The organism is Polluticoccus soli (assembly GCF_029269745.1).
Lineage (GTDB): Bacteria > Bacteroidota > Bacteroidia > Chitinophagales > Chitinophagaceae > Polluticoccus > Polluticoccus soli.
Map to the genome: position 1 here is coordinate 1,725,484 of NZ_JARJHT010000001.1, position 115,343 is coordinate 1,840,826.

Consider the following 115,343-nt stretch of genomic DNA (forward strand, 5'->3'; position numbering starts at 1 on the left):
GGCCGTTAATACAGGCTTAGCTACCTTCTATTACCAGGGTATGCAGCAAATCGCTAAACAGCTCAACATCTCTGAGGAGAACGTTCTTTCTACTCTCATGCGTATGCCAGAGGTAGTGGCACCTGAACAGGATGTTGTTCCTGAGGCTGAATGGCTGCAGATAAAAAAAGTAATTGAAGAGGCTGCACAGCACTTGATGGAGCATCGCAAGAACGAAGGCGAGGTACTGCATAAAGACCTGCACGGGCGCATCCGCACAATCGAAAGCCTGCTGGGCGATGTGTTGAAACTGGAACCTGAACGCACGGAAAAGGTAAGGGCACGCATCAACCAATCGATGACGGAAATGGTGGGTAAAGACAACATAGATGCCAACCGTTTTGAGCAGGAAATGATCTACTACCTGGAGCGTATGGACTTTTCGGAAGAAAAAACGCGTTTGGCACAGCACTGCCAGTACTTCCATACTACTGTAGAGAAAGAAGGTATTTCAAAAGGAAAAATCCTGGGCTTTATCCTGCAGGAGATAGGGCGAGAGATAAATACACTGGGCGCCAAGGCCAACCACGCCGGTATCCAGCAGATAGTTATTAATATGAAAGACGAGCTGGAAAAGGCCAAAGAGCAGGTGCTCAACATTCTTTAAGCTATAGTGATATATTTGTTGCGGTTTTTAAGTATTCCATCAATGGTCCACCGTTTTTTAGTTTCGATCGCTTTTTGTGCTGCATTGATGTTTGCAGGTTGTATTCCTTCTCCGTACTACCAGAAGGATCAAACCATACCCCGCAACGAGTGGACTTACCAGTTCAAGCCTAAATTCAAGTTTGAGATCACTGATACCACATCTACTTACAACCTCTATTTCATCATCAGGCATACCGAAGCGTATCCGTTCTCAAACATCTGGATGTGGGTATACACCAAACAACCGGGCGATTCAGTCGCGACACGGTCGCGGATAGAGATACCACTGGCTGAGCCCAGCGGTAAGTGGCTTGGTAAAGGGATGGGCGAGATATGGGAACAACGCCTGCCAATGACGAGGGATGGTGCCCCGATGGTATTCAACAAACCGGGTACTTACGAAATGCAGTTTGAGCAAAATATGCGCGTTAACCCGTTGCCGGAAGTATTACAAATAGGCTTGCGGATAGAAAAGAAAGGCACCCGCGGCCAAAATGCACAGCAATAAACTATGCGTTTCTTTACTACTGTCTATACCCTGCTGCTTGTCTACATCGTTGCTGCTCTCGTATTCTGGGGGCTGAGCCTTCAGAGACAAAGCAAGCTCATCTTTGAGATGGAGAAACAAAACCTTGCAGAGCACATAGACAGTACGCGAAATCCACTTGCTTACCAATCCAGGCTTGACGATCTCGAATCGAAAAAGGCAAGAAGAAAAAGCCAATACATAGGCGAAGGCTCCACGTTCTTTGCTGTGATCATCATCGGCGCTCTGGTGGTGTATTCTTCCTTCAGAAGGAGCGTACGACTCTCCCGTCAGCAAAACAACTTCATGCTTTCGGTGACGCACGAGCTGAAGTCGCCCATTGCTGCAATGAAACTCAATCTGCAGACCCTGGAGCGCCATAAGCTGGATGAAGAAAAAAAGAACCAGCTGGTAGCGCGCTGCATACATGAGGCCAACAGGCTGAACGATCTTTGCGACAACATGCTCATCGCCTCGCAAATGGAAGGCAAGCAATACCGTCAGGCAAAAGAGAAAATGGATCTGTCGTTGCTGGTAGAGCATGCGCTGGAAGAATACATGGTGCGCTACCCCGGCAGGTTTGAAGAAGGACCCATCTTCAAAGCAGAGATGAACGGAGATAAAGTGCTCCTGAACATGGCAGTAAATAATCTGCTGGAGAACGCTGTAAAATATACGCCTGACGATAAGGTGATCTCGGTTCAGCTGACAACAACCAGCAACATGGCGACGCTGCAGGTGATAGATCAGGGTGTGGGCATTGCCGATAAAGAGAAGAATAAGATTTTTAACAAGTTTTACCGCGTAGGCAACGAAGAAACCCGCAAAACAAAAGGCACGGGTCTGGGGCTTTACCTTACGGCGAGAATAGTGCAGCAGCACCGGGGAAAGATAGCTGTGAAAGATAATGAGCCACAAGGAAGCATTTTCGAGATCAATCTGCCTCTAATCTGATTCTTCCTCTAAGAGCTCTTCAGCCAGCGCTTCCTTATTCCATTTAAAAGACTTGCGATGAAATGGTGATTCGCCATGTATCCTTAGCTGTTCGCGATGGAACGGAGTACCATATCCTTTATTCTCGTTCCAGCCGTATTGCGGGTGTTCCAAGTGCAGCTTCTGCATATACTCGTCGCGGTGAGTCTTGGCAAGGATACTGGCAGCTGCTATGGATGAATAGATAGCATCGCCTTGCACTATACAGTGGTGCAGGATGCCAAAATATGGTGTGAACCTATTTCCATCGATCAGCAGTAATCCAGGTCGGGTTGTAAGCTGGTCCACAGCTATATGCATGGCTTTGAACGAGGCTTTCAGAATATTAATGCGATCTATCTCTTCATGATCGACCATAGCAACAGCCCAGGCAACAGCTTTGCGCTCGATAATGGGACGCAACTTGTTACGCTCTTCAGCGGTGAGCTGTTTACTGTCATTTAACAACGGGTGAGAAAATCGCTGGGGGAGGATAACTGCAGCAGCAAACACAGGGCCCGCAAGGCAACCACGTCCGGCTTCGTCACAACCGGCTTCTATCAGTTCTTTTTGAAATCGAAGCTTCACAACCCTGCAATTCTTTTACAAAGAACCCATTTTTGCCGCAGGCCGCACAATTTTCAGCCGCCGATTTATACACATTGCCAATAAAAAAATAAGGACCCTGGAAAGGGTCCTTCACATATAAGGGATAAGAGAGAGCTAGTTTGTACCTCAAACTTTGTTTGAGTTGTCGCCACAACCATAATTGCTTTGACACCTCAAGATTAGTGCGTAAAAAACTGGCAGCAAAATTTTTAGAAGACCTTAACGGTGCGTTTGCAACTCGTTAACCAACGGTTAACAAATGGTTTTATCGGTCAGCCAACAGGATCTGCCAGGCTTTTTCCACCTGTCCCGCGTCCAGCAGCTCTTTGGCGTAAACGTGCAGTATTTTTTGCGCTTCAATCGTTTTCGCATCGTTATTTTTCAATATATTTTGCAAACGATCATCATTTATGGCAGTTTTCTCTGGTATTGCGGTGTAATTGCCCAGCAGTCCAAGATCGTTACCTGTTAACACATTGCTATTACGGATATTAATTGGCAATGCATCTATCCCTATACCTAACTGGATGTTCGGTTTGGGCACTTCAAACACAGAATTTCCCGAAGCCCTGCAGTAATAATCGGCACCCATCCGTGCTACGAGGTCTATTTTGTGTGGATCGATCTTACCGGTCTCATCCAGCACGCTGTCGTCCACGTGCATACACACCAGTTCGCAGATGATAAGGTTGCCGGCTCCGCCCTCATGACCCGTCTCTATCACTTGTTTCACTTTACACTCCATCTGAACCGGCGATTCCTTTACGCGGAAAGGGCGCACCATTTCGGAGGCCAGAGGCGTAAACCCTGCCTTCTCAAATTCGTTAACACCTTTTGGGTATTCGCAACTGGTTAAGCTGGCTTGTTGTACCATAGAATAACTCACCACATTGATCACCACCTCTTTAGTCGCATAAATGTTCTCCAGCGTATGTTTAATGGTATTGTCGCGGACGCGACGAGCTGGGGAGAATATCAGGATCGGCGGCTTGCTGCCGAAAACGTTAAAAAAACTGAAAGGCGAAAGATTGGGAAAGCCGTTCTCGTCAACGGTACTGGCAAAGCAAATAGGACGGGGCGCTACTGAGCCAAGCAGATAGCTGTGCAGTTGCGCCGTTTTTATCTCACCGGGAATGATTCTCATGGTGCAAAATAACGCACTATCTGTGGTACCCCCTAAAATTAACAATCAATTCAGGCTCTGCCGTTGCTGTTGGGCTTGAATGGCATCATTTTTTTCCTTGATAGGTGTTGTTGTAAGGACAATGTGTATTGAATCATTAACAAGTAAAATTTTTATTATGAAAAGCCTTGAGAAGATAAAGAATGTGGTTGTGATGTTTGTCCTGGCTATGTTATCAACCGTTTATGCAATGGCACAGGAAACACCATCAGGATCAGGTGTTGACGTGAATGTGACCCGTACAGAGACTACTACATGGTATACTAATCCATGGGTTTGGATAGTTGGTGTTGCCGTATTCATTCTGCTGTTTGCAGCCATAGTACGTGGTGGTAGCCGTACCGACGCTTAGTTGTAAGAGTTTAAGGCAAAAAAAAATCGCAGCATGCTAAAAACATGCTGCGATTGCCGTTTACCTATGTTTACTCCTATGCTCTTCTTTTCAGAAGCTTAGCCAAAGATAATTTGTCATTTTTTCCGGCTGAACTCAATTGCGACGAATCGGTAAGAACTAGCGATGAGGGGACCTATTTAAAATTTAAGTGGTATATCCACTCCAGTCTTATCCCATTCTATGCTCAACTGGCCGCTGTCGACTGTATAGGTGAGCTTTTCCTTCACGTTGTCCAGTTTATGAACCGGCACTTTAACTTCTGCTACGTTCTTCGCCTTGGCTTGCTCATATTCTGTGCCCCATATACCCAGCTCACTGTTCAGAATAATGGTCCATTCTTTTTCGCCAGGTATGGCAAACAAAGAGTAAGTGCCTGCTTTTATTCGCTTACCGGCAAAGTCAACGTCTTTTTTAAAGGTCACCTCTGTTGCTTCATTAGCGCCCGCCCGCCATACTTCGTTATAGGGCACCACGTCTCCGAAAATAACGCGGTCGCGTTTTGAGGGCTGGCCGTATGAGACCTCAACATTATTCCCTTTGGCGGTAGCCTTAGGGCTCAGCTGCTGCTCCTGTGCAAACATTAGTGCACTGCATAACAGCGCGACAAGGCTTAGAACAAACTTTTTCATTTCAGGGGATTTGATTTCTATAAATATAGCAAACTGCATACCATTTTCCATGTTTTTCAAGCAGTTAAAACAGCTAAGACCGGTAAACGATTAAATACATCGGCTTTTGTATAAGAATTTAACATTCATAGCAATTATATCGATCAGCAATGGCATAGATGTTTAGCCCTGTTTTGCGGATAAAAGAGTTAGATGAACATAAGATATTTACTATGAAACATATTCTACGCCTGCTTCTACTGCTGGTATCAACATGGGCCATATCGTCATCAAAGGCGCAAACGATCTTTGGCCTGACAACTGATAACCGTATGTTTGCTACGGATGTTAACCATCCGGGGACACTGATAAATCTTACTGAGGTGACCGATCTCCCTGCCGGTGAGCGGCTATTGGCAATTGATATGCAACCAGGTACAGGAGAGCTGTTTGGGCTCACATATAATGCCACTACAGGCATGGCAGCGTTATACAATATAGATGTGGATGGCCCCGGTTACATAGCTGTTCCAGTCAACGGCGCCATTCAGTTGGAGCTGGGTACTGCGCCGAGCGCCGGCTTTGATTTCAATCCGGTTAACAATTCAGAGATATTTGTTACCGGCAGCAGCGGCAATGTGTACATACTAAATGCACTAACGGGAGGTATCCTGTTTACTGGGGGTAGTATTTTCTATGCGGAGGGGGATATCAACGACGGTAACACTCCGATCATCAATACGATCGCACATACCAGTAATTTCAGGGGTGCGGATTACAGCGTACAACTGGGTTACGATGTGAATAACAATGTGTTGGTACAGTTTGATCCGGATGTCAATGCGACTATACACACCGTTGGTCTGCCTGACCTGTCGATAGACAACGGGGCTCCAGTAGCAATGGATAGCTATTTCGATACGAGCAACTATACCGACGTCGTATATATGGCGATAAAATCTCCTGCTGATTCCCGCAATATGCTGGTACAATTTGACCCGGGAACAGGGCAAGCCGTACGCATCGGCAGCCTATCTGCTCAGGTCAAGGTCCGCGATATTGCCTTTGATGTCAGGGTGCCGGTGCCACCAACGGTGGCCGGGCAGATAATCACAGCGCTTACGCGCAATAGACGCAATCTTATATTTTTCGACTCTCAGAATCCATCAATAATTCGGGATGTAAAACAGATCACCGGTGTTACGCCCGGACAGGATATAGTGGCGATCGATTATCGTCCTTTTGACCTGGAACTGTATGCACTTGGATACAATAGCCGCGGCTCGGAATACCAGGTCTATCGTATCGATCCGACAACAGGAGCAGCCTCCCCTGTTAACCTTGCGCCTGAAGTGCTTAACCTTGGTGTTGGGCCAGACGTGCTGGCTAGTTTTGACTTCAACCCATTCAGCGATCGCATCCATGTCATCGGGTCGAATGGTATCAGTTATCATTTAAGTCCTTCGACGGGTTTGCTGCTTAATACCGACAATGATTTTGCTTATGCGCCTACGGATGCAAATACAGGTGCAGCGATACATATAGGGGCTATTGCCTACACTAATAGTTACTTCAATGCTAACCTGTCCCGCCGCGTGGGCATCGATTATACCAACAGGTCGTTCGTCAATTTTACCGGCATCGATTTCACAACGTTAAATACGCAGGCAAACCTCGCCAATGTGTTGGATACAGGGCTATATACCAATGCAGCCCTGGATATTTACTATGCAGAAGCTACGCGGCACAACGTTGGTTTCCTTGCTACGAACGTCAACGACTATAGGCAGTCGTACCTATACACGATTGACCCGTCAACGGGTTATACATCTTTCAGTGGTATTATTGGGCGGGGTATTCCTGTGATCGATATTGCGGCGCAGCTTACCTATACCGGTAAAACTGTAGAATATAGCGGCGACCTGGCGTTGAGTCCACAGGGATTATACGTATATCCTAACCCGGTAACAAACTATACGAGTGTATTGCTGCCTACTGTCGCTTTGCGCAGGGTATCAGTTACCATACTTGATTTCAATGGCGACATCCTGATGTCGCGGGTCTTCAAACCGGGTGGCAACCAGGTAAATCTCGATTTGTCGGATATACCCCAGGGTATGTACAGTTTGCGTGTGCAGGAGCAAGGAACTCCTCCTGAGATGGTGAAGCTCGTAAAGCAATAGTTCGTATATTGGATGTTCACCATAATTCGTTTCAATATGAGGAACACCAGTCTTTGCGTGATTGCAGTATTGGCTGCGGGCATCAGCTTAACATCGTGCAAAAAGGATTATACCTGCTCTTGCAACATTCACATTCCGGCTGATTCCAGCGGTGGTTTTGTAATACCGGCGCAGGACAGCAGTTTTTCAATAGCGTATAACGATAGCAAAAAGAAAGACGCTAAATCCAACTGCAGCAACGTAGAATCCCAGGCACAGGCCGTGGCTGTGGTGTTTAACGGGACTGCCAGTTGTGATCTAAAATAGGCGAAAAGGCATTGTGTAAAGGCATCCCACAGGATGCCTTTTTTTGTCGGTAAGCTGTGCTTTTTTAATACTATCATAACACCTCATGCGTACGTTCAAGCCAAAATATCGGTAACTTTAATATAACTAAAACCGAAACCTATGTTATGGCGTACGTTTAATGGGGAGCCACTGAGGCTCCCCGTAAAAAGAGCAGTAGAGGAAGCGATCATCCGCGAAACCCAAAAAGGCTACCATCTTAAAGTATGTATCGGTACCGACTCGCAGGTGAGAAGCGCAGAAACAGAATTCGCAACCGTCATCGTTTTCGTAAGAGAAAAGCATGGCGGTTTTATGTTTATCGCCAATGATAAAACCCGCCATCCGTACACTATAAAGGAGCGGATGTTGGTTGAAGTGGCCAGGAGCATAGAGATAGCTTACGAGCTTTGCGACCTGTTCAACAAGTATGATGTAGACATGGAGGTGCATGCTGACATCAATACCAATCCTCAGTTCAAAAGCAATGAGGCCCTGCGCGAGGCTATGGGTTACATTTTGGGTATGGGCTTTGCCTTTAAAGCCAAACCAGAGGCCTTTGCCAGCAGCAGCTGCGCCAACAAGATCGTAAACTAAACGGTCACCCGATCCCCGTCTTTTTTTAGATGATCGCATCATCTTTGAGCTTTTTACGCCGCGCTCCCGCCGTATTTATGGTTTTTTAACCTTCGCCATCGGCTTTCCCACTAAATAAGCTGTCTATATATAGACAATTAATTGTTAAATTTACTAGGCGTAGTACTCGCTTAAATATTAAAATTTCTCATGAGGCAAAAACAACTGCTTGTTTGTCTTCTATTGTTGTCTCCGTACCTGTCTGGTGCGCATGAGGGACATAGCTCTATCGAGTTCGTCGAAAATAAGGGTCAATGGAAAGAACCATTCTTATATAAAGCCACAACAGCTTATGGCAACATCTTTCTTGAAAAAGACGGCTTCATGTTTTCCCTCAGCGCTAACGAGAATGCGTCTAAGATCAATGAGTTCAAGCACGGCCATACTACAACACCACCGGTACTTAAATACCACGCTTATAAGGTTTCATTTGTAGGTGCGCAAATTGCTGAATCGGTAACGGGTAGCAAGGCTCAGAAGCACTACTATAACTATTTTTTAGGCAATAGTCCTTCGCACTGGAGATCGGAAATACACCCTGTATACAATGTAGATTATCACACCCTTTATAACGGTATCGATCTGCATGTCAGCTCAGAAAATTCTCAATTGAAGTATGATTTCATCGTACAGCCGGGTGCAGATGCAAGTCAAATAAAACTCAACTATGATGGGGCCACTAGTGTAACGCTAAAAGAAAATAACCTGAACATCGAAACATCTGTGGGCACGGTGAATGAGATGGCACCATATGCTTATCAATATATTAATGATAGAAGAGTGGAGGTACAGTGCCGGTACAAACTAGAGGGAAATACAGTCAGCTACAGTTTCCCGAAAGGCTATAATAAAAGCGCCACACTCGTGATCGATCCGAATGTAGTATTTGCAACTTTCACCGGATCTAGTGCCGACAACTGGGGCTTTACTGCTACCTATGATGCACTCGGCAACTTTTATGCAGGTGGTATTGCATTTGCACAAGGTTATCCACTCAAAGGTGCGTACGATGCGACGTTCAATACCGGAGGTGGTACTGGCGGTGGCAATGGTTTATCGTACGACATGAGTGTCACAAAGTTTGATCCAAGCGGTGCAGGCCTTGTGTATTCAACCTACATAGGCGGCGCTGATAACGAACAGCCGCACAGTATGGTGGTAGACGGCGCAGGTAACCTGATCATTGCCGGTCGTGCATATTCATCAGATTATCCTACAGCCAACGCGTACGATGCGTCTTATGCTGGTGGTGCAGATATCATTGTTACAAAACTGAACGCAGCCGGAACAGCATTAATTGGCTCAACATTTTTTGGTGGTGCAGACGATGATGGTGTGAACATCAGCTCGTTGTATGCAACCACTTCGCAAATAGACCTCAAACATAGCTATGCCGACGACGCTCGTAGCGAAGTGATCGTAGACAATGCAGGAAATATTTATGTTGCTTCATGTACACGCACAGCTACAGGTCTTGGTATTGGGGGTACTTATGGTGGTGGCCAGGATGGTGTTGTGCTGAAATTCAACAGCAATCTTAGTTCGCTCATTGGCGGTAGTTATATCGGAGGTGTGGGTGAAGATGCGGCTTACGTGTTAGCATTAGACAAAGCGCAAACTACCCTGTATGTTGGCGGCGGTGTTACAAATACGGCATTCTCGACCGGCGTTACCTCCGGCAGCTATGCACCTAACTATAAAGGCGGTATTGCAGACGGCTACATTGCAAAATTTCAGAACGCGGGTGCTCCTATCCTGACAAAAGCAACTTATATAGGAAGCGCCTCGTACGACCAGGTGTTTGGCGTTCAGCTTGACGATAATGATGATGTGTACGCCATGGGTAACACCCTGGGAAAAAATACCGATCTTAACCCAACTACTACCTGGTCTAACCCCGGCGCTCCGCAGTTTGTTATCAAACTTGCGAATACACTTGCAGGCCCGCCGATCTTCATCACCCGTTTTGGAGATCCCAGCGCTAATGCCATCAATATTTCGCCTGTAGCCTTTCTGATCGATACCTGCCAGCACATTTACATTTCAGGGTGGGGCGGTAGTACTGCAGGCAATGGCAGCAGTACAGCCAACATGCCTGTCGACATTTCAAAAGGTGTAACCCCGAGCGGCATTATCTCCAGTACAACCGATGGTAGCGATTTCTATTTTATAGCCATTAGCAAGAACAGTACATCGCTGCTGTTTGCTGGTTACTACGGCGGGAATGCCCTGGCAGAACACGTTGATGGCGGCACCAGCCGTTTCGACAGGAATGGTGTGATCTACCAGGCTATTTGTGGTAACTGCGGCACAGCCACTACCGGCCTGCCGATGACCTCGGGTGCCTGGAGCACGTCAGATAAAAGCACCAATTGTAACCTGGCCGCGATCAAGATAGAATTTAACCTGGGCGCTGTGAATGCGAAAGCAAAAGCAGACCCTGATGGTGTGGTTTGCCTGGGTGAAAGCATCCAGTTCAAAAACAGCTCTACCAATGCGCAATCTTATGAGTGGGATTTTGGGGATGGCTCTCCGATCAGCACAGCGCATACACCACCACCGCACACCTATGGCGCGATAGGCAAATACAAAGTGCGTTTGATCACGGTAAATCCCGACGCTTGTAAAACCAGGGATACAGATTATGTTGACGTAACCGTTGATACCATACGTATCAAAGTAAATTTCAGCGTTGAGGTTACAGCCAATTGTAATCCTTACAAGATCCAGATCACCAATCATTCACAGTACAGTAAAACGCCCAATGCTCCGTCTATCACTCAATTCATTTGGGATTTTGGCGACGGCAAAACCGGGACAGGTGCTAATCCCAACCATGATTACCCGGATACTGGTACTTATGTGATCCGCGTTACCATGATCGACACTACAGCTTGTAACTCGCCAGACACGATGTCGCAGGTTGTTAAGTTCCAGAATTTCCTGGTAAAAGCAGGCTTTGAATTGCCACCAGTGTGCGAACGCAATAATATTCCGTTCCCCAATAAATCTTCAAACGCGGCAGCATACATATGGAACTTTGGAGATGGCGATACCAGCCATGCCGAAAGCCCCATGCATAAGTATGATACAGCCGGCAACTATACAGTAACGCTGTATGCCATTAACGATGCCAGCTGTAACAGGATAGATTCATTCTCGCAGCTCGTGGTAGTAAAAGGATCTCCACATGCCGACTTTGATTATACCCCGAAAATATTCGACGAGTTTAATGTGAATGATCCGGTGGTGCTCACCAACAAAACGCTTGGTGGCGATGTGTTTGAATGGAACTTCGGCGACAATACCGGCAGTAATAAACAACATCCCGAACCACATTTCTACAAAAAGACCGGCAGCTATACCGTTTGTCTCATGACAAAGAACAGTGTTGACTGTTGGGATACAGTATGCAAAAGGATAGATGCCCTGGTTGAGCCAATCGTTGATATCCCAACAGGCTTCAGTCCCAATGGCGATGGTAATAACGATGTGTTGTATGTGCGCGGCGGCGCTATCGAAAAAGTGACCCTGCGGGTATACAACCGCTGGGGCCAACTGGTTTTTGAGGCAATCGATGTACAAGCCAACGATCCGGCTTACGGATGGGATGGCAGCTTCAAAGGAAAACAGCAGGAAATGGAAGTGTACGGCTATGTGATGAGTGGTATTTTTATAACCGGAGACCCATTCTATAAAAAAGGAAATGTTACCCTAATACGATAACTCTATGAAATTCAACGCTAGTAAACGACTATTTTTCACAGCTGCAACCGCTGCCCTGTTTTGTAGCAACCAGGTCCATGCACAGGGTATGCATTTCTCGCAATACTATAATGCCCCTATGTTAGTTAACCCTGCCAATACGGGGCTAATGAGCGATAATGATTACCGTCTGGGCGCCAACTACCGCAATCAATGGGCTAATCTTCCGGTTCCTTACAATACAATATCCGCCTATGCTGATTTTCAGCTAATGCGTAATGCCAACTATAACAACTGGATGGGGCTGGGCGTTTCGTTCTTTAACGATAAAGCCGGTGATGGGGTTCTGTCAAATACGCGGATAGAAGGAAATATTGCGTACCACGTTATGACCAGCGACTATTCCATGATTTCTGCAGGTGTCTCGGTGGCTAACGCAGCGCGCAGTCTTAATTTCAACAAGCTGACATACAACTCGCAATGGGTAGGCCGCAATGGTGTTACCTTCGATCCTCAGCTAAACAGCAACGAACCCGTCGGCATCTTGAAAACTAACTTTTTCGATGTTTCAGCGGGGATCAACTACGCAACTTTTCCAACAGAAGCGACCTATCTCCGCATTGGTGTAAGTGTCGCGCACATTAACCAGGCCGAAGAGAGTTTTTATGATGCGGACACTTTGCAGGTAGCTGGCAATAAGATCGGTATCCGTCCCTCGGCAAATGCAGATGCCATTATTAATTGGAGTGAGTCATTGACATTCAACCCTTCAGTTTATTATACGCTCCAAAAAAATGCGTCGCAGATCGTTTTCGGTTCTCTGGGCATGATATATGTAGGAGGACAAAGAGACCATAAAACGGAATTGATCGTGGGTGCCTTTTATCGTTGGGATGATGCTGTGATCGGAGCGTTAGGTATGCAGTTCAATTCTGTGCGAATCATGACCAGTTATGATTACACCATATCTTCGCTTGGCAAGGACAACAACAATTTTGGCGCAATCGAGTTTTCAGTTTCTTACATGGGCATGTACGGAAACATGGGGCGTAGTGGTCGCACCATCAACTGTCCCCGCTTTTAACAAAAGATTTCATAGAATATCAAATAATGGGTCATTACTTTTGGCGATAATATATCCTACGTATGGAAAAAGAAAAATACAAAGTATTACTTGTTGAAGATGATGCCAACTTCGGACAAGTATTGAAAAATTACCTGGAGCTGAACGATTTTGTTGTAGAACTGGCGAGAGACGGTATATTAGGATTGGCTGCCTTCCGCAGAGAAAAATTCGACATCTGCCTGTTGGACGTGATGATGCCGAATATGGACGGATTTACCCTGGCTGAAGAGATCCGCAATGTGGATCCTGAGGTTCCCCTGTTTTTCCTTTCAGCCAAGAGCATGAAAGAAGACATACTCAGCGGTTACAAACTGGGTGCCGACGACTACATCACTAAACCTTTTGATAGCGAAGTATTGCTGCATAAGATAAAGGCCATCCTGAAACGCAACCAGGAACTGCAGGAAAAGCAGCACTCACAGGTCGAGTTCAATATTGGCGGCTATCACTTCAATAGCAAGCTACGTACCCTCGAGGTCAACGGCAGCGCGCAAACCCTGTCGCCTAAAGAGAACGAACTGCTCACTATGCTGTGCGAATACAAGAATGACCTGCTTCCCCGCGAGGCAGCACTCAAGCGCATCTGGGGCAGCGACACCTACTTCAACGGTCGCAGCATGGACGTATACATCGCCAAACTGCGCAAATACCTGAAAGAAGACAGCGCTGTAGAGATCGTTAACATCCACGGCAATGGCTTCAGGCTGGTAGCGCCGGAATAAAACTTAATTGAATAAAAAAACGTTTAAACGCCCGCTATAAGCGGGCGTTTTTATTGATTTTAACTGATGGACTTGTAAAAAAGTGGCCTTCTTAACGATTTTAACACATTCATATTAACACAGTTACATACTTTTGCGTTTCCGGATGAAATTCGTCGCCAGATACGTACTATTGCTTTGCCTGCTATTTGTGGGCAAGTATGGCTACATGCAAGCGCATGCAGCCCCTTATGCTGCAGGTGCTTACGTCGCTCCGGTTATTAAAGAAAAAAGTACTTTGAAGGCAGTACAGCTCACCGCCGAAAACGACGATGAACTGCCAACAGACAAAAAAAAGCAATCTGATCCCGGCAATATCACTTCCGCTTTTTACGCACCGCCGGTAAAACTCTTTAATTACTACCGTCCATCTCGCTTAGCTCAGAGTAAGCATCTTGTTTATTCTTCCCCCGATAGGTCCATTCTGTACGGGGTCTTCAGGATCTGATACCATTAGCCTTTTCAGGGTGGCAATAGTCTTTGCCTGCCTGTTTATCCATTTTTCATCGGGATACGTCCTTTATCGTGACCTGTATGCACGTGCGTAGCATAAGAGTCCGGCGTTCCCCGTACAATCAGCAATTGCTTTAGAACACATATTTATGAAAAACCTCCTCTTGCTCACCGGCGTGTGTGCATCATTGTGCTATGCTAGCTGCACAACCAAAAAAGAAGAAAAAGAAACCAACACAAAATTCCAGGTAACCAGTCCATTGAAAATGGACACCGCCATCACTAAAGACTATGTCTGCCAGATCCGTTCTATCAGCCACATCGAGCTGAGGGCTTTGGAAAGAGGTTATCTCGAAAACATTTATGTAGACGAGGGCCAGTTTGTAAAAAAGGGTCAGCTCCTGTTCCGCATCATGCCCAAACTTTATGAGGCAGAAGTGCAGAAAGCACAGGCGGAAGTAAGGGCTGCCGAGATCGAATACCAGAACACCAAATCGCTCACGGACAGGAACGTAGTATCGCCCAACGAGTTGGCCATGGCCAAAGCCAAGCTGGATAAGGCAAAAAGCGAACTTACGCTGGCCTCGGTACACCTTGGTTTTACAGAGATCCGCGCGCCATTTAGCGGTTATATAGACAAGTTTCATGTTAGGTTAGGTAGCCTGGTGGACGAAGGCGAATTGCTTACATCGCTGTCTGACAACAGCAAGATGTGGGTATACTTCAACGTGCCCGAAGCTGAATACCTAGACTACAAAACCAGCGCGAAAGCGGACAAGGCTACCGTGAAACTGATGATGGCCAACAACCGCGAGTTTGCCTACAACGGCGTTGTTGAAACCATCGAAGCCGATTTCGACAACGAAACAGGTAACATCCCTTTCAGGGCGACCTTCCCAAATCCTGATGGCCTGCTGCGCCATGGTGAAACGGGTAATATCAAAATGACAGAGCCGGTTAAGAACGGCGTGATCATCCCGCAAAAAGCCACGTTCGAGATACTCGACAAAAAATATGTGTACGTGATCGACAAAGACAACAAGATCAAGTCAAGGGAAATTACAGTTGGCGCATCTATGGAAGATCTGTTTATCGTTACCTCAGGCCTTGCTGACAATGAAAAGATATTGTTGGAAGGACTGCGCAAGGTAAAAGAGGATGATAAGATCGATTATGAATTCCATGCGCCTAAGTCAGTAATAGCAAGTTTAAAGTTGCCGGCAGAATAATAAAACCTAAATAAGAAAAGACATGTTCAATAAATTCATTCAAAGGCCGGTACTCGCTATAGTATTATCCCTCGTGATAATGTTCATGGGTGTTCTGGCCATCAAAACACTCCCGGTATCGCAGTTCCCGTCAATTGCGCCGCCGATGGTAGTGGTAAATATCGACTACCCCGGCGCCAGTGCCGATGTGTTGGTCAACTCAGTACTTATCCCCCTGGAAAAAGCCATCAATGGTACGCCGGGCATGAAATACATGACATCGGACGCTACCAGTGCCGGTGAGGCTACTATCCAGGTAGTGTTCGATCTTGGTGTAGATCCCAACCAGGCGGTGGTTAACGTAAAGAACAGGGTGGAACAGGTAACCAACAGGCTTCCACCACTTGTGCAGCGCGAAGGTCTTGTGATCAGCTATACTTCACCAAACATGCTGATGTATGTGAACCTGTATAGTAAGGATCCGAAAGCAGACGAAAAATTCCTGTACAACTTCGCAAGTGTAAACATCATTCCGGAAGTAGCGAGGTTGAAAGGTGTGGGTGCTGCGAAAATATTGGGTAGCCGCCAGTACGCTATGCGCGTATGGCTGAAGCCTGACAGGATGCGCGCCTATAATATAGCTACCGATGAAGTGATGGAAGCGCTGGCAGAGCAAAGCGTGATCGGTTCGCCGGGTCGTATTGGCCAGAGTTCTGGTAAACGCTCGCAATCGCTGGAATATGTACTAACCTACCAAGGTAGGTTTAACACACCTGAACAATACGGGAATGTTATCGTAAAAGCTAATCCCGATGGCGAGGTACTTCACCTGAAAGACATTGCCGATGTTGAGCTGGGTAGTGAGTTTTACGACATCTACTCTAACATGGATGGCCATCCTTCAGCGGCCATTACCTTGAAGCAGACATACGGTAGTAACGCCAGCGACGTAATTAAAGAGGTGAAGGCAAAGCTGGAAGAGATCAAAGCCACTTCTTTCCCTCCCGGCATGGATTACCAGATCAGCTACGACGTATCGAGCTTCCTGGATGCTTCTATTGAAAAAGTGTTACACACACTTGCTGAAGCCTTTATCCTAGTGGCCTTAGTGGTTTTCCTGTTCCTTGGTGACTGGCGTTCTACACTTATCCCGACGCTGGCTGTACCAGTATCGCTGATCGGTGCATTCGCTTGTATGCAGATGTTCGGACTTACCATCAACCTCATTACGTTGTTCGCCCTTGTATTGGCTATCGGTATCGTGGTAGATAACGCCATTGTGGTGGTGGAAGCCGTGCATACCAAGATGGCTGAAGAGCACCTGTCTCCTTATAAGGCGGTGAAAAAGGTGCTAACTGAGATCAGTGGCGCCATCATTGCGATCACCCTATTGATGACAGCGGTGTTCATCCCTGTAGCTTTCATGACTGGTCCTGTGGGTATCTTCTACAGGCAGTTCTCTATCACGATGGCTACATCTATCGTTATCTCTGGTGTTGTGGCACTGACACTGACACCAGTGTTGTGTGCTATGATCTTAAAGAACACGCACGGACAGCCACGCAAAAAGTCACCTATCAATAGGTTGCTTGATGCGTTCAATGCATGGTTCGAGAAAGTTACAGGCCGTTACGTTGCTATACTCAACGTCATCGCCGCCCGTAGGGTGATTACATTTGGATTACTGGCCGCTTTCTGCGCCGGTATCTGGATCACTTCGGAAACACTTCCTTCAGGCTTTATTCCTGCTGAAGACCAGGGGATGTTGTATGCTATCATTCAAACCCCTCCGGGATCTACGCTGGAACGAACAAACGAAATCGCGCGCGAAGTGCAAAAGCTCGCCAAGACGGTGGAAGGTGTTAAATCTGTATCGTCGCTGGCGGGTTACGAGGTGTTGACGGAAGGTCGTGGTTCTAACGCCGGTACCTGTCTGATCAACCTTAAAGATTGGTCTGAACGTAAACACTCGGCACAAGAGATTATCGAGGAGCTGGAAGAAAAAAGTCACGAGATCCCCGGTGCGGTTATCGAATTCTTCCAACCACCGGCTGTACCTGGTTACGGTGCAGCGGGCGGTTTCTCGCTGCGTCTGCTCGATAAAACCAACTCAGGCGATTACAAAGCCTTCGGAAAAGTGAACGATGAATTTATGGCTGCTCTCGGCAAGCGTAAAGAGCTGACTGGTCTGTTCACCTTCTTCGCTGCCAACTATCCGCAGTACGAACTGGAGATAGACAACAAAGCAGCGATGCAAAAAGGTGTATCTATTGGTAAAGCCATGGACAACTTGTCCATCCTTATTGGTAGTACTTATGAACAGGGCTTCATCAGGTTTGGTAACTTCTTTAAGGTATATGTGCAGGCATCGCCTGAATACCGCCAGCTGCCTGAAGACATATTGAAGCTGTATGTGAAGAACAATCGCGACGAGATGGTGCCGTATTCTTCTTTTATGAAAATAGTGAAGAAGCAAGGTCTTAACGAGATCACGCGCTACAACATGTACACCTCGTCGGCTATCAATGGTGCGCCGGCCTCAGGATATAGTAGTGGTGAGGCTATCAAAGCCATTCAGGAAGTAGCTAAGAATACCCTTCCGCGCGGTTATGACATCGACTGGTTAGGTCTTTCGAAAGACGAGGTATCGAGAGGTAATGAATCGCTGTACATATTTATTATCGTACTGGCCTTCGTATATCTCGTACTTGCTGCACAATATGAGAGCTTCATTCTGCCTTTGGTAGTAATTCTTTCACTGCCTGTGGGTGTGTTTGGTGCCCTGTTGCTTATTAAGCTAATGGGCTTATCGAACGACATTTATGCACAGGTAGGTCTGGTTATGCTTGTAGGTCTGTTAGGTAAGAACGCAGTACTGATCGTGGAATTCGCGGTTCAGAAACGTCAGGCTGGTGCCTCGCTTATCGATGCTGCTATCGAAGGTGCTAAGGTGCGTTTTCGCCCGATCCTGATGACATCGTTCGCCTTCATTGCCGGTCTGATTCCACTGCTGTTTGCTACAGGTCCAGGCGCCATCGGCAACCGTACAATCGGTGCGTCATCGGCAGGTGGTATGTTGCTCGGTACTGTATTCGGTGTGCTGGTAGTACCGGGTTTGTACTATGTGTTTGGTAAATGGGCAGATGGCCGTCACCTGATCAGGGATGAAGACGAAGTGCCGCTGACAGAAGATATGACCCACAGAAGGCGTAAGAAAAAGAAAAAGAACAAACTGAAGCAGCTCTTCAAAAAAGAAACTGAACCTTTCGTATTGCCAGAAGAATCATTAACCGAGAAAAACGACCTTAATGCTTAGTAATGTAAAATATAGCTGCCTTGCGCTGGCGTTGTTATCGCTGAGTTACACAGCGTGCAATATTCCCGAGGCAGTAAAGAAAAAAGAAAACCGTTCGGTGCCTGCGAGTTACAACCACTCGCAGGACACCACCAATTCAGCAAAGCTGAAGTGGAATGAGTTCTTTACCGATCCTTACCTGGACGCCCTTATCGACACAGCCCTTCACAACAACCAGGAGCTAAATATCGTTCTGCAGGAGATAGCGATCAGCCGGAACGAGATACGCGTAAGAAAAGGTGAATACCTTCCGTTTGTTGGCTTTAAAGGAGCAGCCGGTGTTGAAAAAACAGCGAGGTACACAAGCCGGGGCGCTATGGAAGCCAACACCGAAATAAAACCGGGCAAAGAAATGCCTGATCCGCTGCCCGACTACCTGGGTGGTCTTTACGCTTCGTGGGAAGTGGACGTTTGGCGCAAGCTGCGTAATGCTAAAAAATCTGCGGTCAACAGGTACCTGGCGAGCATAGATGGTAAGAATTTTGTAGTTACCAGTCTTATAGCAGAAGTAGCCAATTCTTACTACGAGCTACTGGCATTAGACAACGAGCTGAAGATCGTACAGCAGAACATCGAGATCCAGAGCAATGCGCTGGAGATAGTACGTCTGCAGAAATCTGCTGCACGTGTTACGGAGCTGGCTGTGCGCAAGTTTGAAGCAGAGGTGCTGAAAACAAAAAGCATGGAGTTCGATATCAGACAGCAGATCACCGAAACCGAAAACAGGATCAACTTCCTGCTCGGTAGGTTCCCGCAGCCGATACCACGCAATTCCGACAACTTTAACGAGCTGGTGCCGCAAACTATCTACGCCGGTATCCCTTCGCAATTGCTGCAAAACCGCCCTGATATCAGGAGGGCTGAAATGGAATTGGCTGCTGCAAAGCTGGACGTGAAAGTGGCGAAGGCGGAATTTTATCCGTCTGTACGTATCACGGGTTCGCTTGGCTACCAGGCGTTCAACCCGGCGTACTTGCTGACTAGTCCTGAATCGATCCTGTATTCCATTGCGGGCGATCTCGTTGCTCCTTTGGTCAACAGGAATGCGATCAAGGCCAACTACTCTAGCGCGAATGCAAGGCAGGTACAAGCTATCTACAATTACGAGCGTTCTATTTTGAATGCCTATGTTGAGGTAGTCAACCAGTTGGCTATGATCAACAATCTTGGTAAAAGCTATGATCTGAAGGCAGGACAGGTGCAGGCACTCACGCAGTCTATCTCCATTTCCAACGACCTGTTCAAATCGGCACGCGCCGATTATATGGAAGTGTTGCTGACACAGCGCGATGCCCTGGAATCAAGATTTGAATTGGTAGAAACCAAAAAGCGCCAGCTGAATGCTATGGTGAATATATACCAGGCTTTAGGCGGTGGTTGGAAATAAACCAAATGATGAAAAGTAAAAACGTCCGCACAATGTGCGGACGTTTTTTTATTGTCCAGAATTATTAGAGTAGTTTTTCTGTTATCCTCCTATCATCACAGTTGGCGCGCCAACTGCTATTGTTCCGCCATGGGCAGTAGAGTCACCCATTCGGGCCGCCGGCATACCACCTATCATTACCGTCGCAGAACCTTTTATGATCGAATCAGGAGGGCCCGCGCACACCAGCATGTCACCTACACGCGCCGCCGGTAATCCACCTATCATAACATTGGCAGCTCCGGGACCAGAAACAGGTCCGCCTACATGGGGTACTACGGGTGTGCCTGGCGTTTGCATGGGGCAAGTATGCATATCTGAGATTCGAGCTGCTGCTGGCATTGGGTGTGATTTTACGGTAATCGTTAGGCTTAACGTGTAATAATATTACAGAAAAATAAGCGAAATAAAAAGCCGCTCTCAGAGCGGCTTGTATTATTCAAAAGCAGTTTAGTTAGTCCCTCGCCTGTCTTCTTACATATTTGGTCAGCACGACTATCATCTGGCCTTCTATGCGTCCTTCAATCTGTTCTACATTGTCCTTTACCAGGTGTATATTCCTGATCACAGTGCCTACTGCAGCTTTTATGCTCGTGCCCTTTACATCCAGCGATTTCGTGAGTACTACGGTATCGCCATCAAATAGTTGTGCGCCGTTGGCATCGCGGTGCAATTCTACAGTTGCGTCGTTCTCATGATCGCCGGTAGCTTTTGCCCAGGCCAGGCGCTCGTCGTCCAGGTACATCATGTCCAGCGCTTCGCTGGCCCAGGTTTCGTTTTTCAGCCTGTTCAACATACGCCAGCTTGCTACCTGTACGCCTGGAACTTCGCTCCACATGCTGGTAGTCAGTACACTCCAGTGGCTGTTATCCAGTTCTTCTTTTTTCTCGATCTGGGCAAGGCACTTGTCGCATATAAGAATGGTATTCTCTTCGTAGCCGCCTGTTTGGGGCGGTACCTCGTAGATATTCAGTTTACCTGTTGCCTGGCACAGTTCACACTTGTTTTCGCTTCGTGCTGTTAATCGTTCCTGTAAAGTCATATTAGATACTGATGCGCCGCAAAGGTAACGAATAGCTTCGGCATCACTTGGTTAACGTTAATGATATCAATCAATGTAAGTACAAACATTTTTCATAATTTGTACTACCGAAACGAGCTTAATAACAACCGCCTATAAAACCGATGCAACGACTGCACTACTTCGTTTTGTTGCTTGTTCTTGCTTTTGACGCACAGGCGCAAAACCTCATACCTAATCCCAGTTTCGAAAAAAATAAAGGTTGTCCCAATTCCAATGGCCAGGTAGCTACACATTGCAGCGACTGGTTCCAATATTTAAACAATACTCCTGATTATTACCACAGCTGTGGTACGACCGGTTTTAGTGTGCCAGATGCGGTAGTCGGTTATCAACAAGCGGCACACGGCAATGCTTTTGTGGGAGTGTACGTGTATGGAACCACTAGTAACATGAAAGAATGGGTAGCAGCTCAGATTCCGCCTTTACAAAAAGGTGCCAACTACGAATTATCGATGTCCGTTGTGTTGGCTAATTCATCTGGATTGGGCACTGACAATCTGGGTGCCTTTTTTTACAACCAGCTTCCTGCTTTCGGAATGGACTATTCCCTTATTCCCCAGGTTTCCTTTCTTGGCCAGGGAGTGATCACAGATACGTTGAACTGGACAAGGCTGGTGGGTATATTTACTGCAGATTCAGCCTATACCAATATTGTTTTGGGTGGCTTTTACGATAACAGCGTTGTAAACAAAGTTCCAGCAGGTCCCTCAAATACCATCGCATATTATTATATCGATTCGGTTGTGCTCAAACAGGTATCTAAAATAATTGTGGTTGATCCGGGTATCACCAGCGTTTGTGCCGGCGATACGATTGATGTGCCGTACACAGCCTCTTCCAACATTACGTTCAATCCGGGCAATCAATTTTCCCTCCAGTTGTCTGATGCCTCGGGAAACTTTGCCCCTGCTATTACTATTGGTTCATTGGTCTCTACTACCTCTGGGATAATACGTGCAGTGATACCAGCTACAGCTGCGGGCACTGGCTATAAAGTGAGAATTGTTGCTAGCGATCCCAACTATACCTCGGACGATGACGGAAGCCAGCTGACGATAAAACCCGCACCCATTGTTACAGCCAGTTCTAATAGTCCTGTATGCAAAAGCGATACGTTGAAGTTTACGTTACAGCATGCCTATTCGACAGCTACTTATAGCTGGATCGGACCCGGCTTCAGTTCAACAGAAAAAGACCCCTCGGTCTCTAATGTAACGGAGTTGCATGCAGGGGTCTATAAAGTAAAAACAACTGTGAATGGCTGCGCTGCCTGGAAAGAGCTGTTAGTAAAGGTTGACGATATACCTTCTTTTTACCTTGGCGCAGACACAACTATTTGCAATTACGAAGAGCTCACGGTCGGCTTTTCGCAGGAAGGCCACAGCTATTTGTGGAACACGGGCGCAACAAGTGGGCAGATAAAAATTCCCGGTTCAGGAACTTATAGCATTATCGCTACCAACCACTGCGGCTCAGCAAGCGACAGTATTGCCGTAGAAATAGAACAATGCGATAATTGTGCCTTTATGCCGAACGCATTTACACCCAACAATGATGGACTGAACGATGGCGTTGCTCCCATCATCCATTGCGAGATATCCGACTATAAATTCATCATTGTCAATCGTTACGGCGAAGAGGTGTTTCGCAGTAGCCAGCCCGGTGAGAAATGGAATGGACTTTATAAAGGGCAGCTGGCTGAACTGGGAACATACTATTACATTGTTAACCTAACAGGACCGAGAAATAAAAAATTCTTGGTCAAGGGTGATATTACCTTAGTTAGGTAGGCACTGAATATCATAGTAAACATAAAAGCCACTCACAATGAGCGGCTTTCACTTTTTGGTTCTTATTTCGTTTAAAGTGTTGTTACCTGCGTTTGTTCCTCAGGTATTCTTCAAGTTTAGTACGATCGTTACCAACCTGTTGAATAGCGCGTTGTACTTCGTCTTCGCTGCAGTTGAATTTTTTCGCGAGCAGGCTCACGTCGAGTTTTTGGCTTTCGCCACCTCGGCTACGATCATTACCTAAGTTACCGCGGTTGTCGTTTGGATTGTTGCTTGCCATAAAATTGGATTTTGACAGAAAAGTCAAAAAGACCGTGCCCATCGCTGGCATTGTTTTTCGAAACTACTAATCCCTGTACACTACTCGTTGATGTTCAATAAGTCGTCTTTAAATGATGTTTAAATTCAGTAAAAAGTAGTATATTTGCTATTGATTATTTTTGATGCCCGATGTTTACATTTCGCACTTTTTCAAAAAAGGCGCTAACAACATCAACAAATGTTAACCGTGTTCGATCAGTGTAATTTTTAATTCACGCCTGGAAATACACAATAGTACACAACTGCGGATGCTTTGAAACCTAAATCATGTAACGGGTTATGGTATGTAAACAACCGAGCGATATCAAGCTCGTGAATGCCATTGAAAAAGATATAAATCAATGAACAAATTGAAACAAATTGGCAACCAAAACTAATACAGTCAATATTTCCAGCGATTCTCAGAAGCTGCATAGTGACAAAATAGGCGCCTCTAAAACCTATCAACAATTCGTCATTTGTAACAATTGTCTACGCTACTAACTTTTAAGCTCTGGTATACCCGAAAGCCGCTCCAGTAGCGGGTTCATAGCTTCAATTACTTAGTGCTCATCTATTCATAATATGAAAAATGGTCATACATTCATGTTGTGGTTGTTGCATAGGGATGAGGGATTTCACTTAAATACCTGAACATGAAAACACCGAAAATCAAGCTATACGCAGTAGGCTTTATACTGTCGACAATCGTTTGCGGCTGTACTGAAAATAAGAATGCTACGCCTGGTGATACTGCAAAAGCTAAGGACATGGTGGAGCAAAATCTCGCAGAATTTGATACCCTAGACTTTCATGTGTTCAACAACAAAAACTGGGACCGCCTGCATGAAAGCCACGCAGATGATATAAAAGTGTATTGGCCTGACGGTCATGTTACCAATGGCATCGCCAAACACATTGAAGACCTGAAGGCACTATTCACTTATGCTCCCGACGCGAAAATAACAGAGCACCCGATGCGGGTAGGTTCAGGTGATATCACGGCAGTTACCGGAGTCTTTACCGGCACGTTTAGCGGGCCAATGACATTGCCTGATGGTAAGGTCGTCCAGCCAACAGGCAAGTCGTTTAAACTGCCAATGGCCACCTTCGGTGTTTGGAAGGATGGTGTCATGACCGAAGAACATTTGTTTTGGGATAACCACGCCTTTATGCAGCAGGTAGGCTTGGCGCCTTAACTCCTCTCCACTACCGCAACTGAAGTACAGGAAATTTTATTGTTGGATCCATCTTAACCTTTCACCATGAGAAAACTAATAATGTTGCTGTCTACGGCATTTCTCTCCTTCACCTGTGTCGGTCAAAAGGTCTCGAACTATATCAAAGAGCACGTCACCAATCGTTACGACGGGAAGCAAACAAACATCAGGAGTTTAATAGATATAGACGGGTATTATACCGTGAAAGAAGTTTACCGCGTTTGCTTCGGCCCGCCGCAAAACCGTATCTGTCGCGACACTACCGAGGTCAACTTCCTGTTTTACGAAGACGGCACCTTCTTGTACAATTTCTATGACGTAGACGCCGATTATCCCGGCAATACCGAAGCGTACCTGGAGCGTATCTCGAAAGGTAAAGGCACAGACTATTTTTATAACAGGTTTTATTGGGGTATCTATCGTGTGCAGGGTGATACTATCATTGCGCAGTATGTGTTCAATGAACCCAACACCATGCACCGCGATGCCTGGGAAGATAAGTTTTTGATCAAAGACAGAACGACCATCGTTAAGCTGACGACTGAGCCGCGGAATCTATTCCGGTTGTCCAATCCGAAGAAAAGAGCTGTTTCTGACCGTGTGGCGAAGAGGGTGGTTTTGCCCGCAACGTACAGGCCAAGCGCTCACATCCCGGCGCCAAATTCGTGGTTGAAAAAAGAAGAGTGGGTATATAGCAAGTAAATACTGCTTTTTTGGTGTCAGGTATTTTTACCTGGCACCTCCTTACGTGTTCGCAAGGCCTTATATATTTTGATCGCTGCCATCAGCAGCACCACAAAGCAAATGAGGCCGATCAGACCCCAGAGCCAGCTAAGCGCTTGCTTTACTACTACCAGCATCACGATGGCAACCAAAAAGATGGTAGCTACTTCGTTCCAGATGCGGAGTTTTTGGGAAGAGTATTTAAATATGTGGTTCGCTTGCTGTTTGTAAATAGCATGCAGTGAAAGGTGGTAAAGGAACAGCCCGGCAACGAAACAAAGCTTTACTACCAGCCAGCTTGGCGTAGCCCCGAGCAGGTGCCACATCAACAAGCCGAAAATGAGTGTTAGCACGGCAGATGGCCATGTGATACCAAACCATAGTCTTTTTATCATGATGGCAAACTGAGACTGGAGTATACCCTTTTCCGGTTCCGGTTTTTCGTTTGCCTCGGCATTATAGATGAAGAGTCGCACGATATAGAACATGCCTGCAAACCAGGTAACAATAAAAATGATATGCAACGCTTTTACATAGTTATACATAAGGCTGTAGCAACATTTTTTTATGACCTTCGTTTATTTCGTCCATCCATTTAGAAATGGTCTTCACCCACAGCGGGTGTACATTCAGACAGGGTACCATGGTAAACGATTCTCCGCCTGCTTTTAGAAATATGTCACGTCCTTCTACCGCGATCTCTTCTAAAGTCTCCAGACAGTCGCTGATAAAGGCTGGGCAAACAACAACCAGTTTCTTTACTCCGCGTGACGGCAGGTCTTGAAGCATTTGCGCCGTATATGGCTTCAACCATTCAGACCTCCCCAACCGCGACTGGAACGAAACACTATGGCGGGCTTCAGGGATGTCAAGCTCCTTAGTAACCAGTTTGGTGGTCATGAAGCATTGGTGACGATAACATTGCCTATGTGCCGGCGATGGTGTTGTACAACAATCTGCAGATTGAAGGCAGTGATTATGTGTGACATCGCCCTTAATAATATGACGTTCGGGTATGCCGTGGTAGCTGAATAATATGTGGTCGTAGCCGTCCGCCAGGTAAGGTTTTATACTTTCTTTTAGGGCGTGTATGTACAGCTCATTATTATAGAAGGGCTTGATTACCTCCAGTTTGAAGCCATAGTTTTCTTTTGCATGTATGGTCTTGGCATACTCAACGGCTGTTTCGTAGCTCGACATGGCATAGTGCGGGTACAGCGGCAACAATATCACCTCCTTCACCGAGGGGTAGTTCTGCGTGATCTCGTCAAAGGCTTCTTTGGGCGATGGGGTACCATACCTCATAGCAATGGTAACAGGTATGTCGAGTTCTCTGTCCAAGGCCAGCATAAGCTCCTTAGTAAGTACGATCAGCGGCGAGCCTTCCTCCGTCCAGATGGACTCGTAGGCATGTGCCGACTTACTGGCCCGGAAAGGGGTAATTATACCCTTTACAAGCAGCAAACGTGGCAGGAACGGGTAGTCGATCACCCGCTCATCCATTAAAAATTCATTAAGGTACTTCCTGACGTCGCCCACACTGGTAGAATCCGGCGAACCGAGATTCATGAGAACAACCGCTCTGGTAGCGCTTTTCAACCCAATACTCATTTTTATAAACTTGGTTGCAAAGGAACGAACAAATGCCGACTGACAGAAGTCAGCAAGCTAAATGACAAATGTATGACAAACGAAAACCGATAAACGGGAACGCGGAAGTAATTTTGCGCAGGAATTGAAAATCTGGAATGACCGCCGTGGACAAGAGCCTTTCTGAATTTTACTTAATAGGGATAAATTATAAAAAAACGGATGCGGAAGTACGTGGTCAGTATGCTATAAACAACGATCAATACCTGAACGTACTACAACTGGCCAGGCAACACAATGTTGCTGAAGTGTTCATCGTGTCCACCTGCAACCGTACAGAGATCTACGGTTTACACCAGGATCCGGATGTTTTGACCAAGATCCTGTGCTCCGAAACCGCCGGCGATATCAATACATTCCAGGCGTTGGCTTATGTAAAGAACGGGCTGGACGCGGTAGAGCATCTTTTCAATGTAACCTCAGGCCTGGATTCACAAGTACTAGGCGATTACGAGATCATCGGACAGGTGAAAACAGCGGCCAAACTCTCCAAAAAGCACGGACTCGTCGGTCCTTTCCTGGAAAGGCTGGTAAATACGGCACTGGCCGCTTCAAAAGCTATCAAGACAAACACCCAACTGAGCGATGGTACTGTTTCAGTATCCTTTGCTGCAGTTCAATATATCAAAGACTTCGTCGCCGATTATAGCTCGAAAAAGATATTGCTGATAGGCACCGGTAAAATAGGTCGCAATACCTGTAAGAATCTTGTAGACTACCTGCAGAATAAGAATGTTACCCTCGTCAACCGCACCGTTGAAAAGGCACATCAATTGGCAACGGAATTAGGTCTTAAATACGCATCGATGGATGATATGGACAGACTTATCGAAGAGTCAGACATCGTTATTACGTCTACTAGCTCAAAGTCGGCGATAATAGGTAAACAACACCTGGAAGGCCATGGTGCAAAACTGATCATCGATCTTTCGGTGCCTAATAACGTCGATACTGACGTAAGAAACCTGCCGTATGTGACGTTGATGAATGTGGACGAACTGTCGGCGCATAAAGATACTACCCTCGAAAAACGTAAGGCTGAGGTGCCTAAGGCGAAGGCAATTATTGCAGAGCAGATTGCAGACTTTACCGAGTGGCTGGAAACGCGCAAATACGTGCCGGTCCTGGTTTCACTCAAGGCGACACTCCAGCAAATGGACACCAGCACGCTGGCGACAACGACTGATAACAACCCTCAACGCATACAAAAGATCATTAACGCTACCGCTCTGAAACTAAAATCGCAAAACACAAAAGGTTGCCACTATATAGCGGCTATAAATGAATTTTTCGGTTAGAGTACGATGAACACAACGATCAGGATAGGTACAAGAGATAGTGCACTGGCACTGTGGCAGGCCAATGAAGTAAAACGCCTGCTGGCAGAGAAAGGGTTTGAGGCAGAACTAGTACTGATCAAGTCAGAAGGCGATATTAATCTCGTAACACCACTATATGAAATGGGCGTTCAGGGCGTATTTACCCGCACGCTCGACATCGCCATGCTGAATGGCCAGATTGATGTGGCAGTGCACTCTATGAAAGACGTGCCTACTCAATTGCCTACCGGCATTGTGCAGGCTGCAGTACTGCCACGCGCATCACACAAAGACCTGTTCGTACCCAGGAACGGACTCAGCTATCTTGAATCTTCCGAATCTGTGGCCACAATCGCTACCAGCAGCATTAGACGCAAAGCGCAATGGATGCACCGTTTCCCCAATCATACGATTGAAAGCATTCGGGGTAATGTAAATACCCGGCTGAGAAAAGTGGAGGAAAGCAACTGGCAAGGAGCCATATTTGCTGCTGCCGGTTTAGAAAGAATAGATCTCAGGCCTGGTAATGCAGTTGAGCTGGACTGGATGCTGCCGGCACCTGCGCAAGGAGCCATAATGGTGGTGTGCAGGGAAGATGCACAACATGCTTTTGAGGCTTGCTCATCCCTCAACGATGCCGCCACAGCGAATTGTGTGAAGGTAGAGCGTGATTTTTTACGCGGGCTGATGGGCGGCTGCTCGATGCCCATCAGCGCATTGGCAGAAGTTCACGGTGACACTATGCATTTTGAAGGAAATGTGCTTGACCCGCAGGGAACCGTCAAGCTCGAAATAAAAAAACAAATAGCGATTGCCGCTGCGGATACGATAGGAATACTTGCCGCACAGGAACTCTTGACCAAAGGCGCCGGCGAGATCTTAAGCAAAATCAAAAGCAATGGCAAGTAGCGTTTCCATACTTAGTACGAAGACGCTCGAACCAAGATTGATCGAAAAAGCTGCGGTGGAAGGTATCCAGATAGATTGTCAGCCTTTTATTAAGATCGTTCCAGCTCTAACAGAAAGTGTGCAACAACAAATTGACAAACTGGTTCAATCGCATGCTTACGTTGCGCTTACCAGTGTAAATGCAGTTGTGATACTTTCAGATTACCTGGGCGACAAGCGACTTGATTGGACAGTGTTTTGCATTTCCGGCCAGACGCTTGAGGCTGCGAAAAGTCGTTTGAATGGAGTAGAGATATTAGACTGTGCAGAAACAGGCGAGAAATTGGCGGCTAAGATCAAAACACACAGTAGGGTAAAGGAGCTGGTATTCTTTGGCAGCAACATCCGTACACCGGCATTGGCAATTGGTTTAGCTGGTAGCGGTATTTCTTTAAGGGAGATTTTTCTGTATAAAACAGAGCAGGGGCCGGTTAAGATCAGTAAAGATTATAATGGCGTATTATTCTTTAGCCCAAGCGCAGTGAACAGTTTCTTTTCTGAGAACGGTGCAGGTGACAAAACCACCTTCTTCGCTATTGGAACTACTACTGCAACAGCGTTGTCAGGTTATGGCGATCAGGTAATAACCAGCAACGAGCCAAGCCAGGAAAGCGTAATAAATAAATTGATAGAATACTATAATAGACCGTAATGAGCGATACACAACATTTGTTTTTAAAGGCATTAAAAGGTGAAGCAGTTGAACGTCCACCGGTATGGATGATGCGTCAGGCTGGCCGATACCTGCCTGACTATATCAAGCTGCGTAATAAGTACGATTTCTTTACCCGCGTTCAGACACCTGAACTGGCCTGCGAGATAACCCTGCAGCCTATCGACCAGGTAGGTACAGACGCGGCTATCATATTTTCAGACATCCTGGTGATACCACAGGCAATGGGCCTCGAAGTATTGCTGGAAGAAGGTAAAGGACCGTTGCTTCCTAAAACGGTGCAAACGGAACAAGACGTTGATGCACTGCTGACAGAAGACCCTGCTTCATCACTGCATTATGTATTGGATGCATTGAAGCTTACTAAGAAAGAACTGAATAATCGTGTGCCACTTATCGGATTTGCCGGGGCTCCATGGACCATTCTGTGTTACATGGTAGAAGGTAAGGGCAGCAAATCGTTCGATAAAGCAAAGCAGTTCTGTTTCACCAATCCCACGCTGGCACGCAAACTGTTGCAAAAGATCACGGATGTAACGATAGGCTACCTGAAAGCGCAAGTGCAAGCGGGTGCTGACGCAGTACAGGTGTTCGATAGCTGGAGCGGTATGTTGAGTCCAGCCGACTTCAACACATTCGCAAAACCATACCTCACGCAGATAGCTGATGCATTGAAAGACCATGCGCCAGTGATATTGTTTCCTAAAGGCAGCTGGTACGCACTGAAGGATCTGAGCAATTCATCAGCCTCAGCATTAGGCCTCGACTGGTGCGTAGAACCAAAACTTGCCCGCGAGCTGACTGGTAATAAAATAACGTTGCAGGGCAACTTCGATCCATCGAAATTGCTGGCTCCAATCCCCGAAATAAAGAAAGAGGTGACGAAGATGATAGATGCATTTGGCGTACAGCGTTATGTGGCCAATCTTGGTCATGGCATCCTGCCCAATGTACCGGTAGACCACGCCAAGGCATTTGTAGAAGCAGTGAAGGAGTATAAAGCAGTGAAATAATGAGAGAGGCGTTCAACAGCTACATATTAGAATTACAGAACCGCATTTGCCTAGCGCTGGAAGCAGAAGACGGCAGTGCGAAGTTTATTGAGGATAAATGGGATCGTCCCGAAGGCGGTGGCGGCATTACCCGTGTTATTAGTAATGGTACTGTGTTTGAAAAAGGTGGCGTAAATACTTCTGCAGTTCATGGTCGTTTGCCTGATGCTATGCAGGAAGCATTTAAAGTGCCTGATAGCAACTTTTTCGCCTGTGGCTTGTCGCTGGTTATTCATCCTGTCAATCCATACGTACCTACGATACATGCCAACTGGAGGTATTTTGAACTGTACGACAAGTTAGGCAAGAAAATAGATAGCTGGTTTGGTGGTGGCTCTGACCTCACGCCATATTATATCTTCAAAGAAGATGGTCGCCATTTTCATACCACGTTGAAGAACGCAATGGATGGATTTGGTGAAGACCTCTACCCGAAATATAAAAAGCATTGCGACGAATACTTTATCAATAAGCACAGGAACAATGAAGCGCGCGGCATTGGCGGTGTATTTTATGATTACCTGCGCCCTGATAAGGAATTTACTGCCGATAAATTATTCGAGTTCCAACAGGCAAATGGTAATGCTTTTCTAGAGGCTTACCTGCCTATAGTGAGCAAGAGAAAAGCAATCGCATTTACTGAGAAGGAAACTGAATGGCAGGAAATACGTCGTGGACGCTATGTTGAGTTCAACCTGGTACACGACAGGGGAACACTATTCGGCCTGAAAACAAACGGCCGTATCGAGAGTATTCTTATGAGTCTGCCGCCACGTGCAAGATGGTATTACGACTATCATCCTGAGCAGGGCACAATGGAGGCTGAATTATTACAATATTTGCAACCAACCGACTGGATAAACATATAATTATGCATCTCATCAGGAGGAATAGAATATTAAGACAATCTTACGCGGTAAGATCATTGGTGTCTGAAACTATATTAACACCAAACGATTTCATCGTTCCGTTATTCATTATCGAAGGTGCTGGAGTAAGGGAAGAAATTCCTTCTATGTCCGGCTATTTCCGTATGAGTCTTGACCTGACGGTAAAAGAAGTAAAGGAACTTTGGGCTATGGGTCTGAAGAGTGTGCTGTTATTCATCAAATGCAAAGACGAACTAAAAGACAATAAAGGTACCGAAGCGCTGAACCCTGACGGGTTGATGCAGCGTAGCATTAAAGCTATTAAAGATGCCTGCCCGGATATGTTGGTAATGACAGACATAGCGCTGGATCCTTTTTCATCTTACGGCCATGACGGTATTGTAGAGAATGGGCAGATCGTGAATGATGCTACGGTAGAAGTGCTTGCTCAAATGAGCGTTAGTCATGCACGCGCAGGAGCAGACTTCGTTGCACCTAGCGATATGATGGATGGTCGTATCATCGCTATTCGCGAAGCATTGGAAGCTGATGGCTTCACTAACACTGGCATCATGGCCTATAGTGCTAAATACGCTTCCTGCTTCTATGGTCCCTTCCGCGATGCACTGGATAGTGCTCCCGGTTTTGGCGATAAGAAAACCTACCAGATGGACTATGCCAACAGGAAAGAAGCAGTGAAAGAAGTGTTGATGGATGTAGAAGAAGGTGCTGATATCGTAATGGTAAAACCTGCTATGGCGTATCTCGATATTATTCGCGAAGTGAAAAATGCAGTTGAGATACCGGTGAGTGCTTACCATGTAAGCGGTGAATATGCCATGATCAAAGCCGCTGCCAAAATGGGCTGGCTGGATGAAAATAAAGCGGTAATAGAATCGCTGACGGGTATCAAACGCGCAGGTGCTGATCTGATAGCGACTTACTATGCAAAACATGCAGTACAATTATTAAACAGTTAGAACGATGTCTCAAAGCGATATACTTTTTAAACGCGCGCAGGAAAGCATTCCTGGTGGTGTCAATTCCCCTGTTCGCGCTTTCAAAAGCGTGGGCGGTAATCCGATATTTATGAAAAAAGCCAAAGGCGCGTACCTCTACGATGCCGATGGCAAACAATATATCGACTATATTAACTCCTGGGGACCGATGATCCTTGGCCATGCTTATGGTCCGGTGGTAGAAGCAATCAGGGAGAAAGTATACGACTCTACGTCATTTGGTGCGCCTACTGAGCTGGAGATCGAGATGGCTGAGCTCATTAAGAGCATGGTACCGAATGTTGACCTGGTACGTATGGTGAACAGCGGTACTGAAGCTTGCATGAGCGCAGTACGACTAGCACGTGGTTATACGGGTAGGAACAAGATCATCAAATTTGAAGGTTGCTACCATGGCCATGCTGATGCTTTCCTGGTAAAAGCGGGAAGTGGCGTGGCGACGTTTAATATTCAGAACGTACCTGGTGTCCCGGCGACTGTATCTGGCGACACACTCACCGCGCCTTTCAATGATCTTAAAGCCGTAGAAGCACTGGTTGCAGAGAATCCCAATGAGATCGCTGCTATCATCATTGAGCCGGTGGCGGGTAACATGGGTTGCATTCCTCCAGCCGAAGGGTTCCTCAAAGGTTTGAGAGAACTGTGTACTAAAGAAGGTATCATTTTCATCTTCGACGAGGTAATGACAGGTTTCCGCCTTGCAGCTGGCGGTGCTCAGGAGCGTTTGGGCATCGATGCCGACCTCGTTACTTATGGTAAAGTAATAGGTGCCGGTATGCCGGTTGGTGCATTTGGTGGTAAGAAGGAGATCATGGAGCACATCGCTCCACTGGGTAGCGTATACCAGGCGGGTACGCTGAGTGGCAACCCGATAGCAATGATAGCGGGCTTCACTCTGCTTACTGAGCTTAAAAACAATCCTTCTATCTATACTGAGCTGGAAGAAAAAACAGCAGATCTCCATACAGGATTACAAAAAGTATTGTCTCAAGGCAATGTTCCATTTAAGATAAACCGTGTTGGTTCGATGATCAGCGTTCATTTCAGCAGCGAAGAGATATCAGACTTTGCAGCAGCTGGTCGCGCCAACAATGAGCTATTCAACAAATACTTCCACTATATGCTCGACAATGGTATTTATCTGCCGCCTTCAGCATTCGAAACGTGGTTTGTAAGTAATGCGATAACTAACGAAGACATAGACAAAACTGTAAAGGCTACAGAAGCGTTTATTCAACAACAATAAAAAAGGCGGGATCAATTCCCGCCTTTTCTTTTTTAGTTCATTGCTTTTGTCAGATCGTGGACGAAGTCCTCCAGTTGATCCAATTCTACGTGGTCCATAACCACCACCTTGCACCACTGTGGATTATCATGATTATCTGGTACTACCCCATATTTTCTGGCCAATATTGGTGAAACATGCTTTGCATGTATCGTTACAATATTCAGGTTGGGGTGGCGATAGAAACCGATACCTGCTGCTGTTAGCTGCTTGCAGAATACCTCTGTACGATACAGCAGCCTGTTTATTTTCTCCTGCCAGCCATAAGGTCCGTACGTAAACAGGATCATCCAGATGGCTATTGCGTTTGCACCCCCGCGGCTGCCGCTTAGCGTAATATCCATACCATGCACATAGCTGGCCTCATTGGTGTACACAAAAGGCATTAGTCCTTTTCTGGCAAGGAAGATACCGGTACCATAAGGTGCCTGCAGCATTTTATGCGCATCCAGCGTAATGGAGGAAACATGCGGATTGGCGAAGTTTACATTGCTGTCTGGTCGGCTGAATGGATAAATAAAACCACCGAAGGCACCATCTACGTGTAGCTTGAACTCCAGCTCACGTTTGGCCAGACAATCAGCATACAGGTCCGGATCGTCTACACTACCAAACATGGTGGTAGCCATATTGGAGATCACAATGAAATACTTAACTCCATTTGCAATTGCCGTGTCCAATGTTTCGTTGATAGCTTCTGCTGATATGTTGCGTGTAGTCTCATCAACAACCACCGGATACCAGTTGATGTGTAACAGGTTTGCCGCTTTGGCTATTGAGTAGTGTGTATCAGACGAGCTAATGATGGCAATCTCGGTATGTTTCGCGCCATGTTTTGAGATAAAATAGTTGCGGTATATCCATATAGCCTGGATATTAGCTTCAGTGCCACCTGCTGCTATGTAGCCGTCGCAGCTTTGCTCAGGTGCTTTGAACAGGTCTACGCACAGCAGCTCGATCACTTCGCGCTCTATGTTTTGCGTACCCCTGAAAAATTCCTCTGACTCGCCCATGGTATGACAGCCAATGTGGTTGGGATTCTGCACATAGGTGCGCAGCCATGGTGCTTCTTTCAAAAAGCTGGCTTGCTCATAAAAAACCAAAGGATCAAGTTTCGACGCAGGCACACCTAGCGATATCTTTTGTTTGTAGTCTATCGTATCGGTCAATGCCGCGCTAATACGCTCATCCTGTTCGGCATGACTGAGTTTCTTCCAATATTTCATTACTAATTCTTATTAAATCTTTCGTGGTAAGCTTTTTCAAGATCCTCTCGTTGAGCCGGATCAGCAATAGAGATCAACAGTTTGGCTCTCTGTTCCAGGTTTTTACCATAGAGGTTCACGATGCCATGCTCGGTTACTACATAATGTACGTGGCCGCGTGTTGTCACCACACCTGCACCCGTTTTTAAGGTAGGCACAATGCGCGACAATCCTTTGTTGGTAATAGATGGCAGAGCAATAATAGGCTTCCCGCCTTGAGATAAGGATGCCCCCCGCATAAAATCCATTTGGCCGCCAATGCCAGAAAACTGGTACGTACCAATAGAGTCGGCACAAACCTGGCCTGTAAGATCTATTTCAATAGCGCTGTTGATCGCTACGACTTTCGGATTTTTCCGGATAACGGCTGTGTCATTAACATAGGCCACGTCCATAAAAGATATATCAGGGTTGTCATCCACAAAATCGTACAACTTCCGGCTGCCGATCGTAAAAGTCGAGACTATCTTTCCGGGGTGTACCTTTTTATGTTCATTGGTGATGATACCTTTTTCCACAAGGGGTATGATGCCATCAGAGAACATTTCAGTGTGAATGCCTAGTTGCTTGTGTGAACCCAGTGCTTGCAATACGGCGTCTGGTATCGAACCGATGCCCATTTGAAGTGTTGAGCCGTCTTCTATTATCGATGCTACGTGCTTACCTATTCGTTCAGCGCGTTCGTCTATTTTCTCCCCATAGTTTACTTCCGGCAGCTCGGCCTCTACGTATACCATTGCGGCCATCCGGGAGATATGGATATGGCCATCGCCATGGGTGCGCGGCATACGCGGATTTACCTGCGCAATGACCGTTCTGGCAGTTCTAACGGCGGCAAGAGCGGCATCTATCGACGTGCCGAGGGTGCAATAGCCATGCTTGTCAGGTGGCGACACGTGAATGATCGCCACATCGATCGGAAGTACGCTGCCTTCGAACATCCTGGGGATCTCGCTAAGGAACACCGGGATATATTCGCCGTTCCCTTTATTCACCCACTCCCGCACATTAGCCGAGACAAAAAGGGAGTTCAAACGAAAGCTATCGCGGATATCGGGGGTATTCCAATTGATCGTTCCCTGGGTGCTAATGGCTACCAGTTCTACATCCGAAACTTCCCCCGCCCTGTCCAGCAAGGCATGTAAAAGATGCAAAGGGGTAGCGGCGCTGCCGTGAATAAATACACGGTTCCCGCTTTTCACCAGTTTTACGGCTTCTTCAGCGGTAACATAGGCAGGATACATGCCGCAAAATTACAACGTCTCCTCCACCCGAGACTGACCAAAATCAGCCTCTGCTATTACCATGGTCATATTTGCTTTTTCTTATTGCGGATAGCTTCGCTGAAAAAATATGGAGATACGCTCTACCTACGAAAACTTAGTGCTGGCGCAACTGGCAGACAGGCTGAATACTGATTTTTACCAGCCGGTCATTGAAAAATGCGAACAAACTGTCGTTCAGCTCGTTATCACTGATAGCCAAGAGGCGATAATGAGTATACGCAACATCATAGACGCCAGGCAACAATCGCTGTTGAGTTATCTCCAAACACTGGCCGAAAAAAGTAGTACCGGCCATGATTGCAGCAACTGCCCCGGCCGTTGCGATATGGGACACGCGCAGCACCTGATGGATATTAAGGAGTCGCATATTGCTATAAACAGCCACATCAGCGGTATCGATATGAATGAATTGCCCGACGAGTTGCAACAATTGACAAACCTGGTGACAAACCTGGTGCGGATAGAAGAACAGGTGCTGGTGCCGAAAATATGGGATGCACAAAGAAAGATCAATGTCGTTAGTTAAAGAAAGAAATACGATAATCATTGAAAAGGGGTGTGAGCAGGACTTGCTTTGTTATCATTGTGGTACACCATGTATCAGTGCAAGCATAGCCATTGAAGACAAAGCCTTTTGCTGCGAGGGCTGCAAACTGGTCTATGAAATACTAAACCAGAATGGCCTTTGCGACTACTATAAGATCCAATCACACCCCGGGTTGTCGCAGATCAAGGCTGTCAGGAATGATAAATACTCTTATCTCGGCGATTCTACCATTGCTGAGCGGCTCTATAAGTTCCAGGATGGCAAGCATGTTATCGTTACCCTTTATATTCCCGGCATTCACTGCAGCTCTTGTATGTGGCTACTGGAGCATTTATATAAGATACACGATGGGGTTACAAGCAGCAGGCTGAATTTTTCGGCTAAAGAAGTGACCATTCACTTTCTGAAAGAAAAGATCAGTCTCCGCCAGGTCGTGGAGTTGCTAACAACCATAGGTTACGAGCCGTATATTAGTCTTGATGATGCCAAAGGCAAAAAGGCGTCGAAGATCAGCAGGGCAAGGGTGTTCAAGCTAGGTATTGCCGGATTCTGCTTCGGCAATATTATGATGATGAGTTTCCCTGAGTATTTGTCGAGCGCTGACATTGAATACCAGTATGCTTTCCTGTTCAGGATACTCAATCTTATTTTGTCTATCCCTGTTTTCTTCTATTGCGCATCTGAATTCTTTACTACGGCATGGTCGGGGCTAAAGCAACGTACGTTGAATATAGATGCGCCTATTGCGCTGGCACTGCTGATCACCTACTCACGAAGCCTATATGAGATATTTTCGGGGATAGGTGCTGGTTATCTGGACAGCATGAGCGGAATAGTGTTCTTTATGCTGGTTGGCCGATTGGCACAGGAACGAACTTATCGATCGCTGTCCTTTCACCGGGATTATAAATCATACTTTCCAATAGCGGTAAACCGGGTGACAACAGAAGGCGTACAGAGCTGCCAGCTTGGCGACCTTCAAGAGAAAGATGTGGTGCAGTTGTATAATGACGAAGTAATACCCGCGGATGCGATTGTGCTAAAAGGTAATGCGCGGGTAGACTACAGCTTCGTGACTGGTGAAAGTGAACCTGTAACAGTTGCCGAAGGTAAAATGGTATATGCCGGCGGCCGCCAGACTGGCGACCAGCTGACCATCCAGATAGTAAAACCTGTTGCAGGCAGCTACCTGACCTCGCTCTGGAATCACTACGCCTTTAATAAAAACAAGGCACAACAAAACGATGGCGACAGCGTGATACATAAGTTGAGCCGCTATTTTACTATCGTTCTGTTTTCGCTGGCAGCGCTGACTGCAATATTCTGGGCTATTAATGATCCGTCTAAAATATTTCCGAGTGTATCGGCTATGCTGATCGTAGCCTGTCCGTGTGCACTGCTGTTGTCTGCCACGTACACCAATGGCAACCTGCTCCGCATTTTCAGCAATAATGGTCTTTACCTGCGCGACGCATCGGTAATAGAGCAGCTGGGTAATATCAACCATATTGTTTTTGATAAAACAGGTACGCTGACGTCTGGCAGCAATACGATGTCGGCAACCGGTCATAGAATGACGGATGAAGAGAAACGGCTTGTTTATTGTGTTGTCTGTCTGAGTAAGCACCCGTATAGCATTGCCCTGGCAAAATACCTCGGTGTACATGAGCTGATTACACCAACTCAGTGGAACGAAATGAAAGGCGCCGGTATTGAAGCGACCATAGGCAACAACAAAATAATGGTTGGCTCTGCTGCCTTGACGGAAAGCTATGCGCATGCGGGCGAGGCAAATGTCTTCGTGAGGATAAATGATAAACTCACCGCCTTCCACATACTTCCCGATTTCAGGCAGTCGATACCGAATATGATACAAGACCTTCACCATAGCTACCCGCTGTCTTTACTCTCAGGTGATCACAATAAACAGAAAAATGCTTTAGCCGGCATATTCGGAAAAGACAGCGATCTACTATTCGAACAAAAGCCTGTAGACAAGCTGCAATATATAGAAGGGCTGCAGCGGGTTGATAAGAAGGTTTTGATGATAGGAGATGGGCTGAACGATGCCGGTGCGCTGCAGCAAAGCAATGTGGGTATTACCCTTGCCGATGACATCAACAACTTCACCCCTTCCTGCGATGCGATCCTGAATGCTGTGGAATTCGGCAAGTTGCCACAATTGCTTAAGCTGGCCAAAGCATCGAGGCAGATCGTCAATATCAGCTTTGTCATTTCTATCCTATATAACATTATCGGCCTGTATATATCTGTTCGCGGCGATATGGAGCCGATGATTGCAGCTATTCTCATGCCTGTAAGTACACTGAGCATCGTATTGATCACCACTGGTATCAGCAGCCTCTGGGCTAAAAGGCTCCGCCTTTCTCTTTCCTCAAAAATTATAAACTGACCAATATCAGTTTTGCTTCTGAGCGCCGTCATGAGCCACCACTGTTGCTAAAAGTAGTTTTGCATGGTAATTCAATTCTATAATGAGTGCTCTTTATATGTTGGTAATAGCAAGTATAGTAGTGGCTGCTGCCTTCCTGGTGGCATTTATCTGGAGTGTACGTTCTAATCAGTTTGAAGACCAGCAAGGCGCGGCAATGCGCATGCTGTACGAAAATGAAATTCCAACCGAGAATAAATAAAACAAGTTTAAAGATGAGTTCTTCTCTCACGTCAAACCAATTAGCCGAAAGCGTACAGGCCCACGGGATGAAAATTCCCACCGGAAACGACCAACTCGACAAATTCTATTACGACAATAAAATAGTGAAGTGGTTTGCTTACGCAACCGTCTTTTGGGGACTAGTTGGTATGCTGGCAGGTTTGATGGCCGCCATGCAACTGGTATTCCCTGAGCTGAACTTTGGAGTCGCACAAACCTCTTTTGGACGCGTGCGTCCGGTGCATACCAACGCGGTGATATTCGCCTTCGTTGGTAACGGTATTTTCATGGGCGTGTATTATTCGTTGCAGCGCCTGTGTAAAGCCAGGATGTTTAGCGATAAGCTGAGTAAGATACATTTCTGGGGCTGGCAATCGGTTATCGTTCTGGCGGCGATTACACTACTGGCAGGTTATACTACCGGTAAAGAATACGCCGAATTAGAATGGCCGATAGACATCCTGATCACGCTGATCTGGGTAGCTTTTGGCTGGAATATGTTTGGTACGATCATGAAACGCCGCGAGCGTCACCTGTATGTAGCCATCTGGTTCTACATCGCTACGTTTGTTACTGTGGCCATGCTGCACATCGTTAACTCATGGGAGATACCATTCAGCTGGATGAAGTCTTACTCATGGTATGCAGGTGTACAGGATGCCTTGGTTCAGTGGTGGTACGGTCACAACGCGGTAGCGTTCTTCCTGACTACCCCGTATCTCGGCCTTATGTACTACTTCCTGCCTAAGGCAGCGAATCGCCCAGTATATTCTTACAGGCTTTCTATTATCCACTTCTGGGCGCTCACTTTTATCTATATCTGGGCTGGTCCTCACCACTTGTTATATACTGCACTTCCAGACTGGGCACAGTCACTGGGTACGGTATTCTCTGTAATGCTGCTGGCGCCATCGTGGGGCGGTATGCTGAACGGTCTTTTGACGCTACGTGGTGCCTGGGATAAAGTACGTGAAGACGTTGTACTGAAGTTTATGGTAGTTGCGATAACTGCATACGGCATGGCGACATTTGAAGGCCCTATGCTAAGTCTGAAGAACGTAAATGCTATCAGCCACTTTACAGATTGGACCATCGCTCACGTACACGTTGGGGCACTGGGTTGGAACGGCTTCCTCACCTTCGGCGTATTGTACTGGCTGATCCCGAGAATATTCAGGACAGAACTGCATTCTACCAAAATGGCTAACTGGCATTTCTGGATCGGTACGCTAGGTATCATTTTCTATGCAGTGCCTATGTACTGGGCCGGTTTCATGCAAAGCCTTGCATGGGCTGAGTTCACTCCAGAAGGTCAACTGAAGTACCAATTCATGGAAACGGTGACTTCTATGAAACCGTTCTATGCAATGCGCGGCCTGGGGGGTACACTTTACCTCATTGGTGCAGTGATGATGGGCATCAACTTGTACAAAACCGTTAAGAAAGGTAAAGCAGTAGATGACGAAGCTGCAGAAGCGGCACCACTGTCGAAGGTATATATTGAACACGGTAAACACCACTGGCACCGCTGGATAGAAAGGAAGCCGGTGCAAATGATGGTAGGCAGCCTGATCGTAGTAATGATCGGTGGCGCTATCGAGATCATCCCGACGTTCATGGTTAAATCGAATGTTCCGACGATCGCGAGTGTGAAGCCATATACCCCGCTTGAACTGGCAGGCCGCGATATCTATGTTCGCGAGGGTTGCTACACTTGTCACAGTCAAATGGTGCGTCCGTTCCGTAGCGAGGTAGCGCGTTATGGTGAATACTCAAAAGCCGGGGAGTTTGTATACGATCACCCGTTCCAATGGGGTAGTAAACGTACCGGCCCCGACTTGGCACGTGTAGGCGGTAAATATCCGGACAGCTGGCATTACAACCACATGTTCGAGCCTTCAAGCATGTCGCCCGGTTCTATCATGCCTAACTATCCATGGTTATTCGAGAATGATATGGATATGGACATAATGGGTGCCAAGATCAGGGCTATGCAAACGCTGGGCGTTCCTTATCCTAAAGGCTTCGACGAAATAGCGAAAGGCGAAATGATGAAGCAGGCGAAAACTGTCACAGCGAGCCTGGAGAAAGACAATATTAAGTCGAAGCCTGAAAAAGAGATCATCGCGCTTATTGCCTACCTGCAACGCATAGGTAAGGATATCAAACTGGAACAGAAAACGGCTTCTAACTAATCATTCAACTGAATAGATATGAAATTCAAACACTATCTCGAGGGCATTGCAGGTATCGGTGTATACCCGATGATCTCACTAGTAATATTCTTTGGGTTCTTTTCGCTACTTACCATTTGGGCTATAAAAGTGCGCAAGGACTATGTCAACACCATGAAGCAAATACCGCTGTCGGAAACTGAAATTGCCGGAAACCAACAAAATGCTATTTAATAACATGGACCGTATATTTAATAAAAGCACGCTGCTAATTGCTTTGCTGTCATTACCATTCCTTTCTCAGGCTGCTGAGACAGCACCTAAAGGAGGAAACTCAATCAACGTGGTGTTGGTCTCGTTGGTTACGCTCATTTTCGTGCTGTTGATCGTGATAGGTATCCTGGGTAATGTGTTGCGTCAGCTGGGTTTTGTGTATCTCGATAGGATCAAAGCCCAACGCAAATCAGGTGTATCTGCAAAAGCAATACTGTTGTTGATCAGCTTTGGAGGCCTAAGCCTATCCGCAAACGCCCAGGCAGCTGTGGATACAGCACAAGCGGCAGCGCCATTGTTCCCTTCAAGCTACAGTGGTATACAAGCAACAGAATTTTATTTCCTTGTTGGTACGATCGCGTTTGAGCTGTTGATCATAACAGCGCTGATACTTTCTATTCGAACAATAGTAAAACTGCTTAGTGCCAAACCGGAAACTAAAAAAGTGGTTGAAGCCATCGTGCGCCGTTCTTTCTGGGAGAAATTCCACAACATGGCTGCAGCAGATAAAGAAGAAGAGATAATATTGGATCATGATTATGATGGTATCAAAGAGCTGGACAACAATTTGCCGGCTTGGTGGAAATATGGGTTCTATGTAACCATCCTGGTAGCATTTGTCTATATGTATTATTACCACTTCGGTGGCGGCGGCCAAAGTTCTCTTCAGGAGTATGCAGCTGAAGTAGCGAAGGGCGAAGCGGATAAAGAGGCATACCTGGCTAAGTCTTCCAGCAACGTCGATGAGAATACTGTGAAGCTGTTGGATGCAGCCGGAATTGCCGCAGGCCAGGTTACCTTCCAAAATATGTGTGCAGCTTGTCATGCTAAAGACGGCGGCGGCGGTGTGGGTCCTAACCTGACCGACGAGTATTGGTTGCATGGTGGTAGCCTGAGTGATGTATTTAAGTCGATCAAGTACGGATGGGCAGATAAAGGCATGAAGAGCTGGAAGGATGATTTTTCACCTAAGCAAATTGCTGAGCTCGCTAGCTATGTCAAATCGCTGAAGGGTAGTAAGCCGGCCGTACCAAAAGAAAAGCAAGGAGAGTTGTACACGGAAGAAGGAGTAAAAACGGATAGTGCGCAGGTTGCGATGGTTAAGTAAGAGCTAACAAATAGGGAGAGCGGAGGCGTATATGCAAGTACAGCAGGCACAAACATCATTCAGAGACAAAGTCGCGACGGCGGACAAAGAAGGGAAGCGCATTTGGCTATTCCCAACTAAACCGAAAGGGAAATTATACAATGCCCGGACGCTTTTAAGTATTCTGTACCTGCTGGTTTTCTTCACCATGCCATTTATTAAGGTTGAAGGTCATCCGGTATTCCTGATGAATGTGCTGGAGCGGAAGTTTATCCTGTTCGGGCAAATATTCTGGCCGCAAGACTTCTTCATCTTTGGCCTGGGCATGGTGGTATTTATCGTCTTCATTGCCTTGTTTACTGTCGTGTTTGGTCGCGTATTTTGTGGCTGGGCCTGTCCGCAGACGATCTTTATGGAAATGGTATTCCGGAAGATCGAATACCTGATAGAGGGCGACGGCGCGAGGCAAAAACTGCTGGCAAAGCAACCATGGAACACTGATAAGATCATTAAAAAATTCTCTAAGTGGACTATCTTCTGGATAGTAAGCTTTCTGATCGCTAATACCTTCCTGGCCTATGTGATCGGCATCGATGAGCTAAAAACGATCATTACGGAACCTATTTCTAAACATGTTGGTGGATTTGTCGGCATTGCAATATTTACTTCGATCTTCTTCTTTGTTTATTCCTGGTTTCGCGAGCAGGTGTGCACTGTGGTATGTCCTTATGGTCGTATGCAGGGTGTACTCCTCGACAAGAATTCAATGGTCATCTCGTATGACTATGTACGCGGTGAGCGGCGCGGGAAGTTTAAAAAGAATGCGGAACGTGACCTTGGAGATTGTATTGACTGTAATCAATGTGTGAAGGTATGTCCTACCGGTATTGATATCAGGAATGGTACGCAAATGGATTGCACCAACTGCACTGCGTGTATCGATGCATGCGATGCGATGATGAAAGCAGTGGGCTTTGAAACCGGATTGATCCGTTTTGCATCTGAGAATAATATCAGCAAAAAAGAGCCGACCCGTTTTACCGGCAGAATGCGTGCCTACTCTGGTGTTATGGTGTTGCTGCTGGGGGTCTTAGTATATCTGCTGGCCAGCAGGACAGATGTAGGTATTTCAGTATTACGCACACCCGGACAACTCTACCAGGAGTTACCCGGTGGTGTATTGAGCAACTTGTACAACTATAAGCTGCTGAACAAAACCTACGCTGATAAACAATTAGAGTTCCGTCCTGAGAATTTCAAGGGTGAGATAACATTAGTAGGTGAAGAGAAACTTTTGGTCCCGAAAGAAGAATATCTGTCAGGCAGCATGTTCATAAAAATACCCCAGGCACAGGTGAAGGAAAGAAAAACACAATTGAAAATTGGCGTGTACGAAGACGGTCAGAAGATCGCCACTATTAAAACATCATTTCTCGGACCATTTTCCGGGATATAAAACATAAGCTATGAGCACTGTAAAAATTGGATGGGGCACGCGGATAGCGTTTTTATACGGAGGATTTGTCGTTATGATGGTCAGTCTTGTAATCCTGAGTATGAAACAGGATTATTCACTCGTTTCGGATGATTACTACAAAGAGGAGCTGGCCTATCAGAATACCATCGATGCCAGCAAAAATAGTTCTGCCTTATCAGAACCCGCTGCTATAAATGCATACAACAAAGAAGTTATTGTACGCTTTCCAGCCGAGTTCGCAGCTGCCAGCCTTAGCGGTACTGTTCATTTTTATAGTCCTGTGGCTACTAGCCTTGATCGTAAGTTCGACATCTCTGCAAGTGATAACATAATGCATATCGATCGTCAGCAACTGGCAGGCAATCGCTACGTGGTGAAACTGAGTTGGAGTGCTAATGGTAAAACCTATTACCAGGAAACGGATCTAAACTTGCAATAATGGAAAGCTTGGGAATAATAACGGCATTATTGATGGGCATCACGGGCAGCCTGCACTGTGCAGGTATGTGTGGACCTATCATGATGGTCATGCAGTTTCAATTCCTGGAAGGTTGGAAGCGTGCTGCGGGCATTGCGCTCTACCACTTCGGTAGAATATCGGTATATGCAATGCTTGGGGCAATATTGTTCTCTGTAAAGTCGGCTTTTACACCACATATGCAACAATATGTGTCGATCATTCTCGGCACTGCCCTGTTAATAGTAGGATTGCTCACGTTTTTGCCGAATGTTGTACGGATTAAACTACCATGGGCTGGATTTGTGACCGGATCGATCGGCAAATTTCTTGCAAAGCCAGGACTGAAGGCATTATTGATGTCGGGTATTTTGAACGGGCTTCTGCCATGTGGCTTGGTCTATATGGCATTATCTGCAAGCCTGGCAGCAGGTAGCCTCGCTGATGCGGTAGCTTACATGTATGCATTTGGCGCCGGCACTGTACCTGTGCTGGTTTTTATTACTGTATTTAAGACAAGGTTAAAGCTCTTCAGCGCGCCTTCAGTCAAACGGTTGATCCCTGTGATGATGTTTGTCTTTGGTACCTTGTTCGTTATGCGTGGGCTTAACCTAGGCATACCCATGCTCAGTCCTAAGATCACGGTGGAGCAGGCTCAGATCAAAGCAACCTGCTGTCACAAACGTTAAAATTCCGCACTGATAACAGTCAACTTTTTCATTGACCATTATTCTATTTATTTGTATTAACCAAACGTAGCTTTGAAACAATAACTGCTAAAAATGGGCTTGAACGAATTGGAAACGGAGATCGGCAACTGGTTGCAAAAGCTGGAAGGCATGCAGCTGGAGAATACCGATATGAAGACGCGCCTTGCCGATGCGGTGAAGCATGCGGTAAGCCCTTCTGCCCTGGAAGAAGCAGAGCAGTTCCAGAGCCGGTTTATTAATAAGGACACTGTTATATCCTTCATGCGTGCTGATATTAAGAAGCAGGCAAAGAAGCTCGAAAATGGTACACCGGATATCCAATCATGGCAGAACAAACTGCGTTCTGACATGGCAAAAATGGAAACCGAGTTCAATAACATGAAATCGGTTTTTACCAGCTATCTCTTGCAGCTATAAGTTAATTGATCAGGTTGCGAAGCTTTTGCGCCTGCAGGATAGTGATCACACCGCTTTTTACATCTATTAGCTTTTCATCTTTAAAATCGCCCAGCGTGCGTATGAGTGATTCTTTGGCAGTGCCTGCTATTGTTGACAGGTTGTCGCGGCTGATGTCGATGCTGAATTCTTTGCCGTCAGCTGGCTTGTACTTATCGTGTAACACAATAAGAGCATTGGCAACCTTTTTACGAAGAGAATTATACGCCAGGCCCAACAACTGGTCTTCTTTTTCCGTCACATTTTTGGCGAGCAGTCCCACAAATTTCTTTAGAATAGCAGGATTGCCATTGACAACGATTTCAAATTGTTCGCGGGGTACCATAGCTACCTCAGCATCTTCTATGGCTTCTGCGTTTTCTTTGTACGGCATTCCTTCCAATATGGCAATATGGCCAAAGAAGTCGCCTTCGCCATACAGGCCTGTTATCAGCTCTTTACCGTCATCATTTGTTTTATAGGTTTTTACCTTGCCGCTTTGCACGTAGTAAAGCCGGTAAGGTTGTCCACCATCATGGTAGATCACTTGCCTCTTTTTATAAGATGCGACTTCTGCCGTTTCAGCAAGATTTTTCACGATATCGTTGCCGCTGGCATTTATCAGCACATTTAGTCCTTCCAGTCCCGGTGATAAATGTTGTTTCAGCGCCTCGGTTTTTTTGAGGCGGCTTTCTATGGCATTCAGTAGCTCGGTACCATTGAAAGGCTTGGTCAGGTAATCATCGGCGCCCAGTTCCATTCCTTTCCGGATCTCGGCGCGTTCAGTCTTGGCTGTAAGAAATATGAAAGGTATGTGCTGTGTATCCGGGTGTTTCTGCAGCATGTGAATGACGCCATAGCCGTCCAGTTCGGGCATCATGATATCGCAAACGATGATATCAGGTTTGATTTCCATTGCCAGCGATACTCCTTTCCTGCCATCGGGTGCGGTAACGGTCTCATAGCCGGAAAGCTCGAGTATCTCGGCCATATTTTCCCTGATCTCTGTATTGTCTTCTATCAGTAAAACCTTTTTCATTTCTGAGTTTTGTCGACTTTAATAATGAATTCTGTTCCTTCGCCCAAGGTACTGTTAAATGTGATGGTTCCGTTCATAAGCTCCACATATTTAGCCACTATATGAAGTCCCAGACCGGTACCTTGAATATTCGTAACGTTCGCTCCGCGGAAGAAGCGCTCAAATAGATGCTGTTGGTCCTCCGGCGATATACCCAACCCTTTGTCTTTTATCGACAGAAGTAACGTGTTGTCTTCGTTTACCGTGCTTATATAAACCGGGCTGTTTTCCGGCGAGAACTTGATCGCGTTGGATACCAGGTTGAGCACAATGTGTTTTACAAGTGCAAGGTCGAGGAGAACCTTATTGGCACCGCTGTGTTCATAAATAATGTCCTGCCCTGGTTTGACTATAGTTTTTAGCTCGGTTACCAGTGCGGATATGGTTTCTTTTATATCGATCTCGGTAAAACGTACCTGTATCTTTCCTTCTTCTATCTTGCCAACCGATAGAAAGTCATTGAGAATGTCGGTTAACAGGTTGACGGATGATACAATGCGTTGTATGTGCTTTTCCCGTTTGGGCTGGTCCTCAGTCTTAGCATACTGGGCCAGCAAGTAGGTAGACGACAGCACGGTACTCAAAGGCGTTCTAAACTCGTGCGACGCCATTGAGACAAAACGGCTCTTCAACTCATTCAACTCTTTTTCTTTTTCCAGGGCTTCTTCCAGCGATTGGGTCCGCTCCTTTACCTTTTCCTCTAGGTCGGCATTAAGCTGTATCAGGGCGCTTTCTGACTTTTTACGTATCGTAATATCGCTGACAAAGGCAATGCTGAACATGCCGTCAAGCGTATTGTACACGCTCAGGCTCACCTCCACGGGAAATTCTGTACCGTCTTTTTTTATGGCAAACAGGTCCATCCCAGTGCCCATAGGCCTGCTATGCGGGTTGTGACCATAATACCTGTCACGGTGCTCCACATGTTTCTCCTTGTAGCGCTGCGGTATCAGTATCTCTATTTTCTTCCCTATTAGTTCGTCGACGTTATTGTAGCCAAACTGCTTCAGCGCAAACTGGTTCACCAATACAATATCGCCTTTTACATCGACAGTAATAATGCCGATAGCGGCATTATTAAAAAGCGCTTCAAATCCCTGTCTGCCGGTTAAATTCACAGTTTAATATTTCTTTAGAATGGAGTAAAGATAAATAATTCCTACTTTATATACAGTTAACAAATATCACTGATCCAGAAGGCATTAGGTTGCATGCGAGTTAAGAAAATTACGTATATTTGCTATAATAAATTTGAACTTGTGAATCCTATATCTCATCCACTATTTTTCTTACCATATTTTTATCGACCCCAGGAAGCATCCGAAATCAGACCTTTTATTTTCGACAACATTTTGTAGCAAATTGGCTGTGTAGTGCTATTCTGGCGTGAGTTAGCAGGCGCAAGGGCGAACTTGAATGTTTTAGCCAGGCAACAAACCCGCATTGTATTTCAACTAGTTAGCATTTTCTCATGTTGTGTCGGGTCCCGAGTTGTAACATTTGGCAAACCGCTGCTGAACTGTATTACTGCTTAAAAATCATGGCATACTTCTTATTACGGTTCTGTTGGATGGGTACAAGCTATCCATTAAAAAACAATTCAAGGCTGCAACTTATATATGGATACCAAAGTGTATACCGGTAATCCTTTCCCATTAGGCGCCACCTGGGATGGGAAGGGATCCAACTTCGCTATTTACTCTCAATATGCCACAGGTGTAGAACTATGCCTGTTCAATGATGTAAAGGATGAGACTGAGTCGATCAAGATAAAAATGACGGAACGGAGCGGCCACATCTGGCACGTCTATCTGCCTAAGGTGGGTCCCGGCCAACTCTACGGTTACAGGGTATCAGGGCCTTACGAACCCCATAACGGCCACCGGTTCAATGTTAATAAACTCCTGATAGACCCCAATGCTAAAGCCATTGCAGGCACTATCAACTGGCACGACTCGCTTTTTGGCTACCAGCTCGGCCATCCGGAAGAGGACCTGAGCTTTAATGCAGAGGACAGTGCGCCGTTCATGCCCAAGTGCGTGGTCATTGATCCTTCGTTTGATTGGGAGGATGACAAGCCACCCCAAACACCGTTTCACCAAACGGTTATCTATGAAGCACATGTGAAAGGTTTTACCCAACTGCACCCAGACATACCTGAAGAGATACGTGGAACCTATGCCGCCCTGGCACACCCGGTTGTTATCCAATACCTTAAAGATCTGGGCATAACGGCAATAGAGCTGATGCCGGTCCATCATTTCGTTTCCGACAGGCACCTGAAGGAGAGAGGGCTAACGAACTATTGGGGTTATAACACTATGGCTTATTATGCGCCAGATGTGCGTTACTCCAGCGGCGGCATACTTGGTGATCAGGTGGTGGAATTCAAGAATATGGTAAAGCAGTTGCACAAAGCAGGTATCGAGGTAATTCTTGATGTCGTATACAACCATACAGGGGAAGGCAACCAGATGGGGCCAACTTTATCATTCCGCGGTATTGATAACGCATCGTATTACCGCCTGACGGAGGACAGACGATACTACATGGATTTTACCGGTACGGGTAATACGCTCAATGCTATGCTGCCCAACGTATTGCGCCTTATTATGGATAGCCTGCGTTACTGGATAACGGAAATGCACGTAGACGGGTTCAGGTTTGACCTGGCAGCGGCACTTGCCCGCGAGTTGCATGATGTAGACAGGCTGAGTTCATTCTTCGATATCATTTACCAGGATCCTGTTATCTCACAGGTAAAACTGATAGCCGAGCCCTGGGACGTGGGCGAGGGCGGTTACCAGGTAGGCAACTTTCCCCATGGCTGGTCGGAGTGGAATGGCAAATACCGCGATTGCATTCGCGACTACTGGCGTGGTGCCGATAGTATGCTGGGTGAATTTGCTGAGCGGTTTACAGGTAGTTCAGACCTGTATAAAGGCGATTACCGCACGCCCACATCGAGTATCAACTTCATAACTGCTCACGATGGATTCACTTTGCACGATCTGGTGTCCTACAACGAAAAACATAACGAGGCAAATGGGGAAAATAACAACGATGGTGAGTATCACAATCGTTCGTGGAACTGTAGTGTAGAGGGGCCAACTGATGACGAAAAGGTTGTCAAGCTCCGTAAAAAGCAACAACGCAATTTTTTGACTACCCTGTTCTTGTCGCAAGGTGTCGCTATGCTAACGGCCGGCGATGAGATAGGCCGCACACAGAAAGGAAATAATAATCCCTATTGCCAGGACAATGAGATATCATGGATCAACTGGGCAGAAGCTGACCTGGAATTGCTCGACTTTACCAAAAAACTCATTCACCTTGCGAAAGAGCATCCGGTATTTTGTCGTCGTGGTTGGTTCCAGGGATATCCTATCCGAGGTATAGGTGTCGAAGACATTGCGTGGTTTCTGCCAGACGGTACGGAAATGAGCGAGGAACACTGGAACTACTGGTATGCAAAATCGCTTGCAGTATACCTGAACGGCCAGGGCATACACGCTCTTGACCCTAATGGTGAACGTATAGTTGATGATAACTTCTACATCATCTTTAATGCGCACCATGGATCCATTGAATATAAGCTTCCCGAAGCCCGGTATGGCGATACATGGAACATGGTATTGAATACCGGTACAAACACCTTCGACGATGGAAGTACCTACACGGCCGAGCAGGTGGTCTTAGTAAAGAGCCGTTCTGTCGTAGTGCTCATAAATCCTAAAGACTAACATGGAGCAGATAAATGTTTTACAGCGCGGCATAGGCGTCAACTTCACTGATACAGGTGAAGCAAGTATTAATATTTGGGCTCCGGAAAAACAGAACGTCGAAGTGTTAGTGAATGATACCAACCGTATCGCACTGCATAAAACTGAGATTGGATATTGGCAGCTGGTAACTGATAAGATAAGGCCTGGCGACGAGTATAAACTTGTGTTGGATGATCAACAAGTATTTCCTGATCCAGCTTCGGCCTCACAACCACGCGGTCCGCATAAGGGATCAGAAGCGATAGATATAGCAGGTTACGAGTGGACCGATAACACTTGGGAAAACATTCCAGTCAAAGAGTATATCATTTATGAACTGCACACAGGCACGTTCTCTTCAGAAGGCACCTTTGAAGGCATTGAAAAAAAGCTCGATTATCTAAAAGAACTGGGAATAACCGCCATAGAGATAATGCCCATGGCACAATTTTCCGGGGCACGCAATTGGGGCTACGATGGGGTTTATCCTTTTGCTGTGCAGAACTCTTATGGAGGTGCCAATGCACTAAAGAAGTTGATTAACGAATGCCATAGAAAAGGGTTGGCTGTTATACTGGATGTTGTTTACAACCACCTTGGACCGGAAGGAAATTATCTCAGTGTTTTCGGGCCGTACTTTACAAATAAATACAGCACACCATGGGGCAGTGCTATCAATTTCGATGACGCCTGGTGCGATGGTGTGCGTCGCTATTTTATCGAGAATGTCTTGATGTGGTTTCGCGATTTCCATATCGATGCCCTACGCATGGATGCCGTGCACGCCATCAAAGACTTTAGTCCTTCACATATTTTGGAAGATATGAGGAAGTATGTAGATGAGCTGATGGTAAAAAGCGGACAGAGGCATTACCTGATCATCGAAAGCGACCTTAATGACACCCGGTTTATTGATACTGTAAAAAATCGTGGTTATGGAATGGATGCCCAGTGGACGGATGAGTTTCATCATAGCTTACGTGTAGCTACTGGTCAGGTGCAACACGGCTACTATGCTGATTTCGAAGGCTTGCCTCATCTTGCTAAAGCGTACCAGGATGCCTATGTGTACAACGGCATTTATTCTACTCATCGTAAAAAGACTTTTGGCAACAAAACCAGTCGTTACCCCGGTTGGCAGTTTATCGTATTCTCACAAAACCACGACCAGGTAGGGAACCGCATGCTCGGCGAACGGACAAGCCAACTGGTGAGTTTTGAAATGTGCAAACTGATGGTGGCAGCCGTCATGGTTAGCCCGTATATTCCATTGCTGTTTATGGGCGAAGAGTACAGTGAGTCTAATCCCTTCCTGTATTTCGTCAGCCATACAGATGCGGACTTGGTAGAGGCTGTGCGTGAAGGACGTAAAGCTGAGTTCAGCGAATTTCATGAAAAAGGAGAAGCGCCCGATCCGCAATCGGAGGACACATTCAACCGGTCTAAACTGCAATGGGACTTGATAGAACTGGAACCGCATGCAACCATGCTGAAGTATTATAGGACGCTTATTCAATTGCGAAAATCAGATTCTGTGTTTTCAAGTCTTGAACGTGGAGGCTTAGAAACACATGTCGATGAACAAAGAGAAATTTTAATCCTAAAACGGACTGTCAATAATGCCAGGCGCGTCTGTTTGATGAATTTTTCTAAGCAGATCCAGAATGTTCGCATTGATGAGGATAGCTCATTCTGGAAGATCTTTGACTCTGCAGCACCGGAATGGAACGGCAATTCGACTGCGAGCGAAACATTGGATCGTAATCTGACAATTCAACCTGAATCTATATTGATCTACGCCGGATGATATGTACAATCCAGTATCTACATACCGCATACAGTTTCATAAAGAGTTCACCTTTGATGATCTCGAACAGATAATTCCTTATTTGGCTAAGCTTGGTGTAGGCGCCATTTATGCCTCACCCATTTTTAAGGCTGTACCCGGAAGCAATCACGGTTATGATAGTGTTGACCCTTTGACCATCAACCCCGATATCGGTACCGAAGACCAACTACGAAGTATTAGCAGGAAACTAAAAGAACATGGCATAGGCTGGATACAGGACATAGTGCCGAATCACATGGCTTACCATAGCAGTAACGAGTGGCTAATGCACGTTTTAGAACACGGACCGAAGTCGGAGTATGCTCCAGTATTTGATATAGACTGGCAACAAAAACTAATGGTGCCTTTTCTTGGCGGTTCGTTGGAAGAGGCGCTTGGAAAAAATGAATTGTGTGTTGAGCGGGTAAATGACAAGCTCGTGTTGAAATATTACAAGAGTAGATTCCCCTTGCTGCCTAGTACTTATAGTACCGGCGAAGACCCTGATGAGATCAGCAACGATCAGATACGATTCAGGAAATTACTGGATGCGCAGCACTATCGCCTCTGCCATTGGCAGGAAACCGACAAACAAATAAACTACCGGCGGTTCTTCACAATTAATGGGCTCATTTGTTTGAACATACATGATGAAGCAGTTTTTAGGATATTTCATCAGAAGGTGAAAGCTTTGGTAGATGAAGGTCTATTCACCGGGTTGCGCATAGACCATATTGATGGACTGTCAGATCCAACCAAATACTTGGAAGACCTGCGATTGCTTGTAGGCGAGAATGTACCGATCGTGGTAGAAAAGATACTTGCGGCGAAAGAGCCATTGCCTTCATATTGGCCAGTAGAGGGCAGCACTGGTTATGATTTTCTTGCCTTGGTCAACAACCTTTTTACAAACACTAAAGCAAAACCGGAGTTTGCAAGATTATACAGGAAACTGACAGGGGATAACACTCCTATTGCACAGCAGATACAAGAAAAGAAAGCGCACATTCTTTTCGAGCATATGGGAGGCGAACTCCAGAATTTGTACCAGCTGTTTGTCTCTCTTGAATTAGGCGACAAAAAACTGTTTGCTGTAGCCGATAAAGATGCACTTAAACTGGCGATAGCCGAACTACTGATACAAAGTCCGGTATATAGATACTATGGTAACCGATTTCCGTTACCGTCAAAAGAAGAAGAAGCAATATGTGGTATTCTCAACAACATTCGGATAAATAAACCGGAACTACAAAAGGGTGCTGATATTTTAGAGCAGGTGTTTGTTCGCAATGTGCGTACCGGCGACGCTGAATATAATAGTAAGGTAGCTAGCTTTTACAAACGCTGCATGCAGTTTGCAGGACCACTAATGGCGAAAGGCGTAGAGGATACGTTAATGTATACCTATAATCGGTTCATCGGTCACAATGACGTCGGAGATTCACCTGACGAATTTGGCATATCCATAGAAGAGTTTCATAAAGCAATGGCTGAGCGACAGCGCAATTGGCCGCTGACGATGAACGCCACTGCAACGCACGACACTAAACGTGGCGAAGACGCGAGAGCACGGCTAAATGTACTGACCGACTTACCAGCACTTTGGAAAGAGAAAGTGGCGGAGTGGCAGAAACTAAATGCCAGTCTTAAAACCACGGACTGGCCTGATACCAATGACGAGTACTTTATTTACCAGGTACTTGTAGGTATGTATCCTTTTGATGATGGTGATACCTCGCAGATCAAACAACGACTGGATCAGTACATTGAAAAAGCATTGCGTGAAGCAAAACGCCATTCCAACTGGACGACACCTAATACAGCCTATGAAGAAGAAGCAAAAAAGTTTGCAGCCGCACAGCTTGACCCGCAAACGCCATTTTTGAATAGCTTCAACGATTTCCTTGAAAGCATTTGTGATTCCGCAATTGTGAATTCGCTTGCTCAGGTGTTGTTGAAATTTACATCTCCGGGTGTGCCAGACACTTACCAGGGAACTGAGCTTTGGGATCTCAGCCTGGTCGACCCTGATAACCGACGACCCGTCGACTTCTCGATACGCAATACATGGCTTAACGATATTGCTAACGCAGAAAATCTTGACGAATTATGGGCTAACCGTCATTCCGGCAAAATAAAACTATGGTTGATCTACCGTTTAATGAACCTGCGCAAACAATACTCTGAGCTTTTCCTCAAAGGGAAATATATTCCTATAGAAGTGAAGGGCAAGTATAGAAACCATTTGATGGCATTTATGCGCAGGTATAAAACCGAATGGTGTCTGACTGTAATTCCATTGCACACCGCCAGCATGTTGAAAGATGGCGAAGGCCTAAATGGATTTGACTGGAAGGATACACGATTGGTATTGCCGGAAAATGTACCGGCTGAGTGGTCGTCCATGGCTGGTGAAAAGCTGAAGATCGAAAAATTGGCAATTGCAGATCTGTTTGCGCAAATGCCGGTTGCACTATTGATTGCAAAGTCTGCTGAAAAGAAACGTAGTGCTGGCGTTTTGCTGGCCATTAGCTCACTGCCCTCCGACTATGGTGTGGGCGATCTTGGGCCTTATGCACACAAATTTGCACGGTTTCTTAGCCGTGGTCATCAGAAGTATTGGCAGATATTACCGCTTAATCCGACTGACGCAGGCGCTGGACACTCACCTTACAGCTCTGTTTCCAGCATGGCAGGTAATACTTTGTTGCTAAGTCCAGATATGTTGGTGGCGATGGGATTGCTCGACGAAGCCAGTGTGAAAAGAAACCATCTTCCACATAGAAACAAAGCAGACTACGCCGCAGCCGAAAGAATAAAAGCGGAGCTATTTGATGAAGCCTACAGAAATTATGTAAAAGGACAGTTCGTCCAATTGCATCACCATTGCGATAGCTTTTGCAAAAGAGAAGCTTATTGGCTGAATGATTTTGCATTGTATGTGGTGATAAAGCAAATGCAAAACAACAAGCCATGGTATGAATGGCCCGAAGAATTAAAACGACGCGATGCTGAGGCCTTGAATGCAATCAACAAGTCCCACGAAGAAGACATCAACAAAGTAAAATGGCTGCAGCTACTGTTTACGCTGCAATGGAGTGAATTGAAGGACTACTGTCATAGCCTTGGGATTGAGGTTTTTGGTGACATGCCTTTTTACGTGAGCCACGATTCGGCTGATGTATGGGCCAATCTCGAGATATTCTGCCTTGATGAAAACCTGGATATGGCCGGTGTTGCCGGGGTGCCGCCAGACTATTTTAGCGAGGACGGCCAGCTTTGGGGCATGCCCACATTTAACTGGGATGTCCTCGGTCAGCAGAACTACAGCTGGTGGATAGCCCGACTGAAGAAGAACCTGGAACTATTTGATCTGCTACGCCTCGATCATTTCCGCGCTTTTGCTGAGTATTGGGAAGTACCGGCAGGTGAAACAACCGCTAAAAACGGCGAGTGGAAAAAGGGTCCGGGTAGAGAGTTCTTTGACATCGTGAGAAAAGAGCTAGGCAGTTTGCCATTTGTAGCCGAAGATCTCGGAGATAATATGGAACCCGTGTATGCTTTGCGTGATGAACTCGGATTGCCCGGCATGCGTGTATTGCAGTTTGCTTTTGGCTCGCACATGCCAAACTCGGTTGATATACCGCACAATCATGTGCGCAACGCCATTGTATATACGGGCACGCATGATAATAACACAGCACTTGGCTGGTATCAGCAGGATGCCAACAAAGTAGATCACCATCGCTTTGAAGAGTACAATGGTACTTCTATCCGGAAGAAGGACATACACCTTGTATTGGGACGAATGGCCTATTCATCGGTTGCAGACGTAGCCATTTTACCAATGCAGGATATTCTTGGCCTCGGCGAGGAGTCGAGGATGAATACACCCGGTCTGTCATCAGACAACTGGCTGTGGAGGCTAAGCGAAAACCAACTCACTAAAGGAATAGAGAAACTTCTGCGCCGCTGGACCGAGATATATAACCGGTAGCGGCTAAAGCCAGTCGTAATCACGAACGTGTTGGAGTACGATGATGGCCAATGGAGGCAAGGTGAGTGACAATGAATGTGATCTGCCGTGTTTAGGTACAGGCATAGCTTCCCGCTCAGCTTTATTTATCAAATTACTGCCACCATATTTGCTGCTGTCAGAGTTTAGCAGTTCGCTGTAATAACCCATGCGAGGCATGCCAACGCGGTAGTTATGGCGTACTATTGGTGTGAAGTTGGCAATAAACATCAGATCGTTTTGTCTATTATGGCCTTTGCGTATCCAACTCAGCACACTGTTCTGCGAGTCGTTGAGATCTATCCATTCAAATCCTTCATGTGAGTAGTTCAGTTCATATAATGATGGCTCTTTTTTATAAAGCGCGTTCAAGTCCTGCAGAAGGGTTTGTATGCCATGGTGTGATGGATAATAGTTCTCGTGCCAGTCGAGGCTGAAGTCATGTTTCCATTCATTCCGTTGTGCGAACTCAGCTCCCATGAACAGGAGTTTAGCACCCGGATGCCCGTACATATAACAGTATAGAAGCCTCAGGTTGGCAAATTGCTGCCAGTCATCGCCCGGCATCTTGTTGATCATCGATTGTTTGCCATATACCACCTCGTCGTGCGATAAGGGTAAAGCATAGCGTTCTGTGAACGCGTAAATGATACTAAAGGTTATTTGGCCTTGGTGGTGGCAGCGGTACACTGGGTCTTTCTGAAAGTATTGCAGCGTATCGTGCATCCATCCCATCATCCATTTCATGTCAAAGCCCAATCCGCCATCAAAGGTTGGTTTGGTAACACCCGGCCATGCTGTTGATTCCTCGGCGATGGTCAATGTATCGGGGTAGTTCAGGTGTACAGCTTCGTTGAACTCTTTAAGGAAGGTGATAGCATCCAGGTTCTCACGTCCACCAAATTCGTTGGGAATCCATTCGCCTTCCTTTCTCGAGTAATCGAGATAGAGCATGGATGCAACTGCATCAACCCGAAGTCCGTCTATGTGGTATTTGTCCAGCCAGAACAGGGCATTCGAAATCAGGAAGGCTTTTACTTCGTTACGGCTGTAGTTGAAGATCAGGCTTTGCCAATCAGGGTGAAACCCTTTCCGCGGGTCATCATGTTCATATAGATGTGTGCCATCATAGTAGCTCAGCCCATGTTCATCAACAGGGAAATGTGAAGGAACCCAATCAAGTATAACACCAATACCCGTTTTATGCAGTTCATCTATAAGGTACATCAGATCCTGTGGCGATCCGTAGCGGCTTGTGGGTGCGAAGTATCCGGTTACCTGGTATCCCCATGATCCATAGAACGGATGTTCCATTACCGGCATGAATTCCACATGCGTAAAGCCCATCGCTCTGCAGTATTGCGGCAGCTCATTGGCAAGCTCTCTATAGGTCATGAACCTTTCCCCTTCTTCAGGAATACGGCGCCACGATCCAAGGTGCAGTTCATAGATCGATATGGGTTTAGCCAACCAATCCGTTTTGCCCCGTTCCTCCATCCAGTTATTGTCGCTCCATTTGTAATCCAAATTCCATGTAATACAGGATGTCTTTGGAGGTTCTTCCCAGAAATAAGCATAAGGATCGCCTTTTTCGGCAGCATAGCCAGTGTGCGAGTCGATATAATATTTATATAGCTCACCCGTATTTACACCGGGTACAAAGGCTTCCCAAATGCCCGAGCCATCCCACCGTGCATGGAGTTTATGTTGGCCTCTATCCCAATGATTAAAGTTTCCTACGATGGCTATATATTGTGCATTGGGTGCCCAGACGGCAAAGTATGTTCCCGCTTTACCGTTGTGTTCCATTGCGTGTGCACCCAGTTTTTCATACAGGCGGTAGTGTTTGCCCGCCTTGAATAACTCAATATCAAAATCTGAGAACAAGCTCGCATGATCACGAATGTTTTGTTCGTTGATGATCTCGTCGTCTTCAGCGATCAGTGATATGTTGTTCTTGTGTCGTCTCGTCATGTTATGCTAGCTGGAGTTTATTGGTCGACATAAGCGCTTTGATGCCACGTAGCGGAATGATGACCCAGTCAGGTCGGTTGTTTAGCTCGTAGTTGAGTTCGTAAATTGCTTTTTCCAGTAAATAAGTTTGCAACATGACATCAAGGTCTTCCTTGTCTTCCGGGATGAATGAGCTGCCTTTTACAGTTTCCAGGTAAGCCTGCATGAAAAAGCCGCTCATGTAGTAATACCATTGCTCTACATAAGGAGTTAATTTGTCGATGTCTTCTTTTCGCATCTGGTCATTCAGGAAGAGCCCGCCGTAAGCAGCATAATGGAAAGAACGGATCATGCCGGCTACGTCACGCAAGGGGGAACGTTTTAACCTACGTTCGCTATAGCTGCGTGCAGGTTCCCCTTCAAAATCAAGTATCACAAAGTCCTTGCCTGTAAACAATACTTGTCCCAAATGATAGTCGCCATGTATTCGGATCTTTACCGCATCCAATTTCTTCCTGTATATCTTTTTCAGTTCCGCCAGAATATCCTCTTTCATTCCCATGACAGCTTCGGTCTCTTTTCGAACATTGTCAGGGAGTCGCTTAAGCGAACGACTTGCACTCTGAAAAGTGCTGCGTACCAACGATTGGAATGACGAGAACAACGAACGCTGATAGTGCAGCGAAAACAACTCCGGCTTAAAATCAGGATCAGTACCTGATGCCAACGCTAAATGCATCTGGCCGGTCCGTACGCCCAGTAGCCGTGCCCGTTCTGCCGCAGGTCCTTCCAGCAATTCTTTCATTTGCTCTGGTATATGATCGTAGCTTATGGGGTCGGTCAGGTTGCCACCTGGAGGGAGGAAACTGTTTTCAGGTATGTGTTTAGACAGGATCTTTTCAGTAAAGTGGTTGAGCCTGTCCAGCATATATGCCCAGGCATCGCTATTGTTTTCTATTACTTCCTGCATAAGTCCCAGCACAATAGTGCCCTTGCTGAATTTCCATTCGATCGATCCGATGAGCGCAGGGACATGCTTGAACTGCGTTTGTTCTGTTAAAAATTTTATGATCTCAAGATCAGGGTTTATCACATAGTCCACCCTGCGGTATATCTTCAGGAAGAACCTGTTGTCGTAAATAATGGAATTGTTACTCTGCTCGGCTGAAAGGATCCTGGGTTTGATCTTCTTTTGTTCTTTATGGTACTTCTTTAGCTCCTTATTGCCGAGAAATTGAACATCACTGCCTTTTAAACTAATATCCTGGTTGCCCGCCATGTTTCCGATCAGCGCCAATTGGTAACAGTGATCATACAGGGCATCGTAAAGAATACCATCATCGCCCCCAGTTCTCATGCGTGCGATGACCGCCTGTGGATAGTTTGACTTTATCTTTTCTGCAGCCTCATCTTTACCAAATGTTATAGGTAGCTGATAAAATTCAGGTAGCCCACTTTGATAGACGACTTCAACTATCAGGATGTGCACGGAACCGTGCTCGGTTGGAATTGGCGCATGGTCTATAACTTTTACTCCTTGCAATACCCTGCTTTTGCCACCAAACCAGCGCACCTTCATCAAATAATCTGGCAGGATGCTGTTTTCGAACTCTTCCAGCATCCGTCCCTCCAGCAGATCCGTCCAGCGCTTTAATTGAAATTCCGGCAATGTTTTCTTTTCATCCAACTTTGCATGTACCTGCTGTAGGGCAAACCACTGGCAATCGTGAGGGCCCAATGTAAAAAAGTATGAATGGTCTTCTTTTACTGATGGGAACTTGTTTTTGCTGAAAACTTCGATTGGCTGATACCCTTTATATTCATTAAGGTCAAGCTCCACTGGTTGTATATAGCGCGATAAGTTGGCAATCACCAACATGGTTTCACCTTCGTATGTGCGGGTAAAGGCCAGTATCTTAGGATTCTCACTATGAATGAATTTCATATCGCCGCGGCCAAAAGCCTGGTATTTCTTGCGTGTGTTGATGATGCGTTTCATCCACCAAAGCAATGAAGAGCTATTTCGACGTTGGATATCTACATTCACAGATTCATAATGATATTCGGGATCGAGTATTACGGGCAAATAGAGCTTGTGGGGGTTAGCTTCTGAAAAACCAGCATTATGGCCATCACTCCACTGCATTGGTGTACGTACTCCATCGCGGTCACCCAGGTAGAAATTGTCGCCCATGCCTATCTCGTCTCCATAATATATGACTGGTGTGCCGGGTAGCGAGAATAGGAGGTAATTCAGTAATTCTATTTTTTTCCTATTATTATTCATCAGAGGCGCCAACCTGTGACGGATACCAAGATTGATCCTCGCCTTTGGGTCTTTTACATACACTTTATACATGTAGTCACGTTCTTCATCCGTAACCATTTCCAGTGTCAGCTCGTCGTGATTGCGGAGAAAGATAGCCCACTGGCAAGTGTCGGGTATCTCCGGTGTTTGATCAAAAATGTCTGTTATTGGATACCGGTCTTCCATTTGCAGCGCCATGAACATCCGTGGCATTACCGGGAAGTGGTAGTTCATGTGGCACTCGTCTGCGTTACCGAAATATGATGCGGAATCTTCTGGCCACATATTGGCCTCGGCCAGCAATAGTGTACCCGGATAGTTACCATCAACATGTTTCCTCAGCTTTTTCAGGAACTGGTGGGTTTCAGGTAGGTTCTCGCAATTGGTGCCTTCACGCTCAAACAAATATGGCACAGCATCCAGCCTGAAACCGTCCACGCCCATTTTGCACCAATAGTCTATGATCCTGAATACTTCTTCCTGTACCAGCGGATTGTCGTAGTTCAGATCTGGCTGATGATAAAAAAAGCGGTGCCAATAGTATTGCTGCGCCACAGGGTCCCACGTCCAGTTCGAAGCTTCAAAATCCTGGAAGATGATGCGTACTTCACTAAACTGGTGTGGATCATCGGTCCACACATAATAGTCGCGGAACGTGGATCCTTTTGGAGACCTGCGCGCACGTTGAAACCAGGGGTGTTGATCGGAGGTGTGATTGATAACGAGCTCCGTGATCACTTTTAGATCGCGTTTGTGTGCCTCTGCCAGGAAATGTTTGAACTGTTTGATATCACCGTACGAAGGGTTGATACTGTAGTAGTCGGCAATATCATAGCCATCGTCTTTTAAGGGTGACGGATAAAAAGGCAAAAGCCATATAGCTGTAACACCAAGATTTTGAAGGTAATCCAGTTTTTCAAGCAATCCCTGGAAATCACCGATGCCATCATTGTCACTGTCTGCAAATGCTTTTATATGCAGCTCGTAAATGATCGCATCTTTGTACCAGTGCAGCTTGTCGTCCAGTGTTCTTTTCTCAGCCATATTTACCTTCCTTTAATTATAGTCTACTTTAAAAACGTGCGCGGGCATTTCGTAAGGGTTTAGTTCTACGTAGTTCCATTCACCCTGCCATTGGTAACTATCCCCACTTAACAGGTCTGATACATTATATGCCCGATCCGTAGGTATGTTCAATTTTTCCAGCGGCACCTTTACCATAGCACTGTGGGTGTTATGAGGATCAAGATTTACAGCTATAAGTAGGGTGTTGCCGGTTGACATATCCCGTTTTCCATAGCAAATGATCTGTTCGCTTGTCGTTTCCGCCAGTTCGATATTCCAGGTGCTATGTAGAGCCGGGTTTTCTTTTCGTATGCCATTGATGCGCGTAATGATCTCGCGGATGCGCGTATATTCTTCCCAGTTCCAGTGTTTTACTTCATACTTCTCATTATCTATATACTCTTCCTTGCCGGGCATGGGAGTTGTCATTCCATATTCATACACTGGCCCGTACAGACCGTAGTTGGATGATAGCGTAGCGGCCAGGAGCAGCCGGAGTATATGCGCGTTTTCTCCACCGTGTGTCAGGTGCGGCGGAAGTATATCCGGCGTATTGGGCCAAAAATTCGGACGGAAATAATAGCGCTTATCAGTTTTCGTCAGTTCGGTCATGTACTCCTCTAGCTCTTTCTTACTTTCTCTCCAGGTGAAGTAAGTATACGACTGGTTGAACCCTGCTTTCGCTAGGCGTTCCATTACGCGCGGTCTTGTAAAAGCTTCAGCAAGAAATATTATATCAGGGCTTTCTTTCCTGATAGCCGGTATTACCCATTCCCAAAAACTTAACGATTTTGTATGTGGGTTATCCACTCTAAATACATTGATGCCATTTTCGATCCAGAAATCGAAAACGCTTTTCAACTCTTGCCAGAGATTTTCCCAGTCGTCTGTTTCGAAATTGAACGGCAGTATGTCCTCATATTTTTTAGGCGGATTTTCGGCGTATTGTACCGTGCCGTCTGGCCGCCATTTGAACCACTGAGGGTGTAGGGTGACATAAGGATGATCGGGCGCACACTGGAAAGCAATATCCATTGCGATCTCGATGTCGAATTTCTTTGCGGCCTTTATGAGTGCTTTCAATTCCTTGACCGTGCCCAACTCGGGGTGGATGGTTTTATGTCCGCCCAGTTTTGAGCCAATGGCCCAAGGTGAACCTGGATCATCGGGTTTGGCTGTTAGTGCATTATTGCGACCCTTACGCTTTTCCTCGCCTATTGGATGAATGGGTGGAAAATACAGAGTATCGAATCCCATCTTCGCAATACGAGGCAATAGCTGTTCAACATCTTTGAACGTACCATGCTTGCCTGGTTCTTTTGCTGTCGATCGTGGGAATAATTCATACCAGGCGCTGAAACCCGCTTTTTTTCTTTCTACTTCTATATCAAGTATTTGAGGAAAAACTGTTGTTGTCTCCTTGCTGCGGAAGTGGCGCATTATCTCCTCCACGCTATGGCGGGCAACCAGTTCAACAGCATCATGGCTGTTAGACGCTTTTATAGCTTCCTCCCAGTTGACTAGTAATGTTTTTTCCTTGCCTTTAGCTTTTTTTTCCGCTTCAGAAATAATGTTCGCTCCAATCTCCAATTCTAACATAACATCTTGTCCGGCAGCTATTTTCTTTAGCAAGCCTTTTTTCCAGGTAGCAAAATGATCGATCCATGCTAAAACCTGGAACTGGTAAAAACCGAGCTTTGGAGGAACAAATGAAAATTCCCAATGGTCGTTGTTAATGAGTCGCATCGGGAATTCTTTCCACACACGGTCGCCTTTAGCTTTTATCATTACACTTACCCCGATCTCGTCGTGCCCATCGCCGAAAATATTGGCGGAGATAACCACAGGTTCATCGATAACAGCTTTTGCAGGATACTTGCCGTTTTCAATTTGTGGTGACACGTCTATAATGACAACTCTCTTTTTGCCAGTGGCAGCGAGCATAGAAAAACGAAGCTTAATTGATTAATGATCGCAGGAACGGAGTCATCCCTGTAGAAATGATATTAAAAATATCGTTCCATAAAGCCGTGTCTGTATTGTCTAAGCCGCTGATAGCTAATTGCTGTCGGCGCAGGGATTAGACATATAGGGTATAAAAAGAAGAGCTGCCATTCGGCAGCCCCTCTTCAGAGAACTCATCTTACCTGCTAATTATATTGAACTGTTACCGTAAACCCCTGGCCGCTCGACTGATAGTTACCATCAGCCTGGTTAGGATTCACGGTCAGCGTTGCACCTATTTTTAAAGTTTGTTTGCCCGAGTTATCCAGCGAGCCGGCTATAGGAGTACTTATGAAATTGTTCACGGTCATATTATTCGAGCCGTTGTAAACCAGGAGCTGGCTCGGTACGGATATGGTATAAGTAAAAAGTGGAGCACCCGTTACCTCGAACATAGCTGCTTGTACTGTTCCCTGGTTAGCTGGCAACGAAACACCATTGGATGACGTACGTGTATTGTTTGTGGGATCCAGCACCACGGTTCCCCCGGCGCTGGCAGATACAGCAATGTTCCCGAAATTCAGATCGTTGATATTTGAAATGGCGATAGGCACTACAACTGTTGCTTTTGCGTGCGCATTAGCATTAGCATTTTGTGTTTGTGCGATGGATGATTGAATTGCACCAATCAAAAGAGCGGCGGAGAAAAACAGGGTCTTTTTCATCTCTTTTTTCAGATTGGATGCAAATTACTATGCCAGGCATCGATAACGTTTTTTCAGCAGGGTCTTTAACGCTGTGTTAACAAGCCAATTACAATTGATAAACAAAGTTTTTTTGGCAAATTCTAGTACATCATTTTCATGCAGAAAACGCTTCCGCCCGACTTCATGAATTCGCTTGTATCCAGCTCGGTAACTTCATAGCCTTCCTCTTTCAGTATTTGTAAGGTAACAGTGCTTCCTTTCTGCAGTATAGCGATCTTATGACCGTTCGCAATGAATGCGTGCGCATTCAGCGAGAAATATTTTACTGCCTCTTCCTCCGGTACCAGGTGTACTTTTTCAAATAATTGTTCAATGATCTTAAAGCCTGTGTCTGAAAATGCTGACCGGCATAGCATTACACTCGTTGCGGACAGCGGCACAAAGCAAGTATCCAGATGATAGAATTTAGGACTAACCAGTTCCAACGCCACTATCGGGGTGTCCAGCATGGCCGCCAGTTCTTGATAGGCCTCGAGACCCGTGCGATGGCCGTAGCCGCCATAAAGTAGTTTCTTTTGGGGGTGGGGAATCACATCGCCCATTCCTTCAAACAAGTCAGCGTTTTTAAAATGTAGCGGTTGAAAACCTTTGCCTGAAAAGAATTTTTCGAAATGTGGTACTTCGCGCTGGCGGGACTCGTGACGCATTTTGCTCATTATCACTACTTCCCGTCCATCTGCTTTGCGGTAAGGAAGCGTCTGGTTCGCGCAGAAAACCATGTCTTCGCAACCCATGGCACCCGGTATTACAGATACTTCATCCAGTACTTTTCGTTCTTTAAGGCCATCGTAGGTATTTTTTAAGCTGCTCCACTGCTCTTGTACCAGCTCTTTATTTGTTTGACCAATATTACCTGCCATGTGCACGTTCTTCTCGTCTATTATATCAAAGTGGTCAGGTGAGCAGAGTAGCACCCTGGTCGGGTCGTGGCGATCGCCTACTTCTGTTATCGAAAAGGGTACTGATTCTGTATATACTTTTGATTCGATCATTGGATGACTATGTTAGGTATAATGTAAACTGTTGGCCTGCAACAATTGTACTAATTATAGTTGGAGATTTACCGCAAAGATAAGAGTCGCTGGTTACCTGTTTATATGCCCTCGATATTGAGTTAAAGTCCGAAAATCCCGGTTTGTCAGAGGAAGGTCATGGTTTGTAAATAAAATATTATGGATTGAGTAACATGTACTAACTTCAGTTATAAACATATTTTTTACTCAAACTTATTTTATGAGGCGATTTGCACTCGTATCAGCTCTTAGTATACTTTCTCTTGGCGCTATGGCGCAACAACGCTGGCACATCATGCCGAGCCAGAAAGAGATCGACTTTCGCAAAATGAACCCTAAACCTGCTGCTACCACAGCCGCTAAAACAACCGCTGTATGGGAACTACCAGCGGGAGCACGATATCCGGGCGAGTTTGAGGAGTCGCAGGCAGTACTCCTGGCGTGGGTATATGACTACGTGCCACCTTATGCTGTTGATGTATCATCTTACTATGCAAACGCATGGGGCGATATGGCTGCTGCAATACAGGATGAATGCTCGGTATGGATACGCATAGAGCAGGGCGCAGATAGTAATACCATTAAGACATTCATGGCGAATAGGGGTACACCGCTCACCAACTACCGTTTCTACGTTGCAGCAGGCGACGATTTCTGGATACGCGATTTCGGACCGCTTTCATTTTATCACGGTTCCAATGACGACCTGGGTTTCCTGGATATGAACTACTACCCGGGCCGTGCTAATGATGATGTTTACCCGGATTTCCTGGCAAACCAGCTGGGTATTACGAATGTACGTACCAGCCTATATGCCGAAGGTGGTAACTATATCACCGATGGTTTAGGAACATCTTTCCATAGCGATCGCATTCACAAGATAAATACCGTTGATAACCCCTGGACCCTTCAACAGGTAAAGGATACCGTTAAACGCGTATGGGCTTCAAACGCAGTGGTTACCACACCTGAACTAAAATGTGACGGCGGTACGGGCCACAACGATATGTTCATGAAACTGATGGACGAACAGACTTTTGCCATCATGGAGTACCCTAACACAGTTACAGCCACCGATTACACAACCATCCAGAATGTGATCAACCAGCTAATAGCGTTAAAAACTCCATACAATACTGCATATCGCATTTTTAAACTGCCAATGCCTACCCAGGATAACGGAACTACTTTGAAAACCTGTTCCTCTATTGATGGGGATGCACGCACTTTTGTAAATGGCACTACGGTGAATAAAACCTATATAATGCCTTCATACTCTGATGGTTCCAGCGGGAACCAACAAGGCGACCAGGATGCCATCAATATTTTTAAAAAGAATGCTCCGGGTTACAAAGTTGTTCCTATTGACGCTCGCGGACTTACAGTGTTGGGTGGTGCCATCCACTGCGTAAATATGCAGATACCCGCCGACAATCCTATCCACTTCTGGCATCCGCCTGTTATTGACCTGCAACCTAAACAGGACAATTACCACATTGTTTCCAAGATCACTAACAGGAGCGGTATTGCAACGGCGAAATGCCTTTGGAGAATGAAAGGCGCTGCTTCGTGGAATACGATCAACCTTACCGACAGCTCAGGCTACTGGATAGGGGACATTTCAGGTACATTCAATCATCCGGATGTTGTAGAGTATTACCTGACTGCGACGAGCAATAATGGTAAAACTATGACCAAACCCATCACTGCACCTTCCGGTGGTTATTACACTTTCTACCTGAAGTGGGCTGCTTCGGTATATGAGCTGGACAAAGACAGGAACTTTGTGTTAAATCCTCTACCTAACCCAACAACTGGTGTTTTTGACATTCCTGTATCGTTTGAAACTGAAATGCACCTCGAAGCGCAGATTACCGATGTGTTTGGTAAAAAAATAAACGCGGCAGATTTTGGTACACGTGAGCGTGGCATGAACAAGCTAAAAATTGACATTACAGAATTGCCAACGGGTATGTATTTCATACAGGTGATCGCTAACGGCCAGGTTGCCGATACAAAACGTATAGTAAAGCAATAGGTTAAATAATAAAGAGTTTGTACAACAGCGCACTCCTTGGGTGCGCTGTTTTATTTGTTGGGAATGACGATATTGAATGTTGCACCCACGCCAGGCTCGCCATTGGCCCATATGATGCCTTTATGGTTCTCTACAATTTTCTTGCAAATGGCCAAGCCTATCCCGGTACCTTCGTAATCTACCTTGCCGTGCAAGCGCTGAAATAGCTGGAACATTTTTTCGGCATAAACGTTCTCAAATCCGATACCGTTATCTTCCAGGGTGATCTTCAGGTATCTTCCTGTGCGTGGCAAGGGCAGTTTTGCCGCTTCGGTTGCAGTCAGATATTTACTTCTGATCGTTATTACCGGAGGCACATCTGGTTTGGAAAACTTGAGCGAGTTGTTGATCAGGTTGAGAAACAACTGGCGAAACTGCTTCGGATTAATATAGGCAGCTGGTAGGTCTTCTGCATCTATGCGCGCATTCTTATCTTTTATTTTCAGGTCCAGATCCTGCGTGGCTTCGTGAAGTACCTCTTGCAGGCTGTAGCGCTCGAACTTGACGTTCTGCGAGATGACCGAGAGCGATAGCAGATCTTCTATCATAGATTGCATGCGCGAGGCGGCGCCTACAATACGCTCAAAAAAAGTTTTGGCTTTGGGAGATAAGTTGTCTTTCTCGGTTTCGGCTATCATGCCGCTAAAGGTGATGATCTTTCGAAGGGGTTCCCGAAGGTCGTGGCTGGCTACATAGGCAAATTCTTCGAGGTTGGAGTTTGACTGTTCCAGCTGCAGGTTTTTTTGCTGAAGCACGTTTTCTGACTCGATCTGCGAAGTGATATCGCGAACATACAGTAAAACGCTACGCACCCGCTTGTTGTTTACTACCGGCATCGCCGATATAAGAATATTGATCGTTTTCCCGTTGATTGCCAGCGAAGATTCCACATTGACCACATTGATACCTTTCAATGCTTTTTTATAGGCGTCTGTAAAACTGGCCGCATGTTCGGGAATCGAATGATTAAGAAGTTCCTGAAACTTCAGCCGGTGAATGTTCTTTTTTTCAAATTTTAGCAGATCCACGCCGGCCTGGTTGATATACGTCAAGTGCCCGGTATCGGATATGCTGATGACCGTAACCGGCAACTCGTCCAGCAACAAGTCATTATTTACGAGTTCAGAAATGCTGAATAACCGGTACTGCTGAAGGGCAATAGCAGAGGCTGCAGAAAGAAAGGTAAGAAATGACGAAGTGATGGGAACGGCTGGCCGGTTAAGTACAAGCGGAAAGATAGCTTGCGTAATGACGCCCGCGACAACTGGTATTCCTAACCCTATAGCGATAATAAATGCCTGTGTACGTAGCAGCTTGTCCTCGCGCACTTTGTAGGCATAATAAAATAACAGGATAGAAGCCAGTAATGAAAGCGATACTATCCAATACACCATCACCATATCTGCCGGGGCTTTATCGTGGTAATTAACCCAGCCCCAAAAATGGAGCAGCCAGAATTTGTGTTCATACATATGTGCCTGGTACATGCCCATGAAAGCAAACGCCGGCAAGTAAAGTAGGGCGATGATCCATCGGGACACGTAAGTAAAACGGGTATACAACAATGAGAAATGAAGACACAATGGCCCCGTAAATATCCAGCCGGGACTAAGAATGCAATCCCATTTATCAGCTTGTTCAGCACTAACAGTGATACGGGCGCCAGCATCATTGAATTGCCAGAATGCGGCACTCAATGTAAACGCCGCGAAAACATTAATGAGCTTGTTTCGCGGGAAAGTGGCTAGTATGTATATTACTAACACAATACTGATAAGCCCTGGTATGAAAGCTGCCAGGAAACCTGCCATATTGTGAAGTGAGAATTCGAACATGCGGCGTCTGCTTCTTTGATTTGATAAGGTGTGGTTTTTTTAGAATGGATTAATATCACGTGTTAGGCGCAAGGTAAACCGGCTGCCGTCTTCCGAGAAAGCATATGTCGCAGTGGCCTTCACCAGGTTGAAGGGCGAAAGAATAACACCACCGCCGTAAGTAAAGTGCCATTTATCTGAGTCTTCGCCATCCAGCCATACCCGTCCATTATCCATTAATGCAAGCACGCCCACCTTTCCGTTCATGATCTTCCATCGCACATCTTTTATCCACTGCAATTCGTTGTCGTTATAAAAGGCAATATTGCCGCGAAAGCGATCTCTTCTGAGGCCGCGTATTGTTCTGCTACCACCTACAGTTGGCAACTGGTAAAATTCGGGATCTCCTTCGACCTCGGTTCCTGCTGCAACCATTGCAAGTGAGAGGTCCCAAAAGAGCGGAATATAAAGCTGAACGCCACCATTGATGCGGGCAAATGACCTTTCTGTATGCGCCAGGTTGTGCAGGTAAGAGCCACTGGCGAAGAATCCGACACCTTTCGTTGGCACCATGATATCATCCACATCTGTAAACGCATAGTTGAGAGTGCCGCCTGCATAATAATGGCGCTCATACAATTCCAATCCGTTTGGTACAACCGTTGTTTCCAGGAAGCGGTCTCTGTCACGTATTATTTTTATCGCCTGCATCAAGGGGGTGATCCATAATTCATGGGCCGTGCCAAATTTGCGATTTAAGCCAACGCTAAAAAGTATCTCGCTATTGCGTACCCGATAGTAGTTTGCATCGTCTATTGTCCGGTCAGTTTCATTGCCTAGACCAAAAAAATTTGTCCAGCGCACCGCATCGTAGTCGGCCACAATTTCTGTGTTCCATTTGCCTGGGAATTGATAGAAAGTTCCACGATATGTGGCGCCAATGGCATTCTGAGTTAGCGAGTACCGACCAAGGAAATACTGTTCGTGTGCCGGAGCCTTGCGCCATTTATTTTCTACTATTTTATAACCCAGACCTACGTGAAACCTATCTGCATTGTTATAAAAAAAGATGGGCTTTATCCCGCTTTTGTCGTACTCGTAAAAGTAGTATCGGTAAGCATTAATAGCAGTATCATCTGATAATTTCAGTTTGGTTTCAGAAGAAGTCACTATTGCATTGCCGGGATTATCATACACGATGGTTTTTTGTGGTGATCCTGTACTTCCAACCTTTGACCAATCGGAGATCGAATCCTTACCGAGGCCACCGATCACACGAACTTTTATGCCTTTTTCTACCCGCCCCTCCAATTCAAATATATCATTTCCTGAAATGCCGTATAGGCGGATCTCTTTGGTCTCACGGGTCAGGAACTTTCTGCTGTATGTGGGTGTGGTTGATAGGTCGCCCTGGTTGCCAATTTTAAAGACTTCTACTACTGTTTCGCTATCACTTAACCGCGATACCTGGAATTTTTCGTTCTGGTAAGTTCCGGGGATGTCTACTTCCTCAGCAAGAAACAAGTAATAATCTCGCGCATAATTATGTAACGCATCGCGCCTGCTTTTGACTTTTGCTGTAATATCCTTTCCGGATATCGCATATATCTCTGGCGGGAGCCGGCTAATATTTTCGTCGATAACTTCATCGGTTAGTGCTTGCTGCACATCTGCTGCAGCTTGCATCCAGTCGCCAAGTGTTGTTAGATTAGCCATTCGTCGGTCAAGGTCCCTGGCCGGGAATCCGAAGCCTTTTACATCTTTGAGCTTATGGTCGAAAGTTTGGTGATGATCTTTGGCTGCAACACGGAGCGCAGCACCGTCAAATTTGGTGAAGGTCTGATCCCTATCCCGGGGTATCGGTTCATAAATAGTTTTGTCACCTTTTTTTGTTTTTCCCCAGCGCCACTGGTCTTCGTGGCGGCCCCAGTCGCCAATGACTATGTCAAAAAGGCGCGACCGTATATACTGCTGCTGGTCGACCGAGGCATCATTGTCTTCAAGCAGTTCATCCAGCACCTTCTCTGTACTTATAATATTAGATGAGTTTGCAAAATCTTCTTCAGTTTCCCAGTTTCCATCGGGGCGTTGTTCAAACAGGTAAATATCGTCGGCGTACTCATCATTGAACTGTCCCAAAGCTGGTTGTTTTGGCAAATAGCCAATAATAGGGTTGGTATGGTAAATGTTTGCTGCTTCGGCCATTCCGGCCACCGTCAGGGCTCCATATGGTTGTGCGGAAGACACCTGGTCGTCAACGACTCTTTCTACAAAAGTGCCGCGGTATATTTCGTCGATGGCCTTACCATAGGTCTTATCAACGCTGCGCAGCACGTATTCTCTTCCAGCCTTGTCGTGTAGTTTAAGGGTCTTGGTCTGCCGGCCACCACCTTCTTCATAAGGAGTTACGCCGCCGCCTAATTGGTCAAGGTGTAGTACAGGTAAGGTAACGGGAGTAAGCCAGTCTCGACGGTAATGTTCGCCGAACAACCACTTGAAATACTTTGCACGTTGGTATTGTGTTCCTGCTGCTATAGTTATAGAGTCGGCCGTTTTCTTGACCGTAGTGACACGCTGCGCTTTTACTGGCAAGCATGCCAGCAAAAGCATAATGCACTGTAAACTAATGAGGTAGTTTCGGGTAAACTTTGATAAAGTCACAGCTGATATATTGACGTCTTACCATGCGTAAAAATCCTGCCAATAAATACACCTCGTTGTAAACCACAAGCCTGCCCTTGGCTATATGGGGTATTTGTTGTATATTTGTTATCGTAATGATAGGCGCTGCAATAACATTCGCTATAGCATTGAATAATTCGGCTGGCTGGCTAGCTGAAAAAACACTAAAAATGACCAACAAAAACTAACAGATTCAATGCATAATCCTTGCTGGTAGCTGCTTCGGCCGAGTAACAATCTTTAGTTATCCTTCATCTGGTTGTTACAACCCTTAAAAGAAAGTTAAACCGCTAACAAGCCTTGCAAGTTTTATATTACCTTTTCAAATCCAATTATTTAGGTGTTAAACCTTAAACTGTATGAACTATCGTAAGATCAACAACCTTGTTGGCTGGGCAACATTTACCATTGCTACCAGCGTATACCTTGCAACAATGGAACCCACTACCAGCTTTTGGGATTGTGGGGAATTCATATCCTGTGCATACAAGGTAGAGGTGGGTCACTCTCCCGGCGCTCCTATGTTTATGCTGATACAGAGGCTGTTTGCTATGATGGCAGGAGGCAATGTGGAAAATGTAGCGGCCTTTGTCAATTCATGGTCGGCTATTGCCAGCGGATTAACCATCCTGTTTCTTTTCTGGACGATCACCCACTTTGCTAAACGACTGATTGCTAATGGCGAAGACAACCCAGGATCCAATGACACATCATTGATTATGGGTAGTGGCCTTGTTGGCGCACTGTCTTATACCTTTTCTGATACTTTCTGGTTCTCAGCAGTGGAAGCTGAGGTCTATGCAACATCCTCACTCTTTACCGCACTGGTTTTCTGGGCGATACTAAAGTGGGAACATATAGCTGACCAAAAATATGCTGACCGCTGGCTGGTGCTGATCGCTTATATTATCGGTATTTCGGTTGGTATCCACTTACTAAACTTGCTAGCTATCCCTGCCTTGGCCATGGTATATTACTTCCGTAAACATACCGCTTCAGTTCGTGGTGGCATCATTGCTTTTGTTGCAGGCTGTGTAATACTGGGTTTTGTGCAATTCGGCGTGTTGCAGGGCATTCCAACGCTGGCCTCAAAATTTGAATTGTTGTTTGTCAACAGTTTTGGGTTGCCTTTCGATTCTGGCGCCTGGACATTTATAGTGCTGCTGGTGGCTGCAATGGTTTTGGCCTTACGTTATTTTAAGAAAAAGGCTATGTACCATGCTCATGTGGCTACGCTCTGCCTGATATTTATCATTATAGGATTTTCCAGTTACCTCACGGCTATTGTTCGATCGCGTGCTGATGTGCCGGTGGACATGACCAATCCCGACAATGCATTAAGCCTCACCTCTTATATACAGCGTGAGCAATTCATTCAGCAGCCGCTGCTGTTCGGGCCTGATTTTACCAGCCAGCCGAACAGTACCAGCGAAGATGGCTTTCAATATGCGCGTACTGAAAAAGATGGCAAGGACCATTACGAGGTTGTTGGTACCAAACTTAAATACGAATACGATCCTTCTGATAAACGATTCTTTCCGCGTATCTGGAGCGGCGACGGTAATCACGCCCGTTTTTATCGCCACTACCTGGGCCTTGCAGACGGTGAACGTCCAGCTACGGCTGACAACTTTAAGTTCTTTTTTGGTTATCAATTCAACTGGATGTGGTGGCGCTACTTTATGTGGAACTATGCTGGTCGCCAGAACGATATAGAAGGCCAGACAGAAGCGAAGAACGGCAACTGGATGACGGGCATCAAGCCATTTGATAAGGGAGTGTTGGGTATTGGCGACATCGACAAAATGAGCAAAGGCTATCGTGACAACCCCGCACGCAACCAGTTGTACCTGCTTCCATTCATCCTCGGCGTTTTAGGATTGATCTACCATTTCCGCCGTAATAAACCTGATGCAATAGTAACCCTGGTGCTCTTCTTCTTTACAGGTATTGCCATTGCTATCTATTTAAATATGTCGCCATTACAGCCTCGTGAGCGTGACTATGCATTTGCCGGTTCAACCTACGGATTTGCGATATGGATCGGCTTGGGCGTGCTAATGGTATACGACCTGTTGAGAAAAGCTGTAAAAGGTCCTGCGGGTATTTATGTCACTGTACTTCTTTGCCTGCTTGCAGTGCCTGCGCTGATGGCAAAAGAAGAATGGAACGACCACGATCGCTCGAAGAAAACACTAGCCCGGGCTATTGCATGGAACACGCTGAATTCCTGCGCGCCCAATGCTATCCTGTTTACCTATGGTGATAACGATACCTACCCCTTATGGTATCTGCAGGAAGTAGAAGGCGTGCGAAAAGATGTCAGGCTCATCAATACCAGCCTGCTGGGTATCGATTGGTATATAGATCAGTTGAATTATAGAGTGAACGATGCAGATGCAGTGCCGATGATCTGGAAGAAGAAGGATTATCTCGGTGATAAAGGAAGCTACCTCAGGTATTATAAGTCGCCACAGATACCGCAGGACAAGTTTTTCAACCTTGTAGACATTCTGAAATTCACAACAAGCGATAACAATAGTGATAAAATGAACTTTGGTGGACCCGGACTGGAAAACTATTATCCCACGAAAAACTACTTCCTGCCCGGACTTCCTACGAGTGAATTGGTTAGCAAAGGCCTGTTGAAAGCAGGAGATACGACTAACCTGGTCAACGAGGTGAAATTCACGTTTACCAAAGACATAGCCTATAAGCCTAATCTAGCCATGTTAAATATTATTGCCGCAGTTGCGCAGGAAGGCTGGAAACGGCCTATTTACTTTGGCGACGTGATAAGCGGTGATAACTTTGATGGTATGGGAGACTACGTGCAACTGGAAGGTATAGTTTTCAGGTTGATGCCATATAGGACCAATGTGCCGGCCTCAGCCATGCAGGAGATCGGGTCAGTGAATACCGACAAGAGTAACGACCTGTTCGTGAACAAGTACATCTGGGGCAATGCACAGCGCAACGACGTGTACTTCGACTCGAAGAGTAAACTTGCATTCCTCGCCTACAGGTTATCTGCCGGACGTACTGCAGCTGCACTTACAGCACAGGGTAGAAAACAAGAAGCTATCGCTTTGCTGGATCATGTAGTGAAAAATATCTCTGAAGAATCTTACTACTATGACGCGACCACCTATTACCTGGCTGTGGGTTATTACCAGGCTGGAGCTATTGAAAAAGGTCGTCAACTGGCAAAAAAGATCGCTCAAAATGCAGAGGATGATATTAATTATATAATGTCGCTGAGCGATGAAAAACGCGAAGACTTGGAGCCAGATATAAACCAGGATCTGTCTATCATGAATGCGTTGCGCCATTCGGCAAAGTCAGCTGGGGATACTGTAACCGAAGCTGAGCTATCGAAAAAGATCACGCTGTACAACAACGGGCAGGCTATGCCAGGGATGTAATGCGGAAGATGATATTTGTCGGCGCCATGTCGTTAACAGCGGCTTGGCGCTGATCATTTTTAGACCACATTCTACGGAAAAGATCATGACTACCTGGTTGTGCAGATGTAGGAATTACGCTAGATTTTTAATGAAAAGAGTTCGATCTGCGCGCTTTTACCTTTAAGTTCTATATAGCCCAGGCTTTCACATTGCCAGTTCTTCAGCTTTATGGCGTCACTAAAGTCTTTCGACACAATAAACTTCTGATGTAGTTCGCTACATGCCGTGCGTATACGTGCGGCAGTGTTCATGGTATCGCCACTCATTGCAAGGTCGCGCTTCAGAACACCGATCTCGCCTACCGTCACCTCACCCAGGTGTATGCCTACCCTAAATTCCGGGGTCATACCGTACCGTCGCTTAAACTTCTCTGCGTTCTTCTGCAAAGATTTCCTGGCTTCCAGCAAGGCGTTGAGCGATTTTTGGATGTTCTGTTCGTTATATACCCACGATACTACAATTTCATCGCCTACGTATTGATAGATACGGCCGTTGTATTCAAGTAGCGCAGTGGATACATAATAGATGAAATCCCTGATGAATCGGAAGTATTGCGGGTGACCTAATTTTTCGGCAGTAGGAGTAGAATCCTTCAGGTCAAGGAACATGACAATGCGTTTTTCGATACGTGGGCGAATGTATTTACCCAAAAGAATGTCTACGAAGATGCCAGGCGAATATTTTTCATTGATCTCTATAAAAATCTGGGTGACCACGAATATGATCATCCACGCAATGTTGTTGTTCCAAAACCACGGGGTTAATGACGAGTCGGCCAGGAAATTATATAGAGCTTGTAGCAACGATACCCGCAACACCACCAGCGAATAAGAGAAGTGCAACAAGAAGTTCATAAGTATAGAAGCCAGCAATAGAATGGCCGTTTTGAGTATGAGGTTGGCCCAAAGCGGATAATTCCGGAACATTTGCTTTAGACGGAACACCAGCAGATAACCCATTACCAGGCTCATGTAAAACTCTATGCAGATACGCAGAATGACGGCTGTTGGATTGAGTATCTGGAATGAAGAGTCGTACTTCGAACCGAAGGGCATTTGCATATACCTAACCCATAACAAAACGTCCAGCACGGTCCATATCAAAGCAATGAAGAATACCCATTTATAACGGTATTTTCTTATCGCAGATATCCGGTGTCCTATGGTGTTATAGAGTTTCATCGGTTATTCTTCAGATACTCGTATATCGACTGTTGTGCATTTATTACTTCAGTTTTTTCGGTAAGTGGTTTTACTTGTTCCATCTCAGGTGTCAGGTATACAGATTTATCGTTGTCTTTCCATTGAAGGTCGAAATAATTCAGCAATTGCTTAGCGCATTCATTGTTAATGATAGGTGTACACACCTCAATGCGATGTCGAAGGTTTCTTGTCATCCAGTCTGCAGAGCCCATGACGACAGTAGCACGTTCTCCAGTTCCAAAAATAAACAAGCGAGTATGTTCCAAATATCTGTCTACTATTCGTTTAACAGTTATATTCTCGCTCTTGACTTTTAAGCCTGGCACCAGGCAACAAATACTCCTTACAATAAGCTCAACTTTGACACCTGCATTAGAAGCATTGTATAACTGGTCGATCATGTATGGTTCTTCCAGGTTGTTGAGCTTGATGCGTACAAGACCAGGCTCGCCTCTTTTTACTTTCTTTATTTCCTTGTCTATCAACTTGACAAAACGTTCCATCATGTTGAACTGCGAAACATACAGCACATCAAATTTCAGAGTATGGTTTTCCCGGGGTATCTGTCTCGCCTGCAGAAAGTGAAACAACATCAGCAGTTCACTATTGATCAGTGGATCTGACGTGAGCAAGGCATGATCGGTGTAAAACCGGGCGGTTACCTCGTTGAAATTGCCCGTGCTAAGTATGGAGTATACTCTATCTGCATCTAAATGCTTCTTTATGACCAGTGCTATTTTCGAGTGTACTTTGATCTGTGGGATGCTATATATGATCTTTACACCGGCATCCTTCATCTGTTTGCTCCAGTAAATGTTGTTGGCCTCATCAAAACGGGCTTTCAGCTCAATAAAGGCAGTGACCTTTTTGCCGTTCTTCGCTGCGCTGATCAGTGCATTTACTATATGCGAATCCGCCGCTACACGGTATAGCGTGATGTATATCTCTGTGACGCCAGGATCAATAGCTGCCTGGTTGAAGAAAGCCAGTATGGTGTTGTACGAATCATAGGGCAGGTGAAGCAATAGCTCCTGCTCATCCAGTGTATTAAACACGTCTGCATAAGAGCGAAGTGCTGGCAATACCAGTGAACTTTGTTTTGGATAGCTCTGTCCTTTGATGATCTCCGTTAATGAAGCCAGGTCGCGGAGATTATGGTACTTGCCGCCTACAAACATCTCCTCGTGACGAATATTGTAATTGGTAGCTATAAACAATTGAATGTTATTTGGCATGCCCCGCTCAAACAAGAAGCGTGAGGGTGGACCATAATCTCTTTTCTTCAACTGCTTTTCGACCTTCTTCAATAGGTTACCTGCATATTCATCTGCGAGGTTCAACTCTGCATCCCGGTTGAACTTGATACTATAGCAACCGGCTATTTCAAAACCAGGGAATATGAACTGAATATTTTCCCTAATGATGTCATCGATGAATATAATGTGATCTTTATTGTCTACAGGGGAGAGATTAAAAAATCTCGGCAGTCTATCTGATGGAATATTTACAATACTATGAAAGAGACTATCATCATCTTTCTTTTTTAATACTACTATCAGGTATAGCTTATTGTTTTCTGGTGCAAAGCTCTCCCGGACATCATTATTGAGTAAGACCGGCTGAATAAATGACAATACCCTGGAAAGGAATATTTCGCGGATCTCATCTTTATGTTCGGGAAGTATTTCTGTGTCGTAATAAAGTATGGTGCCGGAATTTTCAAGCTCAGGCAGTATCTCATGCGTGAGGATCTTTCCGAATTCTTCCAACTGATGTTCGATGGATATCTGGATTTCCTCTGTCAGTTCTTTATCAACATGATCAAAGTGTTTTCGCCGGGTTTTTGCACTTAGCCTCGCTATAGCCAAGATCGCTGGGTAACGGACTCTGAAGAATTCGTCAAGGTTTGAAGAAAAAATAGATAGGAACTTGATGCGCTCCAGCAAGGGCACATCTGCACAGGATGCTTCTTTTAGCACCCTGTGGTTGAAACCCAGCCAGCTCAAGTCCCTGTTGTACTGCATTAGTTACAGTGGCGGTGTAGATGGTGAAGAAATAATGGTGGTATTGGAGGGCTCGTGAAGTGCTACTGCCAGCCCAAAAGCAATTACGGAAACTATGATACCTACCATGAATACATTGTAAGCTGCCCGGATCAACCGGTATTTGCGCCCCAGCACCATTCCGAGCTGGTGTATGTCTTGTATGAGAGAACCATAGAGGTAATCCTTATCCTTCATCATAGTACCCATAGCCCATTGGTACTCCTCTAGCGACGACTTATAGAAATTGCCAAAGAATAGAAGATTGGTCCGTTTACTCATTATGTCATTTTTGCTGAATCGCCCTTGCGAGACTTTGGGGCGGGTAGCTAGTATGGCTAACACAATAGTGCTAACTGAGAAGAATAGAAATATGATTGTCGGTATGGTAAGATAGGTATCTACTTCGAGCCTACGTAGCAAAACTGAGAGTATTACTGATATGATAATTGAATTGACCGAGATCAGGATGTTGGCTTTGCCATCGGCCATGTTACTTAACTCCAGGTGATTTTCAGAAGTCAATCGGAGCATGGTTTGTATGCCGCGTGTAACAAGGCTGGTTTTTTGTTTGCCCTGCGTTTGAATATTTTTTTCGTCATCGAATATGGCATTGCTCGCATTCGCTGATGTTGCTTTCAGATACTTCTTTCGTGCTCGTTCGATGTTTTCCTGTTTGCCTTCATCTAGGAGCATTTTGCAGTAAGAGGTAAAGAATTGATGATTCTCAAGTATGTCAAGTGTATTTTTCTCCCAGTCGAATGTCAGGGTTTGGTAATTTCTTAGGTTGAGTTCTTTTTTGACGAGTTTGTTAGTTTTCTTAAAGTCCTTGGTCCCGAAGTGGTATGTATCGGCATCGCACATTATTTCCTGAAGCAGGTTTTTAGGTTCGCGCGGCATCCTAGTTGCCATTATACAGTCCTCTACTTCTTTGATAGATTCCTCGCTGGCATTTTCACCCTGCATAAAAATGCGCATGATCTCAACACTTTTATCTTCATGTTTGTCTATTTCTGCAAACAGGTGCCCTGTATCATGAAACCATGCTGCTATATAGATCACCTGCATTTCGTTGTCGGAAAGCTGGTAATGCGCGGCTATTTCTTTTGCCCGGTTCACTACATTTTGCGTGTGTTCCAGGTTATGAAACAGCAAATTAGGATGCGGGTATTCATCGAAGAGATTCTTAACGTAATCTTCAGCCTTTTGATATATGCTGTTGCTCATGTCTAAAAGATTAAGTTGAGTTTTGTGCCTAATGAAATATTGAAAAGGGTTTCTTCAGTCGATACGCCAACGGTGGCGCCGATTATCAACAGGTTGAAAGGTAGATAGTACAAACCGCCACCATAGGAATGATGCCATTTGTGCGACTGCTCATTTTGTAGCCATACCCGTCCGATGTCGTTGAACCCGATAACGCCGACTGCACCGGGCAGGATATAGGAATGAATATCTGCAAGCTTATAACGTAACTCTATGCTGTTGTATGCAAGTGATCTGCCAGAAAATCTGTTCTTCCTGAACCCGCGGAGGTAATTATTGGCGCCCAGGTTTAGCGCCTGGAAGTATTCAAAATTGTTGCTAAGTATATGACCACCACCAAATCGAATCAAAGATACCAATCTGTCATTTTTGAGCCACCCTTTGTATAAGGTCAGATCAGATCTTAAAACGGTAAATGGGTTACTGTGTTCAGATATGCCCTGTAGGTGCTGAAGTTCGGTTGTCCAATCTACGCCGTTGGTTGGAAATATCTTGTCTGTTATATTGTTGAGAGTGAGTGATATTCTTCCACCTAGGTAAGTTTTGATCGTGTATATATTGCTTGAGTCAAGTCCCACAACCTCTGGGTTTTCTATGATCTTTCCGAGATTATCGTCTTGCGTATTCCAGTAGTGATACGCACCTGGCCCTGCGGTGATCGTAAGTGTTTTCGTCGCATGTATGGATCCGAGCACATCTGCCGAAATGTATTTAAATCGCGTACGATAGTAGAACATGTCCTTTCCCGACTGCTTTTCGGTCTCATTACCCAAGCCGAAGAAATTAAACAACGCGGGATTTTGAAATTCAAAACGAGGTAACAGGTCAACCTTACCTAAGGCGTCAGTGAATGCTCCGCGGTACTTTATCTGATAGGCTTGGTTGCTAGGGGCGTATAAGAATGAAAGGTTGTTGTTAGTGGCAAATGGCTCTTTTTTGAATCCATAGGTTTCCAACTCGAAACCGAGGCCAACGAGAATTCCGTCATCGGCATTGTAGCCAGCAGTGAAGTAAGGAAACCGATGCTTGTCAGTATACCTGTATTCCAGGTAATTAAATTGATTTACAGCGGAATCGCCAGATAGATGCTTGTTGGTATTCTTTTCGTTAATAATGCTATTATGTTCTCCGGGATAGTCATAGATATGCTTTCTGTTAGTTCCTTGCAGGTCGTACATGTCGTTGCCCGGACCGCCGAGCAGACGTAGTTTGATCCGCCTTTGAGCGTTGGTATTTATCTCAAACCGATCGTTGCCATCCAATCCATATAACCGAAGCTCTTTTGTTACGTCGCTATCAAAGTGACGGGAGTAGATAAGTACTGGAGAAGCTTCATCGTTCGCAAAAACTTCTACCAGTAATCCCCCGTTGTCATCCGACAATCTAAATATCTCATTTTCGTTGCTACCCGTGATATTTACTCTTTTTGCTAAAAAATCATGGTATTTTAAGCCCTCCTTAAGTAGCAATTTCCGGCGGCTCTTTAGCTTCGAGATAATTTCTGCTCCAGATAGCTCATATACCTCGGGCGGAAGCTGTTGCACCGCATGTTCAATAACGCCATCTGTGATATTTGCCTGCATATCAGAGATCACTTCGGTCCATTCTTTTTTTTCTAATCCGTCGAGGAAAAAACGATCAAAATCGCGCGCAGAGTAGCCTAACCAGTTTATGTTCGGTATATTTTCGCGGAAGCCCTGGATGACTGGCAGACGTTTCCACGAAAGGTATCTTGGAACAAGGCCGTTGGAATAGAAGAAAGCTTGATCACGATCTCTTGGAACAGGATAATAGATCTTTTTTTTGCCAGAATTTCTTACTCCCCATCGCCATTGGTCTGAGTGACGGTCAAAGTCAGCGATAAGTATGTCAAGCATCCGGGCCGTTAGCACAGCACGTTGGTCTACCTGGTAGTCGTTTTTTGACTGCATGTTCGACATTACCTTGGAGGTATTTTTTGTCTCACTATTGTCGGTAGTAGCATCTTTTTCTTCAAGAATGCAGACCTTATTTGCAAAAAGTTTACGGTATTCACCAAAGGATGGATCATCGGCAATAAAATAGAACCTGTAACTGGATGATGGGACGTGTGCAGCCTGGGATAGAGCCGGAATTGCGAGTGGCGCATAAGGATGTGAGGCCGAGATCATGTCCTGGATAATACTCTCCGCCACAGAATGCCGGAAGTTTTCAGGAATCAATCCGGCTGCATCTTTATCAACTGTCCGCAGTTTCCACTCTTTGCCGGTTTTATCGATCATAGTAGCTGATAATGTTTGTTTACCGCCACCAAGCTCAGTAATCTTAAGTCCTCCCATTTCTTTGTTTAGATCAAATACTTTCAACCTAACAGGTGTAGACCATTCAGCTCTGTAGTTAGAGCCAAGCAGTAATTTCCGTAGACTGCCCGGATGTTGATATTGTACACTTGCAGGCACAAGAACCGAATCAGTACTTAGGTATACAGCTTTTGTCTGCTCTATAGCCGACAAGGGGTTAATAACCTGTCCGAAGCAGGTGAGGGTAAATGCGAATTGGAACGATATGATACAAGGTAGTTTCATTTGGTTCTTTTGTTATATCTGAATATCATAATGTTCGCTACGCCAATTTCAGCAGCCTCGTTCGATACGATCATATCCCCAGCTGGGGTAAAAGTGAGACCCTCCGGTTGTTTAAAGTCTGTCCGTGATAGTTTATATACTTTCTCAGTTGTTCCATTTCTATCGGCAACAACCAGTAGCTTGTTAACTGATGATATTATGTATAGTTCGTGCGTAATGGGGTGGATGGCAGCGGCTGAGGGTTTGAACTTGATAGATTTTTCGTGGATCATACCGGCGATGCGTTTTACATCTATTGAAAATGAACTATCGCTGTATTGCGATGTGTAAGGATCAAAAGAGTAAGTGCTCAATGCCTTTTTTTTGTCTGATTCGCAGTCCTTGCAAATCAGTATGATCTTCCTGATAAATGGATCATAGTAGATGATCTCAAACTCATTACCCTTTGTAGCCGGAAAAGAATATTCATTCAAGAATAGTGAGTCGGTTGATATGAATTTGAAGCCGAGAATATTTCCGTTACTTTTTAATACATAAAATACACTATCCAGTAGTAAAAGATCTTCAAAATCCGCTCCGTCTGCAAATTTCCATTTTTGGATAAGACCCGGTTTTTCAGGATAGATCTTATATAACCAGCCGCGCTCGTCGTTTATCGCGAGTATGCTTGTGTCTTTTGGATAAAATGCTACTCCGGAAATTTCGTCGAGTTCTATAGGTAGTTTATACACATAGGGTTTATCCAGGGCATACCGCTCCGGACTTTCAGATTCGTTATCGCTCATCATGCTACATCCACTGGTTAACAGCGTGAAAACCAGTACAATCAGCCGTAAAGGCCAAGTTACGGTCACGCTATAAGTATTTGTCATTGTTTGAAATAGCTTCTAAGCAGTACTATACAAATCTGTTGCCTAAAGCCGGTTTTTGAAAAATGCTAATGCTTTTGGTGCTGCAAACGAAATCATAAGGCAATTATTGGGAAAAAAAGTCTACACCTTTATCTTAGAGCAAGCGCAAAGGCAATAATCAATACCTTTGTTATTAGAGAAAGCACCATCTAATCGGATTGTATTGGCAATGAGCATCTTATCGAAATTATTCGGGTTTTCAAAAGACAAGGGAGCGTCTAGTGAGCAAGTGTCGGCTGCAACGACAGATTGGTCCTTCCTTGGTACTGATATGCACTCTCACCTTGTGCCGGGTGTTGATGATGGAGCTCAGACTGTTGAAGACAGCATTGTTCTGATCGAGAAGTTACAATCAATGGGCTTTAAAAGCCTGGTCACAACTCCGCATATTAAATACGACCATTACCCCAATTCGACAGCTACCATACAACAAGGATTAAAAGAACTTCGTCTTGCCCTAGCCGAGCGCAACATTGATATGCCGATACAGGCTGCTGCTGAATACTATATCGATAATCATTTCATGGACCTCCTGGAAGCTAAGGAATTGATGACAGTTACTGATAACCAGGTGCTTGTTGAGATATCATTCATGGTAGAACCTATGAGATTTCACGATATCCTGTTCCAGATACAAATGGCCGGTTACCGTCCTATCCTGGCTCACCCTGAACGTTACGGTTTTTATCACGGCAAGCCAGATGCGTACCGAGAGCTGAAAAATCGCGGTTGCCTGCTGCAATTGAATGTACTGGCATTGACTGGCTACTATGGGAAACCAGTAAAACTGGCCGCGGAAAAGAATCTTAAAGAAGGACTTTATTCTTACTGTGGTACTGATATGCACCATGTTAAGCATGCAGATATTATATATGGCATGATGAGCTCTGGTATAGCCGGCGAGCTACAACGCTATCCTTTCCTCAACTCGAAGCTGGCGCCGAGCGTTATCTGATCTATTATTTTTTAATTTCTTGTATTTTTCTGGGAAAACATTGTATTTTTTCAACGAATTTGAGTAAGTATTTTACTCATTGTTGAATAGTCAGCTGTGACTGACTGAGGCGAAGCCATGCCCTCAATTTACTATCTACATGCTTGAAACGCTGATATCTTCGCGAACACGCATAAAGCTGCTGATGAGATTCTTTTTGAATCCGGGCACTACAGCTTACTTGCGCGGGCTTGCTGAAGAGTTTAATGAAAGCACCAACTCGATTCGTATAGAGCTGAACCGCTTCGAGGAAGCAGGGATGCTCTTGTCTGAGAGCAGGGGAAATAAGAAGATGTACATGGCCAACAGGACTTATCCCCTATTGAGTGATCTTCATCGGATCCTGCTTAAGTATATTGGAATAGACCGTGTGATAGAAGTGGTGATAGATAGGATGGGGCAGCTTGATAGGATGTACCTTGCCGGCGATTATGCCAAAGGCAAGGATACAGGTATCATTGACCTGGTGTTCGTTGGTAATGTTGACAAAGTATACCTGATAAACCTGGTGAGTAAGGCTGAAAAGCTTGTGGATAGAAAGTTGCGGTTTCTGACTTATGAAGCTGAGGAGTGGGAGAAGCTAATGCCCGCACACGATAAAGAAAAATATTTACTCCTTTGGGAAAATAAATAGAAAGAATGCCCTGGTACGTACTCTATACAAAACCAAGAAACGAGAAGAAAGTGGCCGAATTGCTGACTGCAAAAGGCATTGAAGTGTATTGTCCGGTGAAAGAAGAAATACGCCAATGGAGCGATCGTAAAAAGAAAGTTCTTGAGCCTGTATTCTCCTCTTATATTTTTGTTCAGTTGAATGACTATAAAGAAGAGCACCTGCCAGTGTTGATCACCCCGGGAAGCGTTCGCTTTTTGTGGTGGAACAAAAAACCTGGCGTGGTGCAGGATAAAGAAATACAGGCAATAAAAGAATTCCTGAACAATTATAAGGGAGCCGAAATAAATATTGAAGTCACCAAAGGGCAGGAAGTGACAATAAGCGAAGGACCTTTGAAAGACACGTCGGGTACCGTTTTGCAGGTGAAAGGAAATAAAGTATACCTATTGGTAAAAACTCTTTCAATAAGCCTGGTCGCCACAGTTCCAATACAATCATTAAAACCCTAAATGTCGCTTTTGTGAAACTTAAAGACACACGCATATTAGTGATCGGAGGTGCTGGTTTTATCGGCGCTTTTGTAGTGCGGGAATTGCTGAAGCAGCCTGTTCGTGAAGTAATCATCTACGATAATTTCACCCGTGGCAAATATGAACATATAGAAGATTGCCTGACCGACGAACGTTGTAGCGTATATCCTTTTGGAGGAGACATACGCGAATTGGATATTCTGGATAAGGCATTTGAAGGGATCGACTATGTATTTCATCTCGCAGCTATGTGGTTGCTTCACTGCAAAGACTTTCCACGCACAGCTTTTGATGTGAATATTGCTGGTACTTTTAATGTACTCGAAGCATGCGTAAAACACAAGGTCAAAAAGCTCATATACTCTTCATCTGCTTCAGTATACGGTGACGCAGTAGAAGTGCCAATGACGGAGGATCATCCCTTTAACAATAAGAATTTTTACGGTGCTACAAAGATATCGGGTGAGGCCATGTGTACGGCCTTTCATGACCGCTATGGCCTCAGTGTGATCGGTCTGCGGTACATGAATGTATACGGCCCGGGACAGGATCAACATGCCGTATATAGCGGCGTAGTTCCTATCATGCTCAATAAGATCGACGCCAATGAGCAACCGCAGATCAATGGCGACGGCTCGCAGGCGTACGATTTTATTTATGTTGAAGATATCGCGAGATGCAACGTTGATGCTTTGATATCGGATGTTGATTATGGCTTTTACAACGTCGGCACTGAAGTACAAACGACGATCAAGCAACTATGCGATACCATACTGGTACTCGCAGAATCTAACCTCGAGGTCATTTACAAACCATATAGCGAAGACGATGCACGGGCGTTGGTAAAGAACCGCATTGGTTCAATGCAAAAAGCGCATAGAGAGCTGGGATTTAAGTATCAATATTCGTTGGAAGAAGGTCTGAAGCGTCTTATTGAATGGCGAGATGCAGAGAAGATCAAAGCGCTGGTATAATGTCTGATACGCTAAAACGAAACATCCCTATTTCACTTCCGAGCATGGGGCAGGAAGAATTGGACGCCATCAGGGAGCCAATTTTGTCCGGATGGATAACCCAGGGACCAAAGGTGAAAGAATTCGAGCAGATGTTTGCAGCCAGGCATGAAGTTAAACATGCGTTGGCTGTGTCAAATTGTACTACAGCACTTCACCTCGCATTAATAGCGGTGGGAATAGGGCCTGGCGATGAAGTGATCATACCAGCATTCACCTGGGTAGCTACAGCCAATGCAGTGATATATTGTGGAGCAACACCGGTTTTCGTGGACATTGATCCTGTTACGTTTAATATTGATCCGATCAAGCTAAGAGAGAAAATCACTACCAGAACAAAAGCGATCATCCCTGTGCATTTGTTTGGCCTATGCGCAGATGTAGACCTGATAAAAGAAATAGCGCCTCAAATTAAAATAATTGAAGACGGCGCCTGTGCAGCCGGAGCTGCTTTGAATGAAAAACCTGCTGGCAGCCTCGGTGAGATTGGATGTTTTTCCTTTCACCCACGAAAATCGATCACAACTGGTGAAGGGGGGATGCTAACTACAAATAACGATGAATTAGCTGAGCGCCTTAATAGGCTGCGAAACCACGGGGCATCTATATCCGAAGAGGAAAGGCATAAAGGCCCGAAGCCGTATATCCTTCCTGAGTTTGATGTAGTAGGCTATAACTATAGAATGACGGACTTGCAAGGGGCCATTGGCGTTGCACAGCTTAAGAAGCTGGATGCGTTTATTGAAGAGCGTGAATGGTGGGCTGGCTTTTATAATGATGTATTCGCTAAAATTCCCTGGTTGAGAACACCTGTATATGGAGATAAATACCGACACGGATGGCAATCTTATGTGCTGTTTCTAAATGAGGAGACTGCGCCGATCAAACGGAACGTACTTATGGAGCACTTACAGCAAAATGGTGTTAGCACACGTCCGGGCACCCATGCTGTGCATATGCTTGGTTATTATTCAAGCACTTTTGGCATTAAGCCTTCGGATTTTCCGGGTGCTTATGCTGCTAACGAATATTCGATGTCAATACCGCTTCATAATAAAATGACAGAAGCGGACTATAACTATGTTGCAGACTTGATCTGCAGCTTGTAATATGTGCGGGATAGCAGGGATATATAACCTGAATGGAATGCCGGTTGCAGAGGCAACTCTGGAGCGTATGTCAAGTATGCTCGCTCACAGAGGGCCAGATGGGCAAGGTATTTACCTGGATCAGAATGTCGGCTTAGCGCATAGGCGACTGGCCATATTAGATACATCTGATAATGGGAAACAACCGATGTCGTCCAAAAATGGTGTATGGACAATAGTCTTTAACGGGTGCATTTATAATTTTCGAGAGTTACGGCATGAACTAAGTGAATACGGCTGTTCCTTTGTTTCACAAACGGACACGGAAGTAATTGCGGAGGGCCTTGCAATTTTTGGTCCTTCATTTTTTGAACGGTTCAACGGTATGTTTGCAATTGCAGCCTGGAATAACAAGGAGCAAACACTCTATTTGAGCAGAGACAGGTTTGGGGTTAAACCGCTTTACTATTGGTTTAGTGGGGGTACGCTGGTTTTTGCATCAGAAATAAAAGCCATCCTGCAGCATGATAAGTATAGTGTAGAGGTCGATCACAGTGCATTGAATCAATACTTTACTTTTCAAAACGTTTTTACCTATAACACTCTTTTTAAGGGTGTAACGATGTTGCCGCCAGCGAACACTGTGAAAATTACTTCGCAGTCTACCTTTGTGCAGCATCACTCATGGTGGGACTATGATTTTTCGAAACCAGATACCGCCATGTCTTTTGAGGACGCTGTGGAATTGACAAAAAATGGTTTTGAGCGTGCGGTGGAGCGACAAATGATAGCTGATGTGCCAGTAGGCGCATACCTATCAGGTGGGATGGATTCGGGTTCTATAGCCGCTATCGCTTCAAAAAACACAAGACGGTTAAATACATTTACTGCTGGCTTTGATATGTCTGGCGTTAGCGGAGTAGAGGCAAATTATGACGAGCGTCGCGATGCCGAACTCATGGCTAACTATTTTAAGACGGAGCATTACGAACAAGTAATTAACGCCGGAGATCTGAGTTGGTCGTTACCACGTCTGGTATGGCATCTTGAAGATCTCAAGGTGGGCATGAGCTATCCCAATTACTATATTAGTCGCCTTGCTTCAAAGTTTGTAAAGGTTTGCTTACAAGGTACTGGAGGAGATGAACTATATGGGGGATATCCATGGCGATATTATCGCGTGTTTCAATCGTTAAACCAAAAGGAGTTTTTTAATAACTACTATAGCTTTTGGCAAAGGCTGGTTCCTGATCATGAAAAAGCTAGTCTTTTCCAGCCCGGAACGTATAGTCGAATGGACATGACAGAGCCAAGAACTGTTTTTGAGCGCGTATTTACATTTAATGATCATCTCCGGTATGATACGCCTGAGCAGCACATTGGGAATAGCCTCTATTTCGAGATAAAAACATTTTTGCCTGGATTGCTGCTTGTTGGCGATAAACTGTCCATGGCTAATGGTCTTGAAGAGCGTTTCCCGTTCCTCGACAATGATTTGGTTGATTTAGCCCAAAAGATCCCGGTCCAGCATAAGCTAGGAAATTTGGCAGTCTTAATGCAGGTAAATGAAAATGCACTTGCAGATAAAAAGAAGGCCTACCTCGAAACAAACGATGGAAAGAACGTTTTAAGAAAAGCCATGTCGGCGTTCCTTCCGGAATCGATAATCAACCGGAAAAAGCAGGGTTTTTCCGCTCCCGATGAAAGCTGGTACCGGGGCGAGAATGCTGAATATATAAGAACTACACTTTTGGGTAAAAAGACAATTTCAACGGCCTTTATCAACCCAGCGTATATAGAACGTATAATAAAGGAACATACCGAAGACCAGATCAATCACAGGCTTTTACTGTGGTCGTTCTTGTGTTTTGAATGGTGGTGCAAAATATTTCTCGACAACCAGTCTGTAGAAGATCTGCCTAATATTTCAAATGCATATGCAAAAGCTGGATATTTCAAAGTTTGACAAAGGCAGAGTAGGCGCTAATGTTGAAATATTCTGTGACGAGTTTATTTCGGCGGGCGGCTTTACACTTGGCGATAATGTTTGTGTCAAAGCACGGAAGATAGTTTTAGGCCATAATGCCCGCGTTGAAAATGATGTGACCATACGTTCTATGCGTGGCGATATGGAGCTATTCTGTATGGGTGATGAAAGCCTGTTAGGATTTAATACACAAGTGCTGGTACCAGAGTTTAGAATGGGCGACTATAGCCAGATATTCAACTCCGCACTGGTTAGTGGTTATAAACCCGTGAAAATGGGACATAACTGTTGGATTGGACAAGGAGCCATTTTGAATAGTGCGGATATATTGACAATAGGCAACAACGTAAGAATGGGCGGCAGCCAGATATGGACACATGTGGCCAGTGGCGAATTGTTGGAGGGTTCTAACTTCTATAATGTTGCACCAGTAATAATTGAGGACAATGTTTGGTTGATGGGTTTTGGGCATACCGTTGTGCCAGGGATCACACTTGCGCAAAATTCGGTGATCATGGCAGGTTCGGTTGTTACGAAATCTACGGAACCTTTCAAAACATATTCTGGTATACCGGCAGCTGACGTGAGTGATAAATTGCCTGCATGGCAAGAGCTAACCCTCGATGATAAATTTGGTAAGCTCAGGGAGTTTACCGCTGAATTTCTACAAGCATATCCACAATATGAAACACATGTTCATTGCATTGATGACGAAAGGGATGAGATAATTGGCAACCCTAATGGTGATACACCTTGCCTGCTGTTTTTGAAACAGGCTAAGCTGGATAGTCATATGGACGGGATACACAGTGTATTCGATCTGTCATCAAAAAAGTATATTAAACGACGTAACCAGATAGAAATAGACTGGATAAAGTTTGCGCTAGGTTACAGGGCGCGATTTATCCCATTTAATTAGAGCCAAGTGCGCATTTGCTCCCGCTGTATATACGATGAAACTGTTTCAGGTATTTCCTTCGATAGCGATGGAGTTTGCAACTATTGCAAGATGATCGATGGGCTGAAAGCACAATACAAAACGGCGACACCTGAAGGGCAACAAAACTGGATGGGCATAGTTGACGAGATCAAAAAAGCAGGCAAGGGCAAGAAATATGATTGCGTGATTGGAGTTAGTGGTGGCACCGATTCGTCATTCATGGTTGCTAAAGCTATAGAATGGGGACTTAAGCCATTGGCTGTGCACTACGATAACACGTGGAATACTGCAATTGCCACTGAGAACATAAGAAAGGTACTAGGTAAGCTAGGTATAGACCTCTATACGCACGTTGTAGATAACAAAGAAGCGGATGACATTTTTCGTTCCTTCTTTTATGCAAATGTTCCAGAAATTGACGGTTCTACGGACATAGCCTTGGCTGAGACATTGTATCGTGCAGCTGCGAAATATGGAGTCAGATATATTCTCGAAGGGCATTCATTTATGGCTGAAGGAGTGTCTCCTCTCGGGGCTGCGTATGTCGACGGTGGCTATATCAACACGATCCATAAAAGATACGGGAGACTAAGGATGCGAACCTTCCCGAACATGACCTTCGCTAGGTTTTTGAAGTGGACCTTGATCTACAGAATAAAAAAAGTTCGGCCATTCTGGTATATCAGCTATGATAAAGCCAGTGCAAGGGAGTTTTTGGAAAAGGAATTTAACTGGAAATACTACGGCGGGCATCACCTGGAAAACAGGATGACTGCGTTTAATCACGCTGTTTATTTTCCACAGAAATTCAAAGTAGATCAACGTAATAATAGTCTTTCTGCAGCTGTACGTAGTGGACATATGAATAAATCGGAAGCGTTGCGCGAGTATGCACAGCCGCCATATGTTGAAGCAGAGATCGTTCCATATTTCAAAAAGCGGCTGCGAATAAGCGACGAAGAGTTTGATACAATTATGAATGGGGAACGCAAATTCTTTTGGCAGTATAAAACCTACAAACAAAGGTTTGAGCGACTGCGCCCCTTGTTTTACATTTTGGCAAAAGCACATTTAGTGCCAATGAGCTTTTACCTTAAATATTGTTTTCCGTTTAAGTCTAGTGGTAGATGATAACCATAGTGGACTACGGAATGGGTAACTGGGGTTCCGTGCGGAATATGCTGAAACGCATCGGTGTGTCGGCAGAGATAACCAGCGATCCCGAAACTATACTTAAAGCAAAGAAGATCATATTACCGGGGGTTGGATCGTTTGATGCAGCGATGAGCCGAATAGATGCCTTGGGGTTGAGAGAACCGCTCACGACGAAAGCTGTTAAGGAAAAAATTCCCGTTCTGGGTATTTGTCTAGGCATGCAGCTGTTAACAGCAAGCAGTGAGGAGGGGGAACGAAATGGCCTAAATTGGATACCAGCAAAAACCGTTAGGTTTCAACAGCGAAATGCTTTGTACAAGGTGCCGCATATGGGCTGGAACCTGGCAAGACAGGTGCGGAAACACGTAATGACCAGCAGTTTTGACCGTGATACCAGGTTTTATTTTGTGCATTCTTATCATGTTGTTGCCACTGAAGAAAAGTATGTGCTTGCGGATACAAAGTATGGATATGATTTTGCCTCGATAATAACAAACGGCGACAATGTATTCGGCGCACAATTTCACCCTGAGAAAAGTCATAGCTATGGGATGCACTTTTTGGAAAGCTTTTCGAAATTATAGGAGATGCTAAGAACCAGAGTAATTCCCTGCCTTCAACTCATCAACGGTAGCTTGGTTAAAACTGTGAAGTTTAAAAACCACAGTTACATCGGCGATCCTGTAAATACTGTAAGGATATTTAATGAGCTGGAAGTTGATGAGCTTTGTTTTCTGGATATACGTGCGTCAGTTGAGAATCGTGAACCGGACTATGAGTTGCTGGGACAAATAGCGGAGGAATGCTTTATGCCGCTGGCTTATGGTGGAGGCATAAGGACGATAGAAGCAGCACATAGAATTCTCAGTACTGGTTTTGAAAAGATAATAGTAAATACTGAGGCATATCGGAACCCTCAATTTGTCCGCGATCTGACCGCACGCTTCGGTTCGCAGGCTGTTATCGGATCTATTGATGTAAAAAAGAACATATGGGGTAAACGACAAGTTTACATCTACGATGGAACAAAAAAAGTAGAGGTGAATCCTGTTGAGTGGGCGAGAGCCTTGGTAGAGTACGGCGCAGGCGAATTGTTCGTAACGTCGATGGATAAAGAAGGGACCTGGGAGGGCTATGATCTGGAATTGATAAAGGAAATTAGCCAGCATGTTTCAGTGCCTGTCATTGCTAATGGTGGAGCGGGTTCTATGAATGATATGCATCAAGCAGTTTTCGAGGGGAAAGCATCTGCTGTGGCATTAAGTAGTTTTGTAGTTTATCAAAAGAAGGGAATGGGTGTGCTGGTTAATTTTCCTGACAAGGAAAGTCTATATGTCTTTAACCAAGGGTAATCAGGGGACAATACTCTAATACAGTGTAAATTGTCTCCCGCGTTTTGTCGGTATTAAGCAACAACAATTAATTATGCAAAGAGATCTGCAACCAATATTTGAGGACTCAGGCCGTGAACGCGGATCTACTATCACTATAGAGAGTGTTGTAGAAAAGGTCGTTGAATACTGGCCATTACTGTTATTTTTTGTGGGCTTTTCTTTAATTGGTGCTTACCTCTATCTGCGATATTCAACGCCTGTTTATTTTATTCAGTCGAAAATATATGTGCGAGATAACTCGAAAGGCGGAATGGGCGATGGCCAGATGTTGCAAGAGCTAGGTGTACATACGGGTGGTAGTACAGTTGACAATGAGATCGAGATATTTAAAAGCCGGAATCTAATGAAGCGCGTTGTCGACGAGTTGGATCTGAATATCAGGTATCTTATTAAGGGTAGAGTTAAAAGTACCGAGCTTTACAAAAGAGGGCCTTTTATTGTTACACCACTTTATAATGAACATGCAATAAAGACTAGTTACGGTTATAGAGTCCTGCTTACAGGCAACAAGTTTTCTGTATGCGATGGTAGTCTGGTTCATAATGGAAAATATGGCGATACGATTAAGTTGTCAGTTGGTGCAGTTATCCTGTCTAAAAATTTGCTGGCAAAACCAGAGTTAGATAAGGACGGAGAGTATTTTTTCGCTATTAGCCCGATTGAGGCACTTGCGAAAGAATATGCGAATTCGCTGATAATTGAACCTGTCAATAAACTTGTTAGTATACTTAGAATATCAATTAACGATGCGGTGCCCGAGCGGGGAGAAGATATTGTCAACACTTTGATAGACGTTTATATCAAAGCCAACGTTGATGATAGGAACAGGGTTGTAAATGGTACTATTGAGTTTGTGGATGACAGGCTATCCGAAGTAAAGCGTGAGCTTGCCGGTGTAGAGAAGGACATTGAATTGTTCAAAAGCGAAAATCATTTTACCAGCATTGAAGACCAGTCAAAAATGCTTGTTGGTAATACTAATGATAACGCAAAACAGCTTCTTCAAAGTGAGGTAAAGTTGAAAATTGTTGAGTCACTGGCCAGCTATCTGAAAAATGAAAAAAACTACAACCGCGTTGTGCCGTCTTCGTTTTTCGTTGAGGATATAACGCTAAATAACCTGATCAACACTTATAACCAGATACAGGGGCAGAAAGAAGCGCTGTTGCTTACCAATACTGAGCATAGCCCTTATGTGCAAAACATCGATCAGCGACTAGCAAATTCGCGCAACGATATTCTTGCCAATCTCAGTTCAATGAGAAATACACTTAAGGTAAGTGTGAACGAACTGGAAAAGAACAGCTCAAGCTACAATGCCAGAATCAGCCAGGTGCCGGCAAAAGAAAGGATATTCCTGGAATACTCAAGGCAGCAAAATATAATTGAACAACTGTATTTATTCTTGCTGAAAAAGCGCGAAGAAACTGCAATATCCAAGTCTGCGACTGTTGCCAGCGCAAGAGTTATAGATCCTGCTGAAGCCGAAGATGTGCCCGTTGCCCCGAATAGCCAGAAAATTTTTCTGATAGCGTTTGCACTTGGATTGGCTATACCATCGGGGTATCTCTTTTTACGGGATTTGTTCAATGTTAAGATCAGGTCAAAAAAAGATGTGGCTAAGCTTACTTCCATGTCGGTGATTGGTGAAATAGGACGTAATCACAGTGACGCTGCAGTAGCTATTAAAAGAGATAGCAGAACCCAACTTTCGGAGCAGTTCCGTGCGCTTAGAACCAATTTGCAATTCTTACTCACCAATGGCGAAGAAAAAACGATTTTGATAACGTCTAGCATGAGCGGAGAGGGGAAATCGTTCATAGCGATGAATCTCGCCAGCTCCCTGGCATTGTTGAATAAAAAAGTGGTGCTATTAGAGCTTGACCTGAGAAAGCCTAAGATATCCGTTCATTTTGGGATCGATAATAGGATCGGTCTTTCAAATTATGCCATCGGCAAAGCCGATCTCCATGATATTGTGAAGCCGTCTGGTATTTTTGATGGACTTTACATAATTCCGTCAGGTGCGATTCCTCCAAATCCGGCAGAACTAATAATGCTGCCAAGAGTGCAGGAGTTAATAGAAGACTTAAAAAAGGAATTTGATTACATCGTTTTAGATACTGCACCGATTGGCTTAGTTACAGATGCACAATTGTTAAACCGTTATGCGGATGTATCATTGTATGTGGTCAGAGAAGGGTATACGCATCGCCAACAAGTACAGACCAGCCACGAACTATATGGTTCGGGCAAGATGAACAGGATGAGCATTGTATTAAATGATGTGAAAATTACACGCGGTAACGGATATGGCTACGGTGCTTATGGAAATGGTTACTTTGATAATGGATTAGAGACTGAACCCAAACAAACAAGACTAAAAAAGATCATTAATAAACTTTAAATCTTTTATGCCCAATCCCCCATATCGCATTTGTATCATTGGCTTAGGATATGTAGGCTTGCCTCTAGCCGTTGAATTTGCAAAATACTATTCTGTAAAAGGATTCGATATTAATCAAAAGCGTATTGCAGAACTACGGGCCGGCGTCGACAATACATTAGAGGTCGACAACGGTGCGCTTAAGGAAGTAATCGAACTTAAAACCGCAAATAAGGGAATTGATTTTACAAATCTACTTGACGAAATTGCTGACTGCAACGTTTATATAGTGACCGTTCCAACTCCCGTAGATAAATACAATCGCCCTGATCTGACACCTTTGTACCGCGCTAGTGAAACGGTTGGCAAAGTTTTGAAGACTGGAGATGTGGTAATATATGAATCTACAGTTTACCCCGGCGTTACTGAGGAAGAGTGTGTGCCAGTATTGGAGAGAGTATCTGGATTGTCATTTAATAAGGATTTTTTCTGTGGATACTCGCCTGAGAGGATCAATCCGGGAGATAAGCAACATACTGTGACGAAGATCAAAAAAGTAACTTCAGGATCTACGCCTGAAATTGCGGACGTCGTGGATGGAATATACAGGTCAATTATCACTGCCGGCACCCATAAAGCATCAAGTATAAAGGTTGCAGAGGCGGCGAAAGTAATTGAGAATGCGCAGAGAGATATCAATATCGCATTTGTAAATGAGTTGGCGAAAATATTCAATCGCATGAATATTGATACGCACGATGTACTTGCTGCTGCTGCTACCAAGTGGAATTTTCTAGCCTTTAAACCTGGACTCGTAGGCGGACACTGTATTGGTGTAGATCCCTATTACCTGGCACAAAAAGCACAAGATGTAGGTTATCATCCGGAAATAATTCTTTCCGGACGCAGGTTGAATGATGGGATGGGAGGATACATTGCAAACGAGGTAGTGAAGCTAATGATCAAAAAGAATGTACCTGTCAAGAAAGCAGATGTATTACTGCTTGGCATCACATTCAAAGAAAACTGCCCGGACGTTCGTAATACACGCGTAATTGACATTGTGAATGAATTGCGGTCATACGACATTAATGTAACGATCTATGACCCGTGGGCAAACCCACAGGAAGTAAAACATGAATATGGCATTGATACTGTAAGCGCATTGCCTGATGATAAGTATGACGCGATAGTACTCGCAGTGGCGCACAAAGAATTCTTATCCAATCACTGGAAAGAACATCTTAAGGGTGAAGGTATTATTTACGACGTAAAAGGATGCCTTGACAGAGAATCAATTCACTCTAGACTATAGCACATGAACTATTTTGCACATCCAACGGCAGTTATTGATGAGGGCTGCATAATTGGGGACAATTCAAAAATTTGGCACTTTTCTCACCTGATGCCAGCCTGTAAGATTGGCGCGAATTGTAACATTGGTCAAAATGTTGTGATCGCATCTGATGTTGAACTGGGTAATAACGTTAAGGTGCAGAATAATGTCTCGATTTACACGGGTGTTACCTGTGCAGACGATGTGTTTTTGGGGCCATCATGTGTTTTTACTAATGTTGCAAATCCTCGTAGTGCGGTTAACAGGCGCGGGCAGTATGCGCGTACACATGTTGGCAAAGGCGCTACGATAGGAGCAAACGCGACCATAGTCTGTGGACATGACATTGGTGAGTATGCATTTGTTGGCGCTGGTGCTGTTATTACAAAACACGTTCCTGCCTATGCTTTGGTAGTTGGTAATCCAGCAAAACAGATTGGGTGGATGAGTGAATATGGGCATAGATTGGAATTTGACAAAGAGGGTGTAGCTACTTGCCCGGAGAGTCGGATACACTATCAATTGGCAGATGGTTCTGTGGTGAATCTGGGGAAATGATTTCCTGGTAATTGTTTATGGGTATTGGGAAAAAAGCCGGAAAAGGCTTTTTAAGTTTTTTATACAGGAACGTACTGGAGAAACTGGTGGGTATGGTCGCAATGATCATTCTTGCCCGTAAGCTTTCGCCATATGATTTTGGGTTGGTAAGCATATCCGAAGTATTGCTGGCGATGGTGTCTGTTTTTGGTACCACCGGTTTAGCGGAATATCTCATTGCCTATCGCGAGAAGGACAGCGACGAATTGTTTAAATCTGCGTTTTGGTTTAACATAGTTGTCTCATTAGGCATTCTCGTGGTGTTTTTGATAGCGGCGCCGTTATGGGCTTACTATCAAGGTGATACCCGTATATGGAAAATATGTGCACTTGTTGGACTGTTGTTCATGTTTTCTCAACTACAGGGTATTCCGAAAACATGGCTTAGCAAACACATGTTGTTTGAGCAACAAGTGAAGATCCAGGCTCCTTTTATTCTCCTGATCGCATTGGGGAAAGTCATTGCCGCGTATTGCAATCTTGGTGTTTACAGCCTGCTGATTCCTACGCTGTTTTTTCAGCCGTTTATTACTGTCTTGCTTTATCGCACGGCATCCTTTAGGCCTTCATGGAATTTTTATGTTCATAGGTGGAAGGATATCTATCGTTTTACGCGACATTTAATGGGGGCAAGCATTCTTGCGCGGATTGCTGATCAAGGGGATAAGATCATTCTCAGCAGAGTACTAGGGCTCGAGAAACTTGGCATTTACAACATAGCTGTACAGCTGGCAGATATGTTGACTTCGCAGATCGTGATGGTTTCAAATAGTATTCTTTCAGCAGTATTGCCCAAATATGTTGATGATAAGGAACAGTTCTATGCTCACTATATCAATTTTTTGAAGACTCTTTCTTTCCTTTTATTTCCTGTTTTAGGAATACTATTGGTAGCAGCGAAGCCAATAATACTAACCCTGTATGGAGACAAGTGGGTAGAAGCCGTTTTGCCCATGCAAATATTGCTGGTTTATGCGATGTTGAGAGTTGTCACCAGTTCGTACGGTTGTGTAATGAATTCTTTCCACCGTGTAAAAGACAGTTTCAAAGTAACATTAGTGTACACGCCATTTCATTTAGTGGCCAGCTTTATCGGTTCATTGTTTGGGTTGGCAGGCTTGGCGTCGGCAGTAGTACTGATAAAATCTGTGTTTGTAAACGTTAATATCAAGCAGATAATGAACCTGGTAAGCAAACCACAGAAGACATGGTATCGCGACCTGGCGCCTTCTTTTATCAATACTTATGCTATCATTTTATTGATGTTACTGTTTTTTATGGTAGCTGGCGAGTACATCAGGCTCGCTCCTATATCTCAAATAATGATTATAGCGGGTGTGTTTATAATTGTATACTATATCATATTTAAGCTACTCTTCCAAAGAGAGCTGCAGAACATTTCTGCATTTTTAGGGGTAACATTCCCCAAATCCCAATCAGTCTTTAAAATGCTTTTTCGTATATGACACGTGTTGCATTGATCGGCAACATGAATAATAACTTTTTTGCGATAACCCGTCATCTTCGTGATCTGGGTTACGATGCTCATTTGTTCTATCGTGTTGCTATGGATCATTTTACACCAGAGGCTGACTGCTGGGATGAAGATTACAAAGAATACTGCCACGAAGTAAACTGGCTGGATAAGGGTATTTGCTTAATCGATGAACAACGGATTCGAGAGGAACTAAATCGATTTGATTTTTTTATTGGCCAGGGCGACGAAGCTGCGGCTGCTCACCGCGCTGGGGTCGATATGGATGTTTACTATCCCTACGGATCTGATGTATATAAATATGCACAGTTGCAGCAAGAGTTTTTGCCAAGGCATAAGGTAGTGCATTATTTGAAATCGAAGGACTATGCGAAAACCAGGCGCATGTTGGAAAGGGGAACGCCTTCCAAATCAATGCGAGGTGTCATTGTCAATGCAAAGCACATTCTGGTCGATCACACGAATGAGGATTTTGAATGTCAACTACGAAGTCTGAAATGTAAGGGGAAGATAGAGCACGTGCCGATGCCATTTATTTATCCAAAGGCATACCAAAATCGTTTGGATGAAAAATCCAACGGTTGGAGTGATATAATCGAAAATGTAAGACGGCAGTACGAGTTGTTGATATTGTACCATGGCAGGCAAGAATGGAAATCGAAATACAACGAGTTTACTCCAAAGAATACGCACCATCTGATAATTGGTTTTGCTGATTTTCTTAAACAAAAAAGATCCAGCGCTTGTCTGATAATGTTGGACTATGGCTATGATGTACAATATTCTAAGCAGTTGATAACCGAGCTGGGTATTGCCAAACACGTTATATGGTTACCCAAAATGATGCGCAAAGAAATCATGAACCTGATCAGCCATGTGGACGTTTGCGCAGGAGAATTTGGCCGGAGCTATTTGACCTTTGGAACTATTGTAGAGGCAATGCTTATGGGCAAACCCGTAATACACCATCGTGATGACGCGCTTTATGTAGGTGCTTATCCTGAGTTGTACCCATTGCTAAACGCAAGAGAGCCAGATGAGATAGCTAGAGCTATTTCACTTGCTGCTGATAATCCAGCCCATAGCCGGATTATGGGAAAAGACGCCTCTGCCTGGATCAAGCAATTTTTTATAGAAAAGCCGTTGCAGAGACTTGTAACATTAATCGAAAACAAGATTTACGATAGTGGCTACGCTACAAACAATACAGCACTTTCAAAAATTTAGTGAACTGCTGGAGAGCCCGGTGTTAGAAATAGGGTCCCTTATAGATCCCTCCTATACTCAGCACAAACCTCTTGACATACACCAGGGCGGAAAGCCTGGGGAATATATAGGTGTTGATATTTTTCACGGAGAAGGAGTTGACCATGTGATTAATCTTTGCAAGGTTGAGGAACTAGAAAAACTTCCCCTAAAAAAATTCAAGACGATTCATTGCCATTATGTAATGGAACACGTGACAGATATTTTTTCGATGGCAAAAAATATAGAGGCGTTATTGGATGATGGGGGAGTTCTATTATTTAGCGTTCCTTTCTCATGGAGGCTTCATCGGATTCCGGTAGACATGTGGCGGTTTACGCCTCAATCTATCGATTATTTGTTTCCTAACGTTGAGTTTATTGACGAAAAAAGTGCATTGTCCGTTCGGAATGGCAACAAAACTTTCAAAATCGACCAGTTTCCCGAATTTGATTTTGGTAGCCGTCTTGAATCATATCCCGGATACATTAAATGGTACGTCAGGCTTTTACGAAAGCTGAAATTGCACAACAATGTTTTTAACCAGCGTGCGTTGCTTTACGAAACCAACCTAATGATGTTTGGTGTCAAGAGGAACAAACCTGTTTATACTTATATAGATCCGCAATTTGTATAAATGCTAGGTAAGGTTCGTATACTGTTCACTATACCTAATTTTCTCACTGCCGGCAGCGGACGAGAGATGTTCAATATCGTCGAGCGTCTTGACAAGAATATTTTTGAGCCAATTATAGCAGTCAATCAGGTTGGTGGAGCGTTATATGACGAAATATTGAACAGAGGCTATCCAATCATTTCGGAGAAATTTTGCGTTGATGAGCATAAGCCGAAGTTTAATAAGGTTATATCGGCTGTACTTCTTGCCAAAAAATTTAAGCGATACAATTTTCAAATATGGCAGTCATTTAACTGGTCATCAGATTATACGGAGGCACTCGTTGCGAGGTTTTCGGGAGCCCGTTATATTTATGTAAAGAAGAACATGAACTGGGACAGACAGGCATGGAAGATAAAAAGCATCCTGTCAACCGCTATTGTAGCCCGTAACACAGATTTGACAAATGGACCACTTAATAAACGTCGATTTAGGCATAAAACTTTTTTTGTTCCGGGTGGCATTTCAGCAGATTTCTGGTCATCACCATCATACGATTGGCGTTTACGGTTTAATATACCGGCAGATGCGACATTAGTAAGTTGTATTGCGCAGTTAGTTAAGGTGAAAGATCAGGCAACACTTATTAGAGCTGTCAATGAAATTGATAACGTCTACCTGATTTTGGCTGGCGCTGAGCGAGATGTAGCATACACAAATAGCCTGCGACAGTTGATTGCCGAAAAGCAGCTTGAAGAACGTGTGTTTTTCGCCGGATCAGTCGGTAACGTTTCTGAACTCTTACAGGCCTCTGACATTTTTGTGCTTCCCACTACTAACGCTGATGGTCATGAGGAAGGCTGCCCGGTGGCACTGTTGGAAGCGATGGCTGCTGGAGTACCTTGTATTGTCAGTGACGTTGCTGGCAGTCGTGACTTAGCTCGACCCCGACAAACAGGTTTGCTCTTTGCCCCTGGCCAAGTAGCGGAGCTGGCCGAGTGTATTAAGTATTATATGGAAAATCCTGACGTTGCATCGGCGATTGCAAGTAATGGCAAAGAAATGGTAAAAGCGCATTACACTCTTGAAAAGGAGGCCGAAGGTTTTTCAAATATGTACAAGAAGATAATGAAGCTGTGAGTGCATTTTACGACATATGGATCGGGGCAACTTCTCCCACGCAAGTTAGGTTAGGCAACGGTGAATGGGAAAATGTTAGTGAAGATGCCGGTTATTCGCTCAGTACACCGGCGCATGGCAATGCAACTTTCGTTAGTACGACCACGGCAAGTGGTTATACACTAGTAGTGCTAGGACAATTTTATGAAAGCATTGACCAAGTAGCTCTTTTACAAGCATGCGTGCAATATGTTGGAGGTAAAAGCACAACTTTTGTCGATCCTGCAGGGCATTACATCCTGTTTCTCTTCAACGAAACCACACGCGATTGGCATGTTTTTACAAATCGCTTCGGGACTTATCATGCCTATTGGCTAAATAATGGAGGACAGAATGTAATAAGCACATACTTTTTAGGACTCGCGCGGCATTCGAATAACAAATCTCTCGACTGGGAGGGGATCACAGGATTTTTTGGACTGGGCTTTTTCCCAGGCACGAAGACTTATTTAACATCTATTCAGATACTGGCACCTGCAAGTCACTATCATTTTGACGCTTCATTAAACCTTGTTGGTTCGGAACGATACTGGAACTGGGCTATAGCTTCGGTCCCATACAATGAAGTAGAGCATTCTGCAGCACTTGGCAAGGTACTCAGCAATAGCTTGGGTCATGCGACTAAAGGCCAGAGGATTGCCTTGCCTATTTCCGGAGGGTTAGACTCTCGAATGCTTGCAGGGATAGTTACACAAGACGACCTTGGATATAAGTCGATATGGGCGTATTCTTATGGATACAGCAAAAAATCTGCGGAAAATTCCATCGCAAGTCGAATTGCAGGAACACGAAAGATTCAATTTGAAAGCACCGTAATTCCAAACTATCTTTTTGACCGGCTTCATGATATTACTGAGGCGGTAGAGCTTTTTCAATATGTTGATGGTACAAGGCAAGCTTGTATGCAGAATGAGATTGCAACGAATGCTGACGCAGTTGTTGGTGGACATTGGGGTGATGTATGGATGGACAGTACGCTTATCGAAGGGCATGACTTGTTTCCGATCTTTGAAAAAAAAGTACTTAAGCGAGGAAGGCAATGGCTGTTTTCCGAAATTGCCAATAATTTTCAAAAGGATCCAGAATCATATTTACGCGAGCATTTTACTTCAACAGTAAAAGAGTACAATCATTTAGAAAACGCGGGGCTTAAATTTAAAGCTTACAAAACTGATCAGTGGTCATTCCGATGGACGCTTGCCAGTATACGTATGTATCAGTCAGCGGCATTTCCTGTATTGCCTTTTTATGATAAGAATGTTGCAGACCTGTTGCTAACCGTTCCTGAGGAGATATTGAATGGACGTAAAATGCAGATTGATTTTATTAAAAAATATCATCCCGACTTAGCGAGGATCACTTGGCAGGAGTATGGCCGCGATCTGTATTCATACCAGAAATTCAACAACCGTAATATCGCATATCGCGCTGCCAGCAAGTTGCTGCGCATTGTGTCTAAAGAAAAAAATATTACCCGCAATTGGGAAGTCTTTTATATGAACCCTGAAGGACGCAGAAAACTAGAAGCACTCCTCATTGACAACCCACAACTGGATGACTTTGTGGGTAAGAAAAAGAGACAGGAACTAATTAATGATCTGTACCGAAATCCAACGGGTGCCAATGGATATACAGTTTCTATGTTGCTAACATTTGGCACAGCGCTAAAAAGGATATTTGACTAACCATGCCAGTAAACGCTACAAAGCCTTCTATCCTCATTGTTTTAAATAAACTGCCTGATGAACTGTCATTTCTTACGGCAAAGTTTATTGGGCTGAGCAAACACTTTGAAGTAGATATTGTCGCATGGGATACGAAGGCGAATCGTGCGAAATACTATGGGATACTTAGATCTTATGGCTTTTCAGGTAAAATTTATTTGCAGCCTGATCGGTTTTCTGTTGGTGATACGATAGGGTTCATAAAACAAAACCTGGGTTTATTTGCGTTAAGACCTGCCCGGGTATCACGGTTTGTCTCAGTGGTGCAAAAGTTGCGTAGGGGCGAAGGACTAAAACGACTTTTCTTTAATAGTTATTTTCTAAAGTCGCAACATGATATCTGGCATTTTGAATTTGGGGCTATTTCGCCTTGGTATTCATATTTGAAGGAAATATTCCCTGATCGAAAATTAACTGTCAGCTTTCGAGGCTACGATCTTAATTATGTAGGTCTTAATGCAGATAATTATTACGGTCCTACATGGCAACGGTTTGACGGATTTCATTTCCTGGGACAAGATCTTCGAAATAGAGCCATAAAACGCGGCTATGCGCCGGGACGGATTGAAGCGATAATACCGCCAGCTATCGATACTACTTTTTTCAATCCAGGTTTGACAACAGCCAAAGGTGATAAGTTAGTTATAGTGAGTACCGGTCGCCTGGTATGGAAAAAGGGTTACGAGTATGGTATTCGTGCCGCGGCGATCCTGAAACAAAATGGAATTCCGTTTGAATATAGAATAATAGGCGACGGAGATCATCTTCAGGCGCTCCAATACACTATTAGTGAATTAGGGCTCGAACAGGAGGTGAGGCTGCTTGGTAGAATGCAACGTAGCGATGTCAGGACCCAACTACAACTGGCAAATGTTTTTTTACATCCGGCTATCTCTGAAGGGTTTTGTAATGCTGTATTAGAAGCGCAAGCTATGGGTGTGCCTGTAGTGTGCACAGACGCAGACGGCTTAGCGGAAAACGTTATTGACGGTGAAACTGGTTTCGTCGTAAAAAAGTGGGATATAAACGCAATGGTTGAGAAATTGACTTGGTGCTATAGGAACACTGACCAGGCAGCAAGTATGGGGCGAAATGGAACCACTAGAGTAATTAATCACTTTGCACAGCAGGATCAGATTAAGTCATTTGTGCAGTTTTACAATAGAGTGCACCAATCATAGCATGATCGCGCTTTTATATTTTTCGGATACTTCTGTAGAATGGTCTCTTGGCGCTTCTATTCAACTTCAACGAACAGTTGGGAGTGTTGAAGCTGGTTTACAGGAGCTGTTGATTAAGGGGGCGCACGAATGGGTTTTGCTGTGGGATTACGAATTCGGTGCGCCTGATATTGATGCTCTTAAACAGTTGATACAACGTCCTGTTGATGTTTGGCATGCTGGCGTAAAATTGGGTTTAAGGACTTTGCCAGACGTGCTGAATTATGTGCACCCAACTTGGATGTACACCAAAAATGCAGCACCAGATGTTGAGCATACTTCATTCAGATTTAGTACCAAGGCGGGACTGATAAAGTTGGATGCGTTACGTCGGGTGGGTCCCGTTAGCAGCCAGTATCTATCTTTGGAAATGTATGGAGTGGCTTTAGGATACAAAATGCTGAAATCAGGGGCAATCATTCGATACAGTCCGAGACTGGTAAGCGTTGATTTTCCTGATGCTAATGTTCCGTTCCAGGACGAGTGGTTATTTGCCAGGCAATTCTTTCCTCCAAAATGGCAGCGATGGACGTTGCTCAATAAGCCAGGGTTAGCTAAAAATTTAAGCCAGTGGCTACGCACGCATTCAGCTGAGTCCTTGAATGTCTTGCCTGTTATTCATTCTTCGTTAAATAAACTCGATACTGTCAGGTACGAAACAGTATCAGTGCTCGCCCCTACATTGAACAGGTATTCTTACTTATTAAATGAGCTAGAGCAGTTGTCAAAGCAAACGGTTCTGCCAGTTGAAGTATTGATCACGGATCAGACTAACGAGGCAGAACGTGTAGAGCTTGATTTTAGCAAGTATCCAAATCTCGATATCCGGTATTTTCCTCAAAACGAGAGGGGCCAATGCATTGCATGGAATAAATTGTTGCAAGAGGCGAAGGGCGAGTATGTATTATTCCTTGGCGACGATGCCGACGATATAAAGCCTGATTTCATCGAAAAGCTGTTGTCCACAAGGCAAAGGTTCGACTGCGATATGGTTGCATCAAACGTCGTTGAGATTGGAACCCCTGAAAAGCCAATTCATCCATACCATTTTGTTTCTGATACTTTCCCAATTACCTTGATCAGAAAATCGGTAGTAGTAAAGGCTGGGTTTATGGACATGTTCTTCAATAAGAACATTAGAGCCGATCATGACCTCGCGATGCGTTGTCATCTAGATGGAGCCTTAATGGTTTTTGATTCCTCTGCTGTCATTTTACACCACAGAGCCCCTTCGGGAGGGCTAAGGACGCACAACGCACGGGTTATTACAAATCATATTGCCAAGAATTCCATTACCAAAATTGCAGTCCCAACATCATCAGAAATATACTTGGCAAAAAAATACTACTCCACACTTCAATACAAGAGCTATATCCGGATTAAATACCTGAATCAGCTGCTTATAAATGGAAGTGTATTTCGAAGATTATTGAGAGGGCTCGTCTTCGTCTACAAATTACCCGCATTAGTAAGATCGTACAAAGAAAATTATTCAAGCGCTGAGCAAGCATTGGCTGAATTGCCTAATCGATGAAAATTCTCCATGTAATAGATACACTGAACGCGGGCGGCGCTGAGCGCGTTCTTGTCGACATGGCAAACATGCTCTCGAAGGCCGGCGTACAAATAGAAGTGTTGCTGCTGCAAGATGGAGGAGTACTGGAAAAGGACTTAGCAGCAGGAGTTTCTGTACATAAATTGCGAAGGACTAATAAATATTCTCTCAAAAAAGCGTTAGCCACGCATAGGCTTTGCAAAAGGTTTGATATAGTTCATGTGCATATGCGCCACTGCTATGCCTATATACATGCTGTGCAACTGTCTTTTGGTGGTAACTATAAGGTAGCATTTCACGATCATTACGGAAATATTGGAATAGATAAAAAGATACCTGTTACCCTAAGGCTACCGTCAGCACCTAAATTTTACATTGGTGTGAGCAGGGAGTTGTGCAAATGGGCTGCTGAGTATCTAAAGCCAGCAAAACAGTTTCTGCTCAGCAACATCATTATGCCTCGCCATAATGTGGATCATGAGAATGCTGTGGGTAACAAAGCAATAATGATCGCCAATATCCGACCGACGAAAAATATTGACTTCGCGATAGACCTAAGCAATGCCATGGGATTTGAACTGGATATTTATGGACAAAAGAGTGATGTAGAATACTACGATCAACTGACCTCAAAGATATCGGGTAATGTCAATATTAGAATTATAGAAGGAGTAACTGATTTCTCAAAGTTATACAGCGATTATAGTATCGCTCTGCATACCGCTAAATCAGAAACAGGCCCTTTAGTATTGTTAGAGTATATGGCCTATGGAGTTCCTTTTGTTTCTTACAAAACCGGTGAAGTAGCCCACATGGTCTCTGCAGATCTTCCAGATCTGTTTGTGGACAACTTTGAAGTAGAAAATTGGAAGGATCGTATTGATAAGATTAAGCAAAACAATGACATGCCCCGAAAACTGCAGACAATCTTTCGCGACAACTTCAGTTCAGAAAAGTATTTACAACAGTGCCTGGAGATATATCAAGACATCGTAGCTTATTAGTGATATCAGATACACCGATGTGTAAATCTGGTGACGACTATATCGCTTTTGAGCCTGTAGTGCGCGAGTTGGAATTTCTGTCTCCGCTTTTTGAAGAAATTATTTGGTTGGGATGCAAAGTAACTCAGCCTACTTATGCAATGCGCAAGCCCGATAATCAAACACCGATTAAGATCATAGCAATGCCCGGTGTGCTGAGTAGCTATAATATATTGCGAATGGTTACGATTTATCCTGTATTTAGTTACTACATCCTCAAATACGTTGGTAAGGCTACGCATGTGCATACGCGTGGACCATCACATCCGGCATTGCTTGGTATTCTGCTTTCAATGTTGTCACGAAAACGGGTCTGCTGGCATAAATACGCCGGCAATTGGATCGGCGGAAAACTTGCAACGACATATAAGCTCCAAAAGCGATTGTTGAAGCTTTCGGGCAGACCCCGGATAAAGGTCACTATCAATGGCTCATGGTCTAATAACCCAAAGCATATTCTTTCATTTGAGAATCCGTGCCTTTCAAATAATGAATTAGAGTATGCGGCTGCAAAGGCGGCAAGCAAAGATTTTTCTGGGAAGCTCAATATTATATTTGTCGGTAACCTGGCTAAAGCAAAGGGAATACTTAATCTGTTGAAAGCTGTAACGAGTGGAAAGTTGTCTGAACGATTTGAAAATCTTTATATAGCAGGAGATGGTGACTTGCGTGATCAAATTGCCAGCAGCGTAGCGAGAAAAAATGGAACACTTCGGATACATCTTCTAGGGCGGCAGGATCGGAATGCACTGAATAAGCTATATGAAAGCTGCCATATCGTAATACTGCCCAGTGAAAGCGAAGGCTTCCCAAAAGTAATTGCCGAAGGTGCCGCTTTTGGCTGTGTGCCGGTTGTGACCGACGTTTCGTCTATTTCTCAATACATATCGCATCAAGAGAATGGATATCTGTTGGAAAATAACTCAGTAGAACAAATTGTTGAAACACTAAATGCAGCAGCGTGTAATCCGGCTATTGGGACGATCAGCTTGATGGCGCGACAAATGGCTGCTGCATTTACTTACGAGAGATTTGTGAGTCGACTAGAAAAAGAAGTTTTTGATCTTGAGTAGCAGGATTAATCATGTAGATGTGACCGCAAAGGCTCTTTCTCCGCTTTACGCGGGTGGACTTACCTTGTTAGGCACGGCGGCTGCCTGGTCCGCCGGAGTAATCACCGTGTTATGGGTGACTACATTGGCGCTTGTTTTGTACGCCTTTTTTAAAGGACGGGCTGACTGGATATGGTACTGTATTGCGGCCTCACCGGTGTTGGAAGTATGGGCACGTATGACGCGGGCGCCATTGTTGCCCTATGAACTTGGAAAATATTTTCTGGTTGTGGCAATTATGCTATTGATATTGCTAAAAGCCCGTCAGCGCAAAGAGCATTCACACCACTCGTCAGGTTATTGGATCATTGGTGCAATCATTCCAAGCATCTTTGTCAACATTGTAGTTTTTAACCTGGATCAGTGGATATTTAATTTGCTTGGTATACTTGAACTAGCAACGCTACTGATCCTGGTTTCATTTGAACGCTGGTCGATAGAGCGATTTTGCCGCACGCTACAATACGCATTAATTCCAGTTGTTCCTGTAGCCGTTTATCTAACATTGTCCGCTTCAGACTTTTCCAGAATCACCTTTGACCTTAGCGCGAACTCGGTTGCTTCGGGTGGTTTTGCAAGCAACCAGGTGTCCACAATTCTTGGCGCCGCGGTTGTTTTGCTGTTAGTACTTCAAATTTTGAAACGTCCACTCTTTACCTGGCGTTTCCTGGATTTTGGTTTACTTGGATTATTGATATTTCGTGGATTTCTTACATTTTCCAGGGGAGGTATGATGGTGGCTGGATTGGCAGTGTTGATCGCATTATCACCCAGTATTTTTGCAAGTGTCAGATCATTTTTTCGATTTGGGGTTGTCGGTGCATTAATAGTTGTTTTGTCGGCGGTCATATTTCAGAAGGTAAATGCCATAACTGGTAACTTGTTGTTGTTGCGCTATAAAGGCGAAACTTATAGCACTATATCAGGCGCAAGTGCAAAGGATGTTAACACGATATTATCGGGTCGCGGCGATATCGCTGTATCAGATCTATTGATCTTTAAAGACAATTTTGTTTTTGGAGTAGGTCCTGGCATTTCAAAGACGCTACGTAGCAAGTATGGCTTTGAAAATATAGCAGCACACACCGAGTTTACCCGTTTGCTAAGCGAACATGGTATAGGCGGACTAGTTATTGCTATTGTATTGATAGTTTTTCCTGTTTGGTGGATCTCCAGGCAGAAAATTGCCGCGTGGAAAGGAATTGTGGCTGCACTTTTCGCACTTGCTATTCTTACGACATTTCATGCGGCAATGCGTACCAACACATCGATAGTTCTGTATGCCTTAGCGGCTATGCCGGTGTTTTACTATACAAATAGAAACGTTGAGCAGGCAGAAGATACTGTACATAGGAAATAAGCTTGAAACCAAAGGGTCTACTCCTACAAGCATAGACACTCTTGGTTTGTTGCTTGAAGCAGAAGGTTATCATCTGCGATACGCTAGCACAAAAGCTAGCCAGGTACTTCGGTTGGCACATATGCTGTGGTCTGTTTGGAGATGCCGGAATTATGACTGTGTACTGATAGATACTTATAGTACAAAGGCATTCACATATGCCTGGCTAGTTGCACGCATGGCTTCAATGCTCAAGGTTAGGTATGTTCCAATATTGCACGGCGGTAATTTGCCGCAGCGGTTTGCGAAATCGCCAAAGATGTCCAGGCAAATATTTTCGAATAGTTTGACTAATGCTGCTGTTTCGCCTTATTTAGAACAGCATCTGCAGGCAAACAATTTCCGGTCTGTTTTAATTCCGAATAGTATTGATCTAAAACAGTACCCCTATACGGAAAGGACAACACTTAAGCCAAACCTATTGTGGGTTAGGTCGTTTCATAACATCTATAATCCACAAATGGCTATTCGAGTGCTGGCAATGCTATCTCAAACCTGTCCCGATGCCAGACTCACAATGGTAGGGCCTGAAAAAGATGGGAGCTTGGCAGAGTGCCAAAAACTGGTTGTCGAATTAGGGGTACAAGATAGGGTGACTTTTACAGGAAAGCTCTCCAAGCAAGAATGGATCGATCTGTCCAAGGATCATGACATTTTTCTCAACACAACCAGGTTCGATAATCTGCCGGTAAGTTTGATCGAGGCTATGGCCTTAGGCTTACCGATCATTAGCGCCAACGTGGGGGGCATCCCATTTTTAATTAGTGATGGAGAAAATGGACTATTAGTAGCAGACGGAGACGTTATTAAGATGCATGCGTGCATCGTTCGACTTTTGACGGACCCGGCATTACGAGCAGGCATCACTGTAAATGGGCGTATGCATGCCGAACAATTTGATTGGGGCAATATCAGGCATAAATGGTTTAGTATCCTGGATAAAGCGTGAACCTGTTTTCTTCCATATTAACAGCCCAGGGCTATCCGTTTACGAAAGCGCAGGCGCAACTCAGGAGCCTTCAAAAAATGCAGGTTCCCGAGTTTATTGAATGGCAGCAGAAGCAAGCATGGCAAGTAGCGCGTTTTCATTACCAGAATAACGATTTCTATAAAGCTAAAGTTGGGAGTATTTTTCCGGACCGGTGGGAAGATCTGCCGGTCATTACTAAAAAGGACCTGCAGCAGCCGCTTGATAGTTTAGTGACCGACGGGCTGTCATTAAATAAATGTCATGTCAGCAGCACATCGGGTTCCACGGGTATTCCTTTCTTTTTTGCGAAGGATAAATTTGCACACGCAATGACCTGGGCAGTTATCGCTGACCGCTATAGATGGCATGGACTGGATTTTCAATCGTTGCAGGCCAGGTTTTATGGCATTCCCAAAGAGGCAAAAGGGTATTGGCGTGAAAAGCTTAAGGATTCAATAATGAGGAGACAACGGTTCAGTGTATTTGACCTGTCAGATGAAACGTTGTCGGAATTTTTGATTCGGTTTGAAAAAGAACAGTTTCGGTATATATATGGATATACCAGTGCATTAGTGCTGTTCGCGAGATTTCTGATCGCAAAAAATATGGTGTTGAAAATGGTGTGTCCGTCACTCAAAGTTTGCATCAGTACTTCTGAAGTGTGTACACCCGAGGATCACAACATTTTACAGCAGGCCTTTGGCGTAAACCATTATAGGGAATATGGAGTTTCCGAAACCTGCCTCAGTGCTTTTGAGTCAGCTCAAAAAACATTTACCCTTACGGAGGAAACATTGCTTACAGAGGTGGTAAGCGACGATGGACGAGGCATTAGTCTAGAAGAAGAAGGCAATATATTAATGACCTCTTTATTTAACAGGGCCTTACCTATGGTCCGATATCAGGTGGGTGATACCGGTGCTGTCACCGAAAGTCGTGTTGGTATATACAGGAATTTATTGTCATTAACGGGGCGGACTAACGATGTCGTTACCTTACCATCCGGGAAGAAAGCTGCCGGCCTTACCTTTTACTACATATCTCGTAGCATACTGGAAAATTCCGGAGTGCTCAAAGAATTTATCATTCGCCAAGTTGCTCCCGATCATTTCGTTTTTGATATTGTAGCAGACCGGGACTTGACAAATCTGGAAGTGCAAACAGTACGTGACAAACTAGCGATGTATCTTATGCAAGGACTAAAGCTTGAAATCAACAGAGTTGATAGAATTGTTCGACCCACATCAGGCAAGCTGAAACATTTTTATTCAGAAATAAGAAAAGGTTGAAGCGCATAGCAATTCTCACACAATACTTTGCACCGGAGATGGGCGCGCCACAGTCACGCTTGCTGGAAACAGCAATTGGGCTAAAACGGCTCGGCTGGGAGGTCTGCATTGTTACAGCAATGCCTAACTATCCGACAGGCAAGATCTTCCCAGGTTATAAGGGTAAGCTGGTTAAGAAGGATCTGGTAGGCAATATCCCCGTTTACAGGTATACACTGTATGCATCCAACTCAAAACAAAGGCTTCCCCGTATCGCAAGCATGCTGTCTTTTAGCATTAGTTCCTTAGGCTCGTTGTTTCAGCTGAAGAAATTTAAACCAGATTATATATTAACAGAATCGCCCCCGCTAACACTCGCAGCAACGGGTGTTTTTCTTTCAAAACTTGTTGGAGCCCGGCATGTCATGAATGTGTCCGACATTTGGCCGTTGTCTGCGCTGGAGTTAGGTGCAATTTCGGATGGGACGATGTATAGGTTGCTCAAGCGATTAGAAGTCAGACTATATCAAAATTCATTTGCTTGCACAGGACAGTCGCAGCAGATAGCTAATTATTTAAAGAATAGCGGTTGTAGACGAGTTTGCTTGTTTCGGAACGGCGTTGATGTGTCGCGATTTTGTTCTTCTGAAAGACGCACGAGGTCTGAATCTCTTCGCATCGTCTATGCGGGTTTACTGGGTGTAGCTCAAGGTATTTTCGACCTTGTTTCTTCCATAAACTTTAGAGAGCTCAATGCGGAATTCCATATCTATGGAGATGGTGCTGAAAGAAAATTGCTGGAAAGCTATCTTGAGACTAATCCAGACATAGGCGTATATCTGCACCGACCCATTGATAGGGAGCAAATACCCTCAACTCTCGCCGAATATGATCTTACAATTATTCCACTCGTAAAACCGATTTATGGTGCGGTGCCATCAAAGATATATGAAGCTATGGCGGCTGGATTGCCTATACTATTTGCAGGCGGAGGCGAGGGCGCTGACCTGGTAAAGGAACACAACGTCGGTTGGGTGTGCAGACCCTCAGATTTCAAGGGAATAAAGCATGCGTTAATCAAAATATCACAACTAGATGCTGACGAATTTGCAATACTACAGCGCAATTGCGTGAATGCTGCATGGGAAATCTTTGACAGAAAAAAACAGATAGAACAATTGGATAAATTTCTTCAAACTGCGGATTGTGTTTAGGATGAAGTTGCCAGTTGCGGATATAATAGAATGGGATGTGTTGAACTGGTCGCAGCTGATCAGGTTTTGGACGCCTATAGTGGAACAACTTCCGAAAAACAGCAACATCCTCGCAATTGGTGAACGGAACGGAGGATTAACCACCTGGCTTTCACTTTTAGGCCATAAAGTTGTCTGTACTGATCGCAATTTTCCAACTGAAAAGGCGAAGGCCGACCATTGCAGATTAAGGCTAACGGAAAAAATAACTTACGCCAGTCTTGACATTGTTCACGCCAATTTGCCCACGAATAGTTTTGACCTCGTGATCGGCAAATCGGTTATCGGTGGTCTAAAGGCTGATCCCTCCGATCGGGCAACCAGAAATTTTGGAGTGCAGCGAAAGGCGGTGGATAACGTATATGCCCTGCTCAAAAATGGCGGTTATTTCTTGTCTGCAGAGAATATGCGAGGCACCCAATTGATGCAGCGATATCGTTTGCATAGGCATAAAGAGCGCGGCTGGCGTTACCTTGGTTGGGAGGAACTGCCCCTTTTGTATGAGCAGTTTTGTTTGCGAGAAGTCCGGAGTTTTGGGGTTTTACCTACCAATTTTCATTCCGATACTGTGAATCGAGCTTGTTATTGGGCGAATAGATATATTTTGACCACTTTACCGAAAGAATACAAATACATTTCCTTTGTAGTTGCACAAAAAATTATTAAATAGCTGCTTCAAAATACCTAAGTAATTATATTTGTAGGAGTGCCAACCCTCACGAGACAGAATAGTGACTATGAGTTTGTTAACTGAAAAAATTACAGCTTTAAGCATCCCTTTTTCACCACCCTTTATTGACGAGGATGTTATTTCTGAAGTGGTAGATACTTTACGGTCTGGCTGGATTACAACCGGGCCCAAAGTAAAGCAGCTGGAAACACTCGCGAAAGAATTTATTGGCTGCAAACAGGCAGTCTGCGTAAACTCCTGGACATCAGGTGCGACATTGACTTTCAAGTGGTTGGGTATTGGTCCCGGTGACGAGATAATTATT

The 115,343-nt window shown here is 44.9% G+C and carries 91 protein-coding genes (2 of these 91 only partly in view); 67 read left to right on the forward strand and 24 right to left on the reverse strand.

All coding sequences use genetic code 11. The features are described from left to right. The 3 genes in view from P2W83_RS07580 to P2W83_RS07590 are tightly spaced (at most 42 nt apart) and all read left to right on the forward strand, a layout consistent with a single transcriptional unit that may run on beyond the window. Positions 1–646, forward strand: the 3' portion of a protein-coding gene (locus tag P2W83_RS07580; protein ID WP_276133108.1) for a YicC/YloC family endoribonuclease. 230 nt of this gene lie to the left of the window's left edge; only the last 646 of its 876 coding nucleotides appear in the window; the start codon falls outside the window, past its left edge; its stop codon occupies positions 644–646. 42 nt (positions 647–688) lie between these two features. Then, entirely contained in the window at positions 689–1,195 is a 507-nt protein-coding gene (locus P2W83_RS07585; RefSeq protein WP_276133109.1) for a gliding motility lipoprotein GldH, read from the forward strand. Between the two features lie 3 nt (positions 1,196–1,198). Beyond that, on the forward strand, positions 1,199–2,167 hold the full coding sequence (locus P2W83_RS07590) for a sensor histidine kinase (RefSeq protein ID WP_276133110.1): 969 nt from the start codon (positions 1,199–1,201) through the stop codon (positions 2,165–2,167). On the opposite strand, the gene P2W83_RS07595 is transcribed toward P2W83_RS07590, so the two are convergent. Together P2W83_RS07595 and P2W83_RS07600 are read right to left on the reverse strand one after the other, a co-directional pair. Beyond that, positions 2,159–2,773, reverse strand: coding sequence for a ribonuclease HII (locus tag P2W83_RS07595; RefSeq protein WP_276133111.1), 615 nt, complete (start codon positions 2,771–2,773; stop codon positions 2,159–2,161). The genes P2W83_RS07590 and P2W83_RS07595 overlap by 9 nt on opposite strands. A gap of 286 nt (positions 2,774–3,059) precedes the next feature. Next, complete coding sequence (locus tag P2W83_RS07600; protein WP_276133112.1) at positions 3,060–3,938, reverse strand: flavin reductase family protein; 879 nt, start codon at positions 3,936–3,938, stop codon at positions 3,060–3,062. Positions 3,939–4,095: 157 nt separating this feature from the next. On the opposite strand from P2W83_RS07600, the gene P2W83_RS07605 reads away from it, so the two are divergent. After that, positions 4,096–4,329: a hypothetical protein gene (locus P2W83_RS07605; protein WP_276133113.1), complete on the forward strand. Its 234-nt coding sequence runs from the start codon at positions 4,096–4,098 to the stop codon at positions 4,327–4,329. 179 nt (positions 4,330–4,508) lie between these two features. On the opposite strand, the gene P2W83_RS07610 is transcribed toward P2W83_RS07605, so the two are convergent. Further along, positions 4,509–5,000 carry a DUF2911 domain-containing protein gene (locus tag P2W83_RS07610; protein WP_276133114.1) on the reverse strand — a complete coding sequence of 164 codons (492 nt, stop codon included), beginning with the start codon at positions 4,998–5,000 and terminating at the stop codon, positions 4,509–4,511. A gap of 212 nt (positions 5,001–5,212) precedes the next feature. Here P2W83_RS07610 and P2W83_RS07615 point away from each other — a divergent pair, with 212 nt between their 5' ends. From P2W83_RS07615 to P2W83_RS07660, 10 genes are all read left to right on the forward strand, one after another. Further along, positions 5,213–7,162 carry a DUF4394 domain-containing protein gene (locus tag P2W83_RS07615; RefSeq protein ID WP_276133115.1) on the forward strand — a complete coding sequence of 650 codons (1,950 nt, stop codon included), beginning with the start codon at positions 5,213–5,215 and terminating at the stop codon, positions 7,160–7,162. 36 nt (positions 7,163–7,198) lie between these two features. Next, a complete protein-coding gene (locus tag P2W83_RS07620; protein WP_276133116.1) occupies positions 7,199–7,468 on the forward strand; it encodes a hypothetical protein in 270 nt (89 codons plus the stop codon). A 141-nt stretch (positions 7,469–7,609) separates the two neighbouring features. Continuing rightward, positions 7,610–8,083, forward strand: a complete 474-nt coding sequence (locus P2W83_RS07625) for a ribonuclease H-like YkuK family protein (protein ID WP_276133117.1) — start codon at positions 7,610–7,612, stop codon at positions 8,081–8,083. A 189-nt stretch (positions 8,084–8,272) separates the two neighbouring features. Further along, positions 8,273–11,848, forward strand: coding sequence for a DUF7948 domain-containing protein (locus tag P2W83_RS07630; RefSeq protein WP_276133118.1), 3,576 nt, complete (start codon positions 8,273–8,275; stop codon positions 11,846–11,848). 4 nt (positions 11,849–11,852) lie between these two features. After that, positions 11,853–12,911, forward strand: a complete 1,059-nt coding sequence (locus P2W83_RS07635) for a PorP/SprF family type IX secretion system membrane protein (RefSeq protein WP_276133119.1) — start codon at positions 11,853–11,855, stop codon at positions 12,909–12,911. A 62-nt stretch (positions 12,912–12,973) separates the two neighbouring features. Continuing rightward, entirely contained in the window at positions 12,974–13,675 is a 702-nt protein-coding gene (locus P2W83_RS07640) for a response regulator transcription factor (protein WP_276133120.1), read from the forward strand. Positions 13,676–13,820: 145 nt separating this feature from the next. Then, positions 13,821–14,162 carry a hypothetical protein gene (locus P2W83_RS07645; protein WP_276133121.1) on the forward strand — a complete coding sequence of 114 codons (342 nt, stop codon included), beginning with the start codon at positions 13,821–13,823 and terminating at the stop codon, positions 14,160–14,162. A gap of 154 nt (positions 14,163–14,316) precedes the next feature. Next, positions 14,317–15,396, forward strand: a complete 1,080-nt coding sequence (locus P2W83_RS07650; protein ID WP_276133122.1) for an efflux RND transporter periplasmic adaptor subunit — start codon at positions 14,317–14,319, stop codon at positions 15,394–15,396. A gap of 22 nt (positions 15,397–15,418) precedes the next feature. Beyond that, the gene (locus P2W83_RS07655) at positions 15,419–18,691 is read left to right on the forward strand and encodes an efflux RND transporter permease subunit (RefSeq protein ID WP_276133123.1); all 3,273 of its coding nucleotides are present in this window, start codon (positions 15,419–15,421) and stop codon (positions 18,689–18,691) included. Next, positions 18,684–20,117 (forward strand): TolC family protein, encoded by a 1,434-nt coding sequence (locus P2W83_RS07660; RefSeq protein WP_276133124.1) that lies wholly within the window; start codon positions 18,684–18,686, stop codon positions 20,115–20,117. The genes P2W83_RS07655 and P2W83_RS07660 overlap by 8 nt, the downstream gene beginning before the upstream one ends. Before the next feature lie 81 nt (positions 20,118–20,198). Here the strand turns inward: P2W83_RS07660 and P2W83_RS07665 are convergent, their stop codons facing one another. Both P2W83_RS07665 and P2W83_RS07670 read right to left on the reverse strand, forming a co-directional pair. Beyond that, entirely contained in the window at positions 20,199–20,498 is a 300-nt protein-coding gene (locus P2W83_RS07665; RefSeq protein ID WP_276133125.1) for a PAAR domain-containing protein, read from the reverse strand. Between the two features lie 112 nt (positions 20,499–20,610). Continuing rightward, positions 20,611–21,198 carry a PhnA domain-containing protein gene (locus P2W83_RS07670; protein WP_276133126.1) on the reverse strand — a complete coding sequence of 196 codons (588 nt, stop codon included), beginning with the start codon at positions 21,196–21,198 and terminating at the stop codon, positions 20,611–20,613. A 143-nt stretch (positions 21,199–21,341) separates the two neighbouring features. On the opposite strand from P2W83_RS07670, the gene P2W83_RS07675 reads away from it, so the two are divergent. Then, a complete protein-coding gene (locus P2W83_RS07675; protein WP_276133127.1) occupies positions 21,342–23,030 on the forward strand; it encodes a T9SS type B sorting domain-containing protein in 1,689 nt (562 codons plus the stop codon). 82 nt (positions 23,031–23,112) lie between these two features. Here P2W83_RS07675 and P2W83_RS07680 read toward each other — a convergent pair whose 3' ends face one another. Next, positions 23,113–23,310: a DUF3606 domain-containing protein gene (locus P2W83_RS07680; protein WP_276133128.1), complete on the reverse strand. Its 198-nt coding sequence runs from the start codon at positions 23,308–23,310 to the stop codon at positions 23,113–23,115. Between the two features lie 676 nt (positions 23,311–23,986). Here P2W83_RS07680 and P2W83_RS07685 point away from each other — a divergent pair. Both P2W83_RS07685 and P2W83_RS07690 read left to right on the forward strand, forming a co-directional pair. Next, positions 23,987–24,529 carry an ester cyclase gene (locus P2W83_RS07685; protein ID WP_276133129.1) on the forward strand — a complete coding sequence of 181 codons (543 nt, stop codon included), beginning with the start codon at positions 23,987–23,989 and terminating at the stop codon, positions 24,527–24,529. A 66-nt stretch (positions 24,530–24,595) separates the two neighbouring features. Next, on the forward strand, positions 24,596–25,252 hold the full coding sequence (locus tag P2W83_RS07690; protein WP_276133130.1) for a hypothetical protein: 657 nt from the start codon (positions 24,596–24,598) through the stop codon (positions 25,250–25,252). Positions 25,253–25,269: 17 nt separating this feature from the next. On the opposite strand, the gene P2W83_RS07695 is transcribed toward P2W83_RS07690, so the two are convergent. After that, positions 25,270–25,818 carry a CopD family protein gene (locus P2W83_RS07695; protein WP_276133131.1) on the reverse strand — a complete coding sequence of 183 codons (549 nt, stop codon included), beginning with the start codon at positions 25,816–25,818 and terminating at the stop codon, positions 25,270–25,272. Next, positions 25,811–26,884 (reverse strand): ferrochelatase, encoded by a 1,074-nt coding sequence (gene hemH / locus P2W83_RS07700; RefSeq protein WP_276133132.1) that lies wholly within the window; start codon positions 26,882–26,884, stop codon positions 25,811–25,813. The genes P2W83_RS07695 and hemH overlap by 8 nt, the downstream gene beginning before the upstream one ends. Positions 26,885–27,021: 137 nt before the next feature. On the opposite strand from hemH, the gene hemA reads away from it, so the two are divergent. From hemA to hemL, 7 genes are read left to right on the forward strand one after another with little or no spacing between them, the layout of a single operon-like run. After that, positions 27,022–28,221 (forward strand): glutamyl-tRNA reductase, encoded by a 1,200-nt coding sequence (hemA, locus tag P2W83_RS07705; RefSeq protein WP_276133133.1) that lies wholly within the window; start codon positions 27,022–27,024, stop codon positions 28,219–28,221. Between the two features lie 6 nt (positions 28,222–28,227). Further along, positions 28,228–29,151 (forward strand): hydroxymethylbilane synthase, encoded by a 924-nt coding sequence (hemC, locus tag P2W83_RS07710; protein ID WP_276133134.1) that lies wholly within the window; start codon positions 28,228–28,230, stop codon positions 29,149–29,151. After that, the gene (locus P2W83_RS07715; RefSeq protein ID WP_276133135.1) at positions 29,141–29,842 is read left to right on the forward strand and encodes a uroporphyrinogen-III synthase; all 702 of its coding nucleotides are present in this window, start codon (positions 29,141–29,143) and stop codon (positions 29,840–29,842) included. Before hemC ends, P2W83_RS07715 begins: the two co-directional genes overlap by 11 nt. Then, complete coding sequence (gene hemE / locus P2W83_RS07720) at positions 29,842–30,876, forward strand: uroporphyrinogen decarboxylase (RefSeq protein WP_276133136.1); 1,035 nt, start codon at positions 29,842–29,844, stop codon at positions 30,874–30,876. Before P2W83_RS07715 ends, hemE begins: the two co-directional genes overlap by 1 nt. Beyond that, positions 30,876–31,784, forward strand: coding sequence for an oxygen-dependent coproporphyrinogen oxidase (hemF, locus tag P2W83_RS07725; RefSeq protein ID WP_276133137.1), 909 nt, complete (start codon positions 30,876–30,878; stop codon positions 31,782–31,784). The genes hemE and hemF overlap by 1 nt, the downstream gene beginning before the upstream one ends. A 2-nt stretch (positions 31,785–31,786) precedes the next feature. Next, entirely contained in the window at positions 31,787–32,764 is a 978-nt protein-coding gene (gene hemB / locus P2W83_RS07730) for a porphobilinogen synthase (RefSeq protein WP_276133138.1), read from the forward strand. A 4-nt stretch (positions 32,765–32,768) separates the two neighbouring features. Then, positions 32,769–34,049, forward strand: coding sequence for a glutamate-1-semialdehyde 2,1-aminomutase (gene hemL / locus P2W83_RS07735; RefSeq protein WP_276133139.1), 1,281 nt, complete (start codon positions 32,769–32,771; stop codon positions 34,047–34,049). Between the two features lie 32 nt (positions 34,050–34,081). Here hemL and P2W83_RS07740 read toward each other — a convergent pair whose 3' ends face one another. Both P2W83_RS07740 and P2W83_RS07745 read right to left on the reverse strand, forming a co-directional pair. After that, positions 34,082–35,314, reverse strand: coding sequence for a pyridoxal phosphate-dependent decarboxylase family protein (locus P2W83_RS07740; protein ID WP_276133140.1), 1,233 nt, complete (start codon positions 35,312–35,314; stop codon positions 34,082–34,084). A gap of 2 nt (positions 35,315–35,316) precedes the next feature. Continuing rightward, a complete protein-coding gene (locus P2W83_RS07745) occupies positions 35,317–36,597 on the reverse strand; it encodes an acetyl-CoA hydrolase/transferase family protein (protein WP_276133141.1) in 1,281 nt (426 codons plus the stop codon). A 109-nt stretch (positions 36,598–36,706) separates the two neighbouring features. Between P2W83_RS07745 and P2W83_RS07750 the strand changes: the two genes are divergently transcribed. The 10 genes from P2W83_RS07750 to P2W83_RS07795 all read left to right on the forward strand — a co-directional run bounded on the left by P2W83_RS07750 (position 36,707) and on the right by P2W83_RS07795 (position 46,455). After that, a complete protein-coding gene (locus tag P2W83_RS07750) occupies positions 36,707–37,165 on the forward strand; it encodes a hypothetical protein (RefSeq protein ID WP_276133142.1) in 459 nt (152 codons plus the stop codon). Next, positions 37,152–39,599, forward strand: coding sequence for a heavy metal translocating P-type ATPase (locus tag P2W83_RS07755; RefSeq protein WP_276133143.1), 2,448 nt, complete (start codon positions 37,152–37,154; stop codon positions 39,597–39,599). Before P2W83_RS07750 ends, P2W83_RS07755 begins: the two co-directional genes overlap by 14 nt. A gap of 82 nt (positions 39,600–39,681) precedes the next feature. Beyond that, positions 39,682–39,840: a cbb3-type cytochrome oxidase assembly protein CcoS gene (gene ccoS, locus P2W83_RS07760; protein WP_276133144.1), complete on the forward strand. Its 159-nt coding sequence runs from the start codon at positions 39,682–39,684 to the stop codon at positions 39,838–39,840. 13 nt (positions 39,841–39,853) lie between these two features. Then, positions 39,854–42,055, forward strand: coding sequence for a cytochrome-c oxidase, cbb3-type subunit I (gene ccoN, locus P2W83_RS07765; protein WP_276133145.1), 2,202 nt, complete (start codon positions 39,854–39,856; stop codon positions 42,053–42,055). Positions 42,056–42,073: 18 nt separating this feature from the next. Further along, positions 42,074–42,268 carry a CcoQ/FixQ family Cbb3-type cytochrome c oxidase assembly chaperone gene (locus tag P2W83_RS07770; RefSeq protein ID WP_276133146.1) on the forward strand — a complete coding sequence of 65 codons (195 nt, stop codon included), beginning with the start codon at positions 42,074–42,076 and terminating at the stop codon, positions 42,266–42,268. A gap of 4 nt (positions 42,269–42,272) precedes the next feature. Then, positions 42,273–43,415 carry a cbb3-type cytochrome c oxidase N-terminal domain-containing protein gene (locus P2W83_RS07775; protein ID WP_276133147.1) on the forward strand — a complete coding sequence of 381 codons (1,143 nt, stop codon included), beginning with the start codon at positions 42,273–42,275 and terminating at the stop codon, positions 43,413–43,415. 31 nt (positions 43,416–43,446) lie between these two features. After that, positions 43,447–44,850, forward strand: a complete 1,404-nt coding sequence (gene ccoG, locus P2W83_RS07780; RefSeq protein WP_276133148.1) for a cytochrome c oxidase accessory protein CcoG — start codon at positions 43,447–43,449, stop codon at positions 44,848–44,850. A gap of 10 nt (positions 44,851–44,860) precedes the next feature. Beyond that, on the forward strand, positions 44,861–45,310 hold the full coding sequence (locus tag P2W83_RS07785; RefSeq protein ID WP_276133149.1) for a FixH family protein: 450 nt from the start codon (positions 44,861–44,863) through the stop codon (positions 45,308–45,310). After that, positions 45,310–46,017 (forward strand): sulfite exporter TauE/SafE family protein, encoded by a 708-nt coding sequence (locus P2W83_RS07790; protein ID WP_276133150.1) that lies wholly within the window; start codon positions 45,310–45,312, stop codon positions 46,015–46,017. The genes P2W83_RS07785 and P2W83_RS07790 overlap by 1 nt, the downstream gene beginning before the upstream one ends. 93 nt (positions 46,018–46,110) lie before the next feature. Beyond that, positions 46,111–46,455, forward strand: coding sequence for a hypothetical protein (locus P2W83_RS07795; protein ID WP_276133151.1), 345 nt, complete (start codon positions 46,111–46,113; stop codon positions 46,453–46,455). A gap of 1 nt (position 46,456) precedes the next feature. Here the strand turns inward: P2W83_RS07795 and P2W83_RS07800 are convergent, their stop codons facing one another. Together P2W83_RS07800 and P2W83_RS07805 are read right to left on the reverse strand one after the other, a co-directional pair. Beyond that, a complete protein-coding gene (locus tag P2W83_RS07800; protein ID WP_276133152.1) occupies positions 46,457–47,512 on the reverse strand; it encodes a response regulator in 1,056 nt (351 codons plus the stop codon). Beyond that, the gene (locus P2W83_RS07805; RefSeq protein ID WP_276133153.1) at positions 47,509–48,669 is read right to left on the reverse strand and encodes a PAS domain-containing sensor histidine kinase; all 1,161 of its coding nucleotides are present in this window, start codon (positions 48,667–48,669) and stop codon (positions 47,509–47,511) included. Before P2W83_RS07805 ends, P2W83_RS07800 begins: the two co-directional genes overlap by 4 nt. Before the next feature lie 501 nt (positions 48,670–49,170). Between P2W83_RS07805 and glgX the strand changes: the two genes are divergently transcribed. Genes glgX through treY form a run of 3 tightly spaced genes read left to right on the forward strand, consistent with a single transcriptional unit; the run spans position 49,171 to position 57,140 of the window. Further along, the gene (gene glgX / locus P2W83_RS07810) at positions 49,171–51,294 is read left to right on the forward strand and encodes a glycogen debranching protein GlgX (protein WP_276133154.1); all 2,124 of its coding nucleotides are present in this window, start codon (positions 49,171–49,173) and stop codon (positions 51,292–51,294) included. 1 nt (position 51,295) lies between these two features. Further along, entirely contained in the window at positions 51,296–53,122 is a 1,827-nt protein-coding gene (treZ, locus tag P2W83_RS07815) for a malto-oligosyltrehalose trehalohydrolase (protein ID WP_276133155.1), read from the forward strand. A 1-nt stretch (position 53,123) separates the two neighbouring features. Then, positions 53,124–57,140: a malto-oligosyltrehalose synthase gene (treY, locus tag P2W83_RS07820; RefSeq protein WP_276133156.1), complete on the forward strand. Its 4,017-nt coding sequence runs from the start codon at positions 53,124–53,126 to the stop codon at positions 57,138–57,140. 3 nt (positions 57,141–57,143) lie between these two features. Here treY and glgB read toward each other — a convergent pair whose 3' ends face one another. The 5 genes from glgB to P2W83_RS07845 form a co-directional block, all read right to left on the reverse strand. Next, on the reverse strand, positions 57,144–59,132 hold the full coding sequence (gene glgB / locus P2W83_RS07825; protein ID WP_276133157.1) for a 1,4-alpha-glucan branching protein GlgB: 1,989 nt from the start codon (positions 59,130–59,132) through the stop codon (positions 57,144–57,146). 1 nt (position 59,133) lies between these two features. Continuing rightward, a complete protein-coding gene (gene treS / locus P2W83_RS07830) occupies positions 59,134–62,463 on the reverse strand; it encodes a maltose alpha-D-glucosyltransferase (RefSeq protein ID WP_276133158.1) in 3,330 nt (1,109 codons plus the stop codon). 12 nt (positions 62,464–62,475) lie between these two features. Then, positions 62,476–64,428: an alpha-1,4-glucan--maltose-1-phosphate maltosyltransferase gene (locus P2W83_RS07835; protein WP_276133159.1), complete on the reverse strand. Its 1,953-nt coding sequence runs from the start codon at positions 64,426–64,428 to the stop codon at positions 62,476–62,478. Positions 64,429–64,634: 206 nt separating this feature from the next. Then, complete coding sequence (locus P2W83_RS07840) at positions 64,635–65,153, reverse strand: DUF4402 domain-containing protein (protein WP_276133160.1); 519 nt, start codon at positions 65,151–65,153, stop codon at positions 64,635–64,637. Positions 65,154–65,275: 122 nt separating this feature from the next. Continuing rightward, the gene (locus tag P2W83_RS07845) at positions 65,276–66,187 is read right to left on the reverse strand and encodes a dimethylarginine dimethylaminohydrolase family protein (RefSeq protein ID WP_276133161.1); all 912 of its coding nucleotides are present in this window, start codon (positions 66,185–66,187) and stop codon (positions 65,276–65,278) included. Between the two features lie 241 nt (positions 66,188–66,428). Between P2W83_RS07845 and P2W83_RS07850 the strand changes: the two genes are divergently transcribed. Beyond that, positions 66,429–68,246, forward strand: a complete 1,818-nt coding sequence (locus P2W83_RS07850; protein ID WP_276133162.1) for an agmatine deiminase family protein — start codon at positions 66,429–66,431, stop codon at positions 68,244–68,246. A 50-nt stretch (positions 68,247–68,296) separates the two neighbouring features. Here P2W83_RS07850 and P2W83_RS07855 read toward each other — a convergent pair whose 3' ends face one another. Further along, positions 68,297–70,120 carry a sensor histidine kinase gene (locus P2W83_RS07855; RefSeq protein WP_276133163.1) on the reverse strand — a complete coding sequence of 608 codons (1,824 nt, stop codon included), beginning with the start codon at positions 70,118–70,120 and terminating at the stop codon, positions 68,297–68,299. A gap of 39 nt (positions 70,121–70,159) precedes the next feature. Further along, entirely contained in the window at positions 70,160–72,709 is a 2,550-nt protein-coding gene (locus P2W83_RS07860; protein ID WP_276133164.1) for a BamA/TamA family outer membrane protein, read from the reverse strand. Positions 72,710–73,140: 431 nt separating this feature from the next. Here P2W83_RS07860 and P2W83_RS07865 point away from each other — a divergent pair, with 431 nt between their 5' ends. Beyond that, positions 73,141–76,206: a glycosyltransferase family 117 protein gene (locus tag P2W83_RS07865; protein ID WP_276133165.1), complete on the forward strand. Its 3,066-nt coding sequence runs from the start codon at positions 73,141–73,143 to the stop codon at positions 76,204–76,206. Between the two features lie 119 nt (positions 76,207–76,325). Here P2W83_RS07865 and P2W83_RS07870 read toward each other — a convergent pair whose 3' ends face one another. The 5 genes from P2W83_RS07870 to P2W83_RS07890 are packed head-to-tail and all read right to left on the reverse strand — an operon-like array spanning position 76,326 to position 84,110. After that, complete coding sequence (locus P2W83_RS07870) at positions 76,326–77,429, reverse strand: adenylate/guanylate cyclase domain-containing protein (protein WP_276133166.1); 1,104 nt, start codon at positions 77,427–77,429, stop codon at positions 76,326–76,328. Next, on the reverse strand, positions 77,426–79,474 hold the full coding sequence (ppk1, locus tag P2W83_RS07875) for a polyphosphate kinase 1 (RefSeq protein WP_276133167.1): 2,049 nt from the start codon (positions 79,472–79,474) through the stop codon (positions 77,426–77,428). Before ppk1 ends, P2W83_RS07870 begins: the two co-directional genes overlap by 4 nt. Positions 79,475–79,477: 3 nt before the next feature. Next, positions 79,478–80,719, reverse strand: coding sequence for a Pycsar system effector family protein (locus P2W83_RS07880; protein WP_276133168.1), 1,242 nt, complete (start codon positions 80,717–80,719; stop codon positions 79,478–79,480). A gap of 2 nt (positions 80,720–80,721) precedes the next feature. Beyond that, positions 80,722–83,322, reverse strand: a complete 2,601-nt coding sequence (locus P2W83_RS07885) for a BamA/TamA family outer membrane protein (RefSeq protein WP_276133169.1) — start codon at positions 83,320–83,322, stop codon at positions 80,722–80,724. Then, positions 83,319–84,110 (reverse strand): SdiA-regulated domain-containing protein, encoded by a 792-nt coding sequence (locus P2W83_RS07890; protein WP_276133170.1) that lies wholly within the window; start codon positions 84,108–84,110, stop codon positions 83,319–83,321. The genes P2W83_RS07885 and P2W83_RS07890 overlap by 4 nt, the downstream gene beginning before the upstream one ends. A 292-nt stretch (positions 84,111–84,402) precedes the next feature. Here P2W83_RS07890 and P2W83_RS07895 point away from each other — a divergent pair, with 292 nt between their 5' ends. From P2W83_RS07895 to P2W83_RS08030, 28 genes are all read left to right on the forward strand, one after another. Next, positions 84,403–85,188: a tyrosine-protein phosphatase gene (locus tag P2W83_RS07895; RefSeq protein ID WP_276133171.1), complete on the forward strand. Its 786-nt coding sequence runs from the start codon at positions 84,403–84,405 to the stop codon at positions 85,186–85,188. 184 nt (positions 85,189–85,372) lie between these two features. Continuing rightward, entirely contained in the window at positions 85,373–85,861 is a 489-nt protein-coding gene (locus tag P2W83_RS07900; protein WP_276133172.1) for a hypothetical protein, read from the forward strand. Positions 85,862–85,866: 5 nt separating this feature from the next. Then, on the forward strand, positions 85,867–86,352 hold the full coding sequence (locus tag P2W83_RS07905) for a UpxY family transcription antiterminator (protein ID WP_276133173.1): 486 nt from the start codon (positions 85,867–85,869) through the stop codon (positions 86,350–86,352). Between the two features lie 11 nt (positions 86,353–86,363). After that, positions 86,364–87,347: an NAD-dependent epimerase/dehydratase family protein gene (locus tag P2W83_RS07910; RefSeq protein ID WP_276133174.1), complete on the forward strand. Its 984-nt coding sequence runs from the start codon at positions 86,364–86,366 to the stop codon at positions 87,345–87,347. Then, positions 87,347–88,495, forward strand: a complete 1,149-nt coding sequence (locus tag P2W83_RS07915; RefSeq protein WP_276133175.1) for a DegT/DnrJ/EryC1/StrS family aminotransferase — start codon at positions 87,347–87,349, stop codon at positions 88,493–88,495. Before P2W83_RS07910 ends, P2W83_RS07915 begins: the two co-directional genes overlap by 1 nt. A 1-nt stretch (position 88,496) precedes the next feature. Continuing rightward, on the forward strand, positions 88,497–90,440 hold the full coding sequence (gene asnB / locus P2W83_RS07920) for an asparagine synthase (glutamine-hydrolyzing) (protein WP_276133176.1): 1,944 nt from the start codon (positions 88,497–88,499) through the stop codon (positions 90,438–90,440). Continuing rightward, positions 90,412–91,380, forward strand: coding sequence for an acyltransferase (locus tag P2W83_RS07925; protein WP_276133177.1), 969 nt, complete (start codon positions 90,412–90,414; stop codon positions 91,378–91,380). The genes asnB and P2W83_RS07925 overlap by 29 nt, the downstream gene beginning before the upstream one ends. 6 nt (positions 91,381–91,386) lie before the next feature. Then, the gene (locus tag P2W83_RS07930) at positions 91,387–92,532 is read left to right on the forward strand and encodes an N-acetyl sugar amidotransferase (protein ID WP_276133178.1); all 1,146 of its coding nucleotides are present in this window, start codon (positions 91,387–91,389) and stop codon (positions 92,530–92,532) included. After that, positions 92,529–93,140 carry an imidazole glycerol phosphate synthase subunit HisH gene (gene hisH, locus P2W83_RS07935; RefSeq protein ID WP_276133179.1) on the forward strand — a complete coding sequence of 204 codons (612 nt, stop codon included), beginning with the start codon at positions 92,529–92,531 and terminating at the stop codon, positions 93,138–93,140. Before P2W83_RS07930 ends, hisH begins: the two co-directional genes overlap by 4 nt. Positions 93,141–93,143: 3 nt before the next feature. Beyond that, a complete protein-coding gene (locus tag P2W83_RS07940; RefSeq protein WP_276133180.1) occupies positions 93,144–93,908 on the forward strand; it encodes an AglZ/HisF2 family acetamidino modification protein in 765 nt (254 codons plus the stop codon). A 73-nt stretch (positions 93,909–93,981) separates the two neighbouring features. Beyond that, entirely contained in the window at positions 93,982–96,357 is a 2,376-nt protein-coding gene (locus P2W83_RS07945) for a GumC family protein (RefSeq protein ID WP_276133181.1), read from the forward strand. A gap of 7 nt (positions 96,358–96,364) precedes the next feature. After that, positions 96,365–97,651 (forward strand): nucleotide sugar dehydrogenase, encoded by a 1,287-nt coding sequence (locus tag P2W83_RS07950; RefSeq protein WP_276133182.1) that lies wholly within the window; start codon positions 96,365–96,367, stop codon positions 97,649–97,651. A 3-nt stretch (positions 97,652–97,654) separates the two neighbouring features. After that, positions 97,655–98,230: an acyltransferase gene (locus P2W83_RS07955; protein WP_276133183.1), complete on the forward strand. Its 576-nt coding sequence runs from the start codon at positions 97,655–97,657 to the stop codon at positions 98,228–98,230. Positions 98,231–98,247: 17 nt separating this feature from the next. Further along, on the forward strand, positions 98,248–99,735 hold the full coding sequence (locus tag P2W83_RS07960; RefSeq protein WP_276133184.1) for an oligosaccharide flippase family protein: 1,488 nt from the start codon (positions 98,248–98,250) through the stop codon (positions 99,733–99,735). After that, the gene (locus P2W83_RS07965) at positions 99,732–100,991 is read left to right on the forward strand and encodes a glycosyltransferase (RefSeq protein WP_276133185.1); all 1,260 of its coding nucleotides are present in this window, start codon (positions 99,732–99,734) and stop codon (positions 100,989–100,991) included. The genes P2W83_RS07960 and P2W83_RS07965 overlap by 4 nt, the downstream gene beginning before the upstream one ends. Continuing rightward, entirely contained in the window at positions 100,951–101,646 is a 696-nt protein-coding gene (locus P2W83_RS07970) for a class I SAM-dependent methyltransferase (RefSeq protein ID WP_276133186.1), read from the forward strand. The genes P2W83_RS07965 and P2W83_RS07970 overlap by 41 nt, the downstream gene beginning before the upstream one ends. After that, the gene (locus P2W83_RS07975; RefSeq protein WP_276133187.1) at positions 101,647–102,765 is read left to right on the forward strand and encodes a glycosyltransferase family 4 protein; all 1,119 of its coding nucleotides are present in this window, start codon (positions 101,647–101,649) and stop codon (positions 102,763–102,765) included. Continuing rightward, positions 102,762–104,489, forward strand: a complete 1,728-nt coding sequence (locus P2W83_RS07980; protein ID WP_276133188.1) for a hypothetical protein — start codon at positions 102,762–102,764, stop codon at positions 104,487–104,489. The genes P2W83_RS07975 and P2W83_RS07980 overlap by 4 nt, the downstream gene beginning before the upstream one ends. Before the next feature lie 2 nt (positions 104,490–104,491). Then, positions 104,492–105,709, forward strand: a complete 1,218-nt coding sequence (locus P2W83_RS07985; RefSeq protein ID WP_276133189.1) for a glycosyltransferase — start codon at positions 104,492–104,494, stop codon at positions 105,707–105,709. 1 nt (position 105,710) lies between these two features. Next, positions 105,711–107,282, forward strand: coding sequence for a glycosyltransferase family 2 protein (locus tag P2W83_RS07990; RefSeq protein ID WP_276133190.1), 1,572 nt, complete (start codon positions 105,711–105,713; stop codon positions 107,280–107,282). After that, complete coding sequence (locus tag P2W83_RS07995) at positions 107,279–108,307, forward strand: glycosyltransferase family 4 protein (protein WP_276133191.1); 1,029 nt, start codon at positions 107,279–107,281, stop codon at positions 108,305–108,307. The genes P2W83_RS07990 and P2W83_RS07995 overlap by 4 nt, the downstream gene beginning before the upstream one ends. Further along, positions 108,271–109,419: a glycosyltransferase gene (locus P2W83_RS08000; RefSeq protein ID WP_276133192.1), complete on the forward strand. Its 1,149-nt coding sequence runs from the start codon at positions 108,271–108,273 to the stop codon at positions 109,417–109,419. The genes P2W83_RS07995 and P2W83_RS08000 overlap by 37 nt, the downstream gene beginning before the upstream one ends. Then, entirely contained in the window at positions 109,412–110,818 is a 1,407-nt protein-coding gene (locus tag P2W83_RS08005) for an O-antigen ligase family protein (RefSeq protein WP_276133193.1), read from the forward strand. The genes P2W83_RS08000 and P2W83_RS08005 overlap by 8 nt, the downstream gene beginning before the upstream one ends. Positions 110,819–111,035: 217 nt before the next feature. Next, positions 111,036–111,806, forward strand: coding sequence for a glycosyltransferase family 4 protein (locus P2W83_RS08010; RefSeq protein WP_276133194.1), 771 nt, complete (start codon positions 111,036–111,038; stop codon positions 111,804–111,806). Further along, a complete protein-coding gene (locus P2W83_RS08015) occupies positions 111,803–113,116 on the forward strand; it encodes a phenylacetate--CoA ligase family protein (RefSeq protein WP_276133195.1) in 1,314 nt (437 codons plus the stop codon). Before P2W83_RS08010 ends, P2W83_RS08015 begins: the two co-directional genes overlap by 4 nt. Further along, a complete protein-coding gene (locus tag P2W83_RS08020; RefSeq protein WP_276133196.1) occupies positions 113,113–114,309 on the forward strand; it encodes a glycosyltransferase family 4 protein in 1,197 nt (398 codons plus the stop codon). The genes P2W83_RS08015 and P2W83_RS08020 overlap by 4 nt, the downstream gene beginning before the upstream one ends. Before the next feature lies 1 nt (position 114,310). Further along, the gene (locus tag P2W83_RS08025) at positions 114,311–115,018 is read left to right on the forward strand and encodes a class I SAM-dependent methyltransferase (protein ID WP_276133704.1); all 708 of its coding nucleotides are present in this window, start codon (positions 114,311–114,313) and stop codon (positions 115,016–115,018) included. Positions 115,019–115,085: 67 nt separating this feature from the next. Then, on the forward strand, positions 115,086–115,343 hold the start of the coding sequence (locus tag P2W83_RS08030) for a DegT/DnrJ/EryC1/StrS family aminotransferase (RefSeq protein ID WP_276133197.1). The gene runs 984 nt beyond the window's last position; only the first 258 of its 1,242 coding nucleotides appear in the window; the start codon lies at positions 115,086–115,088; the stop codon falls past the right edge of the window.

Coding starts and splice junctions, on each gene's coding strand:
- P2W83_RS07715 (WP_276133135.1), top strand. CDS start 29,141: ATGGCAAGTAGCGTTTCCATACTTAGTACGAAGACGCTCGAACCAAGA.
- glgB (WP_276133157.1), bottom strand. CDS start 59,132: ATGACGAGACGACACAAGAACAACATATCACTGATCGCTGAAGACGAC.
- P2W83_RS07990 (WP_276133190.1), top strand. CDS start 105,711: ATGATCGCGCTTTTATATTTTTCGGATACTTCTGTAGAATGGTCTCTT.
- P2W83_RS07625 (WP_276133117.1), top strand. CDS start 7,610: ATGTTATGGCGTACGTTTAATGGGGAGCCACTGAGGCTCCCCGTAAAA.
- hemB (WP_276133138.1), top strand. CDS start 31,787: ATGCATCTCATCAGGAGGAATAGAATATTAAGACAATCTTACGCGGTA.
- P2W83_RS07745 (WP_276133141.1), bottom strand. CDS start 36,597: ATGTATCCTGCCTATGTTACCGCTGAAGAAGCCGTAAAACTGGTGAAA.
- P2W83_RS07670 (WP_276133126.1), bottom strand. CDS start 21,198: ATGACTTTACAGGAACGATTAACAGCACGAAGCGAAAACAAGTGTGAA.
- P2W83_RS07665 (WP_276133125.1), bottom strand. CDS start 20,498: ATGCCAGCAGCAGCTCGAATCTCAGATATGCATACTTGCCCCATGCAA.
- P2W83_RS07890 (WP_276133170.1), bottom strand. CDS start 84,110: ATGATGAGCGATAACGAATCTGAAAGTCCGGAGCGGTATGCCCTGGAT.
- P2W83_RS07885 (WP_276133169.1), bottom strand. CDS start 83,322: ATGAAACTACCTTGTATCATATCGTTCCAATTCGCATTTACCCTCACC.
- P2W83_RS07635 (WP_276133119.1), top strand. CDS start 11,853: ATGAAATTCAACGCTAGTAAACGACTATTTTTCACAGCTGCAACCGCT.
- P2W83_RS07955 (WP_276133183.1), top strand. CDS start 97,655: ATGAACTATTTTGCACATCCAACGGCAGTTATTGATGAGGGCTGCATA.
- P2W83_RS07845 (WP_276133161.1), bottom strand. CDS start 66,187: ATGATCGAATCAAAAGTATATACAGAATCAGTACCCTTTTCGATAACA.
- hemE (WP_276133136.1), top strand. CDS start 29,842: ATGAGCGATACACAACATTTGTTTTTAAAGGCATTAAAAGGTGAAGCA.
- P2W83_RS07860 (WP_276133164.1), bottom strand. CDS start 72,709: ATGCTTTTGCTGGCATGCTTGCCAGTAAAAGCGCAGCGTGTCACTACG.
- P2W83_RS07610 (WP_276133114.1), bottom strand. CDS start 5,000: ATGAAAAAGTTTGTTCTAAGCCTTGTCGCGCTGTTATGCAGTGCACTA.
- P2W83_RS07870 (WP_276133166.1), bottom strand. CDS start 77,429: ATGAAACTCTATAACACCATAGGACACCGGATATCTGCGATAAGAAAA.
- P2W83_RS07740 (WP_276133140.1), bottom strand. CDS start 35,314: ATGAAATATTGGAAGAAACTCAGTCATGCCGAACAGGATGAGCGTATT.
- P2W83_RS07675 (WP_276133127.1), top strand. CDS start 21,342: ATGCAACGACTGCACTACTTCGTTTTGTTGCTTGTTCTTGCTTTTGAC.
- P2W83_RS07895 (WP_276133171.1), top strand. CDS start 84,403: ATGAGCATCTTATCGAAATTATTCGGGTTTTCAAAAGACAAGGGAGCG.
- P2W83_RS07650 (WP_276133122.1), top strand. CDS start 14,317: ATGAAAAACCTCCTCTTGCTCACCGGCGTGTGTGCATCATTGTGCTAT.
- P2W83_RS07655 (WP_276133123.1), top strand. CDS start 15,419: ATGTTCAATAAATTCATTCAAAGGCCGGTACTCGCTATAGTATTATCC.
- P2W83_RS07755 (WP_276133143.1), top strand. CDS start 37,152: ATGTCGTTAGTTAAAGAAAGAAATACGATAATCATTGAAAAGGGGTGT.
- P2W83_RS07585 (WP_276133109.1), top strand. CDS start 689: ATGGTCCACCGTTTTTTAGTTTCGATCGCTTTTTGTGCTGCATTGATG.
- P2W83_RS07600 (WP_276133112.1), bottom strand. CDS start 3,938: ATGAGAATCATTCCCGGTGAGATAAAAACGGCGCAACTGCACAGCTAT.
- P2W83_RS07640 (WP_276133120.1), top strand. CDS start 12,974: ATGGAAAAAGAAAAATACAAAGTATTACTTGTTGAAGATGATGCCAAC.
- P2W83_RS07940 (WP_276133180.1), top strand. CDS start 93,144: ATGCTAAGAACCAGAGTAATTCCCTGCCTTCAACTCATCAACGGTAGC.
- P2W83_RS07620 (WP_276133116.1), top strand. CDS start 7,199: ATGAGGAACACCAGTCTTTGCGTGATTGCAGTATTGGCTGCGGGCATC.
- hemF (WP_276133137.1), top strand. CDS start 30,876: ATGAGAGAGGCGTTCAACAGCTACATATTAGAATTACAGAACCGCATT.
- glgX (WP_276133154.1), top strand. CDS start 49,171: ATGGATACCAAAGTGTATACCGGTAATCCTTTCCCATTAGGCGCCACC.
- P2W83_RS07835 (WP_276133159.1), bottom strand. CDS start 64,428: ATGCTCGCTGCCACTGGCAAAAAGAGAGTTGTCATTATAGACGTGTCA.
- P2W83_RS07915 (WP_276133175.1), top strand. CDS start 87,347: ATGTCTGATACGCTAAAACGAAACATCCCTATTTCACTTCCGAGCATG.
- P2W83_RS07795 (WP_276133151.1), top strand. CDS start 46,111: ATGGGCTTGAACGAATTGGAAACGGAGATCGGCAACTGGTTGCAAAAG.
- hemA (WP_276133133.1), top strand. CDS start 27,022: ATGACCGCCGTGGACAAGAGCCTTTCTGAATTTTACTTAATAGGGATA.
- P2W83_RS07690 (WP_276133130.1), top strand. CDS start 24,596: ATGAGAAAACTAATAATGTTGCTGTCTACGGCATTTCTCTCCTTCACC.
- P2W83_RS07950 (WP_276133182.1), top strand. CDS start 96,365: ATGCCCAATCCCCCATATCGCATTTGTATCATTGGCTTAGGATATGTA.
- P2W83_RS08025 (WP_276133704.1), top strand. CDS start 114,311: ATGAAGTTGCCAGTTGCGGATATAATAGAATGGGATGTGTTGAACTGG.
- P2W83_RS07660 (WP_276133124.1), top strand. CDS start 18,684: ATGCTTAGTAATGTAAAATATAGCTGCCTTGCGCTGGCGTTGTTATCG.
- P2W83_RS07775 (WP_276133147.1), top strand. CDS start 42,273: ATGGACCGTATATTTAATAAAAGCACGCTGCTAATTGCTTTGCTGTCA.
- P2W83_RS07790 (WP_276133150.1), top strand. CDS start 45,310: ATGGAAAGCTTGGGAATAATAACGGCATTATTGATGGGCATCACGGGC.
- hemL (WP_276133139.1), top strand. CDS start 32,769: ATGTCTCAAAGCGATATACTTTTTAAACGCGCGCAGGAAAGCATTCCT.
- asnB (WP_276133176.1), top strand. CDS start 88,497: ATGTGCGGGATAGCAGGGATATATAACCTGAATGGAATGCCGGTTGCA.
- P2W83_RS07645 (WP_276133121.1), top strand. CDS start 13,821: ATGAAATTCGTCGCCAGATACGTACTATTGCTTTGCCTGCTATTTGTG.
- P2W83_RS07945 (WP_276133181.1), top strand. CDS start 93,982: ATGCAAAGAGATCTGCAACCAATATTTGAGGACTCAGGCCGTGAACGC.
- P2W83_RS07880 (WP_276133168.1), bottom strand. CDS start 80,719: ATGAGCAACAGCATATATCAAAAGGCTGAAGATTACGTTAAGAATCTC.
- P2W83_RS07750 (WP_276133142.1), top strand. CDS start 36,707: ATGGAGATACGCTCTACCTACGAAAACTTAGTGCTGGCGCAACTGGCA.
- P2W83_RS07800 (WP_276133152.1), bottom strand. CDS start 47,512: ATGAAAAAGGTTTTACTGATAGAAGACAATACAGAGATCAGGGAAAAT.
- P2W83_RS07850 (WP_276133162.1), top strand. CDS start 66,429: ATGAGGCGATTTGCACTCGTATCAGCTCTTAGTATACTTTCTCTTGGC.
- P2W83_RS07695 (WP_276133131.1), bottom strand. CDS start 25,818: ATGTATAACTATGTAAAAGCGTTGCATATCATTTTTATTGTTACCTGG.
- P2W83_RS07960 (WP_276133184.1), top strand. CDS start 98,248: ATGGGTATTGGGAAAAAAGCCGGAAAAGGCTTTTTAAGTTTTTTATAC.
- P2W83_RS07630 (WP_276133118.1), top strand. CDS start 8,273: ATGAGGCAAAAACAACTGCTTGTTTGTCTTCTATTGTTGTCTCCGTAC.
- P2W83_RS07905 (WP_276133173.1), top strand. CDS start 85,867: ATGCCCTGGTACGTACTCTATACAAAACCAAGAAACGAGAAGAAAGTG.
- P2W83_RS07975 (WP_276133187.1), top strand. CDS start 101,647: ATGCTAGGTAAGGTTCGTATACTGTTCACTATACCTAATTTTCTCACT.
- P2W83_RS07965 (WP_276133185.1), top strand. CDS start 99,732: ATGACACGTGTTGCATTGATCGGCAACATGAATAATAACTTTTTTGCG.
- P2W83_RS07900 (WP_276133172.1), top strand. CDS start 85,373: ATGAGATTCTTTTTGAATCCGGGCACTACAGCTTACTTGCGCGGGCTT.
- P2W83_RS07605 (WP_276133113.1), top strand. CDS start 4,096: ATGAAAAGCCTTGAGAAGATAAAGAATGTGGTTGTGATGTTTGTCCTG.
- treS (WP_276133158.1), bottom strand. CDS start 62,463: ATGGCTGAGAAAAGAACACTGGACGACAAGCTGCACTGGTACAAAGAT.
- treZ (WP_276133155.1), top strand. CDS start 51,296: ATGGAGCAGATAAATGTTTTACAGCGCGGCATAGGCGTCAACTTCACT.
- P2W83_RS07680 (WP_276133128.1), bottom strand. CDS start 23,310: ATGGCAAGCAACAATCCAAACGACAACCGCGGTAACTTAGGTAATGAT.
- P2W83_RS07855 (WP_276133163.1), bottom strand. CDS start 70,120: ATGTTCGAATTCTCACTTCACAATATGGCAGGTTTCCTGGCAGCTTTC.
- ccoS (WP_276133144.1), top strand. CDS start 39,682: ATGAGTGCTCTTTATATGTTGGTAATAGCAAGTATAGTAGTGGCTGCT.
- ccoN (WP_276133145.1), top strand. CDS start 39,854: ATGAGTTCTTCTCTCACGTCAAACCAATTAGCCGAAAGCGTACAGGCC.
- hemC (WP_276133134.1), top strand. CDS start 28,228: ATGAACACAACGATCAGGATAGGTACAAGAGATAGTGCACTGGCACTG.
- hemH (WP_276133132.1), bottom strand. CDS start 26,884: ATGAGTATTGGGTTGAAAAGCGCTACCAGAGCGGTTGTTCTCATGAAT.
- ppk1 (WP_276133167.1), bottom strand. CDS start 79,474: ATGCAGTACAACAGGGACTTGAGCTGGCTGGGTTTCAACCACAGGGTG.
- P2W83_RS07785 (WP_276133149.1), top strand. CDS start 44,861: ATGAGCACTGTAAAAATTGGATGGGGCACGCGGATAGCGTTTTTATAC.
- P2W83_RS08010 (WP_276133194.1), top strand. CDS start 111,036: ATGGCTTCAATGCTCAAGGTTAGGTATGTTCCAATATTGCACGGCGGT.
- P2W83_RS07590 (WP_276133110.1), top strand. CDS start 1,199: ATGCGTTTCTTTACTACTGTCTATACCCTGCTGCTTGTCTACATCGTT.
- P2W83_RS07840 (WP_276133160.1), bottom strand. CDS start 65,153: ATGAAAAAGACCCTGTTTTTCTCCGCCGCTCTTTTGATTGGTGCAATT.
- hisH (WP_276133179.1), top strand. CDS start 92,529: ATGATAACCATAGTGGACTACGGAATGGGTAACTGGGGTTCCGTGCGG.
- P2W83_RS07865 (WP_276133165.1), top strand. CDS start 73,141: ATGAACTATCGTAAGATCAACAACCTTGTTGGCTGGGCAACATTTACC.
- treY (WP_276133156.1), top strand. CDS start 53,124: ATGTACAATCCAGTATCTACATACCGCATACAGTTTCATAAAGAGTTC.
- P2W83_RS07770 (WP_276133146.1), top strand. CDS start 42,074: ATGAAATTCAAACACTATCTCGAGGGCATTGCAGGTATCGGTGTATAC.
- P2W83_RS07995 (WP_276133191.1), top strand. CDS start 107,279: ATGAAAATTCTCCATGTAATAGATACACTGAACGCGGGCGGCGCTGAG.
- P2W83_RS07985 (WP_276133189.1), top strand. CDS start 104,492: ATGCCAGTAAACGCTACAAAGCCTTCTATCCTCATTGTTTTAAATAAA.
- P2W83_RS07615 (WP_276133115.1), top strand. CDS start 5,213: ATGAAACATATTCTACGCCTGCTTCTACTGCTGGTATCAACATGGGCC.
- P2W83_RS07925 (WP_276133177.1), top strand. CDS start 90,412: ATGCAAAAGCTGGATATTTCAAAGTTTGACAAAGGCAGAGTAGGCGCT.
- P2W83_RS07685 (WP_276133129.1), top strand. CDS start 23,987: ATGAAAACACCGAAAATCAAGCTATACGCAGTAGGCTTTATACTGTCG.
- ccoG (WP_276133148.1), top strand. CDS start 43,447: ATGCAAGTACAGCAGGCACAAACATCATTCAGAGACAAAGTCGCGACG.